Here is a 112688-nt window from a genome sequence, read left to right on the forward strand (position 1 = left end):
CTTCTCCGGCGATCACCTGTATGCCGACAATACCGGCATCATCCTCTCCGAAGACCCGCTCGATATCGAGTGATTTTCGGTCATGAAAAAGGGCGCCGCAGGCGCCCTTTTCGTTGCTGCCTGGCGTGAGGAATCAAACCTCTTCCATCTTGCCCAGCAGAGCGCGCAGGCGATCTTGCCAAACGTGCTGTTCTTCTTTCAGCTGTTGGTTTTCGCGCACCAGCGCTTCGTGGTTGCCGGAGGCAGCCTGAACTTCCTGCGACAGAGAGTTGTTTTTGTCTTTCAGCTCTTCAATTTCCATCTGCAACAAGGTGATGGTATCAATCGCCTGCTGTACTTTTGCTTCCAGTTTCTCAAATACTTCAAATGACATGCTTCAGTCCCCTCATGATAGCAAGGCGTACATCTATAAGTAGCGGCCGCAACGTCGGCTGCAGCTACTGCGAATATTGCATCGCGCTCAGTGACGCGCGCCGTTATGGAAGGCGCGCCAGTCTCGATTCGTTAAAAACGATTGTAAGTAGCCAGTCTCCGCCTGTCTAGCAACATACCGGATCATCGCGCAGTCTGTTGCAATTTTCCTGCCTCCGCCATCAGCAAAAACTGAAAATCCCCGCCGCCGCCGCCGCGAGTTGTTAACGCCCCTCGCCAAACCACTGGTCAGATCACACTTTTATGGCTCAGAAAGAACACTAAACGACGCGAAATCGCTCAATTTTATGACGAGCTACACACATTTTGATTTCGCTATTTCTCGTTTATGTTCGTTAACGATAAATTTACATCACGTCCTCATTCAATAATTGGACGAGATGAAAAAAACTGTGCCCATAGGTCAGATGTATACCTAACTGAGCCTATAAACCAACAACCGCCGTTTTGCAGGACAACAACATTATGAGCCAAACCACCAGTCCGACATTAAAAGGCCAGTGCATCGCCGAGTTCCTCGGCACGGCGCTGCTGATCTTCTTTGGCGTAGGCTGCGTTGCCGCGCTGAAACTGGCGGGCGCCAGCTTCGGCCAGTGGGAAATCAGCATCATTTGGGGCCTGGGCGTCGCCATGGCCATCTATCTGACCGCCGCCATTTCCGGCGCGCATCTCAACCCCGCGGTCACCCTCGCTCTGTGGCTGTTCGCCTGCTTCGACGGGCGCAAAGTGGTGCCTTACATCATTGCGCAGATCGCCGGTGCCTTCTGCGCCGCCGCCCTGGTCTATGGGCTGTACTACAACCTGTTCTTCGACTTCGAAGCGGCTCACCACATGGTGCGCGGCAGCAACGAAAGCCTCGAGCTGGCCGGCATCTTCTCGACTTACCCTAACGCGCATATCTCCGTCGGCCAGGCCTTCCTGGTAGAAATGGTGATCGCCGCCATTCTGATGTGCCTGATCCTGGCGCTGACCGACGACGGCAACGGCATCCCGCGCGGCCCGCTGGCGCCGCTGCTGATCGGTATTCTGATTGCCGTGATCGGCGCCTCCATGGGACCATTGACCGGCTTTGCGTTGAACCCGGCGCGTGACTTCGGGCCGAAACTGTTCGCCTACCTGGCCGGCTGGGGCAAAGTCGCCTTCACCGGCGCACGCGACATCCCGTACTTCCTGGTGCCGATCTTCGCCCCTATCGTCGGCTGTGGCCTGGGCGCTTTCGGTTACCGCGCGCTGATTGGCCGCCACCTGCCGTGCGACGTCTGCGTGACGGAAGAAGAGCCCGACGCCAAGACCCAGCAGCGCAAAGCATGATGGGTGCAGTTTTACACGGTTAACAACAGCAGGATAATTACCATGACTGTAGAAAAAAAATACATTGTCGCACTCGACCAAGGGACCACCAGCTCACGCGCCGTCGTGCTCGATCACGACGCCAACATCGTTGCGGTATCGCAGCGCGAATTCCCGCAGATCTATCCCAAGGCCGGCTGGGTTGAGCACGACCCGATGGAAATCTGGGCGTCGCAAAGTTCGACGCTGGTAGAAGTGCTGGCGAAAGCCGACATCAGTTCCGATCAGATCGCCGGCATCGGCATCACCAACCAGCGCGAAACCACCATCGTCTGGGAAAAAGAGACCGGCAAGCCGATTTACAACGCCATCGTCTGGCAGTGCCGCCGCACCGCCGACATCTGCGAGAAACTCAAGCGCGACGGCCTGGAAGAGTACATCCGTCACAATACCGGCCTGGTGGTTGACCCGTACTTCTCCGGCACCAAGGTGAAGTGGATTCTGGACAACGTCGAAGGCGCCCGCGAGCGCGCCAAGCGCGGCGAACTGCTGTTCGGCACCGTCGACACCTGGCTGGTGTGGAAAATGACCCAGGGGCGCGTACACGTTACCGATTACACCAACGCCTCACGCACCATGATGTTCAACATCCACGAGCTGGACTGGGATGAACGCATGCTGGAAGTGCTGGATATCCCGCGCGCCATGCTGCCGAAAGTCCGTCCTTCCTCCGAGGTGTACGGCCAGACCAACATCGGCGGTAAGGGCGGTACGCGTATTCCTATCGCCGGTATCGCCGGTGACCAGCAGGCGGCGCTGTACGGCCAGCTGTGCGTTCAACCGGGCATGGCGAAGAACACCTACGGCACCGGCTGCTTCCTGCTGATGAACACCGGCAAAGAAGCGGTGCGTTCGAAAAACGGCCTGCTGACCACCATCGCCTGCGGCCCGCGCGGCGAAGTGAACTATGCGCTGGAAGGCGCGGTGTTCATCGGCGGTGCGTCTATCCAGTGGCTGCGCGACGAGCTGAAACTGATCAGCGACGCCGCCGACTCCGAATACTTCGCCACCAAGGTGAAAGACAGCAACGGCGTCTATGTGGTGCCGGCCTTCACCGGCCTGGGCGCCCCTTACTGGGATCCGTACGCCCGCGGTGCCATCTTCGGCCTGACCCGTGGCGCCAACAGCAACCACATCATCCGCGCTACGCTGGAATCCATCGCTTTCCAGACCCGTGACGTGCTGGACGCCATGCAGGCCGACGCCAACACCCGCCTGCAATCGCTGCGCGTGGACGGCGGCGCGGTCGCCAACAACTTCCTGATGCAGTTCCAGTCCGATATTCTCGGCACTCGCGTAGAACGCCCTGAAGTGCGTGAATCGACGGCGCTGGGCGCCGCGTTCCTGGCGGGCCTGGCCATCGGCTACTGGAACGATCTGGACGAAGTGAAGAGCAAAGCGGTGATTGAACGCGAATTCCGCCCAAGCATCGAAACCACCGAACGCAACTACCGCTACGGCGGCTGGAAAAAAGCGGTGGCGCGCGCTCAGGCGTGGGAAGATCACGAGTAATCCCGAAGCTGCCGTTTCACCAACAAGCGCTGCCTGCGGGCGGCGCTTTTTTTTGCCCCGCCCCGCCGCCGCCGCGCTGTGATAGACTTTGCCGATATTTTCTTCCCTTTCTCACAGACAGGTTTGCCATGAAACGTGAATTAGCCATCGAATTTTCCCGCGTTACCGAAGCCGCCGCGCTGGCGGGCTACAAATGGCTGGGACGCGGCGACAAGAACGCCGCCGACGGCGCGGCGGTCCACGCCATGCGCATCATGCTTAACAACGTGGATATCGATGGGCGCATCGTGATCGGCGAAGGCGAGATCGACGAAGCGCCGATGCTGTATATCGGCGAACAGGTCGGTACCGGCCAGGGCGACGCGGTCGACATCGCGGTCGATCCGATCGAAGGCACCCGCATGACCGCCATGGGCCAGTCCAATGCGCTGGCGGTATTGGCGGTGGGCGATCGCGGCACCTTCCTGCACGCGCCGGACATGTACATGGAGAAGCTGGTGGTCGGCCCGGCGGCGCGCGGCGCCATCGATCTCAACCTGCCGCTGGCGGAGAATCTGCAGAACGTCGCCGCCCGGCTGGGCAAACCACTGTCGCAGCTGACGGTGATTGTCTTGGCCAAACCGCGCCACGACGGCGTCATCGCGCAGATGCAGCAGCTCGGCGTGCGGGTGTTCGCCATTCCTGACGGCGACGTGGCGGCCTCCATTCTCACCTGCATGCCGGAAAGCGAGGTCGATGTGATGTATGGCATCGGCGGCGCGCCGGAAGGAGTGATCTCAGCCGCGGTGATCCGCGCGCTGGACGGCGACATGCAGGCGCGTTTGCTGCCGCGCCATGAGGTGAAAGGCGACAGCGCCGAGAACCGCCGCATCGGCGAACAGGAGCTGGCGCGCTGCCGGGAGATGGGTATCGAAGCCGGTCAGGCGCTGCGTCTGGATCAGATGGCGCGCAACGACAACGTGATCTTCTCCGCCACCGGCATCACCAAGGGCGATCTGCTGGAGGGCATCAGCCGCCAGGGCAATATGGCCACGACCGAAACGTTGCTGATCCGCGGCAAGTCGCGCACCATCCGCCGCATCCGTTCAACCCACTATCTGGATCGTAAAGACCCGGCGCTGCACGAGTTTTTGCTGTAACGAAACAGGGCGCCGAATGGCGCCCTGATGATTGATGACAAACCTCATGACCTTGCCGAGTTGGCAGAGAGCAACGAATAGAAAACCAGGAAAATCAATAAATTGATTTTCGGCTGATAACCACAAAGGGGGAAAAATCACGCTTTTTCCCCCTTTGTCAACTGCATGAGGGCGCCGAATGGCGCCCTGTCGTTATGCGGTATGCCCCTGATGTTGCATCCGGTTGGACAGCGGCCACCAGCACAGCAGGATCAGCAGCGCCATCGCGAACATCAGCAATCCGAGGCTGAACTGCCCGGTTTGCGGCAGCATGGCGGAAAGCCAGGTCGCAAGCCCCGATCCCATATTCTGCATGCCGCCCACCAATGCGCCCGCCGCGCCGGCCAGGTAAGGGAACGGCTCCATCGCCCCGGTGGTCGCCAGCGGGAACAGCATGCCGGCGCCGAAGAAGAACAGTGCGGCCGGCACGATCAGCGTCCAGATGTTCATCACGCCGAACCAGCCCGGGATCCACATCATCGCCCCCGCCAGCAGGCAGCTAATCACCGAATGCCACATCAGCGTGTGGAAGGTCTTGCCGTCGCGCCCGGCGTACCAGGCGCCGAAAAACGCCGCCGGGATCGGCAGAATGAACAGGATGCTGACGGTCAGGCCACTGAGCCCCAACACGCCGCCCATCAACACGCCGCAGCTGGCCTCGAATACCGCAATGCCCGCCAGCGCGCCGATCAGCATCACCAGATAGCAGCTGAAGGTGCTGTCAGCCAGCAGCTGGCGGAAACTGGCCAGCATGCGGCGTTTTTCCGTTTGCACCGGGCGGGTTTCCGGCAGCCAGCGGAACATGGCGAAAGCGACGCAGGCGCACAGCGCCAGCAGGAAGGCGTAGCTGGCACGCCAGCCGAACACCATCGCCAATGCGCCGCCGATCACCGGCGCCAGCAGCGGGCTGACCAAAATCCCCATATTCAGCAGGCTGTTGGCATAGCGCAGCGCGGTGCCGGCATACAGATCGCGCGGCATGGTGCGCGCCATCACGCCCGCCACGCCGGTGCCCATGCCCTGAATCGCGCTGGCGGCGACCAGCATCGTCAGGTTGGTGGACAGCAGCGCGCCCAGCGCGCCGATCAGGAAGATCATCATGCCGGTCAGGATCACCGGACGACGCCCGATACGATCCGATATCGGCCCGTAAATCAGCTGGGAGAAACCGTAGGTCAGCAGATACGCCGCCATCACCCGTTGCACGGCGCCGGTGCGAACCGACAGATCGTGGGCGATATCAGCAATAACGGGAACATAAATGGTTTGCGCCATCTGGCCGACGGCGACCAACAGGATAAGCATCACCAGCAGGTGAAAATTCTCTAGTTTTCTCATTATCTTCGTTAACGTTTCAACTCGTCACAGCGTCCCGGAATGGCCGTTGCAGCAGCCAGAACGGCGAGCAGCCCTCTATGGCGGCATAAACTAATCAAATCTGATTTTTTTAGCGAGTTTCAGGCAGATATTGATCCAGGTCACACTGGCAGCAAACCCGACCAGGCTCGTAAATTAAACTGTACGTCTAACGCTTTGGAGTTAAAAACAGCGCCCTTGCAGTAGCCGCGCTTTAGCATTTAATCGATAATCCTTTTCATCAACTTGAAATAAAATAACACCATAGGGATTTGGTTCATGAAAACACCTGAGCTGATTTTATTGCAGTTAAAGGCTCTCGGCCCGCACTCGGCCAAAATGCTGGCGGAGCGTCTGGACATCACGCCGATGGGCATCCGACAACATCTGCAATCCCTGGAAAAACGTGAGTTGGTTTGTTACGAAGAAGCGCGCAGCAAGGTCGGCCGCCCGACGCGCTACTGGTCGCTGACCGAGCGAGGGCATGCCTTTACGGCCGCCGACCAGGAGCGGTTGCGGGCATCCGCGCTGCAGCTGTTTGGCGGCGCCGGGGTGGAACCGTTGCTCAGCGCGCGCGAAGAGCAGCTTTATCTGCGTTATGCCGAAGAGCTGTCCACCGAGCGTAGCCACCATGATCGGTTAGCCCGACTGGTGCGCCTGCGGCAACATGACGGTTACATGGCTGAATTGCTCGACCACCCGCACGGCGCGCTGCTGGTGGAAAACCACTGCCCGATCGGCGTGGCCGGCTCCAGCTGCAGTAGCCTGTGCAATTCCGAGCTGCAGCTGTTTCACCGCCTGTTCGGCAACGACTACCGGGTAGAGCGCACCGCGCACGCCATTTCCGGCTCACGACATTGTGCTTATTTGATTCGACCACGGGAGCTTTAGAGTATGGCTGAATGGGTAAACGGCAAGGTTACGCAGGTAAAACAATGGACCGACGGGCTGTTCAGCCTGGTGGTCAATGCCCCTATCGATCCTTTCACCGCCGGGCAATTCGCCAAGCTGGCGCTGGAGATCGACGGCGAACGGGTGCAGCGCGCCTACTCCTACGTCAATGCCCCCGACGACGCCAATCTGGAGTTCTATCTGGTCACCGTGCCGGAAGGCAAACTGAGCCCGCGCCTCAATCAACTGCAGCCGGGCTCGGACGTGATGGTAACCAAAGAAGCCGCCGGCTTCTTCGTGCTGGACGAGGTGCCCGACTGCGACACGCTGTGGATGCTGGCGACCGGCACCGCCATCGGCCCCTATTTATCGATTCTGCAGCAGGGCATCGGGCTGGAGCGCTTCAACAACCTGGTGCTGGTGCACGCCGCGCGCTTTGCGCGTGACCTGAGCTACCTGCCGCTGATGCAGCAACTGCAGCAGCGCTACAACGGCAAGCTGCGCATCCAGACCGTCGTCAGCCGCGAAGAGGCGCCCGGTTCATTGACCGGCCGCGTACCGGCGCTGATCGAGGACGGCCGGTTGGAAGCGGCGATCGGCTTGACCATCGACGCCGAAACCAGCCACGTGATGCTGTGCGGCAACCCACAAATGGTGCGGGACACCCAGCAAACGCTGAAAGACCACCGCCAGATGCGCAAGCACCTGCGCCGCAAGCCGGGCCACATCACCAGCGAACACTACTGGTAACCCGGCGAGGGTCAGCGGAACTTCACCGGTTCGGCTTCCGGGCCGAACCGGTTATCTCCCGGCGTGCCGACGAAGGCCCCCAGATCGATCATCATCATCACGATAATCAGCGTCGGAATGAAACGCCCGACGCCCCATTGCCAGATCGGCGCCAGCATCTGCCAGTTCCCCGCCGCCAGCATCCACGCCAGGATCAGCAGCAGCGCCCACCAGCCGGCCTTGTTGCGATCGTGCAGGCGCTTGACCAGCACCGCCGCCGTCGGCCACAGCAACGCCACGATAAAGAAGGCGATGGATTGGATGGCGATCAGCTGATAATTGGCCAGCGTAAACGCCGCCGCCATCAGCGCCAACCACAGCCCCATCCAAATCCAGAAGTCGCGCCGCCCGATGCGGCCCTTAAAAGAAAAACACCACTGTTGTAACGTCATCGATTCCTGCGCTCTAAGCCTGCCCATATTCTGCGCCGCAGTGTAACATAGGCGCTGCCGGGCCGAGTTTTCCGCCTTGCATAACGCGGTGCGCCGCACAGCTTTCTCGTCAGCGAACCGATAATGGCGTGGGATCTTTGACAAGCCCCGCGGGTTATCGCTTTAATCGGAGCCATCTTTGTCCTTGATGCCATACGCCATGCTGAGAAAAACCCTCGTCATCGCCTGCCTGCTGCAGGCGGCCGCCAGCGCCTGGGCCGATCCGCCGCCCACCGAAGCGACGCCCGCCGCACCTTACCTGCTGGCCGGGGCGCCGACGTTCGATCTGACGGTGGTCAAATTCCGCGAAAAATACAACCGCGACAACCCGAAGCTGCCGATTGGCGAATTCCGCGCCATTCCCGCCGCCGAAGACGATTCGCCGCTGCTGACGCGCGCCGCCAGCAAACTCAACGAAAACCTGTACGCCTCCACCGCGCTGGAGAAAGGCACCGGTAAAATCAAAACGTTGCAGATCACTCACCTGCCGCTGCAGCAGGCCAATGAAGAAAAAGCCGCGCGCGCCATCGCCATCAGCTACATGGCGGCGCTGATGCGCCAGTTCGAACCGGCGTTGACGGTGGAACAGAGCCAGAACAAGGTGAACAGCCTGCTGGAAAAAGGCAAAGGATCGCGCTTTTACCAACAGCAGGTCGGCGCCATTCGCTATGTCGTTTCGGACAACGGCGATAAAGGCGTAACCTTCGCGGTTGAACCGATTAAGCTGGCGCTTTCCGAGCCGTAACGGCGCGGCATTTAATGACGAAAAGCAAAGCCTTCGCGCTTAATGATCTCTATACTGTTGGGCAGGTAAACTGCCGGTCCGGCAGTTGTCATTTCGACTCTCGCGTTCCCTAGTTGGAGGAAAAAACATGCGTCATCCATTAGTTATGGGTAACTGGAAGCTTAACGGCAGCACCCACATGGTCAACGAACTGATCGCCGGCCTGCGCAATGAGCTGAGCAGCGTTGACGGCTGTGGCGTCGCCATCGCCCCGCCGGTGATGTATCTGGATCAGGCCAAGCATGCGCTGGCCGGTAGCCGCATCGCGCTGGGCGCGCAGAACGTGGACGTTAACCTGTCCGGCGCCTTCACCGGTGAAGTTTCCGCCAACATGCTGAAAGACGTCGGTGCCCAGTACATCATCATCGGCCACTCCGAGCGCCGCACCTACCACAAAGAAAGCGACGAAGTCATCGCCGAGAAATTCGCCGTGCTGAAAGAAGCCGGCTTGATCCCGGTGCTGTGCATCGGTGAAACCGAAGCGGAAAACGCCGCGGGCAAAACCGAAGAAGTGTGCGCGCGCCAGATCGACGCCGTGCTGAAAACGCTGGGCGCACCGGCGATGAAAGGCACCGTGATCGCCTATGAGCCGGTCTGGGCCATCGGCACCGGCAAATCCGCTACCCCTGCGCAGGCGCAGGCCGTGCACAAATTTATCCGTGACCACATCGCCAAGCACGATGCCGCGGTTGCCGCTGAAATCATCATCCAGTACGGCGGTTCGGTGAACGACAAGAACGCCGCGGAGCTGTTCTCTCAGCCGGACATCGACGGCGCGCTGGTTGGCGGCGCCTCGCTGAAAGCCGACGCTTTCGCCGTGATCGTCAAAGCCGCTGCCGCAGCGAAAAAAGCCTGATTCCCTTAGGCCTGCCATAAAAAAACCCCGGCTTGCCGGGGTTTTTTATTGCCGCTCAACCGGCATCAGCGTTTGCTGATCTCATCGAACACGCCGCCGGTGGCGAAGTGCACCTTCTGCGCCTCGGTCCAGCCGCCGAAGGTGTCATCCACGGTGAACAGCTTCAGCTGCGGGAACTGCCCGGCAAACTTGGCCGCCACCGCCGCATCGCGCGGACGGTAATAGTGCTGCGCCGCGATGGTCTGCCCTTCCGGCGAATACAGATACTTCAGGTAGGCGGTCGCCACGTCGCGGGTACCGCGTTTATCGACCACCTTATCCACCACTGACACCGTCGGTTCGGCCAGGATCGATTCGCTCGGCGTAATAATCTCGAACTTGTCTTTGCCGAGCTCTTTCTCCGCCAGCAGCGCTTCGTTTTCCCAGGCGATCAGCACATCGCCGATGCCGCGCTCAACGAAGGTGTTGGTCGCGCCGCGCGCGCCGGAATCCAGCACTTCGACGTTCTTGTACAAGTTTTTGACGAAGTCCTGCGCCTTGGCCTTATCGTTGTTGTTGTGGTGCAACGCGTAGCCCCAGGCGGCCAGGTAGTTCCAGCGGGCGCCGCCGGAGGTTTTCGGGTTCGGGGTGATCACCGACACGCCCGGCTTGATCAAATCGGGCCAGTCGTGAATTTGTTTCGGGTTGCCTTTACGCACCAGGAAGACGATGGTCGAGGTGTAAGGCGCCGAGTTGTCCGGCAGGCGCTTGATCCAGTCTTTCTCGATGCGCCCGCGTTCGGCGATGGCGTCGACGTCATAGGCCAACGCCAGCGTTACCACGTCGGCCTCGATGCCGTTGATCACCGAGGTCGCCTGCTTGCCGGATCCGCCATGCGACTGGCGCACCGTCACCTTGTCGCCGGTTTCCGCCTGATAGTGCTTGCTGAATGCCGTGTTGTAAGCCTGATAGAATTCACGCGTCGGATCGTATGACACGTTCAGCAACTGAATATCCTTCGCCATGGCGCCGGACGCCAACAGCACCAATGTCAGACCTACACCCCATTTACGCATCGACAGGCTCTCCCAGAAAATTAAGCGCAACCTCAATCGGTTGGTTTAGCATCAGAGCCTGCCAGAAACTTTCCCGGCAATTAAAGAATAAAAAATTTTGGGATAGATGATTACGGAATATATCGCCGGCGGGCATCAAAAAGCCCCCGCAAGCGGAGGCTCTTTTGTCGTGCGGTGAGCGGCGTATCAGTACAGTTTTTTCGCCGTTTCCAGCCAGTCGCCCTTGAACGGACGCTTCATGTTTTCGATCGCGTCGATGATGTCGTGGTGCACCATTTTTTCGTTCTGGATACCGACGCAGCGGCCGCCGTAGCCCTGCAGCAGCAGCTCGATGGCGTAGGCGCCCATGCGCGAGGCCAGGATGCGGTCGTAGGCAACCGGTGAACCGCCGCGTTGAATGTGGCCCAGCACGGTGGCGCGGGTTTCACGCTTGGTTTCCTGCTCGATGTGGCGCGCCAGCTCATCGATGTCGCAGATGTGCTCGGTGATCGCCACGATGGCGTGTTTTTTACCCTTGGCGATACCGGCCTTGATTTCGCACACCAGATCTTCGCGGTTGAATTCGATTTCAGGCAGCACGATGAATTCGCAACCGCCGGCAATCGCCGCCGCCAGCGTCAGATCGCCGCAGTAACGGCCCATCACTTCCACGATGGAGATACGCTGGTGCGAAGAGGAGGTATCGCGCAGGCGGTCAATCGCTTCCACCACGGTTTCCAGCGCGGTGAAGTAACCGATGGTGTAGTCGGTGCCCGCAACATCGTTATCGATGGTGCCCGGCAGACCGATGCACGGGAAGCCTTCTTCCGTCAGGCGTTTGGCGCCCATGTAGGAACCGTCGCCGCCGATCACCACCAGCGCGTCGATGCCGCGATTTTTCAGGTTTTCAATCGCCTTGGCGCGCACGTTTTCATCCCTGAACTCCGGGAAGCGGGCAGAGCCGAGGAAGGTGCCGCCGCGGTTGATCATGTCGGACACGCTATAGCGGTCCAGCTGCTCCATGCGATCTTCGTACAAGCCAAGGTAGCCATCGTAAATACCAAAAACTTCCAGACCTTCTGAAAGCGCAGAACGCACAACGCCGCGGATTGCAGCGTTCATACCCGGCGAATCACCGCCGCTCGTCAGTACACCGATTTTCTTGATCATGACTACCTCTGAACTGTGTAGATGCAATTTCTTAAGAATTCTGTCTCCGCCGATCGTCTTGAAACCTCTCCGGCTGCAGAAAACCAGCTTTACGGCTTATTGCTGGATATTATATCAAAAACACCCAGCTGAATTGATTCAAGTCACGCAATATAACGGTAAAAATACCGCATGGCACGCTGAGCTAACTCAGATATTCATGATAATACTTCGATCTGTGCCTCTATCTGATTATAGCTCCCAATGCCCCTGCCTACCCGGCGGCACCACGGAGCACGGATCCAGGTGAATGATGACGTCCGCCCCCGCAAAACGGTGCCGCAGCGCCTGTTCCACCTGATCGGCCAACCGGTGCGCCTCGCGCAGCGGCAGCGTGTCTTCCATCTCCAGATGCAGTTGGATGAAACGCGTCGGCCCCGACTGCCGCGTGCGCAGATCGTGCGCGCCTTTCACCCCGGGCCAGGAGGAAACCACCTCGATAATCGCCTGGCGTTCGTCATCCGGCAACGCCCGATCCAGCAGCGACTGCACCGCTTCGTAGCCCATGCGCAGCGCGCTATACAGGATGTAAACGCCGATGCCCAGCGCGAACAGCGCGTCTGCCCGCCGGAAGCCATACCAGCTTAGCCCAAGAGCGATAAGAATAGCACCATTCATCATGACATCTGACTGATAATGCAGCATATCTGCACGCACCGCCTGGCTGCGCGTTTTTCTGACCACCCAACGTTGATAGGTGACCAGAATCAGGGTGCTGATCAACGCGATCACCGTCACGACCACCCCGACGCCGGGATCGCGCAGCGTTTGCGGCGCATACAAATGCTGGAAGCCGGTGAGGAACAGAAACAGGGCGGAGCCGGAAATAAACATGCTTTGCGCCAGCGCCGCCAGCGATTCCGCTTTGCCGTGGCCAAAGGTGTGCTCGGCATCGGCCGGCTGCAGCGAATAACGCACCACCAGAAGGTTGGTCAGCGAGGCGGCAATATCGACCAGCGAATCTACCAGCGCCGCCAGCAGGCTGACCGAACCGGTGTGGTACCAGGCGACGATTTTGATCAACAGCAGTGACGACGCCAGCGCGGTAGCGGCCAACGCAGCGGACTTTACCAGGCGTGCATAGCGCTGTTCCATCAAGGGATCCCGGTCAAAAGGTGTGGCGCTCAATATAGCGAAATGTCGGATAAAAAAAACCCCGCCATCATGGCGGGGAAGACAGGGATGGTGTCTATGGCAAGGAAAAACAGGGGACTACTCAGTCGTACTTCACTTCTGGGCAGAAGCTTGCTGCAAACCAGAAATTTGTTGCTCCATCTGCTGCATACGCTGCTGATGTTTCTGGTCTAAAACACTTTTTTGCTCTGGCGTCAGCAGGTTATACATTTGGTTACGCACCCGGGCCATCTCGACCTGGCGCTTGACCTGCTGTTGGGCCATCTTTTCCGCCTGGGCATACACGGCGGCTTCGTCAAATTTCTCTGCGGTCACCAGTTTATGCATGGCTTCCATTTCAGCTACATTGACACCAGGCAGATCGTGCCGGGCCTGGCGCATCAAATCGCGCATTTGCTGGCGCTGCTGTTCGCTGAGGCTGACACCGTCGAACATATGGTGTTGGCCGGGTATTCGGGTCATCGCGTCGTTGCCGGGAGGTTGGGCTGTGTCCGGTATAGTGTCGGCAGCGAAGGCAGCGGTCGAACCAATTGCCAGCAGTGATGCCATAACTAATGCGGTCACCTTACGCATTTCAACTCCTCAAGCTTTCTCACTTTGCGAATCAACGAGGAGCAGTGTACCGCTACACCTGAAAACCTGCGTCAGTGCATGTAAAACTACGTAAAGTCATGGAATGGCAACAGTTGATGACGTATTTTGCGTCTGGAGGTAAATCATAATGAACAAGATTCTGTTAGTTGACGACGACCGCGAGTTGACCTCGCTGTTAAAAGAACTGCTTGAAATGGAAGGTTTTAATATCGTCGTCGCGCACGATGGCGAGCAGGCGTTGTCGCTGCTGGACAGCTCCGTCGATCTGCTGCTGCTCGACATCATGATGCCGAAGAAAAACGGCATCGATACGCTGAAAGAACTGCGCCAACATCACCAGACGCCGGTCATCATGCTGACCGCGCGCGGCAGCGAACTGGACCGCGTGTTGGGCCTGGAGCTGGGCGCCGATGATTACCTGCCGAAACCCTTCAACGATCGCGAACTGGTCGCGCGCATTCGCGCCATTCTGCGCCGTTCCAACTGGAGCGAACAGCAGCAGCAGGTCGACAGCGGCGCCCCGACGCTGGATGTCGATGGCCTGCAGCTGAACCCCGGCCGCCAGGAGGCCAGCTTCGACGGCCAGGTGCTGGATCTGACCGGCACCGAGTTCACCCTGCTGTATCTGCTGGCGCAACATCTCGGCCAGGTGGTGTCGCGCGAACTGCTGAGCCAGGAAGTGCTGGGCAAACGCCTGACTCCGTTCGATCGCGCCATCGACATGCATATCTCCAACCTGCGGCGTAAGCTGCCGGATCGCAAAGACGGGCATCCGTGGTTCAAAACCCTGCGCGGGCGTGGTTATTTGATGGTATCTGCAACATGATCAACAGTTTGACGGCACGCATCTTCGCCATTTTCTGGTTCACGTTAGCCCTGGTGCTAATGCTGGTGCTGATGGTGCCTAAGCTCGACTCCCGCCAAATGACCTCGCTGCTCGACAGCGAGCAGCGGCAGGGGTTGATGCTGGAACAGCACGTCGAGGCCGAGTTGCAAAACGATCCGGCCAACGATCTGATGTGGTGGCGCCGCCTGTTCCGCGCCATCGACAAATGGGCGCCGCCGGGCCAACGCCTGCTGCTGGTCACCAGCGAAGGCCGGGTGATCGGCGCGCAGCGCAATGAAATGCAGATCGTCCGCAACTTCATCGGCCAATCCGACAATTCGGATCATCCGAAGAAGAAAAAGTACGGCCGCGTCGAACTGGTCGGGCCGTTCGCGGTGCGCGACGGCGAAGACAACTACCAGCTGTACCTGATCCGCCCCGCCAACAGCCCGCAATCCGATTTCATCAACCTGATGTTCGACCGGCCGCTGCTGCTGCTGATCGTCACCATGCTGATCAGCGCCCCGCTGCTGCTGTGGCTGGCCTGGAGCCTGGCGAAACCGGCGCGCAAGCTGAAGAACGCCGCCGATGACGTGGCGCGCGGCAACCTGAAGCAGCATCCGGAACTGGAGGCCGGCCCGCAGGAATTTCTGGCCACCGGCGCCAGCTTCAACCAGATGGTCAGCGCGCTGGAACGCATGATGAACGCCCAGCAACGCTTGATCTCGGACATCTCGCACGAGCTGCGCACGCCGCTGACTCGCCTGCAGCTGGCCACCGCGCTGATGCGCCGCCGCCACGGCGAAGGCCACGAGCTGGCGCGCATCGAAACCGAAGCGCAACGGCTGGATTCGATGATCAACGATCTGCTGGCGCTGTCGCGCGGTCAGCAGAAGAGCGAGCTGGCGCGCGAGCAGTTGAAGGCCAACGAACTGTGGGCCGACGTGCTGGATAACGCCCGTTTCGAAGCCGAACAGATGGGCAAGCAGCTGGAGATCGCTGCGCCGCCCGGCCCATGGACGCTGTTCGGCAACGCGAGCGCGCTGGACAGCGCGTTGGAAAACATCGTGCGCAACGCCCTGCGTTATTCGCACACCCGCATCGCCGTGGCGTTCAGCGCCGATAATCAGGGCGTGACCATCCAGGTTGACGACGACGGCCCCGGCGTCAGCGCCGAAGACCGCGAGCAGATCTTCCGTCCGTTCTATCGCACCGACGAGGCGCGCGACCGCGAATCCGGCGGCACCGGCCTCGGCCTGGCAATAGTCGAGGCGGCTATCAACCAGCATCGCGGCTGGGTGAAGGCCGAAGACAGTCCGCTTGGCGGCCTGCGGTTGGTGCTGTGGCTGCCGCTGCATCATCAACGTCTGTCGACTAAGACAGAACAGTAAGAGTTTGCTATCCTGCGCCCCTCGTTCACGAGGGGCCTGCAACATGCTGAACATCGTTTTATTTGAACCCGAAATTCCACCCAACACCGGCAATATCATCCGCCTGTGCGCCAATACCGGCTTTAACCTGCACCTGATCGAACCGCTGGGTTTCCCGTGGGACGACAAGCGCCTGCGCCGCGCCGGGCTGGACTACCATGAGTTCACCCGCGTCAGCCGTCATGCCGATTACGCCGCCTTTCTCGCCGCCGAAAAGCCGCAACGGCTGTTTGCCCTCACCACCAAAGGCACGCCGGCGCACAGCGCCGTCAGCTATCAGGCCGGCGACTACCTGCTGTTCGGCCCGGAAACGCGCGGGTTACCCGCCGATATCCTCGATGCGCTGCCTGCGCAGCAAAAAATCCGCATCCCGATGCAGGCGCAAAGCCGCAGCATGAACCTGTCGAATGCCGTCTCGGTGGTCGTGTATGAGGCCTGGCGGCAGCTGGACTATGCCGGCGCGCTGATCAAGGCGTAATCCGCGACGACGCGCCATACTGAAAGGGTCATCCTCTCCAGAGCACGGCACATGGCTTTCGTCGCAGATATTGTCACCCAGCTTCGCCGGCTTGAGCCGGCGCTGAACGAGGCGCTGTTGCGGCTGCAACAGGCGCAAGACACCGAAGCGCTGCACGACTTGCGCGTCTGTCTGCGCCGCATTCGCAGCCTGCTGTGCCCGTTGCGCGGCTGCCCCGGCGCAACGCGGCTCGATCGGGCCGCCGCCGAGTTGGGCAGGCTCACGACGCCGCTGCGCGATCTCGAGGTGCTGATCGCCGAACTGGCGCGCCATCGCCTGGATCGGCAGGCCAACGTGCGCCAGAGCGATCTTCAGGCCCGCTACCGTCAACTGCTCGCCCATCCGCAGATCATCGACTTTCCCTCGCTGTTGCACACCTGGCCGCGCCGCTTCCGCCGCACCGCGCGACGCACCGCCAAACACCGCCTGAACCGACGCCTGCAGCGCCAGCAACAGCAATTGCGCCGGGCATTGGCCGATACCGGCTACGATCGCCACCGCCTGCGGCTGCTGATAAAGCGCCTGCGCTACGCGGCCGAAGCCTATCCGCAACGCCTCCCCCTCTCTCCCGCCGCGATGGCGGGCCTCAAGGCGGCGCAAAGCGCCCTCGGCGACTGGCACGATCGTGAGGTCTGGTGCCTGCAGGCAGAACATCAGGCGGATCTCTGGCCCTTGTTGCCCCGGTGGCAAGCTGAGCAACGCCAGACGCTGGCCAAGGCGGACGACTTGCTCGCCGCCTTATCATCGGCGCTGACGGCGAAAACCGGCGGCGCATCACGATCCTGAAAAAAGGCCGCGGCAGGGCACGCCCGGCCCCGAAAATGCCCGATGAGGCGTAGATAATGCGCTATGTTTTGTAAGGGTAATCACCACTCATCATAGGAAACCATATGAAGAAACAACGCTTGAGCGTTGCCATGGCGGTTCTGGCAGCGGGCCTGATGCTGGCGGGCTGTTCGTCCAAAGTCACCCAAACGTCGCAGTATTCGGGCTTCTTGTCCGATTACAGCAAACTGCAGGAAACCACCTCGCCAAGCGGCCATAAAACGCTGCGCTGGATAGACCCAAGCTACAAGGAATCCAACTATCGCGGCCTCTATTTCCAACCGGTGGTCTATTTCCCGGCGGAGAAACCCACGGCGCGCGTCAGCCAGGACACACTGAACAAGATTAAGGCCTACGCGACCCAGCGGATCAAAACCGCGCTGCAGAACCGCTTCACCATTCTGCCAAGCCCGACGGGCTCGCGCGTGCTGGTGGCCAAGCTCGCCATCACCGCCGTTTCCGCCGAAAATGAAGACATGAAATTCTATGAGGTGGTGCCGGTCGCCGCGGTGGTCGCCAGCACCATGGCTGCTACCGGGCACCGGACGCAAAATACCGCGCTGTATATCGAAGGCGAGCTGATCGACCAAGATACTGGTAAAACGGTGATGGAAGTGGTACGCAAGGCCTACGGCAAAACCGTCAACAACGACAGCACGCCGGTCACGGCGGATGACGTCAAGGCGGCGATCGACGACATCGTCACCGATATCACCAACTTCCCGAAACAGGGCTGACCGCCGCCTGAAAAACACAGGGGGAGCCGAAGCTCCCCCTGAATGGCTGCACAGACGGCGCTCAGATGCCGTCGCCGTACTCGAAGCCGTGATTGGTGCCGTTAAAGTATTGGTCCATATCCATCGACGGCGTATCGCTCTCCGGCCGCCCGACGATGCGCGCCGGCACGCCGGCGGCGGTGGTGTGCGGCGGTATCGCCTGCAAGACCACCGAGCCCGCGCCGATCTTCGCGCCCTTGCCCACTTCGATATTGCCGAGAATTTTGGCGCCAGCGCCAATCATCACCCCTTCGCGGATTTTCGGGTGACGGTCGCCGCTGGTTTTACCGGTACCGCCCAGGGTGACCGACTGCAGGATAGAGACATTGTTCTCCACCACCGCCGTTTCACCGATCACGATGCCGGTGGCGTGGTCGAGCATGATGCCGCAGCCGATGGTCGCCGCCGGGTGGATGTCCACGCCGAAGGCGACGGAAATTTGATTTTGCAGGTAGATAGCCAGCGCTTGCCGCCCTTGCTGCCACAGCCAGTGACCGATGCGGTAAGCCTGCAACGCATGGAACCCTTTCAGGTAAAGCAGCGGCGTGGAGTATTTATCGACCGCCGGGTCGCGCAGCCGTACCGCGAGGATATCGCGCGCCGCCGACACGATCATCTGGTTGTCGGACTTGTAGGCCTCTTCCACCACCTCGCGCACCGCGATGGCGGGCATGATCGGCGTCGCCAGCTTGTTGGCCAGCATATAGCTGAGCGCGCTGCCCAGGTTCTCGTGCTTGAGCAACGTCGCATGGAAAAAGCTGGCCAGCATCGGTTCACAATCAGCCAGTGCTCGCGCTTCTGATTTAATGCTGTTCCAGACCTGTTCCAACTCTTCTGACGACATCACATTCCCCTCTGCCTTGCCAAACGGGCCGCTTCACACGGTAGCGCGAAGCGGCCCAGGTCATTAGCGGGGTCAGCATGCTGCCCCGACATATCGTTTTATGTCACGCGCTGGGTTTTTCGTCCTTTCGGGCTCGCCCCAGCAGGCTCAGCGCCGCTTCGCGGGCGTCTTTATGGCAGTAAAGCACCTGATAAATCTGTTCGGTGATCGGCATTTCCACACCGTGCCGCTGCGCCAGCGCCAACACCTCTTTGGTATTGCGATAGCCCTCGACCACCTGACCGATGCTGTCCTGCGCTTCCTGCACGCCTTTGCCCTGCCCCAGCATAATGCCGAAGCGGCGGTTGCGCGATTGGTTGTCCGTGCAGGTTAGCACCAGATCCCCCAGCCCCGCCATGCCCATGAACGTCGAAGGATCGGCGCCGAGCGCAGAACCCAGACGGCTCATTTCCGCCAGCCCGCGTGTAATCAACGCGGTGCGGGCGTTGGCGCCAAAACCGATGCCGTCGGACATGCCGGCGCCGATGGCGATCACGTTCTTCACCGCGCCGCCAAGCTGCACGCCGATGAAATCGGGATTGCTGTAGACGCGGAAGCTCTTGCCGCAGTGCAACAGCTGTTGCAGATCGTCGGCGAACTGCGCATCGGTCGCCGCCAGCGCGATCGCCGTCGGCAGGCCGGCGGCCAGCTCTTTGGCGAACGTCGGCCCGGAGAGCACCGCCAGCGGGATCGCCTCGCCCAGCGCCTCACGCGCCACGTCCTGCAGCAACCGGCCGGTTTCCGCTTCCAGCCCCTTGGTGGCCCACACGATGCGGGCGTCCGGGCGCAGATGCGGCTTCAGCTGGCGCAGCACGTCGCCGAACACGTGGCTCGGCACCACCACCAGCACGTCGCGGCTGGCCGCCAGCGCCCGCGCCAAATCGGCTTCAAGCAGCAGGGTATCGGGGAAGGGAACGTCGGGCAGAAACGCCTGATTGCAGCGATCTTGCTGCAACGTTTGAACTTGCGCGGGGTTATGCCCCCACAGCACCACGGTGTGGCCGTTACGCGCCAGCGTAATGGCCAATGCGGTGCCGTACGAGCCGGCACCGATGACAGTCATTGAAGCATTGACGGTGTTCATCAGGCATCCTGATGTGGTGCGGCACCTTCGCCTTCCGCCTGCTGCTGCAGATAGTTCATGAACAGCGCGTCAAAGTTGACCGGTGCCAGGTTCAGCTGCGGGAACGTACCGCGGGAAACCAGGCTGGTGATGCACTCGCGCGCATACGGGAACAGGATGTTCGGGCAGTATGCGCCCAGGCAATGCGCCAGCTGCGTGCCTTCGATGCCTGCTACCGAGAAGATGCCCGCCTGTTGCACTTCGCACAGGAACGCGGTCTCTTCGCCCAGGGTCGCCGTCACGGTTACGCGCAGTACCACTTCATACACTTCGTCAGCCAGCTGGCTGGACGCGGTATCCAGATCAAGTTTAACTTCCGGCTGCCATTCCTGCTGGAAAACCTGCGGCGCATTCGGCGCTTCGAAAGAGATGTCCTTGGTATAAATACGTTGGATCTGGAAAGCCATTTCGGTGCTGTTTTGTTCTGACATGTGAGTAATACCCTTGGTTAAACGTCCTTATTGACACTCGGTGAACCGGCAAGCTGCTTAAAGCAGTGGATCCAGGCCGCCGCGAGCATCGAGTTCATATAAATCATCGCAGCCGCCGATATGCCGGCCATCGATGAAAATCTGCGGCACGGTGGTGCGCCCGCTGCGCTCGATCATCACTTCGCGCTTGGCGTTATCGCCGTCGATGGCGATCTCGTTAAACGCCGCGCCCTTGCTGTTCAACAGCGCCTTGGCGCGATGGCAGAACGGACAGGTCGCTTTGGTGTAGATATCAATGTTAGCCATGGATTGCCACCTCAAATAGGTTAAACGGTTACTTACCGCGCACCAGCGGCAGGTTTTCTCCACTCCAGCCGGAAATGCCGTCTTTCAGCATAGTCACCTTTTCAAAACCGGCCTTGCTCAGGTTCTCCGCCGGCTCGCGGGAGGCGGTGCCGTTGGCGCACACGACGATGATCGGCTGCGCTTTGTGTTTTTCCAGCTCGCCCAGGCTGCCGCTTTTGATTTCGCTGGCGGTCAGGTTGATGGCGTTGGCCAGGTGACCACGGCGAAAATCGTCGCGGCTGCGGGTGTCGACCACCACAGCTTCTTCTTTGTTGATCAGGCGAATAGCTTCACCGCGGGCGATCTCTTTGACCTTGGAGAAACGGCTTTTGAAGGTCATGACGATCACGGCAACCAGCAGAGCGATCCAAGCCAGGCTCAGAATAGGGTGTCTGCTTACGAATGGCATAATTTCTTGCAGCATGGGGTGTAACAACTCCCGTCAGTTAAGGGATAAATAAGTCAAGGTTCCAGAGTATACCTGCCGAGTGCGGCAAATACAGCCAATAAGCAAGCGCGATTGTAGAAACTGCGGGCTGCGCTGAGAAATTCCCGACGTCAGAGCATAAAAGCCCGCGCGATTCGCCGCAACCTTGATCTCTTTGGGCTATTTATCGCCGCCGGCGGTGTAAAATCAGCCGGTTTTTCGAGGGTGAATAGCCATGCCTGCGGCGGGCGCATGGCTATTCGCAGCTTAAAAAGTTCATAAGAGGTCAATGCAATGTCGAGCAACAAAAAACCGATGGTACTGGTGATCCTGGACGGTTACGGCCATCGTGAAGAGCGGCAGGACAACGCGATCCTGAACGCCGGCACCCCGGTGATGGACCGTCTGTGGCGGGAGCAGCCGCATACGCTGATCGCCGCTTCCGGGCTGGATGTCGGCCTGCCCGATGGGCAAATGGGCAACTCCGAAGTCGGCCACGTCAACCTGGGCGCCGGGCGCATCGTGTACCAGGATCTGACCCGGCTGGACAAAGCGATCGCCGACGGCGACTTCTTCGCCAACCCGGTGCTGACCGCCGCCGTCGATAAGGCCGTAGCGGCCGGCAAGGCAGTGCATATCATGGGCCTGCTGTCGCCGGGCGGCGTGCACAGTCACGACGAGCACATCCTGGCCATGATCAAGCTGGCCGCCAAACGCGGCGCCAAAGCCGTTTATCTGCATGCCTTCCTCGACGGGCGCGACACGCCGCCGCGCAGCGCCGAAGCCCCGCTGCAACGCTGCCGCGACGCCTTCGCCGCGTTGGGCGTCGGGCGCATCGCCTCGCTGATCGGCCGCTACTACGCGATGGACCGCGACAACCGCTGGGATCGCGTGCAGCTGGCCTATGACCTGCTGACCGCGGCCAAAGGCGACGCCGTGGCCGAGGATGCGGTCGCCGGTTTGCAGGCCGCCTACCAGCGCGGTGAAAACGACGAGTTCGTCAGACCGACCGTGATCCGCGCCGCCGGTGAGGCCGATGCCGCGATGCAGGACGGCGACGCGTTGATCTTCATGAACTTCCGCGCCGACCGCGCGCGCCAGATCACCCGCGCCTTCGTGAACGCAGATTTCGACGGTTTCCCGCGCGCCAAACAGGTGCAGTTCGGCGATTTCGTGATGCTGACCGAATACGCCGCCGACATCGCGACCGCTTGCGCCTATCCGCCGGCGTCGCTGGCCAACACCTTCGGCGAATGGCTGATGAAGCACGACAAAACCCAGCTGCGCATCTCGGAAACCGAAAAATACGCCCACGTCACCTTCTTCTATAACGGCGGCGTGGAAGCGCCGTTCAAGGGCGAAGACCGCGTGCTGGTCAACTCGCCGAAGGTCGCCACCTACGATCTGCAGCCGGAGATGAGCGCCGCCGAGCTGACCGACAAGCTGCTGAGCGCCATCCGCAGCGGCAAATACGACGCCATTATCTGCAACTACCCGAACGGCGACATGGTGGGGCATACCGGCGTGTATGAAGCGGCGGTCAAAGCGGTGGAAACGCTGGACGCCTGCATCGCCCAGGTGGTTGATGCGGTGCGCGACGTCGATGGTCAGCTGCTGATCACCGCCGATCACGGCAACGCAGAGCAGATGCGCGATCCGGCCACCGGCCAGGCGCACACCGCCCACACCAGCCTGCCGGTGCCGCTGATTTACGTCGGTAAACCGGCGCGGGCGGTCGAAGGCGGCAAGCTTTCGGACATCGCGCCAACCCTGTTAACGCTGATGGGAATGGAAATCCCGCAAGAGATGACTGGTAAGCCGCTGTTCATCGTGGAATAATCCTTCTCCATGAGGGAGAAGGCGTTTTTTGCACTATCAAGGGTAACCCGAAGCGCAAACGCAGGCAGCCGGCCGCTGCCTGAACGCACCGCGCCAAGGACGTTCACCGCCATGTGCGCCAGCGTATTTTGCGCTGGCGTCTTGCTGTTGCCGCTCGCCGGCCAGGCGGCGGAGGACAATAAATCCCAGCTGAAAGACATCCAGCAGAGCATCGCCGAGAAAGAAAAGGCGGTGAAGCAGCAGCAACAGCAGCGCAGCTCGCTGCAGGATCAGCTGCGTCAGCAGGAAAAAACCATCGCCCAGGCCAGCCGCCAGCTGCGCGACACCCAGAGCACGCTCACCCAGTTGGGCAAGGACATTGCCGGCCTGAACGCCTCGATAGCCAAACTGCAAAAGCAGCAATCAACCCAACAAAACCTCCTCGCCAAACAGCTCGACGCCGCCTTCCGGCAAGGGCAGCACAGCGCCGTGCAGCTGATCCTCAGCGGTGAAGAAAGCCAGCGCAGCGAACGTATTCTGGCCTATTTCGGCTATCTGAACGAAGCGCGTCAGAAAACCATCGAAGAGCTGAAGCAGACCCGCGCCGAGCTGGCGAAGCAAAAAACCACGCTGGTGGCCAAACAGGGCCAGCAAAAATCCTTACTGGGCGAGCAACAGACGCAGCAGCAGAAGCTGGAGCAGGCGCGCGGCGCCCGCAAGAAAACGCTGACCGCGCTGGAAGCCTCGCTGGAAAAAGACCAACAACGCCTGGTGGAACTGCGCCAGAACGAAGCCCGCATGCGCGACAAGATCGCCCGGGCGGAGCGCGAAGCCCGTGCGCGCGCCGAACGCGAAGCGCGTGAAGCGGCCAAGGTGCGCGAACAGGTGCGCATCAAGGAGCAGCAGGCGAAGAAAACCGGCACCACCTACAAACCTAGCGAAGCCGATCGATCGCTGATGGCGCGAACCGGCGGTCTCGGTCGTCCGGCCGGCCAGCTGATGTGGCCGGTGCGCGGGCGCACGCTGCACGGCTTTGGCGAACAGCAGCAGGGCGAGCTACGCTGGAAAGGCATGGTGATCGAAGCCCGCGAAGGCAGCGAAGTGAAAGCCGTCGCCGATGGCCGCGTGCTGCTGGCCGACTGGCTGCAAGGCTATGGCCTGATGGTGGTGGTCGAACACGGTAAAGGCGACATGAGCGTGTACGGCTATAACCAAAGCGCGTTGGTCAACGTCGGGGCGCAGGTGCGCGCCGGCCAGCCGATCGCTCTGGTCGGCACCAGCGGCGGCCAGGGAACGCCGTCGCTCTATTTCGAAATCCGTCGTCAGGGACAGGCGGTTAACCCACTGCCGTGGTTGGGAAGATAGATTTGCGTTATGTCAAAACCCGTACAGCTCTGTTAATAGGCTGTCTGCTGCAGGTTTACGCTGCGCAGGCAGGAAAACTCTCCATCGTCATCGATGACGTGGGCTACCGCCCTCACGAAGAAAACGCGGTGCTGCAAATGCCGACGGCAATCTCGGTCGCGGTGTTGCCCAACGCGCCGCATGCCCGCCTGATGGCCACCCGCGCCCACAGCCAGGGCCGTGAAGTCTTGATCCACATGCCGATGGCGCCGCTGAGCAAGCAGCCGCTGGAGCGCGATACCCTGCAGCCTTCCATGAGCAGCGAAGAGATCCAGCGCATCATCCGCAACGCGGTGAACAACGTGCCCTACGCGGTCGGCATGAACAACCACATGGGCAGCGCCATGACCTCCAGCCTGCCGGGCATGCAGAAAGTAATGCAGGCGCTCGAAAGCTACCGCCTGTACTTCCTCGACAGCATGACCATCGGCAACAGCCAGGCGACCCGCGCCGCGGCAGGCACCGGCGTGAAAGTGATCAAACGCAAGGTGTTCCTCGACGATACCGCGAACGAAGCCGACATCCGTCGCCAGTTCAACCGCGCGGTCGAATTGGCACGGCGCAACGGCTCTGCCATCGCCATCGGCCACCCGCGCCCGGCGACGGTGAAGGTGCTGCAGCAGATGCTGCCGTCGCTGCCCGCCGATATCGTGCTGGTCAAACCGAGCGCGCTGCTGAATGAACCGCAGGGCAACGGCGGCGGCAGCTACGTCCCTCCGCCGGTCAAACCGCAAAAACCGCAGCCGAAGAACCCATTCAGCGGTGGCATCAAGCAGTGCAAGGTCAAACCGCCAAAGGAAAAAACCAACGCCGGCACCGCGCTGGGCATCATCGCCGACAGCATCGCCACCTCGCCGCCGGTGACCTTCATCAAGCGTCATTGGCAGCACTGGACGCAAGCCAAACCGCAAACATAAAAAAAGGCCGGAATTCCGGCCCTTTTCACATCAGCCGAGATTAATCCCAGCTCAGCACCACTTTACCCGACTTGCCGGAGCGCATGGCGTCGAAGCCCTGCTGGAACTCGTCGATCGAGAATCGGTGGGTGATGATCGGGCTCAAATCAAGACCGGACTGGATCAGCGCCGCCATCTTATACCAGGTTTCAAACATTTCACGGCCGTAAATCCCTTTGATAAACAGCCCCTTGAAGATGACCTGATTCCAGTCAATCGACATGTCCGAAGGCGGAATGCCCAGCATGGCGATACGTCCGCCGTGGTTCATCGCGTTGAGCAACGTGCGGAACGCCGGCGGCGCGCCGGACATTTCCAGACCGACGTCGAACCCTTCGGTCATGCCCAGCTCGGCCATCACGTCGTTAAGGTTTTCCTTGCTGACGTTCACCGCGCGGGTCACACCCATCTTGCGCGCCAGTTCCAGGCGGTATTCGTTAACGTCGGTGATCACCACATGGCGGGCGCCGACGTGTTTGCACACCGCCGCCGCCATGATGCCGATCGGGCCGGCGCCGGACACCAGCACGTCTTCCCCGACCAGATCGAACGACAGCGCGGTGTGCACCGCGTTGCCGAACGGATCGAAGATCGAAGCCAGTTCGTCGGAGATGTTATCCGGGATCTTGAAGGCGTTGAACGCCGGGATCACAAGGTATTCCGCGAAGCTGCCCGGACGGTTCACGCCCACGCCGACGGTGTTGCGGCACAGGTGCGTGCGGCCGCCGCGGCAGTTGCGGCAGTGGCCGCAGGTGATGTGGCCTTCGCCGGACACGCGATCGCCGATGCTGAAGCCTTTGACTTCCTGACCGATCGCCACCACTTCGCCCACGTATTCATGGCCGACCACCATCGGAACCGGAATGGTTTTTTGCGACCACTCGTCCCAGTTGTAGATATGCACATCGGTGCCGCAGATCGCGGTTTTGCGGATTTTGATCATGATGTCGTTGTGGCCCAGCTCCGGCTGAGGCACGTCGGTCATCCAAATCCCTTCTTCCGCTTTCAGTTTTGACAGTGCTTTCATGGTTTTACCTTATGCAATAACGCCAAGATCCTTACCGATACGTGTAAACGCCGCCACTGCGCGTTCGATTTGCTCCGGGGTGTGGTCGGCGGACATCTGGGTACGGATGCGCGCCTGGCCTTTCGGCACCACCGGATAGAAGAAACCGGTCACATAGATGCCTTCCTTGAGCAACGCATTGGCGAATTCCTGCGCCAACTTCGCCTCACCCAGCATCACCGGGATGATGGCGTGATCGGCACCGGCCAACGTGAAGCCGGCGGCGGTCATTTTTTCGCGGAACAGACGCGCGTTGGCCCACAGGCGATCGCGCAGGGCATCGCCCTCTTCCAGCAGTTCCAGCACTTTGATCGACGCGGCGACGATCGCCGGCGCCAGCGAGTTGGAGAACAGGTACGGTCGCGAACGCTGACGCAGCCACTCCACCACTTCTTTCTTGGCCGCGGTGTAGCCGCCGGACGCGCCGCCCAGCGCTTTGCCTAACGTACCGGTGATGATATCGACGCGGCCCATCACTTCGCAGTATTCATGGGTGCCGTGCCCGTTGGCGCCGACAAAGCCCACCGCATGGGAGTCATCCACCATCACCAGCGCCTGGTACTCGTCCGCCAGATCGCAAACCCCTTTCAGGTTGGCGATCACGCCGTCCATCGAGAAGACGCCGTCGGTGGCGATCAGAATGTGGCGCGCGCCGTCGGCTTTGGCCTGCTTCAGCTGCGCGGCCAGCTCGGTCATGTCGTTATTGGCGTAGCGATAGCGTTTGGCCTTGCACAGGCGCACGCCGTCAATGATCGACGCGTGGTTCAGCGCATCGGAGATAATGGCGTCTTCCGGGCCGAGCAGGGTTTCGAACAGCCCGCCGTTGGCGTCGAAGCAGGAGGAGTACAGGATCGCGTCTTCCATGCCCAAAAAGGCCGCCAGTTTCTGTTCCAACTGCTTGTGGCTGTCCTGGGTGCCGCAGATGAAGCGCACCGACGCCATGCCGAAACCGTGGCTGTCCATTCCCGACTTGGCGGCGGCGATCAGCGCCGGGTGGTTGGCCAGGCCCAGGTAGTTATTGGCGCAGAAGTTGATCACATGGCTGCCGTCGGCAACGGCGATATCCGCCTGTTGCGCGGAGGTGATGATGCGTTCTTCCTTGAACAGCCCTTCACTGCGAGTGGCGGCAAGCTGTTGTTCCAACTGCTGATAAAAAGACGCTGACATTCGGTTATCTCCAGGATTGGGCTATTTGCGGCATATTTTACTGATTTGTAACCAAACTGACGAGAATGCGCGGGAGAGAATATTAAAATTGCAGCAGATATCACGGCAAAAAGCGGACTTCAATGGCAATGCGGGATATTCGGAGCCCTTCCGCTGTTTGCCGCGGCATGAAATGCTATGATAACCACCATTGAGCGTGGGGCATTGTGCCCCGCCAGCAGCTTAGCAGGGGTAACCCAATGATTATCGTCACAGGCGGCGCCGGCATGATCGGCAGCAACATCATTAAGGCACTGAACGACAAGGGATATCGCGATATCCTGGTGGTGGATAACCTGAAAGACGGCACCAAGTTCGTCAACCTGGTCGATCTGGACATCGCCGACTATATCGATAAAGAAGACTTTATCGCCAGCATCATGGCCGGCGACGATCTGGGCGATATCGAGGCGGTCTTCCACGAAGGCGCCTGCTCCGCGACCACCGAGTGGGACGGCAAGTACATGATGGACAATAACTATCAGTACTCCAAAGACCTGTTGCACTACTGCCTGGACCGCGAAATTCCGTTCCTGTACGCCTCCTCCGCCGCCACTTACGGCGGCCGCGAAGAGTTTATCGAAGAGCGTCAGTATGAAGCGCCGCTCAACGTGTACGGCTACTCCAAATTCCTGTTCGATCAGTACGTGCGTGAGATCCTGCCGGAAGCGGACTCGCAGATCTGCGGCTTCCGCTACTTCAACGTTTACGGCCCGCGCGAAGGCCATAAAGGCAGCATGGCCAGCGTCGCTTTCCACCTGAATACCCAGATCAACCGCGGCGAAAACCCGAAACTGTTCGCCGGCAGCGAAAACTTCAAGCGTGACTTCATCTACGTCGGCGACGTGGCGGCGGTTAACCTGTGGTTCTGGGAAACCGGCAAATCCGGCATCTTCAACTGCGGCACCGGCCGGGCGGAAACCTTCCAGGCGGTGGCCGACGCGGTGGTGGACTTCCACCAGAAGGGCGCGGTGGAATACATCGAGTTCCCGGAGAAGCTGAAGGGCCGCTATCAGGCGTACACCCAGGCCGATCTGACCAAGCTGCGCGCCGCCGGCTACGACGCACCGTTCAAAACGGTCGCCGAAGGCGTGAAAGAGTACATGGCCTGGTTGAACCGCACCGCATAAGCTGAAGGAATTAACGCTGGGTATGAAAATACTGGTTATCGGCCCTTCTTGGGTTGGCGACATGATGATGTCGCAAAGTCTCTATCGCACCCTGAAGGCCGAATACCCGTCGGCGGAGATCGATGTGATGGCGCCGGCCTGGTGCCGCCCACTGCTGGCGCGCATGCCGGAAGTCAATCAGGCGCTGGCGATGCCGCTGGGCCACGGCGCGCTGGGGCTCGGCGAACGCCGCCGCCTGGGGCGCGCCCTGCGCGCCAACCGTTACGATCGCGCTTATGTTCTACCCAACTCGTTCAAATCCGCGCTGGTGCCCTTCTTCGCCGATATCCCACAGCGCACCGGCTGGCGGGGCGAAATGCGCTACGGCCTGCTGAACGACGTCCGCGTGCTCGACAAGGCGGCCTTTCCGCTGATGGTGCAGCGCTACGTGGCGCTGGCCTATGACAAAGGCCGCATTCAGCGCGCCGACGATCTGCCGCAGCCGCTGCTGTGGCCACAGCTGCAGGTGAGCGACGAAGAGATCGCCGACACCACCGCAGCCTTCAACCTGACCGACAGCCGGCCGATCGTCGGCTTCTGCCCGGGTGCGGAGTTCGGCCCCGCCAAACGCTGGCCGCACTACCATTATGCGACGCTGGCTCAGCAGTTGATCGAGGGCGGCTATCAGATCGCGCTGTTCGGTTCGGCGAAAGACCACGAGGCTGGCGAACAGATCCGCGCTGCGCTGCAGGAAGACGCGCGCGATTTCTGTCTTAACCTGGCCGGAAAAACCCAGCTGGAGCAGGCGGTGATCCTGATCGCGGCCTGCCGGGCGGTGGTCAGCAACGACTCCGGTTTAATGCACGTTGCCGCAGCGTTGAACAAACCGCTGATAGCCTTGTACGGTCCAAGCAGCCCCGACTTCACGCCGCCGCTCTCCGACAAGGCGCGGGTGATTCGTTTGATCAGCGGTTATCACAAGGTGCGCAAGGGCGATGCCGAGCAGGGATACCACCAAAGTTTGATCGATATTCAGCCGCAGCAAGTGTTGGATGCGCTGACGCCGCTACTTGTCGCCAGCGAGGAATAGTCATGCAGGTGTTAATTGTAAAAACCTCCTCGATGGGAGACGTGCTGCATACGCTGCCCGCCCTGACCGACGCGCTGCAGGCCATTCCCGATATCCGCTTCGACTGGGTGGTGGAAGAAGGTTTCAGCCAAATCCCGACCTGGCACCCGGCGGTGGATCGCGTGATCCCGGTAGCCATTCGTCGCTGGCGCAAAAACTGGTTCGGCAACGACACCCGGCAACAGCGCTGCGACTTCAAACGTGCGCTGCAAGAACGCCGTTACGACGTAGTGATCGACGCGCAGGGCCTGATCAAAAGCGCCGCGCTGATCACGCGCATCGCCAAAGGCAACAAACATGGCCCGGACTGCAAGAGCGCGCGCGAGCCGTTCGCCAGCTGGTTCTACAACGTGCGCCATGAGATAGACAAGCAGCAGCACGCGGTGGAACGCACGCGCGAACTGTTCGCCAAAAGCCTTGGCTACGATAAACCGGGAAGCTACGGCGATTACGCCATCGCCGCGCGCTTTCTCAGCAGCCCGCCGGCCGATGCCGGGCGGTATTTGGTGTTTTTGCACGCGACGACGCGTGACGACAAGCACTGGCCGGAGCAAAACTGGCGCGAGCTGATCGCGCTGACGGCGGACAGCGGGTTGAAGATCAAACTGCCGTGGGGTGCAGAGCATGAACATCAGCGCGCGCTGCGCTTGGCGGAAGGTTTTTCACATGTCGAAGTGCTGCCGAAGCTCAGCCTGCAGCAGGTGGCCGAGGTGCTGGCCGGCGCCAAGGGCGTGGTCTCGGTCGACACCGGACTCAGCCATTTGACCGCCGCGCTCGACAAACCGAACATCACGCTGTTCGGGCCGACCGATCCCGGCCTGATCGGCGGCTACGGGCAAAATCAGCACTCGTTGATTTCGCCGGAAAAAAGCATGGCGACAATCGACGCCGATACGGCATGGCAGGCGTTGCAAAAGGTTATAGCATGAAAAAACTGCACATTATCAACCTGGGTAAAATGGGCGGCGTCGAACGCCTGTTCCTGCAGTACATCAACGATACCACCGACGGCAGCAACCAGGTCTTGTGCATCAGCGGCGACATTGGCGAAGAAATCCGCCGCCAGTTGCCTGCGCATCAGCCCGTCACCTTCGCCAACCGCCTGATCAATGCGCTGCCGTTGCGCTGCCCGCAGTTCCTGCGCAAATTTTTGCTGAAGTGGAAAATCGAGCGGGCGAACGCCGACGTGGTGATCGTCTGGGACCTGGTGCCGGGGCTGGCGGCCAAACCCAAGCGCGGCAAGCTGGTTTACTACGATCACGGCTGCTCCTGGCGTTACCCCAAGAATAAAAAGACGCTGCGTTTCTTCGCCATGCTGGACGGCGTCATTTCCGCCTCACACGCGTCGAAGCGGGTGATGGAGCTGCGCTTTAATCTGCCTTGCCCAAATCACGTGGTGATCAACCGCATCAAAACACCGGCGGGGATCGACACTGCGCCGAAAACCCTGTCGCAGCCGGTCAGGATCGGCACTGCCTCACGCCTGGTCAGCCTGAAAGGCATCAGCGTGTCATTATTGATGATGCAGGAACTGCTGCGGCGCGGGCATGACGTCACGCTGGAAGTGGCCGGCAAAGGGCCGGATCGCGCGGCGTTCGAGGCGCTGGCGGCCCGGCTACAGCTCGGCGATCGCGTCACCTTCAGCGGTTATCAGGATGACGTCGCCGGCTTCTTCAATCGCACGCACATCTACATGAGCACGCCGATCACCGAGCCGTTCGGCTTGTCCTGCATGGAATCGCTCTATTTCGGCGTGCCGGTCATCTTCCCGCAGGTCGACGGCCAGCCGGAAGCGGTGAAAGACGGGGTCTGCGGCATTGGCCTGACGCCGTCGGTCACCATCGAACAACACCGGCAGCTCACCGATATCGAGGTCGACTTCCCGCATGAGGTCTACGATCCGTTGACCGACAGCCTGGTCGCGCCCAAGCTGCTGTCGCATATCGACTGTGCGGATGCCGTTGAGAAATTGCTGGAGCGAGAAACCTACCAGACTCTGAGCCGAAATGCGCAGCGCTATCCTGCGGAACATTTTAACTATGCTCAGTTCAAAGTTGAATTCGACGACACGCTGCGATCCTTTATCGCTTAATTGAAACGTGAGCCGGAAAATACGCCCGATGCTAAAACACAGAACGCCGCACCCTGCCTTCAGCTATCTGATCTATCTGGGGTGCGCTATCGCTTTTTGCACCATTCCTTTCGGTTCCGCGACCGGACGCAATCTGTTTTACGTTTCCAGCTACATCGCCTTTATCGCCGTTTGCCTGTACCCGCGCTACTACTTCAGCAACGTTAGAAACCTGCTGCTGCCCGCGCTGATGTTCAGCGTGGGCATGGGAACCATCCTCTGGATGCATCACTTCAAACAGCCGGGTGAGTACATCAATATTTATCGCTCTTATATGTCGACCGGCAAACTGCAGCTCGCGACCGCTTTCATCTTGCTGATTGCGCTCAATGAGCGGTTGTGCGTACAGCGCCTGCTGATCGTTGTGGCTCTCGCCACCGGTCTGGCGATCAACGGTTATTCCCTCTATCAGGGGCTGCGTCTGGATATCCCGCGCGTAGAGCTCAACTTCGATCGCGCCACGGTCGCCGCCTATCTGATGACCGCCATCGATCTGGTCATGATGCAGGCCATCCTGATGCTGCGCACCCGCTACCGCCTGGTGTTGTACATTGCGGCATTCCTGCTGTCCTTCTCTGCGCTGGTGCTCACCGGCACGCGCGCGGCCATGTTGGTCTATCCGGTGGCGGTCTGCCTGTCGCTGCTGGCCACCAAGCAGTTGGTTTCCAGAAAACACAAGCTTGCGTTGGTGGCCTCGGTACCGCTGCTGCTCGTAGCCTGCGGCCTGGTGTTTAAACCGCAGATAGAAGAACGCATTCAGGCTTTTGAGACCGACATGCGCCTGATGGACCAGCCGCAGACTGAAAACTCCATCATTTCCCGGCTGTCGATGCAAACGCTGGCATGGCATACCGGGTCACAAGCCCCGTGGGGCCAATCCGCCGAACAGCGCGGCGAAGAGATCCGTGCGATGGTCGCACAGCAACCCCGCCTGTCTGGCGTCATGCCCTACATCAACGTTCACCTGCACAACGAGCTGCTGGAAACTTACTCGCTCAAGGGCGTCTGGGGCGTACTGCTGCTGCTGGCGCTGTATGTCAGCCTGTTTTTCTCTTCCTTCCGGCCACAGCGCAACGCGCTGCTGCTGAGCGTCAGCGCCAGCCTGTTCGTTTACGGCCTGAGCGACGTCATCTTCTTCAGCACGGAAGGTACCGCCATGTTCGGCCTGGCGCTGATCGCCGCCGTTCTTTCCGTCACGAAACAGCCCCCTGCCCAGGAGCCCACCCCGTGAATCCTCAGCAGCCGCTGCTCAGCGTTATCGTGCCGTTTTATAATAACGAAGCGTTCGTTATCGCTGCGCTGGATTCGTTATTTGCACAGATTAGCGACGATATCGAGGTGGTGATCATCGACGATGGCTCCACCGACGCCTCCGGCGCGCTGGTCAGCCAATATCTGGCGCAGCGGCGGCACCCGCGCGTGGTCTTTACTTCACAGGCCAACGGCGGCATTGCGCACGCCCGCAACGTCGGCTTACGTCTGGCCACCGGACGCTATATCGCCTTCCTCGACGGCGACGATCTGCTGAGCGACGACTATCTGGCGATCCTGCGCCCCCAGCTTACCGCCGGTGAATATGACCTGATCGATTTTAATTATCAGAAGTTCACCGAGCATCCGCCGACACCGGATAACCGCGCGGCGCGGCCCGTAGCCTACGACTTTTCACAATTGGGGCTGGGCAGCCTGCAACCGCTGTTTGCACGCTCGATGTGGCATCTCTGGAGCCGGATATATAAACGCACGCTGCTGGCAGGGGAAGCGTTCGAAGAAGGCAGGCGCTACGAAGACGTGATTTTCACACCTTTTCAGTATTTCAAAACTCGCCGCATCGCCCATCTTGACGGCGAACTCTACTTCTATCGGGACAACAGCCAGGGCATCACCCGCAATATCAAACCCAAAGATATTGAAGATATGTTGTTCGCCATGGAGAAGATGCTGCGTTTTGTGGCGCAGCATCCCGGGGATGAGCCGCTGCGCCGGTTGGCCGCCCTGATGCTGGCCAACTGCTTTTCCGAGGTGAAAAGCATGTCGAAGGCGGTCTACGGCTATTACCATTACGCGCCGGCAACGCTGCACATCCTGCGCTGCGCCGCCGACGTCTGCCGCAACAGCGACGTGCCGGGCAAAAAAGTCCGCCAGATGCGCTATGCGCGAGTGGATACCTTTCTTTCTAAGCTGCGCGGGCGCAGGCCGCGCTAACCGCATCGGCCTGGCGGCCGATGGGTCGTCTCGCCTTTAGCGCGCTAAAGGCACGTGTGCGACCAGCTCGTCATAAATCCGCTGCGGTTGGATGACCCCCATCGGGCTTTCCGCCTCCAGCGGCATCGTATAACCGGTACGCGACACCTGAATGATGCGGTGCAGTTCAGCATCCTGAATCGGCCCGGTGGAGCGTGAGTCGGCGGTCACGAACAGGCTGATGGTTTTCACCTTCAACGCCACCGCCAGGTGCAGCGGCCCGGTATCGCCGGTGACCAGAACATGGAAACTGTCGATCAACGTCAGCAAGCCTTGCAGCCCCGTTTTACCGATCTGGTTATCCACGCTGGCCTGCGTTTGCGGGCCGATCAGGCTCATAAACTGTTTGGCCTTGCCGTCGTCAAACGGTGCGCCAATCAGCACGATGCGTACATTAGGGTGCTTCGCCACCAGCTCATCGGCCAGCCGCGCATAGTGCGAAACCGGCCAGCAACGCGACTCCGTAGATGCCCCCAATTGAAACCCGATGGTGGGATGCTCGCTGCTTTTGACGCCGCGCTGATAATCCACGGGAATTTCCATCGTCGGATCGTCGCTGCGGCAGCCCAAAATGGAAATCAGCTCCAGCTTGCGGCGCACGAAGTGGCCGTAATAATGGAAGACATAGTTGGTCAGCCAAGGCTCCAGCCCGCAAATGCCCGAACTGTAGTTATCGCGGATAATGTACTTCGCCCCGGCCAGTACGGCGCTGATGATGTCATAAGGCAGATGGGAGTGCAGGATCAGCGCCAAATCCGGCTGATGTTCGCGCAGCGATTTCAGCAATGGGCGGATCGTTTTGATCTTGCTGTCCCAATACACCACGCGATCGTAATAGCGGCCGTTTTCCACCAGCTCGCGGTTTTTCTTGTGCACCACCAGCGTGATGTGCGCGTTGGGGTAGCGTTCCCGCATCGCCCTCAATGCCGGCGTGTTGAACATGAAGTCGCCCAACGCCGTGGTGGAATAGATGACGATATTGTCAAACTGCTGGGCGCCGTCGAACGTCGTCTTATCCTGAAAACGACCGTACTTCGCCGTATAGCGCCGCAAGAACCAGTCGGCAACCTTGATTTTCCATTTTTTCGACATGTGCGTGCTTAATTCGCTTTAAGTTGATAATACTCGGCCAGCGTCATGCCCACCGTGCGCTGCTGCAGCCAGTCAAACAGCTGTTCCAGATCGCGGTACAGCACTTCGATATCCTGCTCGGTTTTGAACGTCGGGCTGCCGCCCGGCATGAACTCGGAGGAGTGCAGCATAAACTCGACGTAGTCATGCCCCTGCGCCAGCGACGCTTCAGCCACGCTTATCATCTTGGCCACGTTGCCGCCACTTGGCCGCAGCCAGTTGACGGACGGCGAACGCCGCTTGCCGCGCAGCCGATCATAACCTTGCTTGAACGCGTTCATCAGCGCCGAGTGCTTATACTGAATGCTCATCGGCACTTCCAGCAGCGCCGAAGCGCCCGGTTTGGCAATGTTCTGCGGATCGATGAAATAGGCCTGCGACGGGAACCGGCTGTAATCGGTGCCGCCGTTGCCCTGCGGATTGCCCGGCGAAAACTGCCAGTTGACGCGCGGCGTCACCGAACAGTCCACCTGATAGCCATACTCCAGGAGCAGCGAGGCATAATATTCGTTGAACGCCCAGCGGCCGGCGCGATGGCTGAGCATTTTGGTCTGGAAGGCATCTTCCAGCAGCTTGGTCATGTGATCGACCTTGGCGCGGATCTGATCGGCGGGATACTCGATCAAATACGGTTTGTGGCGCCAGTCGTCGTCGGTGAGCGGCGTTAGCGGCGGGCTGTTCCAGGCGTGCAGGTGCATGCCGACTTCACCCGCGCCGCGGGCGATCACGTCACGCGCGAACTCGACGTAAGCCGGATCCATCGCCATTTCATAGTTGGTGAGATAAACCGGTTTGAAGGCGTATTTTTCGCACAATGCCTGAAAGCGCGGCAAGAAACGCGTGTTTTCGGTCGCGATGCGATCGTGGTTTTGCCACAGATTATCGCCTTCGGTATCAATGGTGATGAGAAACGCCGGTTTAGTCATGAATATCGAGCCTGATATCAACAGAATGCACTATGTTACGCAGCCCGTTTCGCCAGGGCAAACGACTTTGCTGCCTGGTTTGGACAACATTGAAACGCATTCGTCCCCGGCTCGGCGATTTTTTTGCGGCCCGGCAAGAAAACCTTGCAACAGTAGCCACATGCGATCGGGTCATTTAGAATCAAAGATTGGTTTCCCAGAAAGCGACTCATGATGAACGACGCGCCAGCCCCAACTTCCGCCCCATCCGTACAGCGTATTTTGATCATAAAACTGCGCCATCACGGCGATATGCTGCTGGTCACGCCGGTCATCAGCAGCCTGCGGCAAAACTACCCGCAGGCGCAGATCGATGTGCTGCTGTATCAGGAAACGCAGGAGATGCTGGCCAGTAATCCGGAACTGTCGACGCTGTTCGCCATCGACCGCCAATGGAAAAAACAGGGCGCCCGCGCGCATCTGGGGCACGAACTGGCGCTGCTGCGCCGCCTGAAGGCGCAGCGCTACGATCTGGTGGTCAACCTGGCCGATCAGTGGCGCAGCGCCATCCTCACGCGCCTGACCGGCGCGCGCATCCGTCTGGGCTTCGATTTCCCCAAACGCCGTGGCTTCCTGTGGCGCCACTGCCACACGCAGCTGGTGCCGGTCGACAATCACGCCCACCTGCATACCGTCGAACAAAACCTCTCGCTGCTGGCGCCGCTGAACCTGCCCGCGCTCAGTGATCATGTGACCATGAGTTACGATCCGCAGGATTGGCAGGCATGTGAGCAACGGTTGCAGAAACAGGGCGTCACCGGCAGTTATATTGTGGTGCAGCCCACCTCGCGCTGGTTCTTCAAATGCTGGAGCGAAGAGAAAATGGCCGCCACCCTCACCGCCTTGCAGGCCGACGGCCACCAGCTGGTGATCACCTCCGGCCCCGACGCCAGAGAACAAGCCATGGTAGAGCGCATTTTGGCGCTCTGCCCGCCGCAGGGCGTGATTTCGTTAGCCGGCCAGCTGACGCTGCGCCAGTTGGCCGCCCTGATCGACCACGCCAAGCTGTTTATCGGCGTGGATTCGGTGCCGATGCACATGGCCGCCGCGCTGCACACGCCGTGCGTAGCGTTGTTCGGCCCTTCCAAGCTGACTTTCTGGCGGCCGTGGCAGGCTACCGGCGCCGTGATCTGGGCCGGCGACTTCGGCGAACTGCCCGATCCGGACGCCATCGATACCGGCACCGACGAACGGTATCTCGACCTTATTCCTACAGACGCGGTGATTGCAGCCGCGCGGAGCACGCTGGCATGAAAGCATTTCGTTTGGCGATCGTTCGCCAAAAATACCGCCCGGACGGCGGAGCCGAACGTTTCGTTTCCCGCGCCCTGGAGGCGCTGGAGCAACAGGATCTCGATCTGAACGTCATCACCCGCGAATGGCAGGGTGACGCCAATCCCAACTGGCATATCCACCTGTGCAACCCGCTAAAACTCGGCCGCATCAGCCGCGAACGGGGCTTCGCCGTGGCGGCCAGGGCGCTGTGGCAGAAAGAGCATTTTGATCTGGTGCAAAGCCACGAGCGCATTCCCGGCTGCGACATCTACCGCGCCGGCGACGGCGTACACCGCCGCTGGCTGCTGCAACGCGCGCGTCTGCTGCCGGAATGGCGCCGCAAATGGCTGTTCTCCAACCGTTATCACCGCTATGTGATGTGCGCCGAACGCGCCATGTACGCCGCGCCGGAGCTGAAAGCCGTCATCTGCAACGCCGAGATGATCAAGCAGGAAATCATCGCCGACTTTGGCGTGCCCGCCGAAAAAATCACGGTGATCTATAACGCCATCGACAATCAAAAGTTCCCGCCCGCCGACGAGGCCCAGCGCCAACGTCTGCGCGAGCAGTATCAGATCCCGCAACAGGCGCACTGCCTGATCTTCGTCGGCTCCGGTTTCGAGCGCAAAGGGCTGGCCGCCGCCATCCGCGCCGTGGCGGCGACCGACAGCCACCTCCTGGTGGTCGGCAAAGACAAGGCCGAAAAACGCTACCGGGCGCTGGCGCAGTCGCTGGGCTGCGGCGATCGGGTTCACTTTATGGGCGTGCAGAAGCAAACCTTGCCGTTCTATCAGGCCGCGGACGCGCTGCTGCTGCCGACGCTGTACGATCCATTCCCGAATGTGATTCTGGAAGCGATGTCGTGCGGCCTGCCGGTTATCACCAGCACCACCTGCGGCGGCGCCGAGTTTATCACCCCCGGCCAGAACGGCTTCGTGACCGATGCGCTCGACGTACCGGCCATCACGGAGGCCATTCGGGCACTGCCGCGCCAGGCGCTGGGATCATCCATGGGCGAAGCGGCGAGATTGCGCATTATGACGGCTACGCCGGCGCATCTGTCCGAACAGCTGATTTCCCTCTATAACCGGTTACTGGATTAACTATGCGTATTCTGATGATCATCGACGGCCTGCCGGGAGGCGGAGCGGAAAAAGTGGTGCTGACCCTGTGTCAGGGCATGCAGCAACAGGGGCATGACGTCAGTCTGATCTCGCTGCGCGACGTCTGCAATTACCCTATCCCGCCAGGCATTGATTATCAGGTGGTGGCCGATCGCAGCCGCGCCCCCTGGCGCAAGCTGACCGAGCTGCCGCGCCGCGCCGCCGCGCTGGATCGGGCGATAGCCGAACACGAGCGCCAACGCGGCGCGTTCGATCTGGTGTTCTCCAACCTGCATAAAACCGATCGCATCGTCAGCCGCAGCAAGCGGTTGGCCGCGGATCGCCTGTGGTTCTGCATTCACGGCATTCTCTCCACCTCCTACCTTGGCCACCGCAAGGGCCTGGATCGCTGGCTGAAGCAACGCAAAATCGCCAACGTTTACCAGGGGAGAAATATCGTCGCCGTTTCACGGGCGGTCGGCGACGATCTGCAGCAGAACTTGCCGATTCGCCCACGCCGGCTGGCGGTCATCAACAACCCGTTCGACATCGACGCCATCCAACAACAGGCGGCAGCGCCTTGCGAACTGGCCGGTCAGGACTATCTGGTGCACGTCGGCCGTTTTCACGCCACCAAGCGGCATGACCGTCTGCTGAAAGCCTATGCGCACTCGGGCATTCAGGCACCGCTGGCCTTGATAGGCACCGGGGACGACGCCAGAGTCGCCGAGGTCAAACGTCTGGCAACAGACTTAGGCATCGCAGAGCGCGTGCTATTCCTCGGTTTCCAGGCCAATCCCTACCCGTTTATTCGCCATGCCTCGCTGCTGGTGCTCAGCTCCGACAGTGAAGGGTTTGGTAACGTGCTGGTGGAATCGCTGCTGTGCGGCACGCCGGTGGTCAGCACTCGCTGCCCGGGCGGCCCTGCGGAAATTCTGGAAAAAGCCGGCATGGCTAACGCGCTGGCGGAATTAAACGAAGCGTCGCTGGCAGAAAAAATGGCGGAAATTTACGCCAATCCGCCGCAGATAAATCAACAGCAATTGCTGAGTTATGGGCTGGAGCCTATTTGCCGCCAATATATTGAGCTGAAAGAAAAATAATAAAGAAATAAATAAGGCAGGGATACCTGCCTTATTTTCTTCGTTAGCTGAGCGCCTGCATTTTCTGCCAAACCTCATCGACAGAAACATCTTCACAGTGCCCCGACTCACTCTGCAAAATATGATGACGGCCGGTCCATGGATGCCAGGAGGCTTTATCGGTATCGCCAAAGAACACCACCATGTCCTTATTCAGCGCGGCGGCAAGATGCATCTGCCCACCGTCGCTGCACAGCACCCGGTCGCATAAATCGAACCCGCCCAACAGCTCGCGCACCGAGGCCGTCGGGTAAAGCGCGACGCGTTCGTTTTGACACAGCGCCAACAGCTGTTCGGCGCGCTGCTGGTCGCCGATGTCGTCCGGCGCCAGCGTGCCCTGCGGCGACCAGAAGATCAGCACGCCGGTGTGGGGATCGGCAACCAGACGGTTGATGATTTCGGCATAACGTTCAACCGGCCAACGCCTTTTCGGGCTGCGGCTACTGATGTGCACGGCGCATACCCGTTCGACCGGCGGCAGACGCTCCTGTAGCCGTTGCGCCGCCAATTGCCGCTCTTCAGGCGTCAAAAACACCCGCACCGGCGGGATCGGAATGGATTGGTCGGTTATCGCCGATAAATAGCTGTAGGTATGTTCGACCTGATGTTGACCGTGGAAATCGTCCTTGCGGAACGGGCGATGAATATCTTTCGTGCCCAAATCGGCGCCGATGATATGGGTGGCGCCGGCCATTTTTGCTAAACGCAGGCTGTATTTGCAAGGCACCGGGTTGGCCAGAATGACCGCATCGAACTTTATTTTTCGCAGCTTCAGGAAGATCATCAGGCGTTCGAAATAAACGCCCAACGTCGTTTCATTCTTCGCCTTGTGCTTGGCCTTTTTATAGACAAAAACCTTCTCGAGATGAGGATTGTTTTTAACGACATCCTGGCTGATTTTATTGATCAGCAGATAAACTTTAGCGTCTGGATAGGCAATTTTCACCCCTTCAATCAGAGGCGTGGTGCAAACAAGATCGCCGATGTTGTCGCGGCGAATAATTAAAATATTCTTCATTCCGAGCCTGTCGGCGAAATCGCTCGCCGGTTGTCTGAAACTGACACCCAAGGTTACCAAATTAGCGCCTTTCCCTTCCAGTTATGGTACTATTCCGAATAACCCATATAAATGAAATTGATAGAATGTTGCTGCGTTTATATCAGGTACTACTCTACCTCATCCAACCCCTGATCTGGCTCCGCTTACTGCTGCGCAGCCGCAAAGCTCCAGCCTACCGTAAACGCTGGGCGGAACGCTATGGCTTCTGCGCCGGGAAAGTCGTGCCAGGCGGCATCATGCTGCATTCCGTCTCCGTCGGCGAAACGCTGGCGGCCATCCCGTTGGTACGGGCGCTGCGCCACCGTTATCCCGCTTTGCCGATAACTGTGACCACAATGACCCCAACAGGTTCAGAACGCGTCCAGTCCGCTTTCGGCAAAGACGTACATCATGTCTATCTGCCCTACGATCTGCCCGGTTCCATGAACCGCTTCCTCGACCAGGTGAATCCCAAGCTGGTGATCATCATGGAAACCGAGCTGTGGCCTAACCTGATTAACGCGCTGCATCAGCGGCAGATCCCCCTGGTGATCGCCAATGCGCGCCTGTCGGCCCGCTCCGCCGCCGGCTATAAGAAAATTGGCGGGTTCATGCGCGATATGCTGCGCCGCATTACGCTGATCGCCGCACAAAACCAGGAAGACGGCGATCGGTTTATCGAACTGGGCCTGAAGCGCTCGCAGCTGGCCGTAACCGGCAGCCTGAAGTTCGATATCTCCGTCACCCCGGAGCTGGCCGCCCGCGCCGTTACGCTGCGCCGTCAATGGGCGCCGCGCCGCCCGGTGTGGATCGCCACCAGCACCCATGACGGTGAAGAAACCATCCTGCTGGAAGCCCACCGCAAACTGCTGGAAACACACCCCGATCTGCTGCTGATCCTGGTGCCGCGTCACCCGGAACGCTTCCCGACCGCCAAAGAGCTGGTGCAGAAGGCCGGCTTCAGCTACACCCTGCGCAGCAGCGGCGAAATCCCATCCGGCAGCACCCAGGTGGTGATCGGCGATACCATGGGCGAGCTGATGCTGCTGTACGGCATCGCCGATCTGGCCTTTGTCGGCGGCAGCCTGGTGGAACGCGGCGGACATAACCCGCTGGAAGCCGCCGCGCATGCCATCCCGGTGTTGATGGGCCCGCATACCTTCAACTTCAAAGACATCTGCGCCAAGCTTTCGCAGGCCGAAGGCCTGATCACCGTGACCGACGTGGATTCGCTGGTGAAGGAAGTGGAAACCCTGCTGACCGACGAAGACTACCGCCGCTACTACGGCCGCCATGCGGTGGAAGTGCTGTATCAGAATCAGGGAGCGCTGCAGCGCCTGCTGCAGCTGCTGGAACCGCACCTGCCGCCCCGGAGCCACTGAATGAACAGCCGCAAAAGCCTGTCGGTGGTGATGATCGCCAAAAACGAAGCCGGGCTGTTGCCGGACTGTCTGCGCTCGGTCGAGTGGGCCGATGAAATCATCGTGCTGGACTCCGGCAGCGAGGACGACAGCGTCGCCATCGCCGAAAGCCTGGGCGCCAAAGTCTTCACGCACACCGACTGGCAAGGGTTCGGCAAGCAGCGCCAGCTGGCGCAAAGCTACGCCAGCCATGACTACGTTCTGATGATCGACGCCGACGAACGCGTCACGCCCGAGCTGCGGCAATCCATCGAACGGGTGTTGAACGCGCCGGACGACGGCGCCGTCTACAGCTGTGCGCGGCGCAATCTGTTCCTTGGCCGCTTCATGCGCCACAGCGGCTGGTATCCCGACCGCGTCAACCGCCTGTACGCCAACCGACGCTATCGCTATAACGACGATCTGGTGCACGAATCGCTGAACATCGGCGGCGCCAAAGTGATCCCCCTCAGCGGTGATATGCTGCACCTGACCTGCCGCGATTTCTTCGCCTTCCAGCGCAAACAGCTGCGCTACGCCGAAGAGTGGGCGACGCAACGCCACCGGGCCGGCAAGCGTTGCGGCTACCTGTCTATCCTGACCCACACGCTCGGCGCCTTCGTCAAAACCTGGCTGCTGCGGGCCGGCTTCCTCGACGGTAAACAGGGGTTGCTGTTAGCGGTGGTCAACGCGCAATATACCTTCAATAAATATGCCGCATTATGGGCATTGGGCCGCAACTACTCAGAGAAGTGAATCATGACCAGCAAAGCCATCTATCCCGGGACCTTCGATCCCATGACCAACGGCCACCTGGATTTAGTGACGCGCGCATCACTGATGTTCGATCACGTGATTCTGGCCATCGCCGCCAGCCCGAGCAAAAAGCCGCTGTTCAGCCTGGATGAGCGCGTGGCGTTGGCGACGCAGGTCACCTCGCATCTGGGCAATGTGGAAGTGCTGGGCTTCAGCGAGCTGATGGCGCACTTTGCCGCTCACCAAAATGCCAATATCCTGGTGCGCGGCCTGCGTGCGGTGTCTGACTTTGAATACGAATTGCAGCTGGCGAACATGAACCGCCATTTGATGCCGACGCTGGAAAGCGTGTTCCTGATGCCTTCCGAAGAGTGGTCGTTCATCTCCTCCTCACTGGTGAAGGAGGTCGCCCGTCACGGCGGCGATATCGCGCCTTTCCTGCCGGATGTGGTCACCCAGGCGCTGATGGCGAAGCTCGCCGCCGAGTAATGCTCAGCGCTGGCAGCGGCGGCAAAAGAAGGTGCTGCGCTGCCCGTGCTTAGCGGATTCGATCGGCGTGCCGCACGCGCGGCAGGGTTCTCCCGCCCGACCGTAAACCTGCAGTTCCTGCGCGAAATATCCCGGTTTGCCGTCAGACTGCAAAAAGTCGCGCAATGTCGTGCCGCCCTGCTCGATAGAGCGCTGCAACACCGCCTTGATGGTCTGCGCCAGTAGCGCCGCTTCGGCTTTGCTCAACGATCCCGCGGGACGATCGGGCAGGATCCCGGCGCTGAACAGGGATTCGCTGGCGTAAATATTGCCGACCCCGACCACCAGCTTGTTATCCATCAACCACGGTTTGATCAGCGTGCGCTTATTGCGTGATTTTTCATACAGGTAGTCGCCGTTGAACGCTTCGCTCAGCGGCTCCGGCCCCAGATGCGCCAACACGTTGCTGGTCGCCAAATCTTCGCACCACAGCCAGGCGCCGAAACGGCGCGGATCGGTATAGCGCAGGATCATGCCGTTGCTGATCACCAGATCGACGTGGTCGTGTTTGCCGGCTCCGTCTTCGTTTTCCTCGCGCAGCATGCGCAGGCTGCCCGACATGCCCAGGTGCACGATAATCCAACCGTTCTCCAGCTCGATCAGCAGGTATTTGGCCCGGCGCTGCACGCTGAGCACCGGCCGATCGCTCAGCGTCAGGATCTGCTCGGAAACCGGCCAGCGCAGGCGCGCGTTGCGCACCACCGCATACTGAATGCTGTGGCCGACAAGATAAGGCTCTATACCGCGTCTGCTCGTCTCAACTTCCGGTAATTCAGGCATCTGGCTTCCCCTCCGACGTTTTCTACCCTTTATAAAACAAAAAACCCGGCCAAGGCCGGGTTTTTCATTAATCCACTAAAATTATTTAATTTTAGCTTCTTTGTATACTACGTGCTGACGGACAACTGGATCGAATTTCTTCAGTTCCAATTTTTCCGGCTTAGTACGCTTGTTCTTCGTGGTGGTATAGAAGTGACCAGTACCAGCAGAAGAAACCAGCTTGATCTTCTCGCGAACACCTTTAGCCATGATTCAGTTCCTTAATACTTCTCACCACGGGCACGCAGATCGGCCAGAACCGTCTCAATACCCTTCTTATCGATAACACGCATACCTTTAGCAGATACACGCAGAGTTACAAAGCGCTTCTCAGCCTCAACCCAAAAACGGTGTGAGTGCAGGTTAGGCAGAAAACGGCGTTTGGTCGCGTTCATTGCGTGGGAACGGTTGTTACCGCTCACCGGGCGCTTGCCAGTAACTTGGCAGACTCGGGACATGTCTATTCTCCAAAAATCAAATCAGCTCGAGCTTCGTATAGGGTATGGCCGCCTCGTCAGGCTTTTAGAGCCCATCTCAGCAAACTTCATACTGAGGAGACTCTCGTCATCAGGTAGAAACCACACATCAGGTCAGAAACCTGCTGAGATAGGCTCTTGCGCCAAACCCAAGATTCTCAAAGGTGGCGTAGTATACGCTCTGAAGCGTAAGTGCTCAAGTCCCGAACAGCTAAAGATCCCACAAGGATCGCGAAAAAATCGCTTAAAGCCATCCGCGCTCGGCAAAAGAGACGCATTCACCCCGACCGATCACCAAATGATCAAGCACTCGGATCTCCAATAACTGACAGGCTTTCACCACCTGTTCCGTTATCAAGCGGTCGGCATGACTGGGTTCAGCCTTACCCGAAGGGTGATTATGCGCGAGAATCAGCGCGGCGGCATTAGCCTTCAACGCTTCGCGCACAATTTCTCTCGGGTAGACGACGACGCTGCTGATGGTACCAGCAAACATCTCCTGATGGCGAATAACCCGGTGCTGATTGTCTAAAAACAATACCAAAAAGACCTCCCGCTCGCGATGCGCCAGCAGGCTTTGCAGATAATGCTGGGTGACGCGCGGATTGAGCATGGCGTTTTCCTGCGACAAATGGCTGGAAAAGAAGCGCAGCGCCAGCTCGGCAATCGCCTGCAGCTGCGTATAGCTGGCGTCCCCCAGGCCTTTTTGGCTGCAAAAAGCCTGATGATCGGCCGACATCAGGTGATAAAGCGAGCCGAACCGGCGCAGCAGCTGCTCCGCCAGCTGCATCACGTGCACGCCGGGCAACCCGGTGCGCAAGAAAATGGCCAACAGCTCTGCGTCGGACAGCGCCGCCGCCCCCTGCATCAGCAGCTTTTCACGCGGTGCCAGCGCGCCCGGCCAGCACGCCACAATCGAGTTGCTCATCGTGTTCCTCCCTGAAAGGGCTACAGCATGCCATGTGCCACCCGGCGCGTTCGACAGGTGTTTGATAACATTGCGAAGTGTTTCGCAAAGCACAATGTAACGCCCTGCAGCCATTGCGGAATCGCTCACCTGAACGGCGGATATGCTAAAATGGCGCATCTTTCGGCTTTCAATCGGACAATGATGATGACGGGACTTTCCGGCAAACATATTGTGCTTGGCATCAGCGGCGGCATCGCCGCTTACAAATGCCCAGAGCTGGTGCGCCGCCTGCGCGACAGGGGCGCGGAAGTGCGCGTGGTGATGACCCACGCCGCCAAGGCGTTCATTACGCCACTGACGCTGCAGGCCGTTTGCGGCTACCCGGTGTCCGACGATCTGTTGGATCCCGCCGCCGAAGCCGCCATGGGCCACATCGAACTCGGCAAGTGGGCGGATCTGGTTATTCTGGCGCCGGCGACCGCCGATCTGCTGGCGCGCGTGGCCGCCGGCATGGCCAACGATCTGCTGACCACCGTCTGCCTGGCGACCGATGCCCCCATCGCCGCCGCGCCCGCCATGAACCAGCAGATGTATCGCGCCGCCGCCACGCAGGCCAACCTGCAAACGCTGCAGGAGCGCGGCATGCTGCTTTGGGGGCCGGACAGCGGCAGCCAGGCCTGCGGCGACGTCGGCCCGGGCCGCATGTTGGATCCGCTGAACATCGTCGACCTGGCGAACGCGCATTTTTCCGCCCCGCAGGATCTGCAACATTTGCAGGTTATGATCACCGCCGGCCCGACGCGTGAAGCGCTGGATCCGGTGCGTTTCATCAGCAACCACAGCTCCGGCAAAATGGGCTTCGCCATCGCCCGCGCCGCCGCCGCCCGCGGCGCGCAGGTGACGCTGATCGCCGGGCCGGTCAGCCTGCCGACGCCGCCATCGGTCACCCGAGTGGACGTCACCAGCGCGCTGGAGATGGAGCAGGCGGTGCAACAGCGCGCCGCGCAGCAGCAGATTTTCATCTCCTGCGCCGCCGTGGCCGACTACCGCCCCGAGCGGATCGCCGATGAAAAAATAAAAAAACAGGGTGATGAAATCATCCTCAAGATGGTAAAAAACCCCGACATCGTCGCCGGCGTGGCGGCGATGACCAAAAATCGACCGTTTGTCGTGGGGTTTGCCGCCGAAACCCAGAATGTGGAAGAATACGCGCGGCAAAAACTGGCGCGTAAGAAGCTGGATTTGATTTGCGCTAACGATGTATCGCTTGCAGAGCACGGGTTCAACAGCGACACCAATGCCCTGCACCTTTTTTGGCAGGATGGAGAGAAACGCCTGGCGCTGAGCGACAAGGCACTCCTTGGCCAACGTTTAATAGACGAGATAGTCAGCCGTTATGATGAAAAAAATCGACGTTAAGATCCTCGACCCGCGCATCGGTCAGGATTTCCCGCTACCGACCTACGCCACCCCGGGCTCCGCCGGTCTCGACCTGCGCGCCTGCCTGGACAGCGCGGTAGAGCTGGCGCCGGGTGAAACCACGCTGCTGCCTACCGGCCTCGCGATCCATATCGCCGACGCAAGCCTGGCGGCGGTGATCCTGCCGCGCTCAGGCCTGGGCCATAAGCACGGCGTCGTGCTGGGCAACCTGGTCGGCCTGATCGACTCCGATTATCAGGGCCAGCTGATGGTGTCCGTTTGGAACCGCGGCCAGAAGCACTTCACCATAGAGCCGGGTGAACGCATCGCGCAGATGGTCTTCGTGCCGGTGGTGCAGGCAGAATTCAACCTGGTGGAAGAATTCGACGGCAGCGAGCGCGGCGAAGGCGGCTTCGGCCACTCGGGGCGCCACTAAGCGCCACCCAAGGCACGAGGGCCGGCAGGGAAACGTCGCCTGAACCTTGCCTTTCCGGGGAGAAGGATGTTCTCTGCGGCAAGGTTTTACCGCGACAATTGCAGCGCACACCAGGCAGCGCGGAAAAGGCCGTTAAGGCCGCTGACCCCAGCATCGTAAAAAAGCTATCACATAAGCCGCACAGAGCCTGCTCTGCAGCGGCCGGTGCCCGGGTTTCCGTCAGTTAAGTTTTAGCAAGGGTCTAATCAGACATGGCAGAAAAAGAAAAGACGAAAAGGAATCGGCGCGAGGAAATATTGCAGGCGTTAGCCCAGATGCTGGAGTCCAGCGACGGCAGCCAACGCATCACCACCGCCAAGCTCGCCGCGAACGTGGGTGTTTCTGAAGCTGCGCTGTACCGGCATTTCCCCAGCAAGACACGGATGTTCGACAGCCTGATCGAGTTTATCGAAGACAGCCTGATCACCCGCATCAACCTGATCTTGCAGGACGAGAAAGAGACGTTTAATCGTCTGCGCCTGATTTTACTGCTGATTCTGGGCTTTGCGGAACGCAACCCGGGGCTGACGCGCATCATGACCGGCCACGCGCTGATGTTTGAACAGGATCGCCTGCAGGGCCGCATCAACCAGCTGTTCGAACGCATCGAGGCGCAGCTGCGACAGGTGCTGAAAGAGCGCAAATTGCGCGAAGGCAAAGGCTTTATCGTCGATGAAACGCTGCTGGCCAGCCAGCTGCTGGCCTTCTGCGAAGGCATGTTGTCGCGCTATGTGCGTTCGGAATTCCGCTATCGCCCAACGCAGGAATTCGACGCCCGCTGGCCGCTGTTGGCGGCCCAGCTGCAATAAAGATAACGCCGGGCATGCCCGGCGTTTTTACTTACACCCCGTACTGCTCGCGGTAAGCGCGCACCGCCGCCAGGTGGTCCGCCATTTCCGGCTTCTCTTCCAGATAGGCGATCAGGTCCTTCAGCGTCACGATCGAAATCACCTTGCAGTGATAGTCGCGTTCCACTTCCTGAATGGCGGAGATATCCGCGCGGCCGCGTTCCTGACGGTCGAGGGAAATCAGCACGCCCGCCAGCGAAGCGCCGCTGGCGCCGATGATTTCCATCGACTCGCGGATCGCGGTGCCGGCGGTGATCACATCGTCCACCAACATCACGCGCCCCTGCAGCGGGCTGCCTACCAGCGAACCGCCTTCGCCGTGGGTCTTGGCTTCCTTGCGGTTAAAGCAGTAAGGCACGTCGCGCTCATGGTGTTCCGCCAACGCCACCGCCGTAGTGGTGGCGATAGGAATGCCTTTATAGGCCGGGCCAAACAGCAGGTCGAAATCGATGCCGGAGTCCATCAGAGCTTCGGCGTAGAAGCGCCCCAACAGCGCAAGATCGCGCCCGGTATTAAACAGGCCGGCGTTGAAGAAATACGGGCTGGTGCGGCCGGATTTCAGGGTGAACTCGCCGAATTTCAATACCTGCTTGTTAAGCGCGAACTCGATAAACTGGCGCTGATAGGCTTTCATTACTGCTTCTCCTCGTCTGAATCTGCTTAGGTCTTGTTATTACTGCCGCCCGATCGCCGGGCATAAAAAAGGCGACTTCTCAGTCGCCTTAAAAAATCAGTCCGCCAGCGCCGCTTTCTGCGCCTGGAAGATGGTTTCGATGCCCCCTCGGGCCAGCGCCAATAGCGCCAACAGCTCATCGTGGCTGAACGGCTCGCCTTCGGCGGTGCCCTGCACCTCAATCATGCGGCCATCTTCCATCATCACCACGTTCATGTCGGTTTCCGCCGCGGAATCCTCCACATACTCCAGATCGCACAGCGCTTCGCCATTGACGATGCCGACGGAAACCGCCGCCACCATGCCCTTCATCGGGTTGGCTTTCAGCTTGCCGTTGGCCACCAGCGTGTTCAACGCATCGGCCAGCGCCACGCAGGCGCCGGAGATCGAGGCAGTTCGGGTACCGCCGTCGGCCTGCAGTACGTCGCAGTCGAGGGTGATGGTGAATTCACCGAGCTTTTTCAGGTCTACCGCGGCGCGCAGCGAGCGGGCGATCAGGCGCTGGATCTCCAGAGTGCGGCCACCCTGTTTGCCTTTGGCGGCTTCACGAGCGTTGCGGCTGTGGGTGGAGCGCGGCAGCATGCCGTACTCGGCGGTGATCCAACCTTGCCCCTGGCCTTTCAGGAAGCGCGGAACGCCCTCTTCTACCGTGGCGGTGCACAAGACTTTGGTATCGCCAAACTCAACCAGCACTGAACCTTCAGCGTGTTTGGTATAGTGACGGGTCAGTGTCAGGGGGCGAACTTGCTGTGGTGCTCTGCCTGCAGGACGCATGGGCTCTCTCCGGCTTCAAATCAACTATTGGCTGCGCATTATACGGGCTTCGTGACGTAATGCCTATCCTGCCCGCAGCCGCGACGCTATAATCGTCCCATCTTTTCCTATTACGGGTACGCATCAATGATCCGCAGCATGACCGCCTACGCCCGGCGTGAAATCAAGGGTGAATGGGGCAGCGCAGCCTGGGAGCTGCGTTCCGTTAACCAGCGCTACTTAGAAACCTACATCCGCCTGCCGGAACAATTCCGCAGCCTGGAGCCGGTGATCCGTGAACGTATCCGTGGCCGCCTGACCCGCGGCAAAGTCGAATGCAACCTGCGTTTCGAGCTGGATCCAAGCGCGCAAAGCTCGCTGATCCTGAACGAAAAACTGGCCAAACAGCTGGTCGAAGCCGCCAACTGGGTGAAAATGCAGAGCGACGAAGGTGAAATCAACCCGATCGACGTGCTGCGCTGGCCGGGCGTGATGTCCGCGCAGGAGCAGGATCTGGACGCCATCAGCGCCGAGCTGATGCAGGCGCTGGACGGCGCGCTGGATGACTTCATCGTCGCACGCGAAAGCGAAGGTGCCGCGCTGAAAACGCTGATCGAACAGCGCCTCGACGGCGTCAGCGCCGAAGTGGTCAAAGTGCGCGCCCAGATGCCGAACATCCTGCAATGGCAGCGCGAGCGCCTGGTCAGCAAGTTGGAAGAGGCACAGGTACAGCTGGAAAACACCCGCCTGGAGCAGGAGCTGGTGCTGATGGCGCAGCGCATCGACGTCGCCGAAGAGCTGGACCGTCTGGAAGCGCACGTGAAAGAGACGCACAACATTCTGAAGAAGAAAGAAGCCGTCGGCCGCCGCCTCGACTTTATGATGCAGGAGTTCAACCGCGAATCGAACACCCTGGCCTCCAAGTCGATCAATGCCGACGTCACCGCTTCCGCCATCGAGCTGAAAGTGCTGATTGAGCAAATGCGCGAGCAGATCCAGAACATCGAGTAATTTATCAGCATGTGTCATGCAATATAAAATATTCATATAAGCCCGTCACTTACGGGCTTTTTTAGTCTCATTCAGTCCCACTTCACCTACTCAAATCTCACAATTTTGATGTACCATAGACTGTACCAACCATGAAAATGGTACATACACTTTTGGTACAAGGTAGTTATTGAGCGTGGGAAAACTTACGGATATACAGATAAAAGCTTGGGTAAAGGCGGGGGAACGCTTCGAAGGCAGGGCCGATGGTAATGGTCTCTATCTTTGTTACCGCGATAGCTTCGCAACACCAAAATGGCGCTTCCGCTACAGTTTGGCAGGTAAAGCGCGAGCTATGTGGATCGGGTCCTATGGGGAGCTTTCCCTTGCTAAAGCGCGTGAAACAGTCAGGATGCTTTCAGCAAGAGTTGCTCTTGGGTATGACGTGGCAGGTGAGAAAAAAGAGCGTAAAGCGTCTGCTATCGCCAAAATCGAGGCAGATAAGAACGCACGTCGAGTCTCTGACCTAGCGACCGAATATTTTGAGCGGCAGATTCTTGGCCGCTGGAAGCATCCAGACATTCTCAGACGTAGAATAGATAAGGATATCAATCCAAGTATCGGCCATCTTAAAGCTGATGAAGTTAAGCCACGGCATATTGATGATATGCTACAAAATATCGTTTCACGTGGTGCCCCAACCGTAGCCAACGATGTCTTACGTTGGACTAAAAGAATTTTCAATTACGGGATTAAAAGACATATTCTTGAGGTAAACCCTGCTGCTGCATTCGAACTTGCGGATGCAGGTGGGCAAGAGGAATCGCGGGAAAGATTTCTTACTGATGACGAACTATCCCAATTATTCTCGGCAATGAAAAAAGCCAAAGGATTCGGCCGACAAAATGAGCTCACGTTTAAACTACTTTTACTCCTTTGTTGTAGGAAAATGGAGCTATGCTCAGCTCGATGGGAAAATATAGACTTAAATAATGCCATTTGGCACCTAACCGGTACAAAAAATGGTGATGATATTGATATTCCTCTTCCCGAGAATGCCATATTATGGCTAAATGAACTCAAGATTATGTCATGCAACAGTGAATGGGTTCTTCCCGCAAGGAAAATGCAGAATCGTATGATCCCCCATATTGTAGAAAGCACCCTCCCAGTTGCTCTTGCAAAGCTACGACTTCACTTACATGGCATTGATAATTTCACTATTCATGATTTTCGACGTACAGCCAGAACACACCTCGCCTCGCTTGGCGTTGATCCTATAGTTGCAGAACGCTGCCTTAATCACAGAATCAAAGGTGTTGAAGGTATTTATAATAGACATCAGTATTTTGATGAGCGAAAGAAAGCATTACTATTATGGCAAGATAAATTAATTAAATTAGATATGGACTCTGATTAAATGAAAAGTTTTCAGCGGATGACGGCATTCGAAAGATTCGCAACCTTACCATCTATTACTATCGATGAGCTGTCTAAATGTTTGGTCGGAGTATCACCATACGCAAGAAGAAAAGACATAGATGGTGAACATCTTGAGATAATCACTCATATACGAGTGAGAATAAAAAGAACTCTAGAAGAGATTTTCAAAAACGAAAAAATACCCAGGGTTACAAACTATGGTGAATACAAACCGCATCCGCACCCAATAGATATGGATGAGAAGGTAAAATCAGACATTATATTCTCAGTCGGATTTAACTGTCGGGATGATGTGACAACGCCAAGTGCAATCATTGATAGATGTAAAGTTGCCATTAGTAGTTTAGCAATGAACTCCAAAACAAGGTCACTTCTTCAATTCATTGGTGGCGAAGCTGAATTACTGGGTAAGCAATTAGTTGCTAATAATAGAGGGCTATACAAAAAAGAAGAGGAAGTTGTTAGCCTAAATAAAATTATTGGTATAACCGTAAGCTTACTTGCGCAGGAGAAAAATAAGTCCAATCCATCAAAATGGCTAAAAAAAGACAACACTGTATGTGTTGAGCATGTTAAAGACTTAATTGATGACTTTGTCGAAAAAAATGGAATTTCCAGTGATGGGTTAAGAGCCTCTTCGATCAGAAGTAAAATATCAGCCGCCATAAAGACAGTTTACGACTAAAATCAATATATTAACACTCACAAAACATACATGTGAGTGTTTTACCACCTTAAAAACCAACTCATCACGCTCCATCCCCCTCCCTGCGTATCCATGCAGCTCCCAAAGATTACCCATGAAAATAAAAACAAATAAAAATCAATTAGATACAAACACAACAACACCACACTAACTCAATGAAACTGGTTTTGTTTTATTGGAATTAACATTGATTTTATGTAATTCCATTTTCGCTGGAACTATAACGCCGTGGGTTTTAATCTCGCATCATCTCATGGCATCACAGGTATCAACATGCAAACAACTAATTGTAATAATTACGGTTTTATACCTCAGACGGGTTTTGTTAGACAAAGAACGCTTATGCCTTGTTTGCCTTTTTCACACGCAACACTTTGGAGAAGGGTTTCAGCAGGAACATTTCCAAGACCAGTAAAAATTTCAGCGAAGATTACTGCATGGAAAGCAGAAGAAATCAGGGAGTGGATCAATGCTCAAAACGATCTTGCCTGATGCGGCCAGAACGCCGCATCAAACAAAGAATCAACCTTTGGGCTCGATACCACGGCGTTTTAATTCGTTTCTGGCTAACTCTTTGAACCAGTTTCCGAGGCTCATCTCGTCTTTGGCTGCTTCGGTGTTTAGCTGTTCTCTTAGGTCTGGCGGGATTCTAATTTGAAAAGTCGGAGAAAAACCTTCGCCTTTAGGACTTTTGTCTCGTTTTGTAGTTGACATGTACGTACATAACCTCTTAGTATCATCACTGTTATGTACGTACATTATCACGGCGTGCGTATTAAACACAACGGCTCTGAACAGTGCGGTAACACTGCCAGAGCCTCACCATTCACGTAAATTGAGAGCAACGCTATGGCTACATCAAAGTGTACCTACATCTTTGCCGCAATCAACCGCACCCAGCGCAAAATCCGTCCGGTGATGTTGCGTATTACTGCCGGTGACGAACGCAGCGCCCGCCGCCAGTTGGCCGGTGACTACTTACTCCTGTTCGCCGGTCGCCTGCCACAGGGAGGCTGCCATGCGTGAGTTTCCCCAGCACGGCGAGCGCTATCGCCATCAGCAAGGCAGAACGGTGCGTATCCTGAGCCTATATCGCGCCGATGAGGCAACGGCCCGTAACAACCCGGAGTTCGCCTATGAAGTGGTGTTTGAGTATGACCTGTCCGGCAACATGACTTCCATGCCGCTACCGTGGTTCAGCGAGGTGTACAGCAAAATCGCCGATGCGCCGCGCAACCTTGCTCCCCGGTCTGCCGCCGGTCAGTCGCCGCTCTGGCTGCACCCGTCTGTAAAGGTGGTCTACAGCCGCCAGTGGGAGACGCGACGGCCGACGCCGGAGCACGACGACACCCATTATTCCCGCTTCCTGTAACGCGGTTTATCACGCTTCATTTTCGATTCTGACGGACAAAAATCATGACTTCATCACATGGGCAAACATCAGCTCAGGGCACGCTGTTGCCGCCATCCTGCCGCTACCTGTCTTACGGCATGACCGAAGACGCCTTTGAGAAACTTAATCGCGCCAAGCAGGCGTGTTCGCTGCTGGATATGTTGTTCGCCGGGCAGGCCGCATCAGCGCCGTTCCCGACCGGTATCACCACGCAGGAAATGGCCGCCATGGTGGCTTACCTGTCGGAGGATTTGGCCTTCGTTCAGGCGCAGTGCGCCGCAATTAACGGGGAGGTGGTCGCATGACGCTGGATAACGGTTCTGCCTCCTGCATTCCACTGGAAGTGCGCACCGCGCTGTTTCGCCGTGCAGTAGCCGAAGCCTATCTCGCCGCCTGTGCGGCGCAGGGCATGACGCTGCCCCACACGCTGGACAGCCTGCAGATGCTGATTGCCAGCGACATCGAAGCGCTGTTCGTGAAGCTGCACGGCGTTGACGAAGGCATGGCGATTGCCTGCTCGTTGCTGGGCGAAATGGTAGCCCCGGACATTCTGCTGGCGGCACCGCAGCTCACGGCGCAGGGCTGCAACATCATGGCGGAGCTGTGCGGCGTGGCGGTCACATCCGGCCATCCGGCACCGACGCTGCATTAAGGGGGCGCAATGACCAAGTTAGAACAGACCAAACAGGCCGCCCGCGGCCGCTGGGACGTTATTTTTCCGCTGCTGGGGGTCACGGTACCCCCTCACGGTCAGCACGGCCCCTGCCCGTCGTGCGGCGGCACCAAGCCGTTTCGCATGGACGACAAGAACGGCGACGGCCGCTGGATTTGTACGCACTGCACACACGGCGACGGACTGGACTTGGTGGCGAAGGTCAACGGCCTCAGCCTCGGTCAGGCCGTCAACGAAGTGGCCGACGTGCTGCAACTGAGTCAGGTGCAGCAACAGCCGCCCAAGCCCGCCAGAAGAGAAGCCGCCAAACCGGCACCGGCGGTGGCCGACACGGTAACGCAGTGGCTGGCCACCTGCACGGAGGGGCAAAGCGAGTATCTTACCGGCAAGGGGTTTGCCAGCCTGCCGCAGCCGCTGACCACCACGGCCCGCAAGAGCGGCGGTGTGGACTTTCCACCGGGGTCGCTGCTGCTGGCGCTGACGGACATCGACGGCGCCGTGACGGGCGCGCAGTTGATTTCTCCGCTGGGTGATAAGCGGCTGTTGCCGGGGACGGTGCAAAAGGGGGCATTTATCGCCCTCAGTGCGTCCCCACAGAGCGACGCGCCGCCGACGCAGGTGATTATCACCGAAGGCTACGCCACCGCGCTGACGGCCGCCCAGCTCGCCACAGGCTGGGTGGTGGCCGCCATCTCGGCCAGCAATCTGCCAAACGTGGCGCAGGCGGTGCACGCCCGCTGGCCGCAGGCCCGTATCGTCATCGCAGGAGACAATGACTTCTACGACGGCAAAGAGAACACCGGCAAAGTCTGGGCGGAGAAAGCCGCCAAGGCCGTCAACGGCTGCGTGACGCTGCCGCCGACCCGCCATAAGGCGGACTGGAACGACTTTATGCAGGAGAACGGCCCGGCACGCGCCAAGGAGGCATTTAACGAAGAGCTGGTGCAACTGGGTAAGTCGGCGGTGAAACTGCCGCAGGGCTTCCGGCTGACGCAGGAATACCTGTGGTTTGACAAGCAGGTGCAGAAGTCGGACGGCGACACCGAAATCCGCAACATCAAAATCAGCAACCCGTTGCGGGTGACGGCCATCACCTGCGACGCCGACGGCGGCAACTTCGGCCGTTTGCTGGAATGGGAGGACACCTACGGCCAGCCGCGTAAATGGGCGATGCCGATGGAGATGCTGAGCGGCAGCGGCGAAGAGCTGCGCCGTATCCTGCTGGTCAACGGCCTGTCGTACATCAGCACCACCGGCGAGGCCCGCGCCCGGCTGATGGAGTACATCTCCCTGTGCAAGCCGGAGCGCAAAGTCACCTGCGTGAACAAAACCGGCTGGCACGGCGATGTCTATGTGTTGCAGGACGAGGTGATTGGCGACGGTGCGGAAGCGGTGATTTTGCAAACCGCCAGCGTGCAGGGCAAAGATTTTCGCGTGGCCGGGACGCTGGACGACTGGCAGGAGCAGATTGGCCGGTACTGTGTCGGCAACTCCCGCGTGGCCTTTGCGGTCAGTCTGGCGTTTGCCGCGCCGCTGCTGCGTCTGGTAGGGATGGACGGCGGTGGGTATCACCTCAAGGGCGAATCCACCGACGGCAAGACCACCACCATGAAGGCGGCCACCTCGGTGTGCGGCGGCCCGGATTACTGGCACACATGGCGCTCCACCGGTAATGCACTGGAAGGCACCGCCAGCCGCCGCAACGACGCGGCGATGATGCTCGATGAAATCCGGGAGGTGGACGGCCGTGAGGCCGGAAACATCGCTTATATGCTGGCGAACGGCCAAGGCAAGGGGCGGGCAGGCACTGACGGCGAGTTACGCGCCCGCAAGCAGTGGCGGCTGTTGTTCTTCTCCACCGGAGAGCTGTCGCTTACCGAGCACGCTGCCCGTGCCGGCGAACGGACGTTTGCCGGGATGGAAGTGCGGATGCTCCAGATACCGAGCGACTCCGGCAAATACGGCGTATTTGAAAGCCTGCACGGGTTCGACAGCGGCAAGGCGCTGGCGGAACATTTTGAAGTTGCCACCGCGACGGTGTACGGCACGCCGTTCCGCGCCTGGCTGAAGGCCCTCACCGCCGACCTGAACAGCATGACGGCCAGCGCCAAGGCGCTGATGAAGGAGTACACCCAACTGCTGATGCCGGATAACGCCGGTAATCAGGTCGGGCGGGCTATTAACCGCTTTGCGCTGGTTGCCATGGCCGGGGAGCTGGCGACGCGACTCGGCATCACCGGCTGGCCGGAGGGGGAAGCACTGCGGGCGACCCAGACCTGTATGCGCGCATGGCTGGCTGACCGGGGTCACAGCGCCAATCAGGAAGACATTGCCGCGCTGGAACAGGTGCGCACCTTCTTCACGGCCGGGCAGTTCAGCCGCTTTGCCGACTGGCATAACGAGATGAACCGCCCCGGCAACATGGTGGGCTGGCGCAAGGTGGAGAAAGGCAACCATGCCCGGCAGGTGGAGGCGGTGACGACGTTCTATGTGATGCCGTCCGGCTGGAAAGAAATCTGCAAGGGCTACGATGCGCGGAAGGTGGCAAGGCTGTGTGCAGAGGCCGGTTTTCTGGTTCCGGCCAAGGACGGCAAAATGCAAACGGCCACCCGCCCGCCAGAGATGGGCGTCAAGAAGCTGTATGTCTTCACCAGTGACGTCTTAGGGTAAGGCTCTACGCGAGTCTTATTATTAAGGGGTAACAGAGGTAACAGGGGTTACAGCGTTGTAATCACTGGGGAAAATCTGTTACCCCTTTTATTTGGGTTGGGGTAACAGGGGTAACAATATCGGCGTCGTTTTATCCTGTTACCCGTTGTTACCCCAACCATTCTCGCCGGGGTAACACATTTTTTCCTTTTAAATCATCTCTGTAACCTGTGTAACCCCTGTTACCCCCGCGAATCGATAAAGGCATAGGCCGATTCACCGAAACGCCCCTTCTCTGGCGGGCTATTCCTTCCCGTAAAATATCACCTAACCAATTGAAAAAAGGCCATATTGTGTAGCCGGAGTGACAACCGTGTTTGATTGAGCGGTTGTACCGGTTATCGGACACTGTTCACACAACATAACGAACTGGAGTTTTTTTCGATGACCACCAAGACCCCGCTTGTCGCACTGTCTGAACGCTTGTTGCAGCAACAACCCGGCTTTGATGACGCACGTAACGGCTTTTACAAAAAGAAAACGGAGCTGAATGACATCCGTCAGGTCATTGCGACCACACACGATAAGAAACGCGCAGCGGAAGAGCAGGCCGTCATGGACGACAAAGGCTGGCGTAAGCGGTTCCGCAAGGCAAAGGGCGAACTGACGCCGGAGATGCAAGACCTGCATACCCAACGCATCATCAAACGTTAACTGGTGAATGAATACGACGGGCTGCTGGCCGAACTGGAAGATGATAAGGAAGAGGCAATGGTTGCGGTCTGCAACGCCGCCAGTGCTTATGACCAGAAGCACCGCGCGCTTTTGCGCACCTACTCCGAAATGACGCTGGAGGTTACGCTGGATCAAGCCTCAACCCTGATCCGCGCGGTTGCTTTACGACTCCATGCCCAGTCGCGTCTCGGCCACGATGAACAGCAGTTCCACAACAACAACCTGTGCGCGCGAGATCCACACGGTGTCGTGATGCAGGAAGTCATGCAGGCACTGGTTGAACGTGCCGCTAATTTCCACCTGAGCACAGAGGGCGACCCTATTCTTGAGGCGATTGGGTTGTACGGCCCGGATTTCAGTGGCCTTGACCAGAGGCTAATTAACAGCCCGGCCTCACGAATCAAACTCGGCAAGGAAATCGCCGCCCGCAAACAAGCCAAAGCGGAAGAGGAGGAATAACCATGATGCGCTGCCCTTTCTGCCGCAGCGGTGCACACACCCGTACCAGCCGCTATCTGACGGAACAGACCAAAGAGGCTTATTACCAGTGCCAGAATATTGACTGCTCCAGCACCTTTAAGACGCGAGAGAGTATCGAACACGTGATCCGCCAGCCATTGCCGCCACAACCGCTCATGGCGCCGGTGTCACCGCCACCACAGCAGCGAACGCTGAACCGCTACGGAAGCCACCACCACGTACATTGATGCCTCCCAACCCGCCCCCTTCCCGGTGCGGGTTTTGTTATTACCTAACCCCTCTCCTTTCGCGGCTTTTTCTCTGGCGGGCCTCTCTTTTTGAGCGTGCATGCATAGGGTGCATGATTTTGCATGCAAAAAAATGCATTTTTCACCCCCTCCCCCATCAGTACTGGCGCGGTTTGGAGCTGCTCATGCAACTGCATGAAAAGCGGTACATGAAGCGGGCAGGCGAGGCGGGGAGAGTATTGCGCGCAGAAGCGATCGCAATGATACTTTTAAACCTCAACTGGTGAAGAAGCACCAGAGCACACTTTCCTATGAGATCGAACACAAGATCACCCGTATGTTCGCGCTAAACATCAGCTACAAAGGTATCAGCTAGTAAATAGAGGGAGCGGACCATGTGAAAAAATTTCATGGCGTAATAGCCGAGCTCCGGTGCTATGCCTTGAATTCACTTGTTTCAAAGCGATTTCGGCAATGCAAACGCCATCACTTCGTCACCGCCCGAACTACCGAGGCCTGTATGCCCACCTGCGGCAATGACAACGTATTGGCGTCCATCCTTACCTTCGTAGACGCTGGGAGTGGCAATACCGCTGAACGGCAGTGTGGCGTGCCACAGCTCGCGGCCGGTACGCAAATCAAACGCCCGTAATGTGCGGTCGGCGGTGGCAGCGATAAAGATCAGGCCACCGCGGGTCACCACCGAGCCGCCCATGTTCGGCACGCCGACTTGCAGCGGCACATGCGAGGAAATGCCGAAGGGGCCGTTGTCGTAAGCGCTGCCCAACGGATGGCGCCAGAGAAGCTTGCGGGTTTTTAGATCGAGCGCGCTGATCATGCCCCAGGGTGGCTGATTGCAAGGGATGGCCAGTGGCGACAGGAACGGCTCTGCACTGACGGCGTAAGGCGTACCCAGTTGCGGGCCGCCGAAGTCGCCGCCTTTGCTGCCTTGGTTATCGCTGGCCGAAACCTTGTCACGTGGTGTCAGCTTGTTGATGATCGTCATATAGTTGTTGTTGGCCACGACAATATGGCGCAAGGGATCGACTGATACACCTCCCCATTCGAAGACACCCGCCGAGCCGGGATACGCCAGTGAGCCTTGTACCGATGGCGGCGTGAACGCTCCCTCGTAGCGCAGCTCCTTGAAGCGGATGCGGCAATACAGCTGATCGAACGGCGTAGCTCCCCACATGTCGCTTTCGCGCAACGTAGCCGGTGCAAATGTCGGCATGTCTGTCTGGAAGGGCTGGGTAGGTGACAGGTGTTCGCCTGACACAGCCTCTTGCGATACCGGCCGCTCCTCAATATGAGTCAGCGGGGCGCCTGTGCGCCGGTCGAGCATGAACAACTCACCGCGCTTGGTCGGTACCAGCAAGGCGAGTACTGGCGGCTCGTCCTGTGCGCCAGGCAAGTCGACCGTAGTCGGTTGAGACGGGATATCGTAGTCCCAGATGTCGTGATGGGTGGTCTGAAAGTGCCAGCGGATCTTTCCGCTATCCGCATCAACAGCGATCAGCGAACTGGCGTATTTTTCCGACACGGCTTGCCTGCCGCCGCCGAAGAAATCCGGTGTTTCATTACCGGTTGGCAGATAGACCAGGCCCAATACCGGATCAGTGCTGATCGGTGCCCATACATTGGGTGTGCCGCGCGTGTAGAACTCACCTTTGGGTGGAAGTGTCGTGCGATCGGTTCGGCCCATGTCGAAGGCCCAATCGAGTTCGCCAGTACGGGTATCGAATGCGCGCACGACGCCGGAGGGTTCGCCGCGTTCCACGTTATCAACCACCCACCCGCCGATCACAGCCTTGCCGCGTACGATTGAGGGTGGCGAGGTGACGTAGTAGAAACCTGGCTTGACCAGTCCCATGCCTGCGGTCAGGTCTATCTCGCCGTTCTGGCCGAACGCCGGACAGCGCTGACCGGTATCGGCATCAAGTGCGTACATCTTGGCATCCAGCGTGGCGGTGATAATTCGATGTGCGCAAACACCGGTGGCTCTTGGTGTTTCGTCATAGGATACGCCACGGCAGGCAAGAAACGGTGCTGCATTCAGATTCGCATGAGGGCTGAAGCGCCAGATCAATTTTCCTGTTTCCGGCGAAATGGCGATGACGTCAGCATGTGGGGTGCAGAACACGAGTTTATCGCGCACTTTCAACGGTGTGGCCTCGAACATGAACTCGCCCGCTTTACTGCCTTGGGGCAAGCCTGTTGCGCCGGAGTGGAAGCTCCAAGCCAGTTTGAGGTCGGCAACGTTGGCCGGGGTGATTTGCTCCAGCGGCGAGTAGCGCTGGCCACCGGGTGTTCGTCCGTAGTTCGGCCAATCTTCGGGGGCGATCGATGCCGAGTCGGCGGATATGTTCTCGGCGGGATATTGGTCCAATGCCGCAGCCAGATCGATGCCATGGAAAGGCTGCAAGCCGGCCACGAATGGGCTAAAGAGTAACAACGTCAGCGTGCTGCCGGCCAGCAGTGCCGGCCTGGTGCCACGCACCCGTTTTCGATGGCGTGCAAAAAAAGGACGAGCGAACCAGCGCCAGGTCAGTAACATTACGATGAACAACACTAAAAAGAACAGCACGCGCGGCAGTAGCGCGATGGGGTTCCAGCCGCATTCGTGCAAAGCCCAGATCAACGGCGCTGCACAAAAACCGGCATAGATCACTAAGCCGCTGTGACGTGCCAGCAGCAACAGCGGTGCCGCTATCAGCAACACGATACCTGCGATCGCGTAATACCAGGAACCATCCAGCATGATAAGGCGGATCCCGCCGTACAGCATGGCGGCACCGGCGAGTAACAGGATAAGTCCCAGAGAGGCACTGATCCAGCGGCAGGAACCGCGTGGATTCGTATTGCTTGTTGTCATGACGCCTGCCCCTGGTATTTAGTCACGGCTTTAACTTGGCGAAAGACCGCCTTCGCTTCCGGCAGGAAAGTGAGCCCCATGAATACGTGGAAACCCCCTGAGTATTCATGGTAATCAACTGTGACGCCTGAGATTTGCGCTTTTACTGCAAACTTTCGCGCGTCAACAACAAAGATATCGCGGTCGCCCTGGAATATGCTCATCGGCGGCATCCCCCGCAAGTCAGCGTAAAGCGGGCTCATGCTGGGTGCAGAGGGGGAAATGTCTCCTGCCCACATTCTCCCGCATTCGCGAAGGCCATCCACACCAAGCATGATGTCCCTACTCTCCAGCTCTCTCATTTCAGCGTCCTTCAAAGAGAGGTCCAACCATGGGGCAAACAGGATGAGATGGTCAGGGAGCGACAGCTCGTTATCGCGCCGACGAAGCGCAAGTGTAAGCGCAGCATTGCCCCCCGCACTGTCCCCCATCACGACGATTTGCTCATCCTTTCGGGCGGAAACGATGCTGTCATAGATCGTATCGATCAAAGCGGTACCAACGCGATAGTCATTTTCGGGAGCAAGGGCATACAGTGGAACGGTTACGGTAGCGCCGGTCGCGCCGATCACGGCGCTGATGATGCTCCAGTGTGCGCGAAGCAGTGGGTTCACGTAGGCGCCACCGTGCAGATAGAGCACATGCAGATCGCGTTTTCCTGTACGTGGCGTCAGCGTCACGACTCTTTGCTCTTGGTACACGCGCTCCTTGATATGGCATGAAGAGCGAAGTGCGCTTGGAATAGGCGCGGCCTGAGGGGCATCACGATTTAACAGTTGCTCGCGCAACTTCACCTCATTACCAAGAATTTTTGGCGCAATCCCCATCAAGAGTCTTGCGCAGGTGAGAAATACGCTCATGTGAATTTTCCGTAGAAGTAGTCGCTAATTTACGATACGATTCAGTATCGAAACTGTCAAGGATCATAATTATGTCGAAAATAACGCCAACAGACGCGGCTCCTTTGCCCCCGGAAACCGCCAGATCGGCCGTGGGGCGCCCCCGCGATGCTGAATTGGACTTGCGGATCATGCGGGCGGCACTAGCGCAGGTAGCGGAGGGCGGCTTCCATTCACTCACAATGGATGCGGTAGCTAAGCGGATTGGAGCAGGTAAAGCTTCACTGTACCGGCGGTGGAAGTCCCGCGACGCCCTGTTGGCTGACGCCCTACTGGCTTTCTCTCCTACCGATCTGCCCATCGATACGGGCACACTGCGTGGTGATCTCATCACCGTTTACGAACACTTCTACGGCCTGCACGACCCTGACATTCGCGTCGCAGTTATTGAGTTTCTGGGAAACCATCGCATCATGAGCGGTTGGGTAGAGCAGGAGATCCCAGGCTGGTTGAATAGTCGTCGTGTTCGAGTCTTGGAAATCATTGAACGTGCAATTAGTCGTGGTGAGCTGCAAGTTCCGGCCCAATTGAACCTGGATCTGCTCATCGACTTGTTGCCTGGTGTTATTCAATTTCGTCATACCGAGCGTAATCAGATAGTCAACAATGAGCTGATCGCTGAAGTAGTGGATCAGGTTCTTCTCCCTTTGTTATCCCGATAACTATGACCTACTGCACATACATAGGCGAAATAACTCTCGACGGCACGCTCCGCAAGGAATACAGTCCTGCTGCGATTTCACTACTGCTTCTGTCATCCAAAGAGCATGAAACTCTGTTGGGACAGAGTGATCTGGGCCGCTGAATCTCATATGCGTATAAAATTAGCGATCCGGCACGCGCAACCAGTAGCCGATAACATGATCCTATGCCCGCAATGCGATTTATTGATGGCGTTACCGCCGTTAAGCACTGGCACCAAAGCGCTATGCTCGCGTTGCAGTACTATTCTCATCACCCGCTGGGAAGAACCGTACAAGCGGTCGATAGGTTACGCCCTCAGTGCGCTGTTCATGCTGCTGCTGGCCAATATCTTCCCGTTTATCACTATGCGCGTTGCTGGCTTCAGTAACGAAATTAAACTGATTAATATCCCTCAAGTAATGCTGGAAGAAAACTACGCCAGCATGGCCACGCTGTTTATGCTGCTCGTACAACTGATCCCAGCACTCTGCATGCTGGTTATCATTCTGCTGTGTTCCAAGGTGCGCATGCCGCTAGTATTAAAAGAATGGATGGCCAAGATGCTGTTCCAGTTTAAAGCCTGGTGCATGGTTGAAATCTTCCTTGCAGGGGTGCTGGTCAGTTTTGTCAAGCTAATGGCCTATGGCGATATTGGCATCGGCAGCAGCTTTGTGCCTTATTGCCTGTTCTGTCTGTTGCAAGTACGCACTTTTCAGTGCATAGACCGCCGCTGGCTTTGGCGGGAGATAGAACCGGCACCGCGCTTGAATCGTCCGTTGACGACAGGACGTACCGGCATGAGTCAGGGCCTGCGCTCATGTCGTTGCTGCACGGCAATCCTGCCTGCTGAGATGACCCACTGTCCGCGTTGTCACACCGAGGGCTATGTACGCCGCCGCAACAGCCTGCAGTGGACGTTGGCGCTACTGATGACTTCGGCCATGCTGTATATCCCGGCCAACCTGATGCCGATAATGGTCACCGAGGCACTGGGCAACAAAATGAATTCGACCATCCTGGCCGGGGTGATCCTGCTGTGGGGAGAAGGCTCCTATCCGGTGGCGATGGTGATTTTTATCGCCAGCATCATGGTGCCATCGCTAAAGATGTTGGCGATCGGCTGGCTGTGCTGGGACGCCAACGGCAAAGGGAAAAAGCGCGACGACAGCGAACGCATGCATCTGATTTATGAAGTAGTCGAATTCGTTGGCCGCTGGTCAATGATTGACGTGTTTGTCATCGCCGTACTGTCTGCTTTGGTACATATAGGCTTATTGATGAGTGTCTATCCTGCAACCGGTGCACTGTTATTCGCTCTGGTGGTGATCCTCACCATGTTCGCTGCAATGACATTCGACCCCCGGCTGACCTGGGATCGGGCAAACGAAACAATAAAAAAGGAACTGCCACGTGACGGAAAGCAATAATAACATCGCGGGTGTCGAGAAGATTACGCGCTGGTCACCGGTGTGGATCGTCCCCATCGTCACCGCGCTGATCGGCGTCTGGATCCTGTTTTATCACTTTAGTCATCAGGGCCCGGTAGTGACCTTGGTTTCCCCCTCCGCCGAAGGGCTGGAGGCGGGCAAAACCAAAATCAAGAGTCGCAGTGTCGACGTCGGCGTCGTTGAGACAGTGACGTTGAGCGACGATCTGAACAAGGTGATAGTGCAGGCACGACTTAACTCCGGCATGGAAAAGCTGCTGCGACAGGATACCGCCTTCTGGGTGGTGAAACCGCAGATTGGCCGCGAAGGGGTTTCCGGCCTGGGTACGCTATTGTCCGGTGCCTATATCGAGTTGCAGCCGGGTACCAAGGGCAAGGACGACAAGGACGATTACAAACTGCTGGACGCGCCGCCGCTGGCCTCCCCGGACGCCAAAGGGCTGCGCATCGTGCTTAACAGCGAGAAGTCGGGCCAACTGAACGCCGGCGATCCGGTGCTATTTCACAACTACCGTGTCGGTTCGGTGGAAACCAGCTATTTCGATCCCAAACAGCGCACCATGCGCTATCAGCTCTTTATCTCGGCTCCTTACGATCAACTGGTGACCAGCAACGTGCGTTTCTGGAAAGACAGCGGCGTGGCATTCGATATGTCGGCACAGGGCATGCGCGTGGAAATGGGCTCGTTGGCGACCCTGTTCAGCGGCGGCGTGAGCTTTGACGTGCCAGATGGCTGGGATAGGGGTGAAAAGGCGAAAGAAAAGGCGGAGTACCGGCTGTTCGACAACCAGCGCAATATTCAGGATTCGTTGTATACCGTACATAAAGACTACCTGATGTTCTTCTCCGACTCGGTCCGAGGCCTGCAGCCGGGCGCGCCTGTAGAGTTCCGCGGCATTCGCCTGGGTACTGTGGCACAGGTGCCATTCTTTAAAGAAGGTATTGAGCATCGTTTGAAAAACGATTACCGCATTCCAGTGCTAATCCACATCGAGCCTGAACGCCTCAAGAAGTTAGGGAAGGACTTCGATTTTGACAGCAGCCTGAAAGACGCCGAGTCACGCGGCATACGCGCTTCCCTGAAGTCAGCTAACTTGTTGACCGGTTCGTTGTATATCGATCTGGACTTTAACCCGCGAGATAAGGCCTGGAATGGGCCGCACGAGTGGTTCGGATATCCGCTGATACCGACAACCAGTGGTGGTCTTGCGCAAATCCAGCAAAAACTGGTGCAGACGCTGGACAAGATCAACGCGATGCCGCTCACGCCGATGATCAACGAAGCGACCAAAACGCTTGCAGAAAGCCAGAGGACCATGAAGTCGACCCAGAAGACCATGAAGTCTCTAAACGACATCATCTCCAGTAAAGAGGTGAAGGCGCTACCGCAGGAGATGCAGAAAACGCTGCAGCAACTCAATCGTAGCATGAAAGGGTTCCAACCGGGATCACCGGCCTACAACAAAATGGTAGGGGACATGCAACGTCTGGATCAGGTACTGCGTGAACTGCAGCCGGTACTGCGCACCTTGAATGAAAAGAGCAACGCGCTGGTATTTGAAGCCGCCGTCAACAATGACCCTCACCCTAAGAAGGCCAACAAATGATGAAATGGCTTCCGGTAGCCCTGGCGCTGTTGCTCTGCGCCTGTAGCAGCCCCCCCAAAAAAACCTACTATCAGTTGCCAGCGTTGGGCACGCCAGCTCAGGTAAACAGCGTCGCGTCAACGCGCCAACTGTGGTTAGAGCATGTTTTTGTGGCTGATTATCTCATGCAAACTGGCGTGGTTTATCAGACTAACGGTGTACAGTACGCCATCGCCCAAAACAACTTGTGGGCCAGCCCGCTCGACCAGCAGCTGCAGCAGACGCTGGTCACCAACCTAAGCAGCGCGCTGCCGGGTTGGGTGATCTCCTCTCAGCCAATGAGTAGCGATCAGGATGTGCTCAACGTCACTATCAGCGGTTTCCACGGCCGCTTTGACGGTAAGGCTGTCATCCGCGGAGAGTGGGTGCTGAATCATCAGGGCCGCCTTACCAAACGGCCGTTCAACCTGGAATTGAAGCAGAGCGAAGACGGCTATGATGCACTGGTGCGTACCCTGGCAGAAGGATGGCAGAAGGAAGCGAAATCAATAGCCCTTCAGTTAAAGAAAATATGCTTTATTTTTGGTTGCGATATAAAAGCATTGTAACAAATGAAGACTTAATACAATGCTCTCATTGAAAAATACGGTTTTACATGAAGCAGTAATCAAATAAAAGGTCAGGAGCAATTTCCCTCTCGGCCTTTAAAACCATTTAATTGTATAACCCTTTACTATCCTTCTCTACCGCAACTATGGGCAGTTTATAGGTTGATTGATACTCATCCAGATCTATGCGCCTGGCCAAACAATGCTTGGAGCTCTGCGTAACAGCAGTGCTGTGGCAACCAGGTGATACCGTAAAAGAGTCGGACCCAAACGGGACCTTCGTGGGCGAAAAGAGGACTCAATATGAGTAAGCGCATTTTAAATCAGAAGAACTTTCTCGGAATTACGACCCTTAATTGGCTTCGAACGGACCTTGCAAGAGAGACGTGTTTTGCTCATTGGGGAGGGCCCCATGCCGATCTGGTCTCTCGTAATGAATTTATCCGTGATTATAATCAGTATCACTTTAACGATGATATCGCGGGTTTGTGGCCTTTAACACCTGAAGTGGTAACGGATATTCCAGCCGATAAACGGATCGATGGTGTTTCTGAAATAATTTTAGACTCTATCATTCGATTCCCCCTGAGCATTCGCTCTATTGATCGTATTTTCAAAGACAAAAAGAATGTTTTCTGCCGTAAAACATTAAACATGACGACATTAGGTGGAGGAAAGGTAGTTAAAACTGGCGATTATAAAAATATCCATGCTCGATGCGTTGTTTTGATTCGTCGAAGGGAAAAAGGCTCTTTAGGCGATTTCAAGCGCTTTATTCATGACAGCCTTGCTCATCAATTAGGCCTTAATAATCATGTTATTGAAGTCCGCAGCCAGGTCTTTGCGCCATGGTTTAAGGCACAGTGGAATGCACCGGATGCCGCTCATGGCATGCCACCAGAGTATAAATACCATGCATCAATTGTCATAGGAGCGAACGATAATGCCGGATTGCTATCAGCACTAGCTCAGGTCGCTAGTCTCAATAGTGAAATTGCATATTATTGTTCTGTAATTCATGCTTACTCGGTCGCTAATACGTTGATCAATCGGGTTGACGGGCGGACAACAATACCGCAGCTCAAACCCAGTGCAAAACCGCGATTAGAACCTGTACGACGTGTTCTTCCTCATCCCCCTGAGCGTACTTATCAACCTACGGGTACGACGCCGTTCAAAGTGCTTGAACTGTTAAAAAGTGCAGTTAAAAGACCAGAAGACGTTATCTCTGATATGGCAGGCAACATTTATTATGGAGGGCAAGGAGGGAAAATTTATCGGTATAGCCTAGAAACTGAGAACGAAACCATTATAGCGGATACAACCGGTAGGCCGTTGGGTCTCGAATGGCTGAAATGCGGCTCTCTGCTGGTTTGTGATGCCCACCGCGGTTTGCTTAAGGTCAGATTAGACGGGCATGTAGAAACATTGGTAGAACGCGTTCATGGCCTTCCATTACGATTCTGTTCGAATGCCACCGCGAGCGCTGATGGGACAATTTGGTTTACTCAATCGACGAATCGCTATGATTTCGAGCATTACGAAGGGGCAATGATTGAACACAGAGGGTCAGGGCAGCTGCTGCGGCGTGATACGGATGGGCAAGTCCATGTGCTATTGGACGGTTTACACTTCCCCAATGGCATCACTTTAGACAGTTCAGAGATGTCCGTCATTTTTGCAGAAACAGACGCCTACCGCTTACGCAGGCTCTGGGTACAAGGTCCGAAAGCTGGTCATCTGGAGATTTTTGCAGATAATTTGCCGGGTTTTCCTGACAATATTTCGCGTATGCAAAAGGGTTACTTCTGGGTAGCCATGGGAGCGCCACGCAATAAAAGCCTGGACCGCATGGGAACAATGCCAGGCTTCCTTCGTAAGCTCATTTGGCGCCTGCCAAAATTTATGATGCCTAAACCGACTCGAACTGTATGGGCTATGGCCTTCAATGAAGATGGCGGAATATTTGCCGATATGCAAGGCAATGCGGATAACTTCTTCACAGCCACTGCCGTTGTGGAAACAAATGGTCGCCTGTATATGGCTTCTGTTGAAGCAGACGGTATTGCTACCCTTGAAATTACATTTATGCCTAAGCGATAGTGGCCAACCAAAACGGGTCATCGCTTTAGAGTATTAACCCGTTCCATCACTTTTATTGGTTTAGTGTTAAATAGCACTCGAGTTTCTTAACTAATGAGAATTTTACAGCCAGAGGATAGAACATGGAGAAAAGCGATGCTTTCAAAATATTTGCAATGGTCGGTGATCGGGGGTCTATTTCTGGGGCAGCGCGGGCACTTGGTGAGTCTAAAGTAACAGTAAGCCGGGCGGTATCACGGTTGGAGTCCCTCTACAACGTTAGACTAATTGAACGCACTACCCGGCGGATAACACTCACCGAAGTTGGGAGGGTTTTACACGCACGTTGCATTCGCATACGAGAAGAAATGGAAGATGCTGACGCTGAGATTGCAACCTATAGGAGTCGTCCGGCCGGTATATTGCGAATCGGCTGTACCAGTGATATAGCTAAAACACTCCTCACCCCAAACTTAAATGAGTTTCTGGATAAATATCAAGAGATTGATGTTCGTGTACGCGTTGGTGAAAGATTACTTCCAGAGCCCAACATTCTCGATGTCGTTCTCCATTGCGGATGGTTATCGGATTCTCGTTTGACAGCCAGAAAAATAGCAGAGGTAAAAAACATCCTTGTAGCAAGTCAAGAATACATACAAGCCAACGGAATGCCGACCTCTCCGGACGATCTCGAAAACCATGCCATCATCGGTAATTTCTACCTCGATGCAGCGGCGATTGAACCAGGGCCATTGCCTGCTTATGTGCCCAGACTTGAAATATTTCGGGACCAAGAACGTTTTACATTATCTACATACCGTAGGTTTTTATCGACCGATCATTCGCAAATCCTTGAGCTAGTGAAAAATGGCCGCGTCATTGCACCCATTACGGGTATTTTGGCACTTCCAGGACTACTCTCAGGAGAGTTAGTTCGCATCTTACCTGATTATGAAATAAGTGAGTCACCGCAACTGTATGCTTTATATCTCGATCGGCTGGCATCAATTCCCAAGTTAAAAATATTTCTGTATTTCATTGAGCAAGTCGTTAAGCGCCTTACAAAAGAGTGGCAGCCATTGGCCGATAAGCTCTTTCCGAAACAGAACCTCACCCTTTTCCCGTCGATAAACCTGCAAACCAGGAATAACTCTTGATGAGTTCTGCGAGTGGTTAACTTCTTAATGAGCGCGGGTTCAGTGACATTGTTCATGCAAGAGAAATTGTTGACGCATGGGGCTGGACTATAACTAATATCGGCCCCATTCTTCGTTAAATTATCAGTCACCTTCGGAATTTGCAGAAGGATGGCGAAACGGAAAATTTGAGAGTAAACCAAGTAAAGCGCTGCTCTCAATAGATTTCGAATAAACCCGCAGCCCCCATACCCCCACCGATACACATCGTAACTACGGCGTAGCGTTCGCCTCTACGCTTTCCTTCTATCAGCGCGTGGCCAGTCATGCGGGCGCCGGACATGCCGTAGGGATGGCCTATTGCAATAGCGCCGCCATTCACATTCAACCTGTCGTCCGGAATACCCAACCTGTCTCGGCAATAGATCACTTGTACTGCAAATGCTTCATTTAGCTCCCATAATCCGATGTCATCAATTTTTAGACCATTGCTATGTAGCAGTTTAGGCACCGCCGCAACGGGGCCAATTCCCATCTCGTCCGGATCAACACCCGCTACGCTCATACCTACATAGCGACCTAACGGCTGCAGCCCCCTTCGTTCAGCCTCTTTGGCTTCCATCAGCACTAGCGCTGAGGCGCCATCGGAGAGTTGACTGGCGTTGCCGGCAGTAACGTTTTTGCCAGGTCCTTTAACGGAATACAGAGCCCGCAAATCCTCCAGAGTAGTTTGTGGGCGATTGCCTTCGTCATGCTCCAACAAGACCTCTTTATAAGCAAGTACGCCGGTTTCCTTATCGTTGTAGGCCATCAAGGAACACATAGGAACAATCTCCTTGTCGAATAGCCCTTCTAGTTGTGCTGTTGCCGTTCGTTGCTGGGAGCGCAACGAGTATTCGTCACAAGCTTCCCGGCTGATCTCATAGCGTTTCGCTACGATGTCAGCCGTATCCACCATCTGCATATATGCTGCTGGATACATTGAGAAAAGCTCCATGTCCGGCTCAATACGCATCCGCTCAGTCTGCACCATCGAGATGGATTCCACACCTCCCGCAACGGCAATGCTCATGCCATCAACAATGATTTGCTTGGCAGCCGTGGCGACAGCCATAAGACCCGAAGCGCACTGGCGATCCAATGACATACCTGAAACTGACGTAGGTAACCCCGCGCGCAATGCAGCAAGGCGGCCAATGTTCAGCCCTTGCACACCTTGCTGCAATGCTGCACCTAGTACCACATCATCCACTTCACTACCGACAATCCCTGCTCGCTCGACAGCGTGTTTAATTGCATGCCCAGCCAGTGTTGCGGATGGGGTGGCGTTGAAAGCACCGCGATATGCTTTGCCAATCGGAGTTCGGGCGGTAGAAATAATAACGGCATCACGCATAGTAGATTCTCACTGGTTATTTTCGGATTGTGAACGGAAAGCGGCGATGAGTTCTTGATGAATCTGCGCAGTGGCAGACTCAGGAACCTGCTCTGATTCGCGATCGCCGATCACTTGCCAGCTAGCGAAAAGACGATTGGTGGTATTGGCATCGTTGCCCAAAAAAAGCCCACTGGTCAACGTTATGTAGGCACGAGCAAAATTACCCGCACCCGCGCAAACAATCGCCCTAGTAGGCGCACATTGCGAAACCAGTGGCAACAGTGCAGGACTTACTGCCTCAGGTTGTAATACACGCTTTGCTTGCGGCACCAAAAGCCCATCGCTCATAGCGGTCGCTGCAGTAGGCGCCAGACAGTTCACCAAAATGTTACTCTTGGCTCCTTCAAGCGCCAGTGTTTGCATCAGCCCCACCAGACCCATTTTCGCAGTTGCATAATTGGCTTGCCCGAAATTGCCATAAAGACCCGAAGAGGACGTCGTGAACACGATGCGCCCATACTTTTGGCGATGCATATGCTCCCATACGGCCTTGGTACAAATCACTGCCCCAATTAGATGTACGTCCAACACAGAGCGAAAATCATCTAACGTCATTTTAGCAAAGGTCTTGTCACGCAGGTTGCCTGCATTATTGACCAAAATATCGACTTTCCCCCACCTATCCAGAGTTTCCGCGACCATTGCCTTTATTTTCTCTTCATCAGTCACAGAGGATTGGAAACTAATAGCTTCCCCCCCTGATGAATTGATTTCTTCGGCAACCTTGTCGGCACCCGGCCCGATATCATTTATTACAACTTTGGCACCGTATCGGGCTAACAGGTGTGCATGGGCACGACCAAGCCCACCTCCGGCGCCGGTAATAATCGCAACACGCTCCTGCAGGTCGGATTTCATCATTCAGTTCCTTATAATACTAATGGGGTAGAGTGTTCGGTCAGAAATAGCGCGCGCAGTTCGCGTTTCAGTACTTTTCCTGTAGCGCTAAGTGGCAATTGAGCAATTGCCTGTGCGCCGGATAAACGCTGTGTCTTACCCATACGCTCATTAACCCAAGTGATAACTTCATGAGGGTTAAGCAAGTCGTCTTTAGATACGTAGAAGGCGAAGGGAGTCTCCCCCCAGGTAACCGAGGGAATACCTATAACCGCGCAATCTTCAACCAGGGGGTGTGTTCGTAAAACAGCTTCTATATCAGTTGGGTATACATTAAAGCCACCGCTAATAATCATGTCTTTAGTACGCCCAAGGAGTGTCAAAAAACCTTCTTTATCGAAGCGTCCAAGGTCACCGTGTCGTATGTATCCATTGCCATTAGCATCAATCCAGGTGGCTTCATGGGTCATATCCGGGCGACCATGGTAACCAGCCATCATCATATTTGAACGCCCCACGACCTCACCGATATCTCCAGAATTGACTTCATTCCCTTGTGCATCAATCAAGCGAATTTCGCAGCCAGGCACTGGCTTGCCTACAGTGTGGAGTTTGTTAGGGCATTCATTTGCCAAGAGAACACAAGTCCCTCCTCCTTCAGTCATTCCATAAATTTCGAGCAATGCTCCCGGCCAGCGGCGGATCACATCGGCCTTCAACTCGGGAGAAAAAGGGGCACCAGTACATGATTTAAAAATGAAACTTCCAAGATCAAAATCATCGAATTGTGTTAAAGCCATAATACGTTGGTACTGCACAGGAACCAGCATGGTGTGGGTAGCTCGTGAATTCTGCGCTTCAACTAAATACTCATAAGCATCGAATTTGCCCATCAGCACAGCAGTCCCCCCGCAAGCAAGCGACGGCAACAAACTGACTAATGTCGTATTGGAATAGATCGGCGTGGCGATCAAAGTGACGGCAGAGTCACATTGCGGAACAATCTGCCCATATGCTGCTATTTGACTCCAACGCATGCCATGCGTATGGATAATCCCCTTTGGCGTACCTGTGGTCCCTGATGAATAGATAATGTTAAAGGGGTCTGCAGGCGATATATCAACATACGTGGTAGCAAACCCTTCAGGGGCTAACCAACTATCGAACTCGTCAAGATTAGCGACCCTGATGCCAGTCGATGGCAGGCTTTCAAGAAACTCGCCATCCAAAAATATTAACGGAATACATGCATCTGCAATTACCGATGCGATTTGTTCGGGAGACGACGATAGAGAGATGGGTACAGCGACACAACCGGCACTAATAACGCCGAGAAAAGCTAAAGTAGCTAGCAATGGGTTGGACGAAGCAATGGCAATAGCAGTGTGCGGGGGGATATTGTTATACTGTATCGCTGCCAAAATCTGTTCAGAATAATGCTGTAACTCTTTATAAGTAACAAATACGTCCCTGAAGCGTAAAGCGACAGTGTCAGAACGTTCGTTAGCATGAATAGCGATCAAATCAGATATAGGTGAAAACTTACTTTTATTATCAAAGTGAAGTGTTGTCATGAAATTAATCCTCATCATCAATTCACTCACTATCGGCATGCATTTAAATTTTGACTAGCCACTGTAATGAAACCAATTGTTTCAAAAATGAAACCATAAAAACCAAGAGACATTAATCACATAAAAAACAATAACATTAAGATTTGCACATAAAACCCTAGAAAAAATCACCCATGAAAATTGCCGAGTTTAATTTTTAATGTAATTATCTGTGATTGCCTCCTTTCGGTTAACGATCACCTACTATTTATCAATACAAAAAATAAAACCAATGAATTCATATAAAAAATGAAAGGAATCTATATAAATTGGCCGTATAAAATGACATGGAAATAAATTAATATAAGTTATTGATTTTCAGAATAAATATAGCATTAACATCATTTCTTAGAGCATTTAAATACATAAATCCAAATTAAGAATAACTTTATACTCTTAAAAATATTAGCTAGCAGAAAAGATTAGCCCATTAAAAAGATTACTAATAAGATAGATTGTTCCTCATGGAGTTCATATTGCTTACACTATACCCACGGTGTTCATGCGAGCCTTGGCCGTTTTCCTTCGCTTAATTTACAATAAAATAAGAGCAGATCGTCTGTCGGATTTTCAGATGAAAATTAGAGAGTCATTCACAACCAGCCAGATCTCGAAGATAACTATAGGAGGATTTCCCGTCTTTCATTTGAAACCATCACGAATCAGCAGGGGCGAGGACTTGGCACAGGCATCGCGATGGAGAAATGCAGGGATAGAGTTGCCAAGAATCCTGATACTAATCGATCCTTGGGCTGAACTCACCAAAAGTACACCTGCCATAGCTGTCATGAACCAAGTGAACAGACCTCAGGTATCTACACGACATGATAGCGTGGTAAAGCTTGGGCTGGGAAGCTTGCACCCAATTATCCACTGCTCAGATCTCTATTTGGTGATCCAAGTGTACTTCGCCCAGTCGATATTTATCAAGGTACACTTGGTTTGCTCGCACCAACCTCACTTCAACTAACAAAAAGTCAATGCTGCCGGTGGTCATGCTCGATTGTTTGAGTATCGACGTTTTCGCGGCAATGGCTTCAACGACAGGGGCAAAGATGTCATACGACACATCGACGAAAAGCCTCCGTTAAGCAACATTATTTATATTACATTGCCATCATGGCCAAAGCGAAGAATGATTAGAATACCAAAACTAATTGTTTGCTGGTAGCAACAACACATGTACCAATCAGCGTACCAATCGCGGCAATTTAAATAAAAACACAATAAAAACAACTACATAAAAACAAAAAAAAGAATAGATCCAGAACATCGAGTGATCCTGCCCCGCATGCCATCAAGCCCGCGCCAAGCGGGCTTTTTTATGGCTGCAGATCAGCGATGGGCGGCCGCCTGCTCTTCATCAATCAGCCCCATTTTCTGCAGCTGCACCGCAATGCTCCAGGTTGAGCGCTCGAACTCATCGCTCAGCGCTTCCAGCGTCGCCCCGGCCGCATGGCTCTCACGCAGCCGCAGTTTTTCTTCTTCCGGCCAAGGGAAGTAGGCATTGGCCGGCCGGCCCTCGGCCAGATTCTTCTGCCGCTTCTCCTCCGGCGTCAGCCGGGCTTTTTTCTGCAGTTCGGATTCACCGTCGAACTCGTTGGCCAACGCGAACAGCAGGCGGATAGCCTCCGGCGCACAGGCCGCCGAAGCCGGTCTCAACAGCTCGCCGGTGTCGGGATTAACGCCGTTGGCCAGCGCCCTGAGCAACGTGCCGGTATTCATCGTTCGCCTCCTTGTCCGAGAAAATACGCGCCGGTCGTGGCGCTTTGTTCAGGCATTTTTCTCTGCCTCTCTCGAGAAAACCACGCTTTACGCCATGAAAAAGCGCCAGTTGCGAGCCAGATTCCAGGCGTTTGCACGCGAGTGACGGCGATTGCATCAGGTTGCGAGCCGGCAGGCCTCTGGGCAACCGGCCACCGGGAAGCTTATGAAAAACTGCCGAGCAGCGCGTGCGGATGACAATCGGCAAGATATCCCGCACGCCATAAGTATTTTGTTCTAATTATCACGCAAGGTAATGAAAGGACGGCGATGCTGTGGCTAAATGTGTTTTTTCTCTGCCCGTGAACCGTACGGACCGTTTATGCCACAAATTCTGCAATTTATTATGGCTCTGGTGGTGATCATCGCCCTGGCGCTGCTGGTCAGCAATAATCGCAAGAAAATCCGCCTGCGCTATATCATCCAGCTGCTGGTGATCGAAGGCGCGCTGGCCTATTTCTTCCTGCACTCCGCCAGCGGGCTCAGCGTGATCAAACACGTCGCCGGCTTCTTCGACACTCTGCTCGCCTACGCCGCCCAAGGATCGGAGTTCGTGTTCGGCGGCATGAGCAAGGATGGTCTGGCATTCATCTTCCTCGGCGTTTTGTGCCCTATCATCTTTATTTCCGCCCTGATCGGCATTTTGCAGCATTTCCGCATCCTACCGCTGATCATTCGCCTGGTCGGCACCTTGCTGTCCAAGGTCAACGGCATGGGCAAGCTGGAATCGTTCAACGCCGTCAGCACGCTGGTGCTGGGGCAGTCGGAGAACTTCATCGCCTATAAAGGCATCATCGGCGATATCTCGCCGCGCCGCATGTACACCATGGCCGCGACCGCCATGTCGACGGTATCGCTCTCCATCGTCGGCGCCTACATGTCGATGATCGACGCGCAGTACGTGGTGGCGGCATTGATCCTTAACATGTTCAGCACCTTCATCATTCTGTCGATCATCAACCCGTATCAGGTCGAAGACGAGCCGGAGCTGAAGCTGAACAAACTGCATGAAGATCAGAGTTTCTTCGAAATGTTGGGCGAATACATTCTGGCCGGCTTCAAAATTGCGATGATCATCGCGGCGATGCTGATCGGCTTTATCGCGCTGATCTCCGCCGTCAATGCGCTGTTCTCCGCGGTGCTCGGCATCAGCTTCCAGCAGATCCTCGGCTATGTGTTCTATCCGCTGGCTTGGCTGATCGGTATCCCGGCGGAAGAGGCTCTGAAGGCGGGCAGCATCATGGCGACCAAGCTGGTGGCCAACGAATTCGTGGCGATGATTGAGCTGAAGAAAATCGCGGCGGAGCTGTCGCCGCGCGGGCTGGGCATTCTGTCGGTGTTCCTGGTGTCGTTCGCCAACTTCGCCTCCATCGGCATCGTCGCCGGCGCCATCAAGGGGCTGAACGAGCAGCAAGGCAACGTGGTTTCCCGTTTTGGCCTGAAGCTGGTTTACGGCTCGACGCTGGTGAGCCTGTTGTCGGCGGCCATCGCCGGCCTGGTGCTGTAATCCCCACTCCCGGCCGCAGGGCCGGGAGTTCGCTTTAAAACGCCACGCACACCGGCGCATCCACCCGCATTACCGAATCCTGCGCAAACTGCTGCTTGTAGCCGCTGCGCAGCGCCTCGATATTCGCCTCGCTCTCTTTGCCCGGCGCATGGATCAGCAGCAGCGCCTTGCTGTTCTCGCGCGCCAGCTTGCCGTCGTGGCCCAGCCACTGCCCTTTGGCATCAAAGACCGTCAGCCCGTCTTTAAAGCGCGGCGTCACCTGGCTATCGACGAAGGTTTGCCACTCGGCGGCGGTGATCGCCGGCCCCGCCGGGCGATTCAGGCCGAAGTAGAGCGTTGTTTGCACCAGCGGGTCGCCGGTGCGGCAAGCCGGGGCGGGTGGCACAGCCTGGTGGCCTGGCGCCACGCAGCCGCTCAGCAGCAGGGCGGCCACCACGGCGCCGGCGGCCAATCTCGGGGAGTTTTTCATCTGCAGTCTCGGTTTATCGGTTGAAGGATTCGCTGCAAAAAGCATAGTCAGCGATGGAAACCAGCGCGAAATTTCTAATGCTTTCATCAACAGCCAGATGTTAAAAAAGGCTGGTTATCGGCAATAAAAACGGAGTTTTGATTAGCTAAATTAATCCGAAACGCCATCGGTGAAAAAAACTCAGTGGCGCGCGTCCTCGGCGGCGATTACCCTGCCGGCCATCATTCTGACGCAAGTACGCTGTGAATCCCTTATGTTACTGAGCATCCTTTATATCATCGGCATCACCGCCGAAGCCATGACCGGCGCGCTGGCGGCCGGCCGCCGCCAAATGGACATGTTCGGCGTGATCATCATCGCTTCGGTCACGGCGATCGGCGGCGGGTCGGTGCGCGATATGCTGCTCGGGCATTTTCCATTGGGCTGGGTCAAACACCCGGAATACATCGTCATCGTCGCGATAGCGGCGATCGTCACCACCTGGGTGGCTCCCCTGATGCGCCATCTGCGCCGCCTGTTCCTGGTGCTCGACGCCGTCGGCCTGATCGTCTTCTCGATCATCGGTGCGCAGGTGGCCCTGGATATGGGACACAGCGCGATTATCGCCGCCATCGCCGCGGTGATCACCGGCGTCTTCGGCGGGGTGTTGCGCGACATGTTCTGCAACCGTATCCCGCTGGTTTTCCAGAAAGAGATCTACGCCGGCATCTCCTTCAGCGCCGCCTGGCTGTATATCGGCCTGCAGCACCTCAGCCTGCCGCACAATCTGGTGGTGATCCTCACGCTGGTCGCCGGCCTGAGCGCGCGCCTGATCGCCCTGCGCTTCCGCCTCGGCCTGCCGGTGTTCAACTACCAGCATCCGGATCACTGATCTCGGGGCGGCAACGCGCCGCCGCCGAGGCCAAAACTGCAGAAATGTTGCCCTTCGACGCGCAAATTCGCTCATTCGCCGCTTTTTCCGCGCAAAGCCGCGGGCAAAATGCGAGCTAACGCTGCACCCGGCGCGTTAGCCGTGTATACTGTGCGGAGAAAATACACATCCGCTGTTATTGGCATATCAACCGTTATCAACGAACATCATCATGGCTCAAGGCACGCTTTATATTGTCTCTGCTCCCAGTGGCGCAGGTAAATCAAGTCTGATTCAGGCTTTGTTAAAGACGCAACCGCTGTACGACACGCAGGTTTCGGTTTCGCACACCACGCGCGACAGCCGCCCGGGTGAAAATCACGGCGAGCACTATTTCTTCGTCTCGAAAGACGAATTCCGCCGGATGATCGAGCAGGACGCGTTTCTTGAGCACGCCGAAGTGTTCGGCAACTATTACGGCACCTCGCGCGCCGCCATCGAACAAGTATTGTCGACCGGCGTGGACGTGTTTCTGGATATCGACTGGCAGGGCGCGCAGCAAATCCGCGCCAAAATGCCGCAGGCGCGCAGCATCTTCATTCTGCCGCCGTCGAAGGAAGAACTGGGCCGCCGCCTGCGCGGGCGCGGGCAGGATTCCGAAGAGGTGATCGCCAAACGCATGGCTCAGGCCGTGGCGGAAATGACGCATTACGCGGAGTACGATTACCTGATCGTGAACGATGATTTCGATCTGGCACTGTCCGATCTGAAGACCATCATTCGCGCCGAACGCCTGCGTTTGGGCCGCCAGTTGCTGCGGCATGACGCTTTAATCAGCAAACTATTGGCAGACTGAAGGCAGTTTCAGTATCATGCCCAGTCTTTTCGTCACCTGTGGAGTAGCACAAATATGGCACGCGTAACTGTTCAAGACGCTGTAGAGAAAATTGGTAACCGTTTTGACCTGGTGTTGGTCGCTGCTCGTCGGGCGCGTCAGATCCAGACCGGCGGCAAAGATGCACTGGTTCCGGAAGAGAACGACAAGTACACCGTTATCGCCCTGCGCGAAATCGAAGAAGGCCTGATCACCAGCCAGATCCTCGACGTGCGTGAGCGCCAGGAGCAGCAAGAGCAGGAAGCCGCAGAGATTCAAGCGGTTACCGCGATTGCTGAAGGTCGTCGTTAATTAGACTGCGAGTCCGCCTTGTACCTGTTTGAAAGCCTGAATCTGCTGATTCAACGTTACCTGCCCGAGGAGCAGATTAAGCGCCTCAAACAGGCATACCTCGTCGCGCGCGACGCGCACGAGGGCCAGACACGCTCCAGCGGTGAGCCTTACATTACTCACCCGGTCGCCGTGGCCTGCATCCTGGCGGAAATGCGTCTCGATCACGAGACGCTGATGGCGGCATTGCTGCACGACGTCATCGAAGACACCCCAGCCACCTATCAAGATATGGAACAGCTGTTCGGCAAGAGCGTCGCCGAACTGGTTGAGGGCGTCTCCAAGCTCGACAAGCTGAAGTTCCAGGACAAGAAAGAAGCGCAGGCGGAAAACTTCCGCAAGATGATCATGGCGATGGTGCAGGATATCCGCGTCGTGCTGATCAAGCTGGCCGACCGTACGCACAACATGCGCACCCTCGGTTCGCTGCGCCCCGACAAACGCCGGCGCATCGCGCGTGAAACCCTGGAAATCTACAGCCCGCTCGCCCACCGTCTGGGTATTCATCACCTGAAGACCGAGCTGGAAGAGCTGGGCTTCGAGGCGCTGTACCCGAACCGTTATCGCGTGATCAAGGAAGTGGTGAAAGCCGCACGCGGCAACCGCAAAGAGATGATTCAAAAAATCCTCTCCGAGATCGAAGGGCGACTGACCGAAGCCGGCATCGCCTGCCGCGTCAGCGGGCGGGAAAAACACCTCTACTCCATCTACCTCAAGATGCACCTCAAAGAACAGCGTTTCCATTCCATCATGGATATCTACGCGTTCCGGGTGATCGTGAAAGAGGTCGATACCTGCTACCGCGTGCTCGGCCAGGTGCACAGCCTGTACAAACCGCGCCCGGGGCGAGTGAAAGATTACATCGCCATTCCCAAGGCCAACGGCTATCAATCGCTGCATACCTCGCTGATCGGCCCGCACGGCGTGCCGGTCGAAGTGCAGATCCGCACCGAAGACATGGACCAGATGGCTGAGATGGGGGTAGCCGCGCACTGGGCTTACAAGGAAAGAGAACAGGGCGAAACCGGCACCACGGCGCAGATCCGCGCCCAGCGCTGGATGCAGAGCCTGCTGGAACTGCAGCAAAGCGCCGGTAGTTCGTTTGAGTTTATCGAGAGCGTCAAATCCGATCTGTTCCCGGATGAGATTTACGTTTTCACCCCGGAAGGCCGCATCGTCGAGCTGCCCGCCGGCGCCACGCCGGTCGATTTCGCCTATGCGGTGCATACCGATATCGGCCATGCCTGCGTCGGCGCGCGCGTCGATCGTCAGCCGTACCCGCTGTCGCAGTCGCTGACCAGCGGCCAGACCGTCGAGATCATCACCGCGCCGGGCGCGCGGCCCAACGCCGCCTGGCTGAACTTCGTGGTCAGCTCGAAAGCGCGCGCCAAAATTCGCCAGATGCTGAAGAACCTCAAGCGCGACGACTCCGTCGGCCTCGGCCGCCGTCTGCTCAACCACGCGCTGGGCGGCAGCCGCAAGCTGGCCGAAATCCCGCAGGAAAACATTCAGCACGAGCTGGACCGTATGAAGCTGGCGACGCTGGACGATCTGCTGGCGGAAATCGGCCTCGGCAACGCCATGAGCGTGGTGGTGGCGAAGAACCTGCAGGGCGATCAGTCCAGCCTGGGCGCATCCTCCGGCGTGCGTAACCTGGCCATCAAGGGCGCCGACGGGGTGTTGATCACCTTCGCCAAGTGCTGCCGCCCGATTCCGGGCGATCCGATTATCGCTCACGTCAGCCCGGGCAAAGGGCTGGTGATCCACCATGAGTCCTGCCGCAATATTCGCGGCTATCAGAAAGAGCCTGAGAAGTTCATGGCGGTCGAGTGGGATAAAGAGACCGAGCAGGAGTTCATCGCCGAGATCAAGGTGGATATGTTCAACCACCAGGGCGCGTTGGCCAACCTGACGGCGGCGATCAACGCGGCCGAGTCCAATATTCAGAGCCTGAACACCGAAGAGAAAGACGGTCGGGTTTATAGCGCCTTTATACGCTTGACCACCCGCGATCGCATCCATTTGGCAAACATTATGCGTAAAATCCGTATCATGCCGGATGTGATCAAAGTTAACCGCAACCGAAACTAGCGCTTATGAGTCCTGAACGCTATGCGCGGATTTGTGAAATGCTCGCGACCCGGCAGCCGGATTTGACGGTCTGCCTGGAGCAAGTGCACAAGCCGCATAACGTCTCCGCCATTATCCGCACCGCCGACGCCGTCGGCGTGCATCAGGTCCACGCCGTGTGGCCCACCACCCGCATGCGCACCCTGGTTTCCTCCGCCGCCGGCAGCAACAGCTGGGTCAGCGTCAAAACCCATCGTTCCATCGGCGACGCGGTCGGTCATCTGAAAGCGCAGGGCATGCAAATTCTGGCCACCAATCTGTCTGCGCGCGCGGTCGATTTCCGCGAGGTGGACTACACCCGGCCCACCTGCGTGCTGCTCGGCCAGGAAAAAACCGGCATCACCGAAGAAGCGCTGGCGCTGGCCGATCGGGACATCGTCATTCCGATGATCGGCATGGTGCAGTCGCTCAACGTCTCCGTGGCCTCGGCGCTGATCCTGTATGAAGCGCAGCGCCAGCGGCAGAACGCCGGCCTGTATCGCCGCGACAACAGCATGCTGGATGAAGAAGAGCAGCAGCGTCTGCTGTTCGAAGGCGGCTACCCGGTGCTGGCCAACGTGGCCAAGCGCAAAGGGCTGCCGCGCCCGCAGATTGACGAGCAGGGCCAGGTGGTCGCCAGCGCCGAATGGTGGGCGGCCATGCAGGCGACGGTGCGCAAATGAAAGGCCGCCTGCTGGATGCTGTCCCACTCACCACGCTTTCCGGGGTTGGCGCCAGCCAGGCGGGCAAACTGGCCAAGCTTGGCCTCGAGACCATTCAGGATCTGCTGCTGCACCTGCCGCTGCGCTACGAAGACCGCACTCGCCTCTACCCGATCAACGATCTGCTGCCGGGCATCTACGCCACGGTAGAAGGGGAAGTGCTGCGCAGCGACATCAGCTTCGGCCGCCGCCGCATGCTGACCTGCCAGATCAGCGACGGCACCGGCATCCTTACCATGCGGTTCTTCAACTTCAACGCCGCGATGAAGAACAGCCTGGCCACCGGCCGCCGCGTGACCGCCTACGGCGAGATCAAACGCGGCAACCACGGCGCGGAAATCATCCATCCGGAATACCGCATTCAGGGCGAAGCCAGCGAGGTTGAGCTGCAAGAGTCGCTGACGCCGGTCTACCCCACCACCGAAGGGGTGCGGCAGGCCACGCTGCGCAAGCTGACCGATCAGGCGCTGGAGCTGCTGGATACCTGCGCTATCGCCGAGCTGCTGCCGCCGGAGCTGAGCGGCGGCCTGATGAGCCTGCCGCAGGCGCTGCACACCCTGCATCGCCCGCCGCCGGACATCCAGCTGGCGGATCTGGAGCTGGGCAAACACCCGGCGCAAAAACGCCTGATCCTTGAAGAGCTGCTGGCGCATAACCTCAGCATGCTGGCGGTGCGCGCCGGCGCGCAGAGCTATCAGGCGCAGCCGCTGCTGCCGGACGATCGGCTGAAAAACCGTTTTCTCGCCCAGCTGCCGTTCTCGCCGACCGGCGCGCAAACGCGCGTGGTGGCCGACATCGAAGCCGATATGCAAAAAGACTTCCCGATGATGCGGCTGGTGCAGGGCGACGTCGGCTCCGGCAAAACGCTGGTGGCGGCGCTGGCGGCGCTGCGCGCCATCGCGCACGGCAAGCAGGTAGCGCTGATGGCGCCGACCGAGCTGCTGGCCGAGCAGCACGCCAACAATTTCCGTCAGTGGTTTGAACCGCTGGGGCTGGAGGTCGGCTGGCTGGCCGGCAAACAGAAAGGCAAGGCGCGCATCGCGCAGCAGGAGGCTATCGCCAGCGGCCAGGTGTCGATGGTGGTCGGCACCCACGCCATCTTCCAGGAGCAGGTGCAGTTCAACGGCCTGGCGCTGGTGATCATTGATGAGCAGCACCGCTTCGGGGTGCATCAGCGGCTGGCGCTGTGGGAGAAAGGCGAAGAGCAAGGCTTCCACGCCCATCAGCTGATCATGACCGCCACGCCGATCCCGCGCACGCTGGCGATGACCGCCTATGCCGATCTCGATACCTCGGTCATCGACGAGCTGCCGCCGGGCCGTACGCCGGTGACCACCGTCGCCATCCCCGATACCCGCCGCGCCGACATCATTCAACGGGTGAAGAGCGCCTGTCTGGAAGAGGGGCGGCAGGCTTACTGGGTATGTACGCTGATCGAAGAGTCCGAGCTGCTGGAAGCGCAGGCGGCGGAAGCCACCTGGGAAGAACTGAAAACCGCGCTGCCAGAGCTGAAGGTAGCGCTGGTGCACGGCCGCATGAAAGCGCAGGAAAAGCAGGCGGTGATGCAGGCGTTTAAACAGGGCGAGCTGCAGCTGTTGGTGGCCACTACGGTGATCGAAGTCGGCGTCGACGTGCCGAACGCCAGCCTGATGATCATCGAAAACCCGGAGCGGCTGGGCCTGGCGCAGCTGCACCAGCTGCGCGGCCGCGTAGGGCGCGGCGCCGTGGCCTCACACTGCGTGCTTCTGTACAAAACGCCGCTGAGCAAGACTGCGCAAACGCGCCTGCAGGTGCTGCGCGACAGCAACGATGGCTTCGTCATCGCGCAGCGCGATCTGGAGATCCGCGGCCCGGGCGAGCTGCTGGGCACCCGCCAGACCGGCAGCGCCGAATTCAAGGTGGCGGATCTGCTGCGCGATCAGGCGATGATCCCCGAAGTGCAGCGCGTCGCTCGCCATCTCCATCAGCACTATCCGGAGCACGCCCAGGCGCTGATCGAACGCTGGCTGCCGGAGAAGGCGCGCTACTCCAACGCATAAAAAAGGGCGCCGCAGGCGCCCTTTTCGCGATGACCCGCGATATCACCCCACCGCCGGGAACACCGGCAGCAGCAGATACAGCTTGATGACGATGGCATTGGCGATATCGATAAAGAACGCCCCCACCATCGGCACCACCAAAAACGCCACGTGCGACGGGCCGAAACGATCGGTGATCGCCTGCATGTTGGCGATCGCCGTCGGCGTGGCGCCCATGCCGAAGCCGCAGTGGCCGGCGGCCAGCACCGCCGCGTCGTAGTTTTTACCCATCACCCGATAGGTGACGAAGATCGCGTACAGCGCCATGACCAGCGTCTGCACCGCCAGGATCGCCAGCATCGGCAGCGCCAGCGAGGCCAGCTCCCACAGGCGCAGACTCATCAGTGCCATCGCCAGGAACAGCGACAGGCTGACGTTGCCCAGCACCGACACCGCCCGCTCGAACACGGTATAGAAACCGGTGAAGGCCAGCGTGTTGCTGAGGATCACCCCGACGAACAGCACGCAAACGAAGTTCGGCAGTTCAAACACCGTGCCGCTCAGCAGGCCGGCAATCAGCTGCCCCAGGCTCAGACAGATGGCGATCATGGCGATGGTTTCGATCATCACCAGCGAGGTGATCAGACGGCCGCTTTCCGGCTTCTCGAAGCCGCTCGGCTGCACGCTGTCATCCGGGGTGCCTTCCGGCGTGGAGGAGTGCTTGACCAGATAGCGCGCCACCGGGCCGCCGATCAGGCCGCCCAGCACCAGGCCGAAGGTGGCGCAGGCCATGGCGACTTCCGTGGCGTTCTCGAAGCCGTAGCGCTCGATGAATAGCTTGCTCCAGGCCGCCCCGGTGCCGTGGCCGCCCGACAGGGTGATCGACCCGGCGATCAGGCCCATCAGCGGATCCAACCCCAGCATTTTCGCCATGCCGATGCCGATGGCGTTCTGCACGATAAGCAGCCCCAGCACCACGAACAGGAACACCACCAGCACCTTGCCGCCGGCGCGCAAACGCGCCAGGTTGGCGTTCAGACCGATGGTGGCGAAGAAGGCCAGCATCAGCGGATCCTTCAGCGACATGTCAAAACTGATTTCCCAGTTGACGAGCTTTTTCAGGGCTAACAGCAGGAGGGCCACCAGCAAACCGCCGGCGACGGGAGCGGGAATGGTATATTTTCGCAGCAGAGGAATGGTTCTGACGCACTTGCCCCCGAGGAGCAAAACCAGCGTCGCCGCGACTAACGTGCCATAAGTATCAAGATGAAACATCCAGGTACTCCATGTAAGGAAAAAGATCCAAATAAAAATAATAAGTTATAGAAAACCACTGAGTTTTTAAACTTGATGAGTGCAGGATTAGAAGTAAAAAACGCTGAGATGACAAGAAAAAATGAATGAAAATGCGACATAAACAGGAAAGTCGGCAACATAATATTTACGCGCAACCGTTTGCTTTTGTGGGGCGGAGCATTAAAATGCCTGCTTTGCCGTATCTGGAAACGCCACACCATGAGCATGTCATCCTCCGAGCTTGATGCCGCGCGCCAAGCCGCCTCAGAACCCCGCGCCAGTGAACTGATTTATCGCCTGGAAGATCGCCCGCCGCTGCCGCAAACGCTGTTTGCCGCCGGCCAGCATCTGCTGGCGATGTTCGTCGCGGTGATCACCCCGGCCCTGCTGATCTGCCAGGCGCTGGGCCTGCCGGCACAGGATACCCAGCACATCATCAGCATGTCGCTGTTCGCCTCCGGTCTGGCTTCCATTCTGCAAATCAAAACCTGGGGGCCGGTGGGTTCCGGGCTGCTGTCGATTCAGGGCACCAGCTTCAACTTCGTTTCGCCGCTGATCATGGGCGGCCTGGCGCTGAAAAACGGCGGCGCCGACGTGCCGACCATGATGGCCGCGCTGTTTGGCACCCTGATGGTCGCCTCCTGCACCGAAATTCTGCTGTCGCGCGTGCTGCATCTGGCGCGCCGCATCATCACCCCGCTGGTTTCCGGCATCGTGGTGATGATCATCGGCCTGTCGCTGATTCAGGTCGGCCTGACCTCGATCGGCGGCGGCTACGCCGCGATGAACGATCATAGCTTCGGCTCGCCGAAAAACCTGCTGCTGGCCGGCGCGGTGCTGGCGGTAATCATCCTGCTGAACCGCCAGCGCAACCCTTACCTGCGCGTGGCTTCGCTGGTGATCGCCATGGCGGTCGGCTATCTGTTGGCCTGGGCGATGGACATGCTGCCCGCCGACGCACCGGCGACCCCTACTGCGGCGATCACCATCCCCACGCCGCTCTATTACGGCCTGGGCTTCGACTGGAACCTGCTGCTGCCGCTGATGCTGATTTTTATGGTCACCTCGCTCGAGACCATCGGCGACATCACCGCCACCTCCGACGTCTCCGAACAGCCGGTCAGCGGGCCGCTGTACATGAAGCGCCTGAAGGGTGGCGTGCTGGCCAACGGCCTGAACTCGATGCTGTCGGCGGTGTTCAATACCTTCCCCAACTCCTGCTTCGGCCAGAACAATGGCGTGATCCAACTGACCGGCGTCGCCAGCCGCTACGTCGGCTTCGTGGTGGCGCTGATGCTGATCGCGCTGGGGCTGTTCCCGGCGGTGGCCGGCTTCGTGCAGCACATCCCCGAACCGGTACTGGGCGGCGCGACCATCGTGATGTTCGGCACCATCGCCGCCTCCGGCGTGCGCATCGTGTCGCGCGAGCGTCTCAACCGCCGCGCCATCATGATTATGGCGCTGTCGCTGGCCGTCGGCATGGGCGTCTCCCAGCAGCCGCTGATCCTGCAGTTCGCGCCGGACTGGCTGAAAACCCTGCTCTCTTCTGGCATCGCCGCCGGCGGCATTACCGCCATCGTGCTGAACCTGGTGTTCCCGCAGGAACACGAGAAGAAGTAACCTGTCCATCGGCGTTCAAACGGCCGCTTGCGGCCGTTTTTTATTGTCTATCAGACCATTGCCCTTGAGATGCCCGGCCAATTGCGGCATAAACAGGGTATCTTTTTTGACCGATGCGGATGTAGACGATGAAATTTATCGGAAAGCTGTTGCTGACGTTGCTGCTGCTGATCGTGCTGGCGGCAGTGGTGCTGTACCTGGTGGGGCAAACCCGCTGGGCGGCAGGCCGCCTGAGCGCCTGGATCAGCGACAACAGCGAATACCGCCTGTCGATAGGAAAAATCACCCATTCGTGGAGCCAGCCGAACCAGATTGAGCTGGAAGACGTGCAACTGGCGCGCAACGGCCAGCCGCAGGCGCTGGTCGCCAAACGCGTCGATCTGGGCCTCAGCCTGCGCCAAATCACCGAGCCGCGCTATTTTCACAGCGTCACACTGCGCGACGGCACGCTGAACGTGCAGCCGCAGGCGGCGGCGCTGCCTGTACAGGCCGACGTGCTGCAGCTGAGCAACATGGCGTTGCAGTCCAACGATAACGAGTGGCAACTCAACGCGCAGCAGGTCACTGCCGGCATCACGCCGTGGCGCCCGCTGGCCGGTCATCTGCTGGGGGACAGCAACCAGTTCCAGTTCAGCGCCGGTTCGATGACGCTGAACGGCATCCCCGCCTCGAAGGTGTTGGTGCAGGGGGAGCAGAAGCAGGGCAAGCTGCTGTTGAACAACTTCGGCGCCGATCTGGCGCAGGGCGACCTGACCGGCGTGGCCAGCCGCGCCGCCGACGGCAGTTGGCAGGTGGATCGCCTGCGGCTGAGCGGCGTGCGCATGCAGACCCCGCTGACGCTGGCGGAATTCATGCAGCGCTTTACCACCCTGCCGCCGGTCACCCTCAAGCGTTTCGATCTGATCGACGCGCGCCTGGAAGGCAAGGCATGGGCGTTTAACGATCTCGATCTGTCGCTGCAAAACGTCAGCGTCGAAAAAGGCGACTGGCGCAGCGAAGACGGCTCGCTCAACGTCAACGCCAGCGACGTGATCAACGGCGGCTTCCACCTGATCGATCCGATCTCCACCCTGCGGCTCTCCTCCGCCGGCATAGCCATTCAACAGTTCACCACCCGCTGGGAAGGCGGGCTGCTGCGCACCTCCGGCAACTGGCTGCGCGCCGGCAAACGCCTGCAGCTGGATGAAGTGGCCATGGCGGCGCTGGAGTACACCCTGCCGAGCGACTGGCGCGAACTGTGGCTGAAACCGCTGCCGGACTGGCTGGCGGAGGTGTACGTCACCAAGCTGACCACCAACCGCAATCTGATCATCGATATCAACCCGGCATTCCCGTTCCAGATCACCGCGCTGGACGGCTACGGCAGCAACCTGCTGCTGGCGCGCGATCGCCAGTGGGGCATATGGTCTGGATCGCTCAACCTGAACGGCAGCGAGGCGACCTTCAACAAGATAGACGTGCGGCGCCCTTCGCTGGCGCTGAACGCCGACGCCAATCAGATTAACGTCACCGAGCTCAGCGCCTTTATGCCTAATGGGTTGCTTGAGGCCAAAGCGACCGTCGATCAGCTGCCGGGCAAGCCGTTCCAGCTGACGCTGCACGGCCGTTCGGTACCGATCAACACCTTGCAGCAATGGGGATGGCAGCCGGTGCCGCTGACGGGCGACGGCAACCTTGAGCTGCAGTTGAAAGGGCTGCTGAACAGCGACGGGCCGTTCAAAGCCTCGTTGAAGGGAAATCTGCAGGCCACCGCCGGCGACGGCCAAGCGGTGAACCAGCAACTGCCGTAATGCCCTGCGCGGCCCGCCCTCAGGCAGGCCGCCGTCTTACTCTTCCAGCGCCTCAGAGCCGCCCTGATCCAGCGGCACATCCGGCTCGGCCGGCAGCACCATGTAGGTGCCTTCGAACACCGCGCCTTTATCCTCGTCGCCGAACAGATGCACTTCGGCGTGCACGCGCGCGCGGCGGCCGCGCGCCAGACGCGCCAAGTCGCCGCTCAGCGAGCCGAGATCCGCCACCGCTCGCGGCCTGCCGGTAATCGGTTTGCTGTAGCGAATGTGCGCGTCCGCCAGAATGATGGTGCCGCCGAGGTGGCGCTCGCGCAGCAGCAGCCAAATCAGCCCCCAGGCGGTCAGCGTCGCCAGCGAGAACAGGCTGCCGGCGAACAGCGTGTGGTGCGGATTCTGGTTGCCGGTCTCGGGCATGGTGGTGACGAAGCGCTGGCCGGTGTATTGGCTGATGCGCACGCCCATCTTTTCGCTCAGCGGGATGTGTTCATACCAGGCCTGCTGCAGTTGGCCGCACCAGTCGGGGCGATGCAGGATATCGTCCAGCGTCGCTACCGGTTTGATCATCAAAAAGTGGCGGATCGGGGTGGTCTGCGGCGCAGTGATCTCCCCCTGATTGACGAACCCCAGCTTGGCGAAGAAGTCCACCGCGTCCTCACGGGCGCTGCACACCACCCGCTTCACGCCCTCCTGCCGCGCAACGGACTCCAGCGTCATCGCCACCAGCGTCCCCAGCCCTTTATCCTGCAGCGTCGGATCTACCGCCAGAAAACGGATCGCCGCCTCGTTGTCGGCATTGATGTACAGCCGCCCGATGGCGACGATTTTACCGGCCTCGTCCACCACCATTTGGTGGTGGGCCATGGCGTCATAGGCATCCTTTTCCGAACCCACCGGCTGGTGCAGCGGCTTGCGCAGCATTTCCCAGCGAAACTGGTAATACTCCTTCAGTTCTTGCTCTGTTACGGGTACTCGTAGGTGATACATAGACGCCTGTTCTCCGAATGCTTAGACCTGTAGCCAGAATGTCACCGGACCATCGTTGACCAGCGCCACCTGCATGTCGGCGGCGAATTCGCCGGTCTGGGTCTCTACGCCGCGTTCGCGGCACTGGCCAACAAAATATTGATACAACCGATCGGCGACCAAAGGTGCGGCGCCGCGCGAGAAGCTGGGCCGCATGCCCTTTTGGGTGTCCGCCGCCAGGGTGAACTGCGAAACGACCAGCACGCTGCCCCCGGCCTGCTGGACGTTGAGATTCATCTTGTCGTTCTCGTCGCCGAAAATGCGGTATCCCAACACGCGTTCGCACAGGCGCTGCGCTTTTTGCTCGTTATCGCCCTGCTCCACGCCCAATAACACTAACAAACCGGGGCCAATCTTGCCTACCGTCTCGCCACCCACCGTGACGCTGGCGTTTAACACCCGTTGAATCAACGCAATCATTCCTGCTGCCCTTCTGGTTTCTGTTCCTGTTGCTCCGCCTTCTGCCGACGGTAGTCGCGGTATTCGCCGATGGTCACGGTGATTTCCGCGCCGAGTAACACGATACACCAGCTCCAGTAGACCCACAGGAATAAAATCGGGATCACCGCCAGCACACCGTAAATCAGCTGGTAGGAAGGGAACATGGTGACGTACAGCGCGAATCCCTTCTTGCCCAGCTCGAACAGCAATCCGGCCACCAGCGCGCCAATCAGCGCGTCTTTGGGCGGCACCCGCACCGTCGGCACGATGCAATACAACAGCCAGAAGGAAGCGCACGACAAAATCAGCGGGAAGATACGCAGCACCTGATCCACCAAACCGTTGACGCCGGTCTGCGCCAGCCAGTTGAGCGACAGCAGGTAGGAGCTGATGGCCATGCTGGCGCCCACCAGCAGCGGCCCCAGCGTCAGCACCATCCAGTACACGGCGAAGGAAAAGACGATCGGCCGCTTGTTCTTGCTGCGCCAGATGGTGTTCAGCACGCTGTCCACCGAGGAGATCAGCAGCAGCGCGGTGACGATCAGCCCGCAGGTGCCGACGGCGGTCATCTTGTTGGAGTTGGCGACGAACTGTTCCAGGTAGTTCTGTATGACGTTGCCGGCGGCCGGCACGAAATTGGAAAAGATGAAGCTCTTCAGCTGTTCGCTGATGTCGGAAAACATCGGGAAAGCGGCGAACAGCGCGAACACCACGGTGACCAGCGGCACCAGCGACAATAGGGAAACATAGGCGAGATGGCCCGCCAACATCGTCAGGCCATCGTGATCGATACGCTGGTACAGCAGCCGTCCGAAGGTGACGCCGGGCTTAATCGCAGAGGGCAGCTTCTTGCGGCGGAAAAACGACATAGTCACTCCTTGATGTCCGTTGATACGCCTTAAGCTTAACGCGCCCTGCGCTCATTGAGCAAAATAGGCCGGCACCACGTCGCGATCGGTGACGTGCACCGTCTTGATCCCCAACGCCTGCGCGGCGAGGACGTTCGCCGGGTGATCGTCGAAGAACACCGCGTCGGCGGCGGCGGTGTTTTCCGCGGCCAGCACATGCTGGTAGATCTCGGCCTCCGGCTTGCGCATGCCGAGATCTTGCGACAGATAGAGGTGATCGGCGGCGGCGGCCACTTCAGGATAGTGCTGCGGCCAGTAGTTGCAGTGCAGACGGTTGGTGTTCGACAGTACCACCACCCGGTGGCCCTCGTTGCGCAGGCGCTGCATGATGTCGATCACTTCCGGGCGCAGCGCGACGAATACCGCCTGCCAGCCGGTGGCGAATTGCTCGAAGCTGAGCGCGATGCCCATTTCATCGCACAGCTTGCCGGCGAAGTCTTCGTCGCTGATTTCACCGCGCTCATGCTGCTGGAACACCTCACCCATAGTGAAACGATCGGACAGCACCGCCAACGGCGTGCCGCTCAAATTGCTCCACACGCCCAGCACACGCTTGAAATCGATATCGACGATCACATTACCTAAATCAAAGATATACAGCATAGTCCTCTCCTGATGGGCCGGTGAGATTTCACTGTAGCGGGAAAAGGAACAGCTGAACAGGGAACGAACGGAAAAGCGCATAGCGCGCCGCACAAACGGGGAACAACAGAGGAAAAAACTCAGGGCGCGAGAACCGCGCCCTAAGCATGAGACACTCAATCAGCGATTAAGCGTCTTTAGGACCGCGGCTGGCGCGCTTACGATCGTTTTCCGTCAGGTGACGCTTACGGATACGGATCGAGGTTGGCGTCACTTCTACCAGTTCGTCGTCATCGATGAACTCCAGAGCTTGCTCCAGGGTCATTTTGATGGCCGGAACCAGGGTAGTCGCTTCGTCAGTACCGGAAGCACGCATGTTGGTCAGCTTCTTACCGGTCAGGCAGTTTACGGTCAGGTCGTTGGAACGCGAGTGAATACCGATGATCTGGCCTTCATACACTTCCGCACCGTGGCCCAGGAACAGCTTGCCGCGATCCTGCAGGCCGAACAGCGCGAACGCGACCGCTTTGCCCTGGCCGTTGGAGATCAGCACGCCGTTCTGACGCTGGCCCACTTCGCCCGGACGCACGTCGTCGTAGTGGCTGAAGGTGGAGTACAGCAGACCGGTGCCCGAAGTCATGGTCATGAATTCGTTACGGAAGCCGATCAGACCGCGGCTTGGGATCACGTAGTCGAGACGCACGCGGCCCTTACCGTCCGGATCCATGTTTTTCAGGTCGGCTTTACGCTCGCCCATCGCCTGCATCACGGAACCCTGATGCTGCTCTTCGATATCCAGCGTCACGTTCTCGAATGGCTCCTGCTTGCGGCCATCGATTTCGCGGAAGATAACTTTCGGACGGGAAACCGCCAGCTCGAAACCTTCGCGACGCATGTTTTCGATCAGCACCGACAGGTGCAGTTCGCCACGGCCGGAGACGCGGAAGGCGTCCGCATCGTCGGTTTCTTCAACGCGCAGCGCCACGTTGTGCACCAGCTCTTTGTTCAGACGGTCAAGGATCTGACGCGACGTCACGTACTTGCCTTCTTTACCGCAGAACGGCGAGGTGTTGACGTTGAAGAACATGGTGACGGTCGGTTCGTCGACGGACAGCGCCGGCAGCGCTTCTACGGCGTTGGTGTCGCAGATGGTGTCGGAGATGTTCAGCTCGCCCAGGCCGGTGATGGCGATGATGTCGCCCGCTTCCGCCAGGGTGCTGTCAATACGCTCCAGACCCAGGTGGCCCAGCACTTTGCCCACTTTACCGTTGCGAGTTTTACCTTCGCTGTCGATGATGGTGACCTGCTGGTTCGGCTTCACTTTACCGCGCTTGATGCGGCCGATGCCGATAACGCCCAGGTAGTTGTTGTAGTCCAACTGGGAGATCTGCATCTGGAATGGCGCTTCCAGCTCAACCTGCGGCGCAGACACGTGGTCGACGATCGCCTGATACAGCGGGGTCATGTCTTCCGCCATGTCGGTGTGGTCGACGCCGGCGATGCCGTTCAGCGCAGAAGCGTAGATGATCGGGAAGTCGAGCTGCTCGTCGGTCGCGTCGAGGTTCACGAACAGGTCGAACACCTGATCCACAACCCAGTCAGGGCGCGCGCCAGGACGGTCAACCTTGTTGATGACCACGATCGGCTTCAGACCGTTGGCGAAGGCCTTCTTGGTCACGAAGCGGGTTTGCGGCATAGGGCCATCCATTGCATCCACAACCAGCAGCACCGAGTCAACCATCGACATCACGCGCTCTACCTCGCCGCCGAAGTCGGCGTGTCCCGGGGTATCTACGATGTTGATACGGTAACCGTTCCAATTAATGGCGGTGTTTTTTGCGAGGATGGTAATCCCACGCTCTTTCTCCAAATCGTTGGAGTCCATTACGCGTTCGGTGGCTTCTGCACGCTCTCCGAAAGTACCGGATTGTTGCAGCAGCTTATCAACCAGGGTGGTTTTACCATGGTCAACGTGGGCAATAATGGCGATGTTACGCAAATTTTCGATCACAGCTTTGCCTCGGGCATTAGAAATAGCGCGCTATTGTACACGTATTAAGCGAGGGACTAAACAAGATCACAACCATCTCTTATAAACAACCGCGTACCGGTCAGTTTGTGATCCCTTTCACGGTGCAAAAAGCCGCAATCGCTGCACTTTTGCACCATTTCGGTGCCTGCGCCCACCCTTATTGCACCATAACAGTGCAATTTATCGTTGATGGTGCATACTGTGGCTGGGTAAAACCCGCGCAGAAAGGCGATGAACGCCTTTTTAAAAAGTTGGCACGCTTTTCGCTTTAGTCTTTTCAAGGCGAAAAAAAGCCAGTTCCACAGATTCGTTCCACGACGACGACAATGATAAACCGGGAGAGTTAAGTATGTCCGCTGAACACGTTTTGACGATGCTGAATGAGCATGAAGTGAAATTCGTAGACCTGCGTTTCACTGACACCAAGGGTAAGGAACAGCACGTGACTATCCCGGCTCACCAGGTAAACGCCGACTTCTTCGAAGAAGGCAAAATGTTTGACGGCTCCTCTATCGGTGGTTGGAAGGGCATCAACGAATCTGACATGGTGCTGATGCCGGACGCCAGCACGGCGGTTCTGGATCCGTTCTTCGAAGAACCTACCCTGATCATTCGCTGCGACATTCTCGAGCCGGGCACCATGCAAGGCTACGATCGCGACCCGCGCTCCATCTCCAAACGCGCCGAAGACTTCCTGCGCTCCTCCGGCATCGCGGATACCGTGCTGTTCGGGCCAGAGCCTGAGTTCTTCCTGTTCGACGATATCCGCTTCGGCAGCAGCATCCGCGGTTCCCACGTGGCCATCGACGACATCGAAGGCGCCTGGAACTCAGGTACAAAATACGACGGCGGCAACAAAGGCCACCGTCCGGCGGTGAAAGGCGGTTACTTCCCGGTTCCACCGGTCGACTCTTCGCAGGATCTGCGTTCCACCATGTGCTTGACCATGGAAGAGATGGGCCTGGTGGTTGAAGCGCACCACCACGAAGTGGCGACCGCCGGTCAGAACGAAGTGGCAACCCGCTTCAACACCATGACCAAGAAAGCCGACGAAATTCAGATCTACAAATACGTGGTGCACAACGTGGCGCACGCCTTCGGCAAAACCGCGACCTTCATGCCGAAGCCTATGTTCGGCGACAACGGTTCCGGCATGCACTGCCACATGTCACTGTCCAAGAACGGCACCAACCTGTTCGCCGGCGACAAATACGGCGGCCTGTCTGAAACCGCGCTGTTCTACATCGGCGGCATCATCAAGCACGCCAAGGCGATCAACGCCCTGGCCAACCCGACCACCAACTCGTACAAACGTTTGGTGCCGGGTTACGAAGCGCCGGTGATGCTGGCTTACTCCGCCCGTAACCGCTCCGCGTCCATCCGCATCCCGGTGGTCGCCAGCCCGAAAGCGCGCCGCATCGAAGCCCGCTTCCCGGATCCGGCGGCTAACCCATACCTGTGCTTCGCCGCGCTGCTGATGGCCGGCCTGGACGGCATCATCAACAAGATCCACCCTGGCGACGCCATGGACAAAAACCTGTACGACCTGCCGCCGGAAGAAGAAGCCGAGATCCCAAAAGTGGCCGGCTCGCTGGACGAGGCGATGGCCGCACTGAACGAAGACCGCGAGTTCCTGACCCGCGGCGGCGTGTTCACCGACGATGCGATCGATGCCTACATCGAACTGCGCAAAGAAGAGATGGACCGCATTCGCATGACGCCACACCCGGTTGAGTTCGAACTGTACTACAGCGTCTAAGCCCTACCCGCGCCGTCTGCGCAGGCGGACGGCGCCCACATTTTTGTTATCGCTTTTTTGTTGCCGTGGAAACTTTCAGCCCATCTTCGGATGGGTTTTTTTCTCCACCGTATTTTCTGCAAAACTATTCCATACCGCGCCGATCCCGGATGGAGTAGGATAGATGCACTAAAAAGGTGCAGGAGTCTGCTGTATGGCAACTGGCAAGCTGCCCGATGCTGGGCAGATCCTCAATTCACTCATCAACAGCATCCTGCTGTTGGATGACTCTCTGGCGGTTCACTACGCCAACCCTGCGGCACAGCAATTGCTGGCGCAAAGCTCCCGCAAGCTGTTCGGCACGCCGCTGCCCGATTTGCTCGGTTATTTTTCGCTGAACGTCTCTTTGATGCGTGAAAGCCTGCGCGCCGGTCAGGGCTTCACCGACAACGAAGTGACCCTGGTGGTCGACGGCCGTGCGCATATCCTTTCCCTGACCGCTCAGGCGCTGCCGGAAGGCTATATTCTGGTCGAGCTGGCGCCGATGGACAATCAGCGCCGCCTGAGCCAGGAACAGCTGCAGCATGCCCAACAGGTGGCGGCCCGCGATCTGGTGCGCGGTTTGGCGCACGAGATTAAAAATCCGCTGGGCGGTCTGCGCGGCGCGGCACAGCTGCTGGCCAAGGCGCTGCCCGATCCGGCGCTGACCGAATACACCAAGGTGATCATCGAGCAGGCCGATCGGCTGCGCAATCTGGTGGATCGCCTGCTCGGCCCGCAGCGGCCCGGCCAGCACATCACCCAGAGCATCCATCAGGTCGCGGAGCGCGTCTGCCAACTGGTGTCGCTGGAAATGCCGGATAACGTCACGCTGGTGCGCGATTACGATCCGAGCCTGCCGGAAATGGCCCACGACCCGGATCAGATAGAACAGGTGCTGCTGAACATTACCCGCAACGCGCTGCAGGCGCTGGGCGAAGCGGGCGGCACCATCACGCTGCGCACCCGCACCGCGTTTCAGATTACGCTGCACGGCACCCGCTACCGCCTGGCGGCGCGCATCGACGTCGAAGACGACGGCCCCGGCGTGCCGGCGCAGCTGCAGGACACGCTGTTCTACCCGATGGTCAGCGGCCGCGAGGGCGGCACCGGCCTGGGATTATCCATCGCCCGCAATCTTATCGATCAGCATTGCGGAAAAATTGAATTCAACAGTTGGCCAGGTCATACCGAATTCTCGGTCTACCTGCCCATTCGTCAGTGAGGTTTGCTATGCAACGAGGGATAGTCTGGATCGTCGATGACGATAGCTCCATCCGCTGGGTGCTTGAGCGCGCGCTCACCGGCGCGGGCCTGAGCTGCGCCACCTTCGAAGGCGGCAATGACGTGCTGGAAGCCTTGGCCACGCAAACCCCCGACGTGCTGCTGTCCGATATCCGCATGCCGGGCATAGACGGCCTGGCGCTGCTCAAGCAGATCAAACAGCGCCACCCGATGCTGCCGGTGATCATCATGACCGCGCATTCGGATTTGGACGCCGCCGTCAGCGCCTATCAGCAAGGGGCCTTCGACTACCTGCCGAAGCCGTTCGATATCGACGAAGCGGTGGCGCTGGTCGAGCGCGCCATCAGCCATTATCAGGAGCAGCAGCAGCCGGTGCGCAGCCAGCCGGCCAGCGATCCGGCGGCGGACATCATCGGCGAGGCGCCGGCGATGCAGGACGTGTTTCGCATCATCGGCCGGCTGTCGCGTTCGTCGATCAGCGTGTTGATCAACGGTGAATCCGGCACCGGCAAGGAGCTGGTGGCGCATGCGCTGCACCGCCACAGCCCGCGCGCCAAGTCGCCGTTCATCGCCCTGAACATGGCCGCCATCCCCAAGGATCTGATCGAGTCCGAGCTGTTCGGCCACGAGAAAGGCGCCTTCACCGGCGCGAACCAAATCCGTCAGGGCCGTTTTGAACAGGCCGACGGCGGCACGCTGTTCCTCGACGAGATCGGCGATATGCCGCTCGACGTGCAAACGCGCCTGCTGCGGGTGCTGGCGGACGGCCAGTTCTACCGGGTCGGCGGCTATGCGCCGGTGAAGGTCGACGTGCGCATCATCGCCGCCACGCACCAGAATCTGGAGCTGCGGGTGCAGGAAGGCAAGTTCCGCGAGGATCTGTTCCACCGCCTGAACGTGATCCGCGTACATCTGCCGCCGCTGCGCGAGCGCCGTGAAGACATCCCGCGGCTGGCGCGCCACTTCCTGCAGATCGCCGCCAAAGAGTTAGGCGTCGAGGCCAAAAACCTGCACCCGGAAACCGAAACCGCGCTGACCCGCCTGCCCTGGCCGGGCAACGTGCGCCAGCTGGAGAACACCTGCCGCTGGCTGACGGTGATGGCCGCCGGGCAGGAAGTGCTGATCCAGGATCTGCCGGGTGAGCTGTTCGAAACCGCCGCGCCGGAAAGCCCCAGCCACAGTCTGCCGGACAGCTGGGCCACGCTGCTGGCGCAGTGGGCCGATCGCGCGCTGCGTTCCGGTCATCAAAACCTGCTGTCGGAAGCACAGCCGGAAATGGAGCGCACGCTGCTCACCACCGCCCTGCGCCACACCCAGGGGCACAAACAGGAAGCCGCGCGCCTGCTGGGCTGGGGGCGTAATACCCTGACCCGCAAGCTCAAAGAGCTGGGTATGGAATAGGAACGGGGATGGATGATGAAAAACGCCGTCCGGCGCACAAAAAAACGCCAACCGCAGGCTTTACAGCCGGTGCGGGCGCAGTATGATCGTGTCGCACACTCTGGAGGTTGACGATGCTGGACTCATTCATCGTATTCATTTCTCAGGGCGCGGAGCTGGGCTCCGCCGCCAGCCACACCCCGCAGGCGGCGGTTGCCGCGGTATTGTGCGCCGCGCTGATTAACTTCTTCAGTTAAAAAAACAGCCGCATCAGCGGCTGTTTTTTCATCCTCAGATCACCCGTGAGAACTGCTGGCTGCGCGCCTGTTGCCGCAGATAGCGGTCGAAACACATGCAGATATTGCGGATCAGCAAGCGCCCGCGCGGCGTGACGCGAATGCCCTGCTCGTCGCGCTCCACAAGCCCATCGCGTTCAAACGGCGCCAGCAGCTGCAGGTCTTCGGCGAAGTAAGCGGTGAAATCGATGCCGTATTGCCGTTCGAGCGGCTGATACGCCAACCGGAAATTGCAGATCAGGGTTTTGATCAGATCGCGCCGCAGGCAATCGTCGTCCGTCAGCGCCAGCCCGCGCCACAGGGCGTTGCCCTGCGCCGGTACGCTCTCATAGTAATGCTTCAGCTCTTTCTGGTTCTGCGCATAGCTGTCGCCGAGCATGCTGATGGCCGACACGCCCAGCCCCAGCAGATCGCTGTCGCCCTGGGTAGTATAGCCCTGGAAATTGCGGTGCAGCTTGCCTTCGCGTTGGGCGATTGCCAGCTCGTCGTCCGGGCGCGCAAAGTGATCCATGCCGATGAACTGATAGCCGGCGCCGGTCAGGAAAGCGATGCTCTGCTGCAGAATATCCAGCTTCTGCTGGGCGCTGGGCAGATCGGCGTCTTTGATTTTGCGCTGGGCGGCGAACAAGTTCGGCATATGCGCGTAGTTGAACACGCTGAGGCGATCGGGATTCAATTCAGCCACCCGCTGCAGCGTGAAAGCGAAGCTTTCCGGCGTCTGTTTCGGCAGGCCATAGATCAGATCGATATTGGTCGAGCGGAAGCCCAGCGCTTTGGCCCGCTCAATCAGGGCGAAGATAAAGGCTTCGTCCTGCTCGCGGTTGACCAACTGCTGCACCTGTTTGTTGAAATCCTGCACCCCCATGCTCAGACGGTTAAAGCCTTCGGCGCGTAAATGATCGAGCACATCCAGCTCTATCTCGCGCGGATCGACCTCGATCGACATCTCCGCATCGGGCAGGAAATCAAAGTGTTCGCGCAGCAACGCCACCAGCCGGCTGATTTGCGTTTTATCCAGGTAGGTCGGCGTACCGCCGCCCCAGTGCATCTGGCCGACCTTGCGGCCGGCGAACAGCGGCGCACGGCTGGCGATCTCTTGCGCCAAAACGTTCAGGTACTCGTCGGCCTTGTGGGTCTGGCGCGTCACCAGCTTGTTGCAGCCGCAGAAGTAACACAGCTTATGACAGAAAGGGATATGCACATACAGCGACAGCGGCCGCTCAGGGTAACGCGCAGCGGCGCGTTGAAACGCCGCTTCGTCGTAGCGCTGGTTAAACTCCAGCGCCGTGGGGTATGAAGTATAACGCGGCCCTGAGTAGTTATATTTTTGGATCAGGGCCAAATCCCAGACAATCGTCTGCTCTGACATGCTCACTCCTTCCGATATCTTTTTCTACCGGGCCTGGAGAGAGGCGGTTGTCTGCGCTGTCTGGCCACGGAAGCGCTGCGAAAACGCGCTTTGCGCTTAGACAGCCGCCATAGTTTACCGAATAACCACAGCAGATAACACATCAAGAGTAGGGCTATTGCCGGGATGAGCCACATAGCGCGTTAAAAAGCGTCTTTCGGGTTGCCGCCTTTCAGCAGCTTCAGAATATCTTCCTGCTTCTCTTCTTCTTCGTCGTCGTCTTCACCCAGTTCGATGCCCAACACGTCCATCAGCACATCGATGCGATCCAACGTTTTGTCGACATAGGTCTGCTCTTCCGCGTTCAGCGTTTCGCCATCGTCGATGCGATCCAGCAGCGCGTTCAGGCGTTCGTCATTTTCCAGCTTCGCCAGCTCTTCTTCCGGCGACAGGCGCGGTTTCGCTTCGGCCTTTGGCTTCGGCTGCGGTTTGGCCTTCACTTTGGTTTCGTCGACCACCAGCGCTACCGGCACTTTACTGCCGATACGCGGATCTTTGGCTTCCGCCGCCGATTTGTTCTTCTGGCTGCCGGACTCGACCTGGGTGCGCGAACCGGAAGCGTGGCCGCGGCGCTTTTTCAGGCGTTTGCGCTCGCGCGCTTCCTGATCGAGCTCCATACGGCTTTTCTTTTTCGTTTTTGACTTCGCCGCGCTGCCGCGAGGTGCTTTTGATGGCTGGTTCATAGCGTGTGCTCTTAGGTATGTAGATTCAGTATAGAATTGCGGCGGAATCTAGCAGAAAGCGGACAAAGAAAAAAGGCGGCAGGTTAAACCTGCCGCCTATTTCGCACCTTCTTGCGAAGGGTATTCCTGTTACGCGCTCCTTGCGCACATGCAACATCCCGGTTTTTCCTTCTGCTATAACCGCATTCCCTGCCACTACGTCCTTCATCCTGAAAGAAAAATCGTCCATGGCGCAATCCATTCGCATCCGCTCTTCCCGAGCGAGCTTCCTGCCGGCATCCAAACTGCCAATACTTCACCATCCGATGTGCCTGCCGCCTGTTCCGGTGCGAAAGGGTCACTTCCTGTTGCGTTCATCCTGGCACTCATTGCACGCCCTGTGCATTCCCTGAGATTTGTCATCCTTCCCGGATGTTCCTTAATCCTGCGCAACCCTGCGTTAACGACTACTTTACGTTATTGTTGCCAAGGCTCAAGGCACCTGACGCCGATTTGGACGACATTTCCCTACAACGAAAAAACAACATATTGTTTTTAAAATAAAAACAGAAACATCACTTTCGAATAAAGCGACATTACCCGCGATTCGAATGGCAAATGTCTCACAACGTACGCGCGGCATAACCGTCGTTTTATCGCGTCCCGCCGCTTAAAAACCGAGAAACACGCCATTTTTACCGCTGATGCAGTTATAATCGCCAACCAGTTAGCCATCCTCACGGAGACGAAAAATTTTGACCAGCAAGAACTACAACTATCATGTGACCCATTTCGTCACCAGCGCACCCGATATTCGCCATCTGCCGGGGGATGCAGGAATTGAAGTCGCCTTTGCCGGCCGTTCCAACGCCGGGAAATCCAGCGCGCTGAATACGCTGACCAACCAAAAAAGCCTGGCGCGCACCAGTAAGACGCCGGGGCGCACCCAGCTGATCAACCTGTTCGAAGTGGAAGACGGCATCCGCCTGGTCGACCTGCCGGGTTACGGCTACGCCGAAGTGCCGGAAGAGATGAAGCGCAAATGGCAGCGCGCGCTGGGCGAATACCTGCAGATGCGCAACAGCCTGAAAGGCCTGGTGGTGCTGATGGATATTCGCCATCCGCTGAAAGATCTCGACCAGCAGATGATCCAGTGGGCGGTCGACGTCGGCACGCCGGTGCTGGTGCTGCTGACCAAGGCCGACAAGCTGGCCTCCGGCGCACGCAAGGCGCAGCTCAATATGGTGCGTGAAGCGGTGCTGCCGTTTATGGGGGATATCCAGGTTGAAGCCTTCTCGTCGCTGAAGAAGATCGGCGTCGACAAGCTGCGCCAGAAGCTGGACACCTGGTTTAACGAGATCCCACCGGAAGTGCTGCCGGAAGACGAAGCCGGCGAATAAGCCCAGGCCGAACGCCAGAGCCGATGCCTCGCCGCATCGGCTTTTTTATACCCGCAGTTCAGCCGCAGGCGGGATTTTTTGTTATCTAATTACAGTTCTGAAATAAAGCCATCATAAAAACTTATCGCCAGGGCTGGCTTATCTCGCCGGATTACGCGAGTCGAAAGGAGGAAAGCAGGAAAGCAGGAACGAAAAGCGGTGCGGAGCGATAGGAAAAACGTATGGTTTGCTGCTGTTTTTACAATAAAAAACGCCCCAGTCAATACTGACTGGGGCGGCTAAATATTCAGCCAAATCCGATTACGTGAAGTAAAAGGTCTGAAAGATAGAACATCTTACCTCTGTACCCTACGCCTGTAACTCTACCTTATTTTTTCGCAGGGCAAAAGAATTTTTTGTAGTTTACTTACACAATTTGCGGCGCAAGAACGGCGAAGTTGGGGAAACTATCGCCGCATCTTGTAGCTTAATTACGAAAAGTGCTTAGGTTATCGCCAGTTAGCGCATCCGGCGATAACCCGGTAATCAGTGCGCCTCATCCCAGTTCATGCCGACGCCCACGTCGACCTTCAGCGGCACCGCCAGAGTCATGCTGCCTTCCATCAATTGACGGATGCGTTGGCTGGCTTCTTCGATCACCGACTCATGCACCTCAAATACCAATTCATCGTGCACCTGCATGATCGCGCGCACCAACGGCTTCTCCTGCCCTTGCAGCCAGGCGTCGACCTCGATCATCGCACGCTTGATGATATCGGCCGCGGTGCCCTGCATCGGGGCGTTGATGGCGGCGCGCTCGGCCGCCTTGCGGCGCATGGCGTTGCTGGAGCGGACGTCCGGCAGGTACAGGCGGCGCCCGTCCAGCGTGCTGACATAGCCCTGTTCGGAAGCCTGTTGACGGGTGCGCTCCATGTAGTCCAGCACGCCCGGATAACGCTCGAAGTACAGATCCATATAGCGCTGAGCTTCCCCACGCGGGATCCCCAACTGGCGCGCCAGGCCGAAGGCGCTCATGCCGTAAATCAGGCCAAAGTTAATCGCCTTGGCGCTGCGGCGCTGTTCGCCGGTCACTTTATCCAACGGCACACCGAAGACTTCCGACGCCGTGGCGCGGTGAATGTCTTTCCCTTCGGCGAAGGCCTTCAGCAGCCCTTCATCCTGTGACAGATGCGCCATGATGCGCAGCTCGATCTGCGAGTAGTCGGCCGCGACGATGCGGTAGCCTTCCGGCGCGATGAAAGCCTGGCGGATGCGCCGCCCTTCTTCGTTGCGCACCGGGATGTTCTGCAGGTTCGGATCGCTCGAGGAGAGACGGCCGGTCGCAGTCACCGCCTGATGGTACGAGGTGTGTACCCGGCCGCTGACCGGGTTGATCATCAGCGGCAGCTTGTCGGTATAGGTGGTCTTCAGCTTCGCCAGGCCGCGGTATTCCAGGATCACCTTCGGCAGCGGGTAATCCAGCGCCAGCTCGGCCAGCACTTCTTCGTTGGTGGACGGCGCACCGCCCGGAGTTTTCTTCAGCACCGGCAACTTTTGTTTCTCGTACAAGATAGCCTGCAGCTGCTTGGTCGACGCCAGGTTGAACGGCTCTTCCGCCAGCTCGTGGGCCTGCGCCTCCAGCTCAGCCAGACGCTTGGCCAGCTCCTGGGAGTGGGCCGACAAAATGGCCGGATCGATCAGCACCCCGGTGCGTTCGATATGCGACAGCACCGGCAGCAGCGGCATTTCAATCTCGTTGAACACCGTCAGCAGCTCTGCGCTCTGTTTCAACTGCGGCCACATCGCCAGGTGCAACTGCAGCGTGACATCGGCGTCTTCGGCGGCGTAAGGCGCCGCCTGCTCCAGCGCGATCTGATTGAACGTCAGCTGGTTTTTGCCCTTGCCGGCGATCTCTTCGAAGGTGATGGTTTTATGGCCCAGATAACGATCGGCCAGGCTGTCCATATCGTGACGGCCGCCGACGCTGTCCAGCACATAGGACTCCAGCATGGTGTCGTAGGCGATGCCGCGCATCTCAATGCCGTAGCGCGCCAGCAGGCTCATGTCGAACTTCAGGTTTTGCCCGACCTTCAGCGCCTTATCGTCCTCCAGCAGCGGCTTGAGCGCTTCCAGCACGTAGGCGCGGTCCAGCTGTGGCGGTGCGTCCAGATAATCGTGCGCCACCGGCAAATAAGCCGCCTCGCCCGGCGCGATCGCGAAGGACAGGCCGATCAGGTTGGCGGTCAGGGTATCCAGACCGTCGGTTTCGGTATCGAAGGCAAACACGTCGGCCTTTTTCAGCCGCGCCAGCCAGTCGGTAAAGGTCGCTTCATCCAGAATGGTGACATAACCGTCCTGGGACAGCTTGGCCTCCGCCAGCGCCTTCGGCGCTTCCGCGGCGGCGGCGGCCGGTTTGGCGCCGCCGGTAGCTTTCGCTCCCGCGCCTTTCTTGTTTTCCAGCCATACGCCGGCTTCCACGTCCGCCAGCCAGCGTTTGAATTCGTACTGTTTGAACAGCTGCTGCAGCGTATCGACATCCGGTGCAGAGACCGTCAGATCCGCGCAGGTCAGATCCAGCTCAACGTCGGTTTTGATCGTCGCCAGCTTATAGGAGAGGTACGCGACCTCTTTGTTCTGCTCCAGCTTGGCCGCCATGGTTTTGGCGCCGCGGAAGCTCAGCGTGGCGATATTCTCCAGATTGCCGTACAGCGCATCCAGCCCGCCGATACCCTGCAGCAACGCCTGAGCGGTTTTCTCACCCACGCCCGGCACGCCGGGAATGTTGTCCGATGAATCGCCCATCAGCGCCAGGAAGTCGATGATCAGCTCCGGCGGAATACCGTACTTGTCGCACACTTCCTGCGGGCCGAGGATGGTGTTGTTCATGGTGTTGATCAGGGTGACGTTCGGCGTCACCAGCTGCGCCATGTCTTTGTCGCCGGTGCTGATCAGCACCGCGTGGCCGGCCTTTTCGGCCTCCAGCGCCAGCGTACCGATGACGTCGTCCGCCTCAACGCCGGGCGTCACCAGCAGCGGCAGGCCCATCGCCTTGACCATGTTGTGCAGCGGCTCGATCTGCGCACGCAGATCGTCCGGCATCGGTGGCCGGTGCGATTTGTATTCGGCGAAGAGATCATCGCGGAAGGTCTTCCCTTTGGCATCAAACACCACGGCAACGTGGCTCGGTTGATACTGCAGCAGCAGGCTGCGCAGCATATTCAGCACGCCGTACATCGCGCCGGTCGGCTCGCCCGCCGAGTTGGTCAGCGGCGGGAAGGCGTGATAAGCGCGGTAGAGGTAGGAGGAACCGTCAACCAGGATTAGTGGGTTTTCTGCAATCTGGGCCATAGCGTTTCTTTATCGTGATCGGACATAGGGGTAAGCATGCCATAGCTGGCCGCCGGAGACGAACCTTAGCGTGCATTGCGGACGAAAATGATGAGATTGTGCGCGAGGATCCGCAAGATCTTACCTGTGGATAACTTTGTGCATAGAAAAGAGACCTAATTATAACGTTGTGATTATCGTTATAACGGCGAATAAAATTCCTATTTAAATCACCGCGTTAAAAGAACGAATTCCGGCGACGCTTTATTACTGGCTTTTATTGGATTTGTGGATATAACTTTCGCCGGATTTTAATCGCACTATTAATCAAATTCGGCGCCTCAATTACCTTAGCACAAGCTGGACAAGTTGCACAAAAACTCGGCAAATGGTTATCCGGCGAGGCGAAAAACAGTGATTTTTAGCGGCGCTTTACCCCGACATTCTCTGTTAAAATAGGCTTTTGTTCATGCGCTTCGGCATGCAACGATGTTCCCAACAACCGTCAGCCCATAACCATGCCAAGATTGCTAACGCCTGTTATCTTTATCATTTCCGTCATACTCACCATTCTGGTAACGGTGTTGTGTTCTATCCCCATCACGCTGGCCGGCATCGTGAAACTCCTGGTGCCCATTCCCGCCGTCTGGCGATATATCTCTGCTTTCGCCGATTTCATGATGTGGTGTTGGTGTCAGGGGCTGGCGCTGTTATTGCGCATTAACGGGCAATTGCGTTGGGATATTGAAGGGCTGGAAGGGCTGGATCGCAAAAACTGGTATCTGCTGATCAGCAACCACGAAAGCTGGTCAGACATTGTCGTGTTGTGCGTGCTGTTCAGAAATCATATTCCAATGAATAAGTATTTCCTCAAGCAACAGCTCGCCTGGGTGCCTTTTGTCGGCCTGGCCTGCTGGGCGCTGGATATGCCATTCATGAAGCGTTACTCCCGCGCCTATTTGCTCAAGCATCCGGAGAAGCGCGGCAAGGATATCGAAACCACGCGCCGTTCCTGCGAAAAATTCCGTCAACGTCCAACCACCATCGTCAATTTCGTCGAAGGTTCGCGCTTCACCGAAGCCAAGAAAATTAAAAGCAATTCGCCGTATCGCAATTTGCTGGCGCCCAAAGCCGCCGGCATCGCGTTTACCCTTAGCGCGCTGGGCAATCAGTTCGACAAAGTGTTGAACGTCACCCTGCTCTATCCGGAAAATAACCAACGGCCTTTTCTGGATATGCTGTGCGGTCGTTTGACGCGCATCGTGGTAAGAATAGAGACGCTACCGATCGATGAAACCCTGCACGGGGACTATTTCAACGACAAGCAGTTCAAGCGGCGTTTCCAACTGTGGCTGAATACGCTGTGGCAGGAAAAAGACCGGCTGCTGGATAAATTGAAGCGGCAATACGGATAAAAAAAACGCCGGCAACGAACGCCGGCGTTTTTCATGTTGAATCTGGCTTATTTCTGCTGGCTGAGGAATTTAACCACGTCGGCGAACTGCTTCACGTAAGCGTCCATCGAGCTGGTGTCCAGGCCATCGTTTTTAACCATGTATTTGCCGTTCACGAATACCGCCGGCACACCGCGCAGTTGCAGATCTTCCGCGGCTTTCTCCTGTTGAACCACCAGAGATTTCACCACGAAGCTGTTCCATGCCGCGTCATAATCTGCGGCGGTCACGCCCGCTTTCACGAAGACGTTACGGATATCATCCGGCGTTTGCACGGTCTGGGTTTTCTGCACCGCTTCAAACATCAACGGGCTTACCTTGTCTTCCACGCCCAGCGCCATCGCCACCGCCCATGCCTGAGTCAGCTGTTTGCCCAGCGGCCCCAGGAACTCAACGTGGTACTTGGTCATTTTGGTGCCGGCAGGCAGCGCCTTCTTCACGTTCTCGGACACGTGATAGACCTGCTCGAACTGGTAGCAGTGCGGGCAGTAGAAGGAGAAGAACTCCAGCACCTGAGGCTCACCGGTCACCGGCTTGTCCAGGGTCACGTACTGAGCGCCATCGCTAAACTGTGCCGCCGAGGCACTGAAGGCCATCACCATGCCAACGAGCGCCAACCATATTTTTTTCATAAGACTAAACTCTCCATTGTGTTAAAGCTTCAATACATTGGCGTCAGCTGCAGAGGGGGCTCCTGCAACAGCTTAACCTGTTCGGTGAAGGCCGCAGTCTGAGACAACCAGAAATCAGACTCCGCCATCCACGGAAAACTCTTAGGGAAGGCCGGATCCTGCCAACGGCGGGCGACCCAAGCCAGGTAATACACCATGCGCATCGCCCGCAGCGGCTCAATCAACGCCAGCTCGCGTTGGTCGAACTCGGCAAATTCGCCGTACGCTTCCAGCAAGACGTCCAGCTGCATCAATTGATCGCGCCGCTCACCGTGCAGCAGCATCCACAAGTCCTGCACCGCCGGGCCGTTACGCGCGTCATCAAGATCGACGAACAGCGGGCCGTCGCGCCACAGAATATTGCCCGGATGGCAATCACCGTGCAAACGGCGCGGCTGCCAGTCCAGATGCCAGTGCGCCTTGATCGCCGCAATCAGGTTGTCCGTTGCCAGCAGGAACGCGTCACGCTGTGCTGCCGGCAACAGCCCGCAATCGGCCAACACCTGACGCGGGGCGGTGAGATACTCTTCAACCCCCATCGTCGGCCGTTCGGCGAACAAACGCTCGCCGCCGACCTGATGGATACGGCCCAGGAAACGACCCACCCATTCCAACTGATCCAGGTTGTCTATCTCATATTGGCGCCCGCCCACGCTGGGAAACAGGGTAAAGAAGAATCCACAGTGCGTATGCAGCGTAGCGCCTTGCAGCGCCAGCGGCGCCACCGCAGGAATTTCCGCGCTGGCCAGATCCAGAGCGAACTGATGTTCCTCACCGATTTGTGCGGCGCTCCAGCGCTCCGGGCGGTAAAACTTCACCACGTAGCGCCGGCGATCTTCGTCCATAAACTGATAGACGCGGTTCTCATAGCTGTTCAGCGCCGTCAGGCCGGAATCGACGCGCAGGCCAACCCCTTCTAGCGCGTCCATAATCAAATCGGGCGACAGGGTGTCGAAATTAAAAGCAGAGTTATTCATAACGTTCGTTTGATCGCTGACAGCACGGTGCCGGGAATGAGAAATAGTAGCATTAATGACGCCTTTCACGAGCTATGCTTTCTCGCACCGCGCGAGGATCAGTCCTTGATAACGCCGCGAGCGCGCAACAGCGCCGTTTTAAAATCTTCTTCGTAATCTTTCTTCAGGCCCGGGATCTGATCCGTGCCGGCGCTGCCGCGCATTTTCAGATGGTAAATAAGAATGTCGTCGCTCAGTTCGGACAACTCGCCCTGGAAACCCGCTTCCTGCGCCAGCTTTTGCAAAAACTGCATCAAATTGAGATCGGGATCTTCCTGCCAGGCCGGGTGCAACAGCTCGATCAACTCGTTTACGCGATGCGTTTTCATCTCAATATCGTCCAATAGCATGAATAAACTCACAAAGTAACAGGCTTACCCACGCAGTGAAAGAACCGGCTTGTCAATAAAGGTAAATCCTGATGTCGCGCCGGCTTTAGCGCTACAATCAGCGCATCGACAAGGCGGGATAAACGAGATGCATAAAGAAATCAGCGGCGTCATTTTGGCCGGCGGACGGGCCACGCGTATGGGCGGTGAAGACAAAGGCCTGGTGTCGATTGCCGGTATCGCACTCTATCAACACGTATTGGCTCGGTTACGGCCGCAAGTGGCTTCCGTCGCCATCAGCGCCAATCGCAATCAGGCACGTTACCAGGCGAGCGGTTTGCCGGTGATTGGCGATCTGACGCCCGATTTCGCCGGGCCGTTGGCCGGGATGCTCGCCGGGCTCAAACAGGCCCCCAGCGAGTGGGTGGCCTTCGTCCCTTGTGACGTCCCCGACTTTCCCGCCGATTTAGTCGCGCAGCTATGGCGGCAAAAAGGCGCGGCGCCAGCAGCCTTTGCCAGCGATGGTGAACGAGATCACCCTACGCTGGCATTATTGCATACCCAAATAGCGCCGCAGCTGGCCAACTATCTGGCGCGCGGTGAACGCAAGCTGATGCTGTTCTTGCATCAGATTAACGCACAACGCGTGGTGTTCAGCGGGCAGCAAACGGCATTTCATAACCTGAATACGCCGGAAGACTGCCTGCACTGGCAGCAAGCACGAGAGCTAAAAACATGAATCGTTCATTGCCCCCTTTGCTGGCCATCGGCGCCTACAGCGGGACGGGGAAAACCACCCTGCTCAAGCAATTGATCCCAATGCTGAAACAGCGCCAGGTGCGGGTTGGACTGATAAAGCATACGCATCACGACATGGATGTGGATACGCCGGGTAAAGACAGCTATGAGCTGCGCAAAGCGGGTGCCGACCAAACGCTGGTCGCCAGCGATCGCCGTTGGGCATTGATGACCGAAACGCCGGAGCAACAACCTTTGGATCTACGCTACCTGGCAGGGCGTTTTGACGCCGATAAGGTCGATTTGATTCTGGTGGAAGGGTTCAAACATGAGCCGGTCAGCAAGATCCTGCTTTATCGGGCCGAGATCGGCAGACCGTTGGAAGACATGCTGGATAAATTTGTCGTGGCGGTAGCCAGCGACCAGCCGCTATCCATCGCGGCTAAGCAGTTGGATCTCAATCAACCGGAAAGCATCGCCGACTTTATTGTCGAGTGGTTGAAAGGCGCAGCGTAGCTGCGCTTTTTTGCGTTTTACGCATAGCAAAAAGCCCTGAACGTCAGTTCAGGGCTTTCGGCTTTATTTGATGCCTGGCAGTGTCCTACTCTCGCATGGGGAGACCCCACACTACCATCGGCGCTACGGCGTTTCACTTCTGAGTTCGGCATGGGGTCAGGTGGGACCACCGCGCTATTGCCGCCAGGCAAATTCTGTTTCATTCCAACCGCTTCACTCTCGTGTCGCCATCAGAACCAATCTCGGAACTTCGCTGAAAATATCTTCGTCTCTAAAACACCTTCGGTGTTGTAAGGTTAAGCCTCACGGATCATTAGTACTGGTTAGCTCAATGCATCGCTGCACTTACACACCCAGCCTATCAACGTCTTAGTCTTAAACGTTCCTTCAGGGGCCTTAAAGGCCCAGGGAAGACTCATCTTGAGGCAAGTTTCGCGCTTAGATGCTTTCAGCGCTTATCTTTTCCGCACTTAGCTACCGGGCAATGCCATTGGCATGACAACCCGAACACCAGTGGTGCGTTCACTCCGGTCCTCTCGTACTAGGAGCAACCCCTCTCAATCTTCCAACGCCCACGGCAGATAGGGACCGAACTGTCTCACGACGTTCTAAACCCAGCTCGCGTACCACTTTAAATGGCGAACAGCCATACCCTTGGGACCTACTTCAGCCCCAGGATGTGATGAGCCGACATCGAGGTGCCAAACACCGCCGTCGATATGAACTCTTGGGCGGTATCAGCCTGTTATCCCCGGAGTACCTTTTATCCGTTGAGCGATGGCCCTTCCATTCAGAACCACCGGATCACTAAGACCTACTTTCGTACCTGCTCGAGCCGTCACTCTCGCAGTCAAGCTAGCTTATGCCTTTGCACTAACCTCACGATGTCCGACCGTGATTAGCTAACCTTCGTGCTCCTCCGTTACTCTTTGGGAGGAGACCGCCCCAGTCAAACTACCCACCAGACACTGTCCTCACCCCAGATTATGGGGCCGAGTTAGAACATCAAACATTAAAGGGTGGTATTTCAAGGATGGCTCCACGCAGACTGGCGTCCACGCTTCAAAGCCTCCCACCTATCCTACACATCAAGGCTCAATGTTCAGTGTCAAGCTATAGTAAAGGTTCACGGGGTCTTTCCGTCTTGCCGCGGGTACACTGCATCTTCACAGCGAGTTCAATTTCACTGAGTCTCGGGTGGAGACAGCCTGGCCATCATTACGCCATTCGTGCAGGTCGGAACTTACCCGACAAGGAATTTCGCTACCTTAGGACCGTTATAGTTACGGCCGCCGTTTACTGGGGCTTCGATCAAGAGCTTCGCCTTGCGGCTGACCCCATCAATTAACCTTCCAGCACCGGGCAGGCGTCACACCGTATACGTCCACTTTCGTGTTTGCACAGTGCTGTGTTTTTATTAAACAGTTGCAGCCAGCTGGTATCTTCGACTGGCTTCAGCTCCATCCGCAAGGGACTTCACCTACATGCCAGCGTGCCTTCTCCCGAAGTTACGGCACCATTTTGCCTAGTTCCTTCACCCGAGTTCTCTCAAGCGCCTTGGTATTCTCTACCTGACCACCTGTGTCGGTTTGGGGTACGATTTAATGTTACCTGGAGCTTAGAGGATTTTCCTGGAAGCAGGGCATCAACTACTTCTGCACCGTAGTGCATCGTCATCACGCCTCA

110 protein-coding genes, 2 rRNA genes and 2 pseudogenes (2 of these 114 only partly in view) are annotated in these 112688 nt (G+C 57.8%); 68 read left to right on the top strand and 46 right to left on the bottom strand.

The window, feature by feature from the left end; translation table 11 throughout:
- Positions 1–73, top strand: partial view of a ribonuclease E activity regulator RraA gene (gene rraA / locus SSARUM2_RS23555; protein WP_004931090.1) — the end only. The gene continues 413 nt to the left of window position 1, outside the view; only the last 73 of its 486 coding nucleotides appear in the window; its start codon lies off the left edge, out of view; it ends in the stop codon at positions 71–73.
- A 60-nt stretch (positions 74–133) separates the two neighbouring features.
- On the opposite strand, the gene zapB is transcribed toward rraA, so the two are convergent.
- Positions 134–373 (bottom strand): septal ring assembly protein ZapB, encoded by a 240-nt coding sequence (gene zapB, locus SSARUM2_RS23560; RefSeq protein ID WP_004931092.1) that lies wholly within the window; start codon positions 371–373, stop codon positions 134–136.
- Positions 374–897: 524 nt separating this feature from the next.
- Here zapB and SSARUM2_RS23565 point away from each other — a divergent pair.
- The 3 genes from SSARUM2_RS23565 (at position 898) to glpX (ending at position 4433) form a co-directional block, all read left to right on the top strand.
- The gene (locus SSARUM2_RS23565; RefSeq protein WP_004931095.1) at positions 898–1743 is read left to right on the top strand and encodes an MIP/aquaporin family protein; all 846 of its coding nucleotides are present in this window, start codon (positions 898–900) and stop codon (positions 1741–1743) included.
- 42 nt (positions 1744–1785) lie between these two features.
- A complete protein-coding gene (glpK, locus tag SSARUM2_RS23570; RefSeq protein WP_033649890.1) occupies positions 1786–3294 on the top strand; it encodes a glycerol kinase GlpK in 1509 nt (502 codons plus the stop codon).
- Positions 3295–3422: 128 nt separating this feature from the next.
- Complete coding sequence (gene glpX / locus SSARUM2_RS23575) at positions 3423–4433, top strand: class II fructose-bisphosphatase (RefSeq protein ID WP_033636438.1); 1011 nt, start codon at positions 3423–3425, stop codon at positions 4431–4433.
- A 192-nt stretch (positions 4434–4625) separates the two neighbouring features.
- On the opposite strand, the gene emrD is transcribed toward glpX, so the two are convergent.
- The gene (emrD, locus tag SSARUM2_RS23580; protein ID WP_033649888.1) at positions 4626–5810 is read right to left on the bottom strand and encodes a multidrug efflux MFS transporter EmrD; all 1185 of its coding nucleotides are present in this window, start codon (positions 5808–5810) and stop codon (positions 4626–4628) included.
- A 297-nt stretch (positions 5811–6107) separates the two neighbouring features.
- Here emrD and SSARUM2_RS23585 point away from each other — a divergent pair, with 297 nt between their 5' ends.
- Both SSARUM2_RS23585 and fpr read left to right on the top strand, forming a co-directional pair.
- A complete protein-coding gene (locus tag SSARUM2_RS23585) occupies positions 6108–6719 on the top strand; it encodes an HTH domain-containing protein (protein ID WP_060439601.1) in 612 nt (203 codons plus the stop codon).
- 3 nt (positions 6720–6722) lie between these two features.
- The gene (gene fpr, locus SSARUM2_RS23590) at positions 6723–7469 is read left to right on the top strand and encodes a ferredoxin--NADP(+) reductase (protein ID WP_033636442.1); all 747 of its coding nucleotides are present in this window, start codon (positions 6723–6725) and stop codon (positions 7467–7469) included.
- Positions 7470–7480: 11 nt separating this feature from the next.
- On the opposite strand, the gene SSARUM2_RS23595 is transcribed toward fpr, so the two are convergent.
- The gene (locus SSARUM2_RS23595; RefSeq protein WP_033639143.1) at positions 7481–7900 is read right to left on the bottom strand and encodes a DUF805 domain-containing protein; all 420 of its coding nucleotides are present in this window, start codon (positions 7898–7900) and stop codon (positions 7481–7483) included.
- A gap of 199 nt (positions 7901–8099) precedes the next feature.
- On the opposite strand from SSARUM2_RS23595, the gene SSARUM2_RS23600 reads away from it, so the two are divergent.
- Together SSARUM2_RS23600 and tpiA are read left to right on the top strand one after the other, a co-directional pair.
- On the top strand, positions 8100–8684 hold the full coding sequence (locus tag SSARUM2_RS23600; RefSeq protein ID WP_033636444.1) for a DUF1454 family protein: 585 nt from the start codon (positions 8100–8102) through the stop codon (positions 8682–8684).
- A 127-nt stretch (positions 8685–8811) separates the two neighbouring features.
- The gene (gene tpiA, locus SSARUM2_RS23605; protein ID WP_004931113.1) at positions 8812–9579 is read left to right on the top strand and encodes a triose-phosphate isomerase; all 768 of its coding nucleotides are present in this window, start codon (positions 8812–8814) and stop codon (positions 9577–9579) included.
- Between the two features lie 65 nt (positions 9580–9644).
- Here tpiA and SSARUM2_RS23610 read toward each other — a convergent pair whose 3' ends face one another.
- The 4 genes from SSARUM2_RS23610 to cpxP all read right to left on the bottom strand — a co-directional run bounded on the left by SSARUM2_RS23610 (position 9645) and on the right by cpxP (position 13529).
- Positions 9645–10634, bottom strand: a complete 990-nt coding sequence (locus SSARUM2_RS23610; protein WP_033636447.1) for a sulfate ABC transporter substrate-binding protein — start codon at positions 10632–10634, stop codon at positions 9645–9647.
- A gap of 186 nt (positions 10635–10820) precedes the next feature.
- Positions 10821–11783, bottom strand: a complete 963-nt coding sequence (gene pfkA / locus SSARUM2_RS23615) for a 6-phosphofructokinase (RefSeq protein WP_004931116.1) — start codon at positions 11781–11783, stop codon at positions 10821–10823.
- Between the two features lie 231 nt (positions 11784–12014).
- Positions 12015–12917 carry a CDF family cation-efflux transporter FieF gene (fieF, locus tag SSARUM2_RS23620; protein WP_047570041.1) on the bottom strand — a complete coding sequence of 301 codons (903 nt, stop codon included), beginning with the start codon at positions 12915–12917 and terminating at the stop codon, positions 12015–12017.
- Positions 12918–13049: 132 nt separating this feature from the next.
- Positions 13050–13529 carry a cell-envelope stress modulator CpxP gene (gene cpxP, locus SSARUM2_RS23625; protein ID WP_004931122.1) on the bottom strand — a complete coding sequence of 160 codons (480 nt, stop codon included), beginning with the start codon at positions 13527–13529 and terminating at the stop codon, positions 13050–13052.
- Positions 13530–13677: 148 nt separating this feature from the next.
- Between cpxP and cpxR the strand changes: the two genes are divergently transcribed.
- The 5 genes from cpxR to SSARUM2_RS23650 all read left to right on the top strand — a co-directional run bounded on the left by cpxR (position 13678) and on the right by SSARUM2_RS23650 (position 17885).
- Positions 13678–14376 carry an envelope stress response regulator transcription factor CpxR gene (gene cpxR / locus SSARUM2_RS23630; RefSeq protein WP_004931124.1) on the top strand — a complete coding sequence of 233 codons (699 nt, stop codon included), beginning with the start codon at positions 13678–13680 and terminating at the stop codon, positions 14374–14376.
- On the top strand, positions 14373–15767 hold the full coding sequence (gene cpxA / locus SSARUM2_RS23635; protein WP_060453253.1) for an envelope stress sensor histidine kinase CpxA: 1395 nt from the start codon (positions 14373–14375) through the stop codon (positions 15765–15767). The genes cpxR and cpxA overlap by 4 nt, the downstream gene beginning before the upstream one ends.
- A gap of 43 nt (positions 15768–15810) precedes the next feature.
- A complete protein-coding gene (trmL, locus tag SSARUM2_RS23640) occupies positions 15811–16284 on the top strand; it encodes a tRNA (uridine(34)/cytosine(34)/5-carboxymethylaminomethyluridine(34)-2'-O)-methyltransferase TrmL (protein WP_033636451.1) in 474 nt (157 codons plus the stop codon).
- Between the two features lie 51 nt (positions 16285–16335).
- A complete protein-coding gene (locus SSARUM2_RS23645) occupies positions 16336–17109 on the top strand; it encodes a CHAD domain-containing protein (RefSeq protein WP_060453252.1) in 774 nt (257 codons plus the stop codon).
- Positions 17110–17213: 104 nt separating this feature from the next.
- Entirely contained in the window at positions 17214–17885 is a 672-nt protein-coding gene (locus SSARUM2_RS23650) for a DUF3313 domain-containing protein (RefSeq protein ID WP_060453251.1), read from the top strand.
- 61 nt (positions 17886–17946) lie between these two features.
- Here SSARUM2_RS23650 and cysE read toward each other — a convergent pair whose 3' ends face one another.
- The 5 genes from cysE to SSARUM2_RS23675 form a co-directional block, all read right to left on the bottom strand.
- Positions 17947–18768, bottom strand: coding sequence for a serine O-acetyltransferase (gene cysE, locus SSARUM2_RS23655; protein WP_004931135.1), 822 nt, complete (start codon positions 18766–18768; stop codon positions 17947–17949).
- A 103-nt stretch (positions 18769–18871) separates the two neighbouring features.
- Positions 18872–19891, bottom strand: a complete 1020-nt coding sequence (gene gpsA, locus SSARUM2_RS23660) for an NAD(P)H-dependent glycerol-3-phosphate dehydrogenase (RefSeq protein WP_033636456.1) — start codon at positions 19889–19891, stop codon at positions 18872–18874.
- Positions 19891–20361 (bottom strand): protein-export chaperone SecB, encoded by a 471-nt coding sequence (secB, locus tag SSARUM2_RS23665; protein WP_004931139.1) that lies wholly within the window; start codon positions 20359–20361, stop codon positions 19891–19893. Before secB ends, gpsA begins: the two co-directional genes overlap by 1 nt.
- A gap of 57 nt (positions 20362–20418) precedes the next feature.
- Positions 20419–20667, bottom strand: a complete 249-nt coding sequence (gene grxC / locus SSARUM2_RS23670) for a glutaredoxin 3 (RefSeq protein ID WP_004931142.1) — start codon at positions 20665–20667, stop codon at positions 20419–20421.
- Positions 20668–20695: 28 nt separating this feature from the next.
- Positions 20696–21130 (bottom strand): rhodanese-like domain-containing protein, encoded by a 435-nt coding sequence (locus tag SSARUM2_RS23675; protein ID WP_033649725.1) that lies wholly within the window; start codon positions 21128–21130, stop codon positions 20696–20698.
- Between the two features lie 297 nt (positions 21131–21427).
- On the opposite strand from SSARUM2_RS23675, the gene gpmM reads away from it, so the two are divergent.
- The 3 genes from gpmM to SSARUM2_RS23690 are packed head-to-tail and all read left to right on the top strand — an operon-like array spanning position 21428 to position 25272.
- On the top strand, positions 21428–22972 hold the full coding sequence (gene gpmM / locus SSARUM2_RS23680; protein ID WP_060439593.1) for a 2,3-bisphosphoglycerate-independent phosphoglycerate mutase: 1545 nt from the start codon (positions 21428–21430) through the stop codon (positions 22970–22972).
- Positions 22973–22981: 9 nt separating this feature from the next.
- A complete protein-coding gene (envC, locus tag SSARUM2_RS23685) occupies positions 22982–24316 on the top strand; it encodes a murein hydrolase activator EnvC (protein ID WP_033649727.1) in 1335 nt (444 codons plus the stop codon).
- A gap of 2 nt (positions 24317–24318) precedes the next feature.
- The gene (locus tag SSARUM2_RS23690) at positions 24319–25272 is read left to right on the top strand and encodes a divergent polysaccharide deacetylase family protein (RefSeq protein ID WP_060453250.1); all 954 of its coding nucleotides are present in this window, start codon (positions 24319–24321) and stop codon (positions 25270–25272) included.
- Between the two features lie 40 nt (positions 25273–25312).
- Here SSARUM2_RS23690 and tdh read toward each other — a convergent pair whose 3' ends face one another.
- Both tdh and kbl read right to left on the bottom strand, forming a co-directional pair.
- Positions 25313–26338: an L-threonine 3-dehydrogenase gene (tdh, locus tag SSARUM2_RS23695; protein ID WP_060453249.1), complete on the bottom strand. Its 1026-nt coding sequence runs from the start codon at positions 26336–26338 to the stop codon at positions 25313–25315.
- Between the two features lie 9 nt (positions 26339–26347).
- Positions 26348–27544, bottom strand: a complete 1197-nt coding sequence (kbl, locus tag SSARUM2_RS23700; RefSeq protein WP_060453248.1) for a glycine C-acetyltransferase — start codon at positions 27542–27544, stop codon at positions 26348–26350.
- Between the two features lie 239 nt (positions 27545–27783).
- Here kbl and rfaD point away from each other — a divergent pair, with 239 nt between their 5' ends.
- The 6 genes from rfaD to SSARUM2_RS23730 are packed head-to-tail and all read left to right on the top strand — an operon-like array spanning position 27784 to position 34157.
- A complete protein-coding gene (gene rfaD / locus SSARUM2_RS23705) occupies positions 27784–28713 on the top strand; it encodes an ADP-glyceromanno-heptose 6-epimerase (protein ID WP_060453247.1) in 930 nt (309 codons plus the stop codon).
- Positions 28714–28735: 22 nt separating this feature from the next.
- The gene (rfaF, locus tag SSARUM2_RS23710) at positions 28736–29782 is read left to right on the top strand and encodes an ADP-heptose--LPS heptosyltransferase RfaF (protein WP_060453246.1); all 1047 of its coding nucleotides are present in this window, start codon (positions 28736–28738) and stop codon (positions 29780–29782) included.
- A gap of 2 nt (positions 29783–29784) precedes the next feature.
- Positions 29785–30750, top strand: coding sequence for a lipopolysaccharide heptosyltransferase RfaC (gene rfaC, locus SSARUM2_RS23715; protein ID WP_047570029.1), 966 nt, complete (start codon positions 29785–29787; stop codon positions 30748–30750).
- Positions 30747–31913 (top strand): glycosyltransferase, encoded by a 1167-nt coding sequence (locus SSARUM2_RS23720; protein ID WP_033654528.1) that lies wholly within the window; start codon positions 30747–30749, stop codon positions 31911–31913. The genes rfaC and SSARUM2_RS23720 overlap by 4 nt, the downstream gene beginning before the upstream one ends.
- A gap of 28 nt (positions 31914–31941) precedes the next feature.
- Complete coding sequence (locus SSARUM2_RS23725) at positions 31942–33183, top strand: O-antigen ligase family protein (protein WP_049195701.1); 1242 nt, start codon at positions 31942–31944, stop codon at positions 33181–33183.
- Positions 33180–34157, top strand: coding sequence for a glycosyltransferase (locus SSARUM2_RS23730; protein WP_060453245.1), 978 nt, complete (start codon positions 33180–33182; stop codon positions 34155–34157). Before SSARUM2_RS23725 ends, SSARUM2_RS23730 begins: the two co-directional genes overlap by 4 nt.
- A 36-nt stretch (positions 34158–34193) precedes the next feature.
- Here SSARUM2_RS23730 and SSARUM2_RS23735 read toward each other — a convergent pair whose 3' ends face one another.
- Together SSARUM2_RS23735 and SSARUM2_RS23740 are read right to left on the bottom strand one after the other, a co-directional pair.
- Positions 34194–35288, bottom strand: coding sequence for a glycosyltransferase family 9 protein (locus tag SSARUM2_RS23735; protein WP_049234133.1), 1095 nt, complete (start codon positions 35286–35288; stop codon positions 34194–34196).
- A gap of 8 nt (positions 35289–35296) precedes the next feature.
- Entirely contained in the window at positions 35297–36253 is a 957-nt protein-coding gene (locus tag SSARUM2_RS23740; protein ID WP_033636469.1) for a polysaccharide deacetylase family protein, read from the bottom strand.
- Between the two features lie 210 nt (positions 36254–36463).
- Between SSARUM2_RS23740 and rfaQ the strand changes: the two genes are divergently transcribed.
- The 3 genes from rfaQ to SSARUM2_RS23755 are packed head-to-tail and all read left to right on the top strand — an operon-like array spanning position 36464 to position 39773.
- Positions 36464–37546 carry a putative lipopolysaccharide heptosyltransferase III gene (gene rfaQ, locus SSARUM2_RS23745; RefSeq protein ID WP_033649736.1) on the top strand — a complete coding sequence of 361 codons (1083 nt, stop codon included), beginning with the start codon at positions 36464–36466 and terminating at the stop codon, positions 37544–37546.
- Positions 37543–38670: a glycosyltransferase family 4 protein gene (locus SSARUM2_RS23750; protein ID WP_060453244.1), complete on the top strand. Its 1128-nt coding sequence runs from the start codon at positions 37543–37545 to the stop codon at positions 38668–38670. Before rfaQ ends, SSARUM2_RS23750 begins: the two co-directional genes overlap by 4 nt.
- A 2-nt stretch (positions 38671–38672) precedes the next feature.
- A complete protein-coding gene (locus SSARUM2_RS23755) occupies positions 38673–39773 on the top strand; it encodes a glycosyltransferase (RefSeq protein WP_060453243.1) in 1101 nt (366 codons plus the stop codon).
- A 43-nt stretch (positions 39774–39816) separates the two neighbouring features.
- Here SSARUM2_RS23755 and SSARUM2_RS23760 read toward each other — a convergent pair whose 3' ends face one another.
- On the bottom strand, positions 39817–40830 hold the full coding sequence (locus SSARUM2_RS23760) for a glycosyltransferase family 9 protein (RefSeq protein ID WP_060453242.1): 1014 nt from the start codon (positions 40828–40830) through the stop codon (positions 39817–39819).
- A gap of 125 nt (positions 40831–40955) precedes the next feature.
- Here SSARUM2_RS23760 and waaA point away from each other — a divergent pair, with 125 nt between their 5' ends.
- Genes waaA through coaD form a run of 3 tightly spaced genes read left to right on the top strand, consistent with a single transcriptional unit; the run spans position 40956 to position 43496 of the window.
- Complete coding sequence (gene waaA, locus SSARUM2_RS23765; protein WP_060453241.1) at positions 40956–42233, top strand: lipid IV(A) 3-deoxy-D-manno-octulosonic acid transferase; 1278 nt, start codon at positions 40956–40958, stop codon at positions 42231–42233.
- The gene (locus SSARUM2_RS23770; RefSeq protein WP_033654523.1) at positions 42234–43007 is read left to right on the top strand and encodes a glycosyltransferase family 2 protein; all 774 of its coding nucleotides are present in this window, start codon (positions 42234–42236) and stop codon (positions 43005–43007) included. It begins immediately after the preceding gene.
- Between the two features lie 3 nt (positions 43008–43010).
- Positions 43011–43496: a pantetheine-phosphate adenylyltransferase gene (coaD, locus tag SSARUM2_RS23775; protein ID WP_033631353.1), complete on the top strand. Its 486-nt coding sequence runs from the start codon at positions 43011–43013 to the stop codon at positions 43494–43496.
- A 3-nt stretch (positions 43497–43499) separates the two neighbouring features.
- Here the strand turns inward: coaD and mutM are convergent, their stop codons facing one another.
- The 4 genes from mutM to radC form a co-directional block, all read right to left on the bottom strand.
- Positions 43500–44315: a bifunctional DNA-formamidopyrimidine glycosylase/DNA-(apurinic or apyrimidinic site) lyase gene (gene mutM, locus SSARUM2_RS23780; RefSeq protein ID WP_060453240.1), complete on the bottom strand. Its 816-nt coding sequence runs from the start codon at positions 44313–44315 to the stop codon at positions 43500–43502.
- 81 nt (positions 44316–44396) lie between these two features.
- On the bottom strand, positions 44397–44564 hold the full coding sequence (rpmG, locus tag SSARUM2_RS23785; protein ID WP_002442576.1) for a 50S ribosomal protein L33: 168 nt from the start codon (positions 44562–44564) through the stop codon (positions 44397–44399).
- An 11-nt stretch (positions 44565–44575) separates the two neighbouring features.
- On the bottom strand, positions 44576–44812 hold the full coding sequence (gene rpmB, locus SSARUM2_RS23790) for a 50S ribosomal protein L28 (RefSeq protein WP_004931195.1): 237 nt from the start codon (positions 44810–44812) through the stop codon (positions 44576–44578).
- Between the two features lie 262 nt (positions 44813–45074).
- On the bottom strand, positions 45075–45758 hold the full coding sequence (gene radC / locus SSARUM2_RS23795) for a DNA repair protein RadC (RefSeq protein ID WP_033654522.1): 684 nt from the start codon (positions 45756–45758) through the stop codon (positions 45075–45077).
- A 183-nt stretch (positions 45759–45941) separates the two neighbouring features.
- Here radC and coaBC point away from each other — a divergent pair, with 183 nt between their 5' ends.
- The 3 genes from coaBC to slmA all read left to right on the top strand — a co-directional run bounded on the left by coaBC (position 45942) and on the right by slmA (position 48443).
- Positions 45942–47159, top strand: a complete 1218-nt coding sequence (gene coaBC / locus SSARUM2_RS23800) for a bifunctional phosphopantothenoylcysteine decarboxylase/phosphopantothenate--cysteine ligase CoaBC (RefSeq protein WP_060453256.1) — start codon at positions 45942–45944, stop codon at positions 47157–47159.
- Positions 47137–47595 (top strand): dUTP diphosphatase, encoded by a 459-nt coding sequence (dut, locus tag SSARUM2_RS23805; RefSeq protein WP_033636478.1) that lies wholly within the window; start codon positions 47137–47139, stop codon positions 47593–47595. The genes coaBC and dut overlap by 23 nt, the downstream gene beginning before the upstream one ends.
- A gap of 251 nt (positions 47596–47846) precedes the next feature.
- Complete coding sequence (gene slmA / locus SSARUM2_RS23810; RefSeq protein ID WP_004931203.1) at positions 47847–48443, top strand: nucleoid occlusion factor SlmA; 597 nt, start codon at positions 47847–47849, stop codon at positions 48441–48443.
- Between the two features lie 31 nt (positions 48444–48474).
- On the opposite strand, the gene pyrE is transcribed toward slmA, so the two are convergent.
- Together pyrE and rph are read right to left on the bottom strand one after the other, a co-directional pair.
- Positions 48475–49116 (bottom strand): orotate phosphoribosyltransferase, encoded by a 642-nt coding sequence (gene pyrE / locus SSARUM2_RS23815; RefSeq protein WP_004931204.1) that lies wholly within the window; start codon positions 49114–49116, stop codon positions 48475–48477.
- 96 nt (positions 49117–49212) lie between these two features.
- Positions 49213–49929 (bottom strand): ribonuclease PH, encoded by a 717-nt coding sequence (gene rph, locus SSARUM2_RS23820; protein WP_025160305.1) that lies wholly within the window; start codon positions 49927–49929, stop codon positions 49213–49215.
- Between the two features lie 126 nt (positions 49930–50055).
- Between rph and SSARUM2_RS23825 the strand changes: the two genes are divergently transcribed.
- From SSARUM2_RS23825 to SSARUM2_RS23840, 4 genes are all read left to right on the top strand, one after another.
- Complete coding sequence (locus SSARUM2_RS23825) at positions 50056–50919, top strand: YicC/YloC family endoribonuclease (protein ID WP_015379441.1); 864 nt, start codon at positions 50056–50058, stop codon at positions 50917–50919.
- A 175-nt stretch (positions 50920–51094) separates the two neighbouring features.
- Positions 51095–52318, top strand: a complete 1224-nt coding sequence (locus SSARUM2_RS23830) for a site-specific integrase (protein ID WP_028128078.1) — start codon at positions 51095–51097, stop codon at positions 52316–52318.
- Positions 52319–53026 (top strand): hypothetical protein, encoded by a 708-nt coding sequence (locus SSARUM2_RS23835; protein WP_071525966.1) that lies wholly within the window; start codon positions 52319–52321, stop codon positions 53024–53026. It abuts the gene before it with no gap.
- 294 nt (positions 53027–53320) lie between these two features.
- Positions 53321–53539, top strand: a complete 219-nt coding sequence (locus SSARUM2_RS23840) for an AlpA family phage regulatory protein (protein WP_071525965.1) — start codon at positions 53321–53323, stop codon at positions 53537–53539.
- 30 nt (positions 53540–53569) lie between these two features.
- Here the strand turns inward: SSARUM2_RS23840 and SSARUM2_RS23845 are convergent, their stop codons facing one another.
- Positions 53570–53761, bottom strand: coding sequence for a toxin-antitoxin system HicB family antitoxin (locus tag SSARUM2_RS23845; protein ID WP_071525978.1), 192 nt, complete (start codon positions 53759–53761; stop codon positions 53570–53572).
- Positions 53762–53896: 135 nt separating this feature from the next.
- Here SSARUM2_RS23845 and SSARUM2_RS23850 point away from each other — a divergent pair, with 135 nt between their 5' ends.
- The 9 genes and pseudogenes from SSARUM2_RS23850 to SSARUM2_RS24390 form a co-directional block, all read left to right on the top strand.
- Positions 53897–54073, top strand: a complete 177-nt coding sequence (locus tag SSARUM2_RS23850) for a host cell division inhibitor Icd-like protein (protein ID WP_016929676.1) — start codon at positions 53897–53899, stop codon at positions 54071–54073.
- Positions 54066–54419: a hypothetical protein gene (locus tag SSARUM2_RS23855; RefSeq protein WP_016929675.1), complete on the top strand. Its 354-nt coding sequence runs from the start codon at positions 54066–54068 to the stop codon at positions 54417–54419. The genes SSARUM2_RS23850 and SSARUM2_RS23855 overlap by 8 nt, the downstream gene beginning before the upstream one ends.
- A 44-nt stretch (positions 54420–54463) precedes the next feature.
- The gene (locus SSARUM2_RS23860; RefSeq protein ID WP_028128077.1) at positions 54464–54745 is read left to right on the top strand and encodes a hypothetical protein; all 282 of its coding nucleotides are present in this window, start codon (positions 54464–54466) and stop codon (positions 54743–54745) included.
- Complete coding sequence (locus tag SSARUM2_RS23865) at positions 54742–55092, top strand: DUF5375 family protein (protein WP_016929673.1); 351 nt, start codon at positions 54742–54744, stop codon at positions 55090–55092. Before SSARUM2_RS23860 ends, SSARUM2_RS23865 begins: the two co-directional genes overlap by 4 nt.
- Positions 55093–55101: 9 nt before the next feature.
- The gene (locus tag SSARUM2_RS23870; RefSeq protein WP_016929672.1) at positions 55102–57783 is read left to right on the top strand and encodes a TOPRIM and DUF927 domain-containing protein; all 2682 of its coding nucleotides are present in this window, start codon (positions 55102–55104) and stop codon (positions 57781–57783) included.
- A gap of 423 nt (positions 57784–58206) precedes the next feature.
- Positions 58207–58476 (top strand): hypothetical protein, encoded by a 270-nt coding sequence (locus SSARUM2_RS23875; protein WP_016929671.1) that lies wholly within the window; start codon positions 58207–58209, stop codon positions 58474–58476.
- A 3-nt stretch (positions 58477–58479) separates the two neighbouring features.
- On the top strand, positions 58480–58956 hold the full coding sequence (locus SSARUM2_RS23880; RefSeq protein ID WP_016929670.1) for a hypothetical protein: 477 nt from the start codon (positions 58480–58482) through the stop codon (positions 58954–58956).
- 2 nt (positions 58957–58958) lie between these two features.
- On the top strand, positions 58959–59204 hold the full coding sequence (locus SSARUM2_RS23885) for an ogr/Delta-like zinc finger family protein (RefSeq protein WP_016929669.1): 246 nt from the start codon (positions 58959–58961) through the stop codon (positions 59202–59204).
- Positions 59205–59457: 253 nt separating this feature from the next.
- A pseudogene (locus SSARUM2_RS24390) lies at positions 59458–59577 on the top strand (IS256 family transposase); the annotation flags it as partial.
- A gap of 84 nt (positions 59578–59661) precedes the next feature.
- Here SSARUM2_RS24390 and SSARUM2_RS23890 read toward each other — a convergent pair.
- Positions 59662–62079 (bottom strand): membrane-bound PQQ-dependent dehydrogenase, glucose/quinate/shikimate family, encoded by a 2418-nt coding sequence (locus tag SSARUM2_RS23890; protein ID WP_282488513.1) that lies wholly within the window; start codon positions 62077–62079, stop codon positions 59662–59664.
- Positions 62076–62978, bottom strand: coding sequence for an alpha/beta hydrolase (locus SSARUM2_RS23895; RefSeq protein ID WP_016929666.1), 903 nt, complete (start codon positions 62976–62978; stop codon positions 62076–62078). The genes SSARUM2_RS23890 and SSARUM2_RS23895 overlap by 4 nt, the downstream gene beginning before the upstream one ends.
- A gap of 71 nt (positions 62979–63049) precedes the next feature.
- Here SSARUM2_RS23895 and SSARUM2_RS23900 point away from each other — a divergent pair, with 71 nt between their 5' ends.
- The 7 genes and pseudogenes from SSARUM2_RS23900 to SSARUM2_RS23930 form a co-directional block, all read left to right on the top strand.
- Positions 63050–63679 carry a TetR/AcrR family transcriptional regulator gene (locus tag SSARUM2_RS23900; RefSeq protein WP_016929665.1) on the top strand — a complete coding sequence of 210 codons (630 nt, stop codon included), beginning with the start codon at positions 63050–63052 and terminating at the stop codon, positions 63677–63679.
- A 150-nt stretch (positions 63680–63829) separates the two neighbouring features.
- Positions 63830–65128: a membrane integrity-associated transporter subunit PqiA gene (gene pqiA, locus SSARUM2_RS23905; RefSeq protein WP_080033358.1), complete on the top strand. Its 1299-nt coding sequence runs from the start codon at positions 63830–63832 to the stop codon at positions 65126–65128.
- Positions 65112–66755: an intermembrane transport protein PqiB gene (pqiB, locus tag SSARUM2_RS23910; protein WP_016929663.1), complete on the top strand. Its 1644-nt coding sequence runs from the start codon at positions 65112–65114 to the stop codon at positions 66753–66755. Before pqiA ends, pqiB begins: the two co-directional genes overlap by 17 nt.
- On the top strand, positions 66752–67342 hold the full coding sequence (gene pqiC, locus SSARUM2_RS23915) for a membrane integrity-associated transporter subunit PqiC (protein ID WP_016929662.1): 591 nt from the start codon (positions 66752–66754) through the stop codon (positions 67340–67342). The genes pqiB and pqiC overlap by 4 nt, the downstream gene beginning before the upstream one ends.
- Before the next feature lie 303 nt (positions 67343–67645).
- Positions 67646–69445 (top strand): SMP-30/gluconolactonase/LRE family protein, encoded by a 1800-nt coding sequence (locus SSARUM2_RS23920; RefSeq protein ID WP_033634235.1) that lies wholly within the window; start codon positions 67646–67648, stop codon positions 69443–69445.
- A 122-nt stretch (positions 69446–69567) separates the two neighbouring features.
- On the top strand, positions 69568–70581 hold the full coding sequence (locus tag SSARUM2_RS23925; RefSeq protein WP_125460821.1) for a LysR family transcriptional regulator: 1014 nt from the start codon (positions 69568–69570) through the stop codon (positions 70579–70581).
- Between the two features lie 23 nt (positions 70582–70604).
- Positions 70605–70795: pseudogene (locus SSARUM2_RS23930) on the top strand (integrase core domain-containing protein); the annotation flags it as partial.
- Here the strand turns inward: SSARUM2_RS23930 and SSARUM2_RS23935 are convergent.
- From SSARUM2_RS23935 to SSARUM2_RS23950, 4 genes are all read right to left on the bottom strand, one after another.
- Positions 70778–71956, bottom strand: coding sequence for an acetyl-CoA C-acyltransferase (locus SSARUM2_RS23935; protein WP_028128073.1), 1179 nt, complete (start codon positions 71954–71956; stop codon positions 70778–70780). The pseudogene SSARUM2_RS23930 and the gene SSARUM2_RS23935 sit on opposite strands and share 18 nt — an antisense overlap.
- Before the next feature lie 9 nt (positions 71957–71965).
- On the bottom strand, positions 71966–72859 hold the full coding sequence (locus tag SSARUM2_RS23940; protein WP_016929658.1) for an SDR family NAD(P)-dependent oxidoreductase: 894 nt from the start codon (positions 72857–72859) through the stop codon (positions 71966–71968).
- 8 nt (positions 72860–72867) lie between these two features.
- Positions 72868–74409, bottom strand: a complete 1542-nt coding sequence (locus tag SSARUM2_RS23945) for a class I adenylate-forming enzyme family protein (protein ID WP_028128071.1) — start codon at positions 74407–74409, stop codon at positions 72868–72870.
- Positions 74410–75783: 1374 nt separating this feature from the next.
- Positions 75784–76173, bottom strand: coding sequence for a hypothetical protein (locus SSARUM2_RS23950; protein ID WP_060453238.1), 390 nt, complete (start codon positions 76171–76173; stop codon positions 75784–75786).
- Between the two features lie 361 nt (positions 76174–76534).
- Here SSARUM2_RS23950 and SSARUM2_RS23955 point away from each other — a divergent pair, with 361 nt between their 5' ends.
- The gene (locus SSARUM2_RS23955) at positions 76535–77719 is read left to right on the top strand and encodes a nucleoside transporter C-terminal domain-containing protein (RefSeq protein ID WP_004931212.1); all 1185 of its coding nucleotides are present in this window, start codon (positions 76535–76537) and stop codon (positions 77717–77719) included.
- Positions 77720–77753: 34 nt separating this feature from the next.
- On the opposite strand, the gene SSARUM2_RS23960 is transcribed toward SSARUM2_RS23955, so the two are convergent.
- Positions 77754–78188 (bottom strand): DUF3574 domain-containing protein, encoded by a 435-nt coding sequence (locus SSARUM2_RS23960; RefSeq protein ID WP_047569999.1) that lies wholly within the window; start codon positions 78186–78188, stop codon positions 77754–77756.
- Positions 78189–78441: 253 nt separating this feature from the next.
- Here SSARUM2_RS23960 and SSARUM2_RS23965 point away from each other — a divergent pair, with 253 nt between their 5' ends.
- The 6 genes from SSARUM2_RS23965 (at position 78442) to recG (ending at position 85133) form a co-directional block, all read left to right on the top strand.
- Positions 78442–79059 carry a trimeric intracellular cation channel family protein gene (locus SSARUM2_RS23965; RefSeq protein WP_025304704.1) on the top strand — a complete coding sequence of 206 codons (618 nt, stop codon included), beginning with the start codon at positions 78442–78444 and terminating at the stop codon, positions 79057–79059.
- A gap of 211 nt (positions 79060–79270) precedes the next feature.
- Complete coding sequence (gene gmk / locus SSARUM2_RS23970; protein WP_033636481.1) at positions 79271–79894, top strand: guanylate kinase; 624 nt, start codon at positions 79271–79273, stop codon at positions 79892–79894.
- Between the two features lie 54 nt (positions 79895–79948).
- Positions 79949–80224 (top strand): DNA-directed RNA polymerase subunit omega, encoded by a 276-nt coding sequence (gene rpoZ / locus SSARUM2_RS23975; RefSeq protein ID WP_004931221.1) that lies wholly within the window; start codon positions 79949–79951, stop codon positions 80222–80224.
- 18 nt (positions 80225–80242) lie between these two features.
- Positions 80243–82354 (top strand): bifunctional GTP diphosphokinase/guanosine-3',5'-bis pyrophosphate 3'-pyrophosphohydrolase, encoded by a 2112-nt coding sequence (gene spoT / locus SSARUM2_RS23980; protein ID WP_019452189.1) that lies wholly within the window; start codon positions 80243–80245, stop codon positions 82352–82354.
- A gap of 5 nt (positions 82355–82359) precedes the next feature.
- A complete protein-coding gene (trmH, locus tag SSARUM2_RS23985; protein WP_033649746.1) occupies positions 82360–83055 on the top strand; it encodes a tRNA (guanosine(18)-2'-O)-methyltransferase TrmH in 696 nt (231 codons plus the stop codon).
- Complete coding sequence (gene recG, locus SSARUM2_RS23990) at positions 83052–85133, top strand: ATP-dependent DNA helicase RecG (protein ID WP_033636486.1); 2082 nt, start codon at positions 83052–83054, stop codon at positions 85131–85133. Before trmH ends, recG begins: the two co-directional genes overlap by 4 nt.
- Positions 85134–85175: 42 nt before the next feature.
- Here the strand turns inward: recG and gltS are convergent, their stop codons facing one another.
- On the bottom strand, positions 85176–86387 hold the full coding sequence (gene gltS, locus SSARUM2_RS23995; protein WP_033649747.1) for a sodium/glutamate symporter: 1212 nt from the start codon (positions 86385–86387) through the stop codon (positions 85176–85178).
- A gap of 240 nt (positions 86388–86627) precedes the next feature.
- Here gltS and SSARUM2_RS24000 point away from each other — a divergent pair, with 240 nt between their 5' ends.
- Entirely contained in the window at positions 86628–88028 is a 1401-nt protein-coding gene (locus SSARUM2_RS24000) for a uracil-xanthine permease family protein (protein WP_060453237.1), read from the top strand.
- Positions 88029–88156: 128 nt separating this feature from the next.
- A complete protein-coding gene (locus SSARUM2_RS24005) occupies positions 88157–89818 on the top strand; it encodes an AsmA family protein (protein ID WP_060453236.1) in 1662 nt (553 codons plus the stop codon).
- 36 nt (positions 89819–89854) lie between these two features.
- Here SSARUM2_RS24005 and fabY read toward each other — a convergent pair whose 3' ends face one another.
- The 5 genes from fabY to typA form a co-directional block, all read right to left on the bottom strand.
- Positions 89855–90802, bottom strand: coding sequence for a fatty acid biosynthesis protein FabY (fabY, locus tag SSARUM2_RS24010; protein ID WP_033636491.1), 948 nt, complete (start codon positions 90800–90802; stop codon positions 89855–89857).
- A gap of 21 nt (positions 90803–90823) precedes the next feature.
- Positions 90824–91261 (bottom strand): D-aminoacyl-tRNA deacylase, encoded by a 438-nt coding sequence (gene dtd / locus SSARUM2_RS24015; protein ID WP_016929644.1) that lies wholly within the window; start codon positions 91259–91261, stop codon positions 90824–90826.
- The gene (locus SSARUM2_RS24020; RefSeq protein WP_033636493.1) at positions 91258–92151 is read right to left on the bottom strand and encodes a virulence factor BrkB family protein; all 894 of its coding nucleotides are present in this window, start codon (positions 92149–92151) and stop codon (positions 91258–91260) included. Before SSARUM2_RS24020 ends, dtd begins: the two co-directional genes overlap by 4 nt.
- A 51-nt stretch (positions 92152–92202) precedes the next feature.
- Entirely contained in the window at positions 92203–92793 is a 591-nt protein-coding gene (gene yihX, locus SSARUM2_RS24025) for a glucose-1-phosphatase (protein ID WP_033636494.1), read from the bottom strand.
- Positions 92794–92959: 166 nt separating this feature from the next.
- Positions 92960–94783, bottom strand: coding sequence for a ribosome-dependent GTPase TypA (gene typA, locus SSARUM2_RS24030; RefSeq protein WP_004931243.1), 1824 nt, complete (start codon positions 94781–94783; stop codon positions 92960–92962).
- A 370-nt stretch (positions 94784–95153) separates the two neighbouring features.
- On the opposite strand from typA, the gene glnA reads away from it, so the two are divergent.
- The 4 genes from glnA (at position 95154) to SSARUM2_RS24050 (ending at position 99463) form a co-directional block, all read left to right on the top strand.
- The gene (gene glnA / locus SSARUM2_RS24035) at positions 95154–96563 is read left to right on the top strand and encodes a glutamate--ammonia ligase (protein ID WP_004931244.1); all 1410 of its coding nucleotides are present in this window, start codon (positions 95154–95156) and stop codon (positions 96561–96563) included.
- 193 nt (positions 96564–96756) lie between these two features.
- Positions 96757–97806, top strand: a complete 1050-nt coding sequence (glnL, locus tag SSARUM2_RS24040; RefSeq protein ID WP_004931246.1) for a nitrogen regulation protein NR(II) — start codon at positions 96757–96759, stop codon at positions 97804–97806.
- Between the two features lie 8 nt (positions 97807–97814).
- The gene (glnG, locus tag SSARUM2_RS24045; protein ID WP_015379452.1) at positions 97815–99227 is read left to right on the top strand and encodes a nitrogen regulation protein NR(I); all 1413 of its coding nucleotides are present in this window, start codon (positions 97815–97817) and stop codon (positions 99225–99227) included.
- 113 nt (positions 99228–99340) lie between these two features.
- The gene (locus tag SSARUM2_RS24050) at positions 99341–99463 is read left to right on the top strand and encodes a YshB family small membrane protein (RefSeq protein WP_015379453.1); all 123 of its coding nucleotides are present in this window, start codon (positions 99341–99343) and stop codon (positions 99461–99463) included.
- Positions 99464–99497: 34 nt separating this feature from the next.
- Here the strand turns inward: SSARUM2_RS24050 and hemN are convergent, their stop codons facing one another.
- The 3 genes from hemN to SSARUM2_RS24065 all read right to left on the bottom strand — a co-directional run bounded on the left by hemN (position 99498) and on the right by SSARUM2_RS24065 (position 101822).
- Positions 99498–100871: an oxygen-independent coproporphyrinogen III oxidase gene (gene hemN / locus SSARUM2_RS24055; protein ID WP_060424787.1), complete on the bottom strand. Its 1374-nt coding sequence runs from the start codon at positions 100869–100871 to the stop codon at positions 99498–99500.
- Positions 100872–101053: 182 nt separating this feature from the next.
- Positions 101054–101593, bottom strand: a complete 540-nt coding sequence (yihI, locus tag SSARUM2_RS24060; protein WP_071883854.1) for a Der GTPase-activating protein YihI — start codon at positions 101591–101593, stop codon at positions 101054–101056.
- A 25-nt stretch (positions 101594–101618) separates the two neighbouring features.
- The gene (locus SSARUM2_RS24065; protein WP_223182053.1) at positions 101619–101822 is read right to left on the bottom strand and encodes a hypothetical protein; all 204 of its coding nucleotides are present in this window, start codon (positions 101820–101822) and stop codon (positions 101619–101621) included.
- A 505-nt stretch (positions 101823–102327) separates the two neighbouring features.
- Between SSARUM2_RS24065 and yihA the strand changes: the two genes are divergently transcribed.
- Positions 102328–102972: a ribosome biogenesis GTP-binding protein YihA/YsxC gene (gene yihA, locus SSARUM2_RS24070; protein WP_019452177.1), complete on the top strand. Its 645-nt coding sequence runs from the start codon at positions 102328–102330 to the stop codon at positions 102970–102972.
- 525 nt (positions 102973–103497) lie between these two features.
- Here yihA and polA read toward each other — a convergent pair.
- Positions 103498–106299: a DNA polymerase I gene (gene polA / locus SSARUM2_RS24075; RefSeq protein ID WP_041037371.1), complete on the bottom strand. Its 2802-nt coding sequence runs from the start codon at positions 106297–106299 to the stop codon at positions 103498–103500.
- A 497-nt stretch (positions 106300–106796) separates the two neighbouring features.
- Here polA and SSARUM2_RS24080 point away from each other — a divergent pair, with 497 nt between their 5' ends.
- Positions 106797–107693, top strand: a complete 897-nt coding sequence (locus SSARUM2_RS24080) for an acyltransferase (protein ID WP_033636498.1) — start codon at positions 106797–106799, stop codon at positions 107691–107693.
- A gap of 47 nt (positions 107694–107740) precedes the next feature.
- Here SSARUM2_RS24080 and dsbA read toward each other — a convergent pair whose 3' ends face one another.
- The 3 genes from dsbA to SSARUM2_RS24095 form a co-directional block, all read right to left on the bottom strand.
- Positions 107741–108364 (bottom strand): thiol:disulfide interchange protein DsbA, encoded by a 624-nt coding sequence (gene dsbA / locus SSARUM2_RS24085; RefSeq protein WP_004931264.1) that lies wholly within the window; start codon positions 108362–108364, stop codon positions 107741–107743.
- 29 nt (positions 108365–108393) lie between these two features.
- Entirely contained in the window at positions 108394–109380 is a 987-nt protein-coding gene (locus SSARUM2_RS24090) for a serine/threonine protein kinase (RefSeq protein WP_060453235.1), read from the bottom strand.
- A gap of 98 nt (positions 109381–109478) precedes the next feature.
- A complete protein-coding gene (locus SSARUM2_RS24095) occupies positions 109479–109748 on the bottom strand; it encodes a YihD family protein (protein ID WP_033638631.1) in 270 nt (89 codons plus the stop codon).
- A gap of 148 nt (positions 109749–109896) precedes the next feature.
- On the opposite strand from SSARUM2_RS24095, the gene mobA reads away from it, so the two are divergent.
- Both mobA and mobB read left to right on the top strand, forming a co-directional pair.
- Positions 109897–110487, top strand: a complete 591-nt coding sequence (mobA, locus tag SSARUM2_RS24100) for a molybdenum cofactor guanylyltransferase MobA (protein WP_060439556.1) — start codon at positions 109897–109899, stop codon at positions 110485–110487.
- Complete coding sequence (gene mobB / locus SSARUM2_RS24105; protein WP_033654511.1) at positions 110484–111002, top strand: molybdopterin-guanine dinucleotide biosynthesis protein MobB; 519 nt, start codon at positions 110484–110486, stop codon at positions 111000–111002. Before mobA ends, mobB begins: the two co-directional genes overlap by 4 nt.
- Positions 111003–111074: 72 nt before the next feature.
- Here mobB and rrf read toward each other — a convergent pair.
- Together rrf and SSARUM2_RS24115 are read right to left on the bottom strand one after the other, a co-directional pair.
- A 5S ribosomal RNA gene (rrf, locus tag SSARUM2_RS24110) occupies positions 111075–111190 on the bottom strand.
- A gap of 104 nt (positions 111191–111294) precedes the next feature.
- A 23S ribosomal RNA gene (locus tag SSARUM2_RS24115) occupies positions 111295–112688 on the bottom strand; it runs 1514 nt beyond the window's last position.

This window comes from Serratia sp. K-E0102, assembly GCF_029962625.1.
Taxonomy (GTDB): domain Bacteria; phylum Pseudomonadota; class Gammaproteobacteria; order Enterobacterales; family Enterobacteriaceae; genus Serratia; species Serratia sarumanii.

What these genes read in the sequence shown, in the direction of transcription:
- zapB (WP_004931092.1), bottom strand. Translation starts at nt 373, where the DNA reads ATGTCATTTGAAGTATTTGAGAAACTGGAAGCAAAAGTACAGCAGGCG.
- SSARUM2_RS23565 (WP_004931095.1), top strand. Translation starts at nt 898, where the DNA reads ATGAGCCAAACCACCAGTCCGACATTAAAAGGCCAGTGCATCGCCGAG.
- glpK (WP_033649890.1), top strand. Translation starts at nt 1,786, where the DNA reads ATGACTGTAGAAAAAAAATACATTGTCGCACTCGACCAAGGGACCACC.
- glpX (WP_033636438.1), top strand. Translation starts at nt 3,423, where the DNA reads ATGAAACGTGAATTAGCCATCGAATTTTCCCGCGTTACCGAAGCCGCC.
- emrD (WP_033649888.1), bottom strand. Translation starts at nt 5,810, where the DNA reads ATGAGAAAACTAGAGAATTTTCACCTGCTGGTGATGCTTATCCTGTTG.
- SSARUM2_RS23585 (WP_060439601.1), top strand. Translation starts at nt 6,108, where the DNA reads ATGAAAACACCTGAGCTGATTTTATTGCAGTTAAAGGCTCTCGGCCCG.
- fpr (WP_033636442.1), top strand. Translation starts at nt 6,723, where the DNA reads ATGGCTGAATGGGTAAACGGCAAGGTTACGCAGGTAAAACAATGGACC.
- SSARUM2_RS23595 (WP_033639143.1), bottom strand. Translation starts at nt 7,900, where the DNA reads ATGACGTTACAACAGTGGTGTTTTTCTTTTAAGGGCCGCATCGGGCGG.
- SSARUM2_RS23600 (WP_033636444.1), top strand. Translation starts at nt 8,100, where the DNA reads ATGCTGAGAAAAACCCTCGTCATCGCCTGCCTGCTGCAGGCGGCCGCC.
- tpiA (WP_004931113.1), top strand. Translation starts at nt 8,812, where the DNA reads ATGCGTCATCCATTAGTTATGGGTAACTGGAAGCTTAACGGCAGCACC.
- SSARUM2_RS23610 (WP_033636447.1), bottom strand. Translation starts at nt 10,634, where the DNA reads ATGCGTAAATGGGGTGTAGGTCTGACATTGGTGCTGTTGGCGTCCGGC.
- pfkA (WP_004931116.1), bottom strand. Translation starts at nt 11,783, where the DNA reads ATGATCAAGAAAATCGGTGTACTGACGAGCGGCGGTGATTCGCCGGGT.
- fieF (WP_047570041.1), bottom strand. Translation starts at nt 12,917, where the DNA reads ATGGAACAGCGCTATGCACGCCTGGTAAAGTCCGCTGCGTTGGCCGCT.
- cpxP (WP_004931122.1), bottom strand. Translation starts at nt 13,529, where the DNA reads ATGCGTAAGGTGACCGCATTAGTTATGGCATCACTGCTGGCAATTGGT.
- cpxR (WP_004931124.1), top strand. Translation starts at nt 13,678, where the DNA reads ATGAACAAGATTCTGTTAGTTGACGACGACCGCGAGTTGACCTCGCTG.
- cpxA (WP_060453253.1), top strand. Translation starts at nt 14,373, where the DNA reads ATGATCAACAGTTTGACGGCACGCATCTTCGCCATTTTCTGGTTCACG.
- trmL (WP_033636451.1), top strand. Translation starts at nt 15,811, where the DNA reads ATGCTGAACATCGTTTTATTTGAACCCGAAATTCCACCCAACACCGGC.
- SSARUM2_RS23645 (WP_060453252.1), top strand. Translation starts at nt 16,336, where the DNA reads ATGGCTTTCGTCGCAGATATTGTCACCCAGCTTCGCCGGCTTGAGCCG.
- SSARUM2_RS23650 (WP_060453251.1), top strand. Translation starts at nt 17,214, where the DNA reads ATGAAGAAACAACGCTTGAGCGTTGCCATGGCGGTTCTGGCAGCGGGC.
- cysE (WP_004931135.1), bottom strand. Translation starts at nt 18,768, where the DNA reads ATGTCGTCAGAAGAGTTGGAACAGGTCTGGAACAGCATTAAATCAGAA.
- gpsA (WP_033636456.1), bottom strand. Translation starts at nt 19,891, where the DNA reads ATGAACACCGTCAATGCTTCAATGACTGTCATCGGTGCCGGCTCGTAC.
- secB (WP_004931139.1), bottom strand. Translation starts at nt 20,361, where the DNA reads ATGTCAGAACAAAACAGCACCGAAATGGCTTTCCAGATCCAACGTATT.
- grxC (WP_004931142.1), bottom strand. Translation starts at nt 20,667, where the DNA reads ATGGCTAACATTGATATCTACACCAAAGCGACCTGTCCGTTCTGCCAT.
- SSARUM2_RS23675 (WP_033649725.1), bottom strand. Translation starts at nt 21,130, where the DNA reads ATGCTGCAAGAAATTATGCCATTCGTAAGCAGACACCCTATTCTGAGC.
- gpmM (WP_060439593.1), top strand. Translation starts at nt 21,428, where the DNA reads ATGTCGAGCAACAAAAAACCGATGGTACTGGTGATCCTGGACGGTTAC.
- envC (WP_033649727.1), top strand. Translation starts at nt 22,982, where the DNA reads ATGAGGGAGAAGGCGTTTTTTGCACTATCAAGGGTAACCCGAAGCGCA.
- tdh (WP_060453249.1), bottom strand. Translation starts at nt 26,338, where the DNA reads ATGAAAGCACTGTCAAAACTGAAAGCGGAAGAAGGGATTTGGATGACC.
- kbl (WP_060453248.1), bottom strand. Translation starts at nt 27,544, where the DNA reads ATGTCAGCGTCTTTTTATCAGCAGTTGGAACAACAGCTTGCCGCCACT.
- rfaD (WP_060453247.1), top strand. Translation starts at nt 27,784, where the DNA reads ATGATTATCGTCACAGGCGGCGCCGGCATGATCGGCAGCAACATCATT.
- rfaF (WP_060453246.1), top strand. Translation starts at nt 28,736, where the DNA reads ATGAAAATACTGGTTATCGGCCCTTCTTGGGTTGGCGACATGATGATG.
- rfaC (WP_047570029.1), top strand. Translation starts at nt 29,785, where the DNA reads ATGCAGGTGTTAATTGTAAAAACCTCCTCGATGGGAGACGTGCTGCAT.
- SSARUM2_RS23720 (WP_033654528.1), top strand. Translation starts at nt 30,747, where the DNA reads ATGAAAAAACTGCACATTATCAACCTGGGTAAAATGGGCGGCGTCGAA.
- SSARUM2_RS23725 (WP_049195701.1), top strand. Translation starts at nt 31,942, where the DNA reads ATGCTAAAACACAGAACGCCGCACCCTGCCTTCAGCTATCTGATCTAT.
- SSARUM2_RS23735 (WP_049234133.1), bottom strand. Translation starts at nt 35,288, where the DNA reads ATGTCGAAAAAATGGAAAATCAAGGTTGCCGACTGGTTCTTGCGGCGC.
- SSARUM2_RS23740 (WP_033636469.1), bottom strand. Translation starts at nt 36,253, where the DNA reads ATGACTAAACCGGCGTTTCTCATCACCATTGATACCGAAGGCGATAAT.
- rfaQ (WP_033649736.1), top strand. Translation starts at nt 36,464, where the DNA reads ATGATGAACGACGCGCCAGCCCCAACTTCCGCCCCATCCGTACAGCGT.
- SSARUM2_RS23750 (WP_060453244.1), top strand. Translation starts at nt 37,543, where the DNA reads ATGAAAGCATTTCGTTTGGCGATCGTTCGCCAAAAATACCGCCCGGAC.
- SSARUM2_RS23755 (WP_060453243.1), top strand. Translation starts at nt 38,673, where the DNA reads ATGCGTATTCTGATGATCATCGACGGCCTGCCGGGAGGCGGAGCGGAA.
- SSARUM2_RS23760 (WP_060453242.1), bottom strand. Translation starts at nt 40,830, where the DNA reads ATGAAGAATATTTTAATTATTCGCCGCGACAACATCGGCGATCTTGTT.
- waaA (WP_060453241.1), top strand. Translation starts at nt 40,956, where the DNA reads ATGTTGCTGCGTTTATATCAGGTACTACTCTACCTCATCCAACCCCTG.
- SSARUM2_RS23770 (WP_033654523.1), top strand. Translation starts at nt 42,234, where the DNA reads ATGAACAGCCGCAAAAGCCTGTCGGTGGTGATGATCGCCAAAAACGAA.
- coaD (WP_033631353.1), top strand. Translation starts at nt 43,011, where the DNA reads ATGACCAGCAAAGCCATCTATCCCGGGACCTTCGATCCCATGACCAAC.
- mutM (WP_060453240.1), bottom strand. Translation starts at nt 44,315, where the DNA reads ATGCCTGAATTACCGGAAGTTGAGACGAGCAGACGCGGTATAGAGCCT.
- rpmG (WP_002442576.1), bottom strand. Translation starts at nt 44,564, where the DNA reads ATGGCTAAAGGTGTTCGCGAGAAGATCAAGCTGGTTTCTTCTGCTGGT.
- rpmB (WP_004931195.1), bottom strand. Translation starts at nt 44,812, where the DNA reads ATGTCCCGAGTCTGCCAAGTTACTGGCAAGCGCCCGGTGAGCGGTAAC.
- radC (WP_033654522.1), bottom strand. Translation starts at nt 45,758, where the DNA reads ATGAGCAACTCGATTGTGGCGTGCTGGCCGGGCGCGCTGGCACCGCGT.
- coaBC (WP_060453256.1), top strand. Translation starts at nt 45,942, where the DNA reads ATGATGACGGGACTTTCCGGCAAACATATTGTGCTTGGCATCAGCGGC.
- dut (WP_033636478.1), top strand. Translation starts at nt 47,137, where the DNA reads ATGATGAAAAAAATCGACGTTAAGATCCTCGACCCGCGCATCGGTCAG.
- slmA (WP_004931203.1), top strand. Translation starts at nt 47,847, where the DNA reads ATGGCAGAAAAAGAAAAGACGAAAAGGAATCGGCGCGAGGAAATATTG.
- pyrE (WP_004931204.1), bottom strand. Translation starts at nt 49,116, where the DNA reads ATGAAAGCCTATCAGCGCCAGTTTATCGAGTTCGCGCTTAACAAGCAG.
- rph (WP_025160305.1), bottom strand. Translation starts at nt 49,929, where the DNA reads ATGCGTCCTGCAGGCAGAGCACCACAGCAAGTTCGCCCCCTGACACTG.
- SSARUM2_RS23825 (WP_015379441.1), top strand. Translation starts at nt 50,056, where the DNA reads ATGATCCGCAGCATGACCGCCTACGCCCGGCGTGAAATCAAGGGTGAA.
- SSARUM2_RS23835 (WP_071525966.1), top strand. Translation starts at nt 52,319, where the DNA reads ATGAAAAGTTTTCAGCGGATGACGGCATTCGAAAGATTCGCAACCTTA.
- SSARUM2_RS23840 (WP_071525965.1), top strand. Translation starts at nt 53,321, where the DNA reads ATGCAAACAACTAATTGTAATAATTACGGTTTTATACCTCAGACGGGT.
- SSARUM2_RS23845 (WP_071525978.1), bottom strand. Translation starts at nt 53,761, where the DNA reads ATGTCAACTACAAAACGAGACAAAAGTCCTAAAGGCGAAGGTTTTTCT.
- SSARUM2_RS23850 (WP_016929676.1), top strand. Translation starts at nt 53,897, where the DNA reads ATGGCTACATCAAAGTGTACCTACATCTTTGCCGCAATCAACCGCACC.
- SSARUM2_RS23855 (WP_016929675.1), top strand. Translation starts at nt 54,066, where the DNA reads ATGCGTGAGTTTCCCCAGCACGGCGAGCGCTATCGCCATCAGCAAGGC.
- SSARUM2_RS23860 (WP_028128077.1), top strand. Translation starts at nt 54,464, where the DNA reads ATGACTTCATCACATGGGCAAACATCAGCTCAGGGCACGCTGTTGCCG.
- SSARUM2_RS23865 (WP_016929673.1), top strand. Translation starts at nt 54,742, where the DNA reads ATGACGCTGGATAACGGTTCTGCCTCCTGCATTCCACTGGAAGTGCGC.
- SSARUM2_RS23870 (WP_016929672.1), top strand. Translation starts at nt 55,102, where the DNA reads ATGACCAAGTTAGAACAGACCAAACAGGCCGCCCGCGGCCGCTGGGAC.
- SSARUM2_RS23875 (WP_016929671.1), top strand. Translation starts at nt 58,207, where the DNA reads ATGACCACCAAGACCCCGCTTGTCGCACTGTCTGAACGCTTGTTGCAG.
- SSARUM2_RS23885 (WP_016929669.1), top strand. Translation starts at nt 58,959, where the DNA reads ATGATGCGCTGCCCTTTCTGCCGCAGCGGTGCACACACCCGTACCAGC.
- SSARUM2_RS23890 (WP_282488513.1), bottom strand. Translation starts at nt 62,079, where the DNA reads ATGACAACAAGCAATACGAATCCACGCGGTTCCTGCCGCTGGATCAGT.
- SSARUM2_RS23895 (WP_016929666.1), bottom strand. Translation starts at nt 62,978, where the DNA reads ATGAGCGTATTTCTCACCTGCGCAAGACTCTTGATGGGGATTGCGCCA.
- SSARUM2_RS23900 (WP_016929665.1), top strand. Translation starts at nt 63,050, where the DNA reads ATGTCGAAAATAACGCCAACAGACGCGGCTCCTTTGCCCCCGGAAACC.
- pqiA (WP_080033358.1), top strand. Translation starts at nt 63,830, where the DNA reads ATGCGTATAAAATTAGCGATCCGGCACGCGCAACCAGTAGCCGATAAC.
- pqiC (WP_016929662.1), top strand. Translation starts at nt 66,752, where the DNA reads ATGATGAAATGGCTTCCGGTAGCCCTGGCGCTGTTGCTCTGCGCCTGT.
- SSARUM2_RS23920 (WP_033634235.1), top strand. Translation starts at nt 67,646, where the DNA reads ATGAGTAAGCGCATTTTAAATCAGAAGAACTTTCTCGGAATTACGACC.
- SSARUM2_RS23925 (WP_125460821.1), top strand. Translation starts at nt 69,568, where the DNA reads ATGGAGAAAAGCGATGCTTTCAAAATATTTGCAATGGTCGGTGATCGG.
- SSARUM2_RS23935 (WP_028128073.1), bottom strand. Translation starts at nt 71,956, where the DNA reads ATGCGTGATGCCGTTATTATTTCTACCGCCCGAACTCCGATTGGCAAA.
- SSARUM2_RS23940 (WP_016929658.1), bottom strand. Translation starts at nt 72,859, where the DNA reads ATGATGAAATCCGACCTGCAGGAGCGTGTTGCGATTATTACCGGCGCC.
- SSARUM2_RS23945 (WP_028128071.1), bottom strand. Translation starts at nt 74,409, where the DNA reads ATGACAACACTTCACTTTGATAATAAAAGTAAGTTTTCACCTATATCT.
- SSARUM2_RS23950 (WP_060453238.1), bottom strand. Translation starts at nt 76,173, where the DNA reads ATGAATACCGGCACGTTGCTCAGGGCGCTGGCCAACGGCGTTAATCCC.
- SSARUM2_RS23955 (WP_004931212.1), top strand. Translation starts at nt 76,535, where the DNA reads ATGCCACAAATTCTGCAATTTATTATGGCTCTGGTGGTGATCATCGCC.
- SSARUM2_RS23960 (WP_047569999.1), bottom strand. Translation starts at nt 78,188, where the DNA reads ATGAAAAACTCCCCGAGATTGGCCGCCGGCGCCGTGGTGGCCGCCCTG.
- SSARUM2_RS23965 (WP_025304704.1), top strand. Translation starts at nt 78,442, where the DNA reads ATGTTACTGAGCATCCTTTATATCATCGGCATCACCGCCGAAGCCATG.
- gmk (WP_033636481.1), top strand. Translation starts at nt 79,271, where the DNA reads ATGGCTCAAGGCACGCTTTATATTGTCTCTGCTCCCAGTGGCGCAGGT.
- rpoZ (WP_004931221.1), top strand. Translation starts at nt 79,949, where the DNA reads ATGGCACGCGTAACTGTTCAAGACGCTGTAGAGAAAATTGGTAACCGT.
- trmH (WP_033649746.1), top strand. Translation starts at nt 82,360, where the DNA reads ATGAGTCCTGAACGCTATGCGCGGATTTGTGAAATGCTCGCGACCCGG.
- recG (WP_033636486.1), top strand. Translation starts at nt 83,052, where the DNA reads ATGAAAGGCCGCCTGCTGGATGCTGTCCCACTCACCACGCTTTCCGGG.
- gltS (WP_033649747.1), bottom strand. Translation starts at nt 86,387, where the DNA reads ATGTTTCATCTTGATACTTATGGCACGTTAGTCGCGGCGACGCTGGTT.
- SSARUM2_RS24000 (WP_060453237.1), top strand. Translation starts at nt 86,628, where the DNA reads ATGAGCATGTCATCCTCCGAGCTTGATGCCGCGCGCCAAGCCGCCTCA.
- SSARUM2_RS24005 (WP_060453236.1), top strand. Translation starts at nt 88,157, where the DNA reads ATGAAATTTATCGGAAAGCTGTTGCTGACGTTGCTGCTGCTGATCGTG.
- fabY (WP_033636491.1), bottom strand. Translation starts at nt 90,802, where the DNA reads ATGTATCACCTACGAGTACCCGTAACAGAGCAAGAACTGAAGGAGTAT.
- dtd (WP_016929644.1), bottom strand. Translation starts at nt 91,261, where the DNA reads ATGATTGCGTTGATTCAACGGGTGTTAAACGCCAGCGTCACGGTGGGT.
- SSARUM2_RS24020 (WP_033636493.1), bottom strand. Translation starts at nt 92,151, where the DNA reads ATGTCGTTTTTCCGCCGCAAGAAGCTGCCCTCTGCGATTAAGCCCGGC.
- yihX (WP_033636494.1), bottom strand. Translation starts at nt 92,793, where the DNA reads ATGCTGTATATCTTTGATTTAGGTAATGTGATCGTCGATATCGATTTC.
- glnA (WP_004931244.1), top strand. Translation starts at nt 95,154, where the DNA reads ATGTCCGCTGAACACGTTTTGACGATGCTGAATGAGCATGAAGTGAAA.
- glnL (WP_004931246.1), top strand. Translation starts at nt 96,757, where the DNA reads ATGGCAACTGGCAAGCTGCCCGATGCTGGGCAGATCCTCAATTCACTC.
- glnG (WP_015379452.1), top strand. Translation starts at nt 97,815, where the DNA reads ATGCAACGAGGGATAGTCTGGATCGTCGATGACGATAGCTCCATCCGC.
- SSARUM2_RS24050 (WP_015379453.1), top strand. Translation starts at nt 99,341, where the DNA reads ATGCTGGACTCATTCATCGTATTCATTTCTCAGGGCGCGGAGCTGGGC.
- hemN (WP_060424787.1), bottom strand. Translation starts at nt 100,871, where the DNA reads ATGTCAGAGCAGACGATTGTCTGGGATTTGGCCCTGATCCAAAAATAT.
- yihI (WP_071883854.1), bottom strand. Translation starts at nt 101,593, where the DNA reads ATGAACCAGCCATCAAAAGCACCTCGCGGCAGCGCGGCGAAGTCAAAA.
- SSARUM2_RS24065 (WP_223182053.1), bottom strand. Translation starts at nt 101,822, where the DNA reads ATGGACGATTTTTCTTTCAGGATGAAGGACGTAGTGGCAGGGAATGCG.
- polA (WP_041037371.1), bottom strand. Translation starts at nt 106,299, where the DNA reads ATGGCCCAGATTGCAGAAAACCCACTAATCCTGGTTGACGGTTCCTCC.
- SSARUM2_RS24080 (WP_033636498.1), top strand. Translation starts at nt 106,797, where the DNA reads ATGCCAAGATTGCTAACGCCTGTTATCTTTATCATTTCCGTCATACTC.
- dsbA (WP_004931264.1), bottom strand. Translation starts at nt 108,364, where the DNA reads ATGAAAAAAATATGGTTGGCGCTCGTTGGCATGGTGATGGCCTTCAGT.
- SSARUM2_RS24090 (WP_060453235.1), bottom strand. Translation starts at nt 109,380, where the DNA reads ATGAATAACTCTGCTTTTAATTTCGACACCCTGTCGCCCGATTTGATT.
- SSARUM2_RS24095 (WP_033638631.1), bottom strand. Translation starts at nt 109,748, where the DNA reads ATGAAAACGCATCGCGTAAACGAGTTGATCGAGCTGTTGCACCCGGCC.
- mobA (WP_060439556.1), top strand. Translation starts at nt 109,897, where the DNA reads ATGCATAAAGAAATCAGCGGCGTCATTTTGGCCGGCGGACGGGCCACG.
- mobB (WP_033654511.1), top strand. Translation starts at nt 110,484, where the DNA reads ATGAATCGTTCATTGCCCCCTTTGCTGGCCATCGGCGCCTACAGCGGG.